Genomic DNA, 102,613 nt, shown 5'->3' on the forward strand with positions numbered 1-102,613 from the left:
GGTTGATTCAGTCTAGGCGATCGGACGAGTTTTTACACAGCCTCGGCCAGTAGCAGACTACCCGAGCACACACTCGTCACGCGTGCTCCACGCGCTGCACATCGACTTACAAAGCGGCGCGTACGCGCGTCGATCATGGCGGCATCCACGCCATCACCGCCAGCCACGAGCAAAGTATCCACCTGGTTGGCTGGCGGCAGTTTCTCGCATGCCCAACTCACGCCCGCCGAACTACGCACCAGACCCGGCTGCGCTGCCACGATCTTCAGCGAGTAGTACGCGTCCCGATAGCGGCTCGCCACCTCGAACGCAGCCACAGGTCCAGCCGCGTCGAGCAACTGGAATTCGGGGAAGACAAGCACAGCGATGCGGTGGGGCATGGCAGGAAAAGTTGGGTATATGACATTGCTGCCATCACGATAGAGCGCGATGCTACGAAGTGTCAATCCACTCGAAGGAGACTCGCGCCATGACCGCTTCCCCGTTCATCATCGTTTTTGCGCTATTCGATCGCATCACGCAGCTTGATTTCACAGGTCCCTACGAGGTGTTCTGGCGTTTGCCGGGCGCGCAGTGTGTGATGGCTTCGGTTGATGGCGGAGAAATTCGGGCCGATGGCGGACTCACGATCACAAACGTGCAACGACTGGCCGACATTGCGCAGGCGGACCTCGTGTGCGTTCCCGGCGGCTTCGGCGTGATCGAGGCGATGGGCGATGCGTCCTTCGTCGGTGAAGTCCGCCGGCTGGCTAATGGAGCCCGTTATGTCACGTCAGTGTGTAGCGGATCACTGGTGCTCGGTGCTGCAGGATTGCTTGGCGGAAAACGCGCCGCCTGCCATTGGGCGTGGCGCGATCTGCTGCCATCGTTCGGCGCGATCATGGACGAGAGCCGTGTGGTGCGCGACGGCAATCTCATTACCGGTGGTGGCGTGACTGCGGGAATCGACATGGCGCTTTCGGTGATGGCCGACATCGCCGGAGCCGAGTACGCGCAGTCGGTGCAGCTCGGCATCGAATACGCGCCAGCGCCACCGTTCGACTGCGGGCGTCCCGAGCGCGCAGCCCCACAGATCCTGCGGGCTGTTACGGAGCGGCTGGATCGCCTGCGCGCGGATCGCTACGCAGCGGTGCAGCGGGCTGCACAAAAACTTTGACGCGTAGAGTGGCATCTCCGTCTCGACATCCGGCCAGTTCTTCCAGGCAGACGAGCGCAATCTCTTGTGGCACCGGGGCTGACTCCATGGCCCCGGGCTCGCCGCACGTCACATCATTGCGCTGTTGCTGCCAGTACTGCCAGTGCCGGACAAAGGTACGGACGTCGCTGTAAGCGGATGAGCGCGACCCGCCGCGGACAGCAGCGAGACGGCGGCCTGATCGGGCATGCCATTGGCGTCGATAGCCCCTGCTGCCGCTAGCGCGCCCAGATCGCTGTCGACACCTGCTTGCCCAACCGTAAAGGATGTCGTCAGAAACGCAGGTGCAGTCAGCGTGACCGCATAGTGCTGCTGCAGATTTGTGACGACTACCGATTGCGCAGCCTGCACGTCGGCCGGGTTTGCCAGCACCTGCTGGAACTGTGCGTTGGTCGGGAAGCCCGCTATCAGAGCGCTCTCGTTCGTGCCGAGTTGCGAAGCGATGTAGACAAGCATCAGTTCGGTCTCTGGCGTCAGATTGAAGGTACCGCCGGCAAATGCCAACGAATGCAGGCTCGTGCCACCAGAGGTCACGGTGAGGATGCAGGGAGGCGTCGCATTGAACGCGATCGTGTAGTGTCCACCGCCGTCGGACAGGGTGGAGCCCGAGCCCTGCACACAACTCAAGCCGACCGTCGCGCTGGCGAGCGCTCTGCCGGTGGCGGCCGTGCCGGATATAGCGATGGTTGGCGTCACGTTTGCACCACCGCAACCGTTGAGGCCGATGCAGGCGTTTCCGCCGCAAGCGGCGAGCGTCGCGAGGGAAGCCACGCAAATTGCAGCCAGCGCCGGACGAACGAAACACGCGCAGTGAGTGTTCATGGTTGCCTGCCGTTGATAGATCGGGATGGGGCATTCGGTTCCATGGAACGGAGCCAACTACAATTTTAGCGCCCCATGACTCGAGACCGTTCTACACGTCAATCACATTTGCCGGTGCATCAACTGCTGAACGGGGGTTCGTCGGCTCTCCGGCGGGTAAAGGTCGCCCCATCGCTGTCAGTCGCGGTCTCAGGAAAACAGTCAATGAGGCAGCACGCGCTTCAAGAATTCCTTTGCCCGCTCCGATTGCGGATTGTCGAAAAACGCGTCCTTATGGGTGTCCTCAACGATAAGACCCTGGTCCATGAAAAGGACCCGATGGGCTACCTTCTTCGCGAAGCCCATCTCGTGCGTCACACACATCATCGTCATGCCTTCCTGGGCGAGTTCGATCATAACGTCAAGCACCTCGTTGATCATCTCGGGGTCCAGCGCGGACGTTGGCTCGTCGAATAGCATCGCGATCGGATCCATCGACAGCGCCCGCGCAATGGCGACCCGTTGCTGCTGTCCGCCGGACAGCTGGCCAGGATACTTGTCGGCGTGCGCCCGCAGCCCAACCCGGTCGAGTAGCGCGAGGCCCTTCGCCGTTGCCGTGTCCCTATCCCGGCCCAGCACCTTGATCTGCGCGAGCGTCAAGTTTGCGGTGATGGACAGGTGCGGAAACAGTTCGAAATGCTGGAACACCATCCCGACCCGTGCGCGGAGCTTCGACAGGTCAGTACGCTTGTCCCCGACCGACTGACCGCCGACCACGATCTCGCCTTGCTGGAATCGCTCCAGCCCGTTCACGGTCTTGATCAACGTCGACTTGCCGGATCCGGATGGACCGCATACGACGACCACTTCACCCTTGTTCACTTCGGTCGTGCAGCCGGTCAGGACCTGAAACGGTCCGTACCACTTCGATACACTGTTCAGTTCAATCATCAAAATATCCTTATGCTCCGCGTTGCCTGCTTTTTCTCAGCGGACGTGCGCCCTTGCGAGCCGTACTTCGACGTGACGCTGAACCGACGACATCGCGGTACTGAGCAACCAGTAAATGGCCGCCGCAGCGAGATAGAGCGGTAGCGGTTGAAACGTGGACGCAATGACCTCCTGCGCCGCGCGCAGCATCTCGGTCACGGTGATCACGGACACCAGTGACGTGTCCTTGATCAGGCTGATCAGCGTGTTGCCCAGACTCGGCACGGCCATCCGCAACGCCTGAGGACAGATCACATAGCGCAGCGTCTGCAGGTTAGTCAGACCGAGGCTATGCGCCGCTCCCCACTGCCCCTGACCAATCCCGAGAATCGCGCCACGCATACTTTCCGACAGATAGGCGCCGGCATTGGCCGTCAACGCGAGAATGCCTGCGCTTGTCGGATCGAGGGAAATCCCGATATCTGGCAACCCGTAGTACACGACGAAAATTTGCACGAGCAGTGGCGTGCCGCGCATGAGGCTGACGTAAGCACGCGCGATGCCCGTGATGACGGGCTGACCACTGATCCCCATGATCGCGACGATGAGGCCGACAAACAGGCCGAGCACCGCCGAGGCCAGGGCAAACTTCAGGGTAACCGTTGCGCCCAGCAGGAGGACAGGCAGCGCGTGAATAACAAGGTCGATTGGTGTCATGAGATGATCCGCCGCGCGGGCGCGTCACCCCGGCCAGAACCGGGGCGCCACGAAAGATGAAGATGTAGAACGCTTACTGGGCGACGGCCTGTGTCACATCGGAGCCGAACCAGTGCATCGAGATCTTTTTCAGCGTACCGTCCTGTTTCATCGCGTTCAAAGCGTCGTTGATCGCCTTCTCGAACTCCGGGTTGCCCTTGCGGAACGGGATCCCCATTTCCTGCTCGGCACCCTTCAACACAGCGCCAGCCCGCAGCGGGAGTTTCGAAGTCTTGATGATGTACGGCAGCATCAGCCGGTCGTCGAGCGTCGCGTCAATTCGTCCTGCCGAAAGATCGCGCAGCTTTTCAGGGGCACCAGGGTAGGTCTGCACGTTGATGCCTGACACGGCGCGGGCCATCTGGTCATAGTTCGTACCGAGCGTCACACCGATTTTTTTATCGCCACTGAACTCGGCGAGCGAGTTGAACTCGCGCTTGTCGTCGACCCGCTGAATCAGCTGCGCCGCCGAGAACGTATAAGGCTGACTGAAATCTAGCGCCTGCTTGCGCTGCGGAGTAATGGTGACCTGGTTGACGATCACGTCGAACTTCCCAGCCTGCAGTCCGGCGAGAATGCCACTCCACTCGGTCGGAATGAATTACGGTTTGACGCCAAGCCTGGCTGCGACGGCCTTCGCAACGTCCACATCAAAGCCTTCGAGTTCTCCGCTGGCATTCTTGTAATCGAATGGCGGATAGGTCCCTTCCAGACCGACGCGCAGCACGCCGCTCGATTTGACGGTTTCGAGGAGATCCTGGGCGTGAGCGCTTGCGCTCACAAAACTGAATGCAGTCGCGATGACCGCACCACGCAAAAGTACACCAACCGTATTCTTCAACTTCATTGTCTCCTCCGTGAATTTAAAGTGCTTCCTCTACTACGCATGCAGAAAGCGGAATGCCTTCTCCAGGTCTTTAATCACCGTGCTCCACGCCCCCTTGTTCGCCGTGATCACGCCCATCGTCGCGTCCTGGCCCTCCGGCGTGGACATCGCCTTTGCTCGCGCCTCCATGTCTTCCATGTTGCGGAAGACGATCGTCGATGCCCGGTAGACCGGCGGATTCATCACGCCGCCAAATGCATCCGGATTGTAGACCCCGTGAAGCAAAGATGTTTCGGATTGCCTATCTATTCATTGCCAGACACATCGCAGCGGCCGGCTGTTACTCGTCAAGTTTGGGTGACCTGCCAATTCGACGGACGCTGCTACGTCAACATGCCTGCAGCATGTGATCTGTGGCGGTGCGCTATCGTCCCTCACGCCGGGTGGACTCCCGCTGTCGCTCAGGGGCTGGCGCGTTGTCTTTTTCTGGCTGTGACCATGCGTTCATGGAGCGCGGTCACGACGTTGCTCCCGGTTTTCACGAACAGGAAAGGAAACAGTGCATGCACGATCAGCGCGAGCGACGCGATAAACATCGGAAGTCCGAACGAGAACGCTGCCCCCATATGCTGGAGGTAGGTCTCGTCGACCGAGTTGGGGTGTGCACGAAAAAGCCGCAGCAAATGGTTCATGCATGAAACCTCGTTGTCTTGTTGTTGGGGGCGGCGCGGCGACGGACGCATTGACTCGCGCCACCCGCCTCACCTTGCATGTCAGCCATCCTACGGAAACGCTGGGAGAATTTTTTTTCAAAAAAAATCCCGTTTATCCCTTAACAGGAAGAATAAAATTCCCCTGACAACGCGACTACGATAGATGCTATCTCCCGAAAAGCGCTACGGACCTTCCCTCGGCTTTTCGCCTTCCAACGGTCCCGAGGGTGTTGTCAAGTTAAACGGTCCCGACGACACAATGCTGCCGAAGCCGTTTGTTTGCTCAGAAGGGTGACGGATTTTGGGCGAGTTCGGCGAAAACATGCCATGCGGCAAAGCGCTCAGCGAGCTGTTTGCGGTGGAGCGACGCGCGCAAAAGATGTTGCTTGAGCGCGAAGTGTTGCCGGATCGGGTCGAAGCTCGACAGACAGACAGACTTGAGTTCGGGTTTCGGCTCGCGGAAGCCGCACACGCCTCGAAGGACGTCCCCTTGTGGGATGCGTCTCTCACGTTCGCGCGGCGTTAAATTTGAAAATCAGGAACAGTATTGAGTCGAACCTGAACAATGCTCGAAGCTTTATCCGGCAAGGCTTCGAAGATCGTTCAGATTCGACGGATTATCCAGGGCCGGCTATTGACCCTGCGCGTTGAACCAGCCAGGCCCAATTGGCGCGTAACCGCTTGTACCGGCAGCCGCCGCAATTGCGCTGGCACCGAAATTTGGCCACGCTGGATAGTACTGACTCGATACAGCCTGGGCCGTGCCTTCAATCTTCTCGGCACCAGGCGTACCCGACGATCCGGTTGTCGATCCGAGCGTCACGATGCCGAAGTACGGCTCATAGAGGCTCGTGCTGCTCGGTGACGACAATGTCATATCTGAATAACAGTAAGCGTACACGGGACCATACGCGCCCTTGGGTTGTTGTCCGATCCACGCCATCAGCGCACTATACTCGCGCGCCTGGTTGGCTTGTGTCAGGTAGGGATAACTGGTTTGAAAATTGGCGTTCGTGTACTGCACCGAAGAACCGCCCAATTGCCCCGTGAAATTTGTCGCGCCATCCGAACCGGTGGTCGGCGCGCCAAACTCCGTGAGGACGATCGCTTTCGCTCCGTCGCCGTGCGAGGTCATCTGGTCGCGCAGACTCGTGCCCGTGTAGCTTGCGAAGGTATTACTTCCATTGCTCGCTGGCCAGGCGTAGGACGGCGAGGTGAAGGTGTGCCACATGATGTTGAACGCATTCGAGTATTGCGGGAACGACGAGTTGAGCGTCGTGCTCGGACACTGGTCGGGTGCCGATTGCCAGTCGTCGCTGAAGCAGTAGGGATGATGGCTAAGTGCGTCGAAATACCCTTGAGCGCCGTCCGCATACATCACCGCCAACCAGTCGCGCGGATCCCACTGCGTAGGCGCGGGATAACTGGAATTGGTCGAATTAACGAGGCCCGCGACACCATTCGACGGCAGCGCGCCTGTTCCGTTGTTCGGATATGTGGTGCATTCCGCACTGCCGCCCGCATACACATAAGCGCCGAGATTTGCCTGCTTGATAACCGGGTAGACGCTCTTCAGGATCGTCGTGTAAAGAGCGGGATCATGAGGCATGAAATCACCGCCGCAGTTGGGCTCGTTCCAGATCTCCCATGCATCGACCTGACCGCCGTAGCTGTCGCTGCTGTAATGCTTGGCGGCGGCCCGCGCAAAATTGGTATAGAGAGCGGGATCCGGCGCGCACATCCAGGATGAAACGTAGTTTGCCTGCTGATAGCTGCTCGAGCATTCTGAACTCACGGCCCACGGAGGAGTAAGCAGAATCACGCCCAGCACGCGCAAGCCGTTGTTGCGGGCGGCACGGATGATCGTGTCTGCCACCCCCCAGGTTAGTCCGCTGCTCGTGCCCGGATTAGGATCGCTGGCATTGATCGTCGTTTGCGAGGGTTGGGTTTGCGCCCAGTTGATGCCAATCCGGACCCAGTGAGCCTTTGTCGCCGCCAGGCTGGCCATGTAGTTGTTGATTGCCTGAGTCGGGTTGTTGGGATTCTGGTTAATGATATCGTTGATTTCACCACCCAGGTTAATAGCCGGCACAGGTGTATTAGTTTGGCCGTTTGCTATCTGGCTTCCCAGCAGCGCCATGGCGATCACACCGCAGCCAAGTCCAGCTCTCGCCAAACTCAACCGGCCAACCTGAGTTTTCAGCACCGCAAATTTCGCTCGATTTAGCAGAAATTTCATCACACGAACAATCATTCACGCCTCCCAATTAATAGCTTATATAAAGGTCGCTTCTTCGTACGCCGGGATATCACAACCTATTTTCTACGTGCCGCCGTTTTTACCATGATCGGCCACACATTAATTACACGGATAAAAATTTAGCAAGCCAGAAAAGCATCGCCCCACAATCGCCTTGACTGCCATGAAACCAGGACGGAAAAACCCTTATCAAACAATGTGGCGGAAAAAATTGATGCCCCACTTTCTCTCAGCCACCTGGCCTTAAGACAATGCATACCAATTGAGTATAAGAATTTTTACATTAAAAAAGGTCAACTATCGTCAATTCCACCAAAACCAATTAGCTCATTATTGAGATGTGAGTAAAAAATATGCATATTGGATACTTATGAAAGTATTTTCAATGCATATTTTGTGTAAATTTTATTTAATATCGTTTACACACGACATACAGAGGGAAATCGTTGCCCGGCGCTCGCAGAAGTGCAGTCGGCCCAGTTTGGGACATTCGATTTACCGACCAGGATTGCCGACAATATCTCAGAGCCGATCCGTGATGGGATTTAAATCCTGAGTTTTTTTCAGGTTTCGATATATTTACGACAATGAGAACTCGTCAAGGAATTCGACATGGAGCCACTGTCCGTCGCCATTTTTGCAGGTGCATTGCTATTGAACGCAGGTACTCCCGGCCCAAGCATCGCCGCGCTAGTCTCGCGCGTCATCACCAACGGATGGCGCGGCGTGATCCCCTTCGTCGCTGCTATGTGGATCGGCGAGATGATTTGGCTCAGCATGGCGATGGCAGGGCTGACGGCGTTCGCCCAGACCTTTCAGTCCGGTTTTCAGATCATCAAGTGGCTTGGCAGCGCTTACTTGTGTTGGCTTGCCTTCAAGATGTGGCGGCAACCAGCCGCGGAGGTCGGGAACGACTTACCCCGTCGGACTTCACCGCTGTCGATGTTCGGAGCGGGCATGGCCGTCACCTTGGGTAATCCCAAGATCATGGTGTTCTACATCGCCCTGCTGCCGTCGCTCGTTGACCTCTCGTCCGTAGGTCTCCAGGAGTGGGCCATTCTTTCGTTCGTCACCCTCGTAACGTTGGCTGCGATCGATTTGAGCTGGACATTTCTGGCCCATAAAGCGCGCCTGCTTCTGCGGACACCACACGCGGTTCGCATCGCCAATCGTGTTGGAGCGTTTGCACTCGGCGGTGCAGCGGCCGCTATTGCGAGCCGGAACTGAAGGAGGCGGACGAATGCAATTTGAAATCAGGGTGGCCGAGACAACAGACCTTTCGGTCGTGCGGCAGATCACTGAAAGGGCATGCAGTTTGGGTTCCGGATCCCGGATACCCTCCACCGCCTGTTACAGAAGATCACACCTCACGCATCGCACGTGATGAGGTTATCCTGGGTTGTGAGCAAGGCAAAGTGGTGGGCCTCATCGTCGTTGAACCTGGCGATGGACATGATCGGATTTTCAGTGTCGCTGTCGATCCTGACCACGCCGGGAATGGGATCCGCCCTCGCTTGATTGCGAACCCTTACCGCGGTAAAGGGCCAATGTGCTGGCAATACGGGAGTGAGCCCATTGGCCCGATACAGCGGACTTGATCGTCACTCCCGTTCCTTGCGCGTCTTCGGTTCTTCGGGTGGCCGGTCACGTCCGCGTTGCGCCGGCGCCCTCGTACACGCATCCGGGGGTGTGACATGGGTCACGTCGTGGCAGCAGCACGCATAGACAGGAAATCCGTAGGCATTCGTGCCGACGATGGTCGTTGGCCCGTGTAGCGGGCACACCGCGTTCATGTCGCCTCCCGAAAATGGTCGTCAACAGAGTTATATCTTACGCGCGGCTCGTCAGCCTGGCGCGAAGGCACACGACCGAAGAGACAGCCGCAGTCGGGGCATGAACGGCCGGTCAGGCATCTTCCCGGAACCCAACACGAAAGGACATGCCGGGCACTCCCCGATCAGCTTCACAGCAGGCCTCGTCCGAGTCGTGCTGCTTCGATCGCGGCGATGTCGATCTTTTTCATGGTCATCATCGCGTCGAATGCGCGCTTCGCTGCTGCGCGATCGGGATCGGTTACCGCCGCCGTAAGGGCGCGCGGTGTGATCTGCCAGGACACGCCCCATTTGTCCTTGCACCAGCCGCAAGCGCTTTCCTGACCGCCATGACGAACGATCGCGTCCCACAGGCGGTCTGTTTCCGCCTGATCGTCCGTCGCGATTTGAAAGGAGAATGCCTCGTTGTGCCTGAAATGGGGGCCACCGTTCAGCCCGAGGCAAGGAATGCCGATCACAGTGAACTCGACCATCAGGACGTCGCCCTGTTTGCCGTCCGGGTAGTCGCCCGGTGCCTCGTGGACCGCGCCGACAGCGCTGCCGGGAAATGTCTTCGCATAGAACTTTGCTGCGTCAAGGGCACCGCCTTCGTACCACAAGCAAATTGTGTTCTTGCTGCTCATTTCGTGTCTCCTGGGGGGAATCGATGAGACGGCTACCGTCATACTATCGCCGCGGCCGCACGCTGGATACCACGGCAAAATTACGTTCGGCATCCGCTCTGACGTCGGGATTGAACGGTTGCCCGTTCCCGAACAGAATTCACGACTCGCCACACTTGTCGACGCGACAATACGCCCGGCTGGTCCACCGGTGGATCGCGTCAAGACCGCCGTCGCAGTCTACCCCTTGAGCAACATATCCCTGATCTTCCCAACCGCCCGAAGCGACAGAGCAGCGACGGTCAACGCAGGGTTGACTGCGGCAGAAGAAACAAACGGGCTCGCATCGGTGATAAACAGGTTTTCACACTCGTGTGCCTGCCCCCAACGATTTAATGGCGCGGTATTTGGATCATCGCCCATCCGAACGGTGCCGGACTGGTGACCCGGACCTTGACGCTCGAACAGCATCGAACCCGTGCGATGAAATCCGGCATCTTGCAGGCAATCTTTCCAGCGCCTGGTCAAACGTCTGTGAGCCAGCATGTTGGTTCGATGGCCGAAATCGAGGACAAGCTTTCGTCCATCCAGTCGCACGCGGTTTCGCTCGTGCGGAAGGTCTTCGCTATTCAGGAAGAAGTCGAGCGTGTGCTTGCTAATCCTGCCAAGCAACCACTCTGGAACGCGGGGAAGCCCCGCCTTCAGGATGGCGCCGTCAACGCGCCCAAGGGCCTGGATATTCCCAAGGGGCGGGCCGCCCGCTCCATCGGACAGATAGAAGTCGTTGATCGCGAACGTCTTCTGGTAAACCGAGTCGTTCCTGAAACGCCAGTCAAAGCCGATCACGATGCTTTGGTTATGCGCCATCAGGTTGCGGCCTACCTGTCCTGAACGGTTGATTGTGCGGTCGATATCGGACGCTAAAAGAATGGCTGCAGTCGGAATGGCACCCGCCGCAAGGACGACAACATCTGCACGCAAGCGCTGCGTTTGGCCATCGGATTCATACTCGACGCCGACCGCGCGTTTTCCGTCGGGGGAAAACAGTACCCTTTGCACCACGGCGCCACTGTTGATTTTCACATTCGGATAGTTGAGCGCAGGGATCAGCGCGCAGTTCTCGGCGTCCATCTTGCCTTCCCGGGCGCCGGGAAAGCCATCCCAACCCGTCTTGCCGTGCTTGAGCCAGGTGCCAAGGTCAATGCCTAGCGGCAACGCACTGGGATGAAGGCCGATGGCTTCAAAGCGAGCACGCGCGTGCGAGATTGCTTTCTCATCGGGAACGGGCGGGTACGGCAGGTTGGTCTTGCGTGGCGGTTCGGTCGGGTCTTGCAAGCTATCGCCCCGAACCTGATACAGGCGTTCAGCCTGTTCGTACCACGGTTCCAGTTCAGCGTATCGAATGGGCCATGGAAGCGCATCGCCCTCGGCGTGGGACACGCCATCGAAATCACGTTCGCGAAAACGGTACAGGACACCACCGTAAAACTTCGTCATTCCACCATGGCAGAAACGATTGCCCGCTGCGAAGGCTTCGCCGTTAGGCAAATACCAGAACCCGTCCGCCTTGAAGTGATTGCGCTGGTAGACAGCACGAGCATCGCGATTGTGCGCACTCGGTGCGATTTGATAGCCTCGTTCGAGAATCGTTATGTTCGCTCCCGTTGGGGCAAGACCGAGCGCTGCGGTCGCTCCACCCATCCCAGAGCCAATGATGACAACGTCTGTCGTGGTTGTGGTCATGTTGAGTCGACTCGACTGATCAGGATAGAAGCTCACTGTGACACGGTGTAACTCTCGAGCGGCAGCTTATCTCAGCGTCCGCCCTCACGCCATGGTCACGACAATCTGGTCAAGTTGGTCCGGTCGACTACACGTCGAACAGCGCGTCGAACAGCGCGTCGAACAGCGCGTCGAACAGCGCGTCGAACAACGCTTAACAAACAGCGCCCGTCGACGGCGGTAGTGTGAAGCTGACCGGTTTGCGGCAGTCTCGCTGCCGCACCCAATGCCGGCTAACATCATGATTGGCATCCGGATTCGATGCAGGTCCGGACTGGATCATCCGATCGATATTGGGGCGCGGCCGTGACCACCGGCAAGCTGAGGATTCGCGCACTCGCATTCTGCGTAGCAGGTGCGTTACTAGGCTGCGGGGCCGCATTGGCAGACGAAGTCAAGGTGATGATTTCGGGCGGGTTTGCGTCAGCCTATCGCGAACTGGGCCCGCAATTCGAGGAGGCGACCGGTCGTAAGCTAATCACCGTCTGGGGGGCCGCGGCGGGTACGGCCGCGAATGCGATCCCCGTGCGGCTTGCGCGCGGCGAGTGGGCCGACGTGCTGATCGTGGTCGGGTATGCGCTCGACCAGCAGATCAATGCCGGCACGGTCTTGCCTGCCAGCAAGGTGGACCTCGCACGCTCGCCGATCGGCATGGTGGTTCGCGAAGGGACGCCGAAGCCGGATATCAGCTCGGCCGACGCATTGCGGCGAGCGCTGCTCGCAGCGAAGTCGATCGTCTATCCGGACGACCCGACTGGCGTCTATGTCGGCGGCGAACTGTTCTGGCGTCTCGGCATCGCGGGGCGGATGGAGAGCAAGAGCCGCATGATTCCGGTCGCGCAGGTCGCCGATGCCGTCGCGAATGGAAACGCTGAGATCGGCATTCAGCAGGTCGTCGAACTGTTGCCGGTGAAGGGGGTGACGGTGGTCGGCAGTTTGCCCGCCGAAATGCAGAGGTACACGATGTTCTCCGGGGGCATCGCCACCAATGCGAAAAATCCGGCCGGCGCAGAGGCGCTGATCCATTTTCTGTCGTCGCCGGACGCGGCGCCCGCGATTGCGAGGACCGGGCTCGAACCGCTTTCGGCGACGCCAGCGAAGTGAGCGAGAACGCGTGTCCTATGCGCCGTTTCGACCTGAGTGGCCGGCGACTTTCCGTAATCGGTCCATCATCTGCCGTTCGACCTTTCTCTCAAACTGACATTGGAACGTCGGCTCCGCCCAGGACAACCGACGTCCGCAAGCTGATCGTAGCTGGCGCTTTTGTCGGTGTGATTGTCCGACGCAAGGAGACTCGTGGGTATAAAAGTGCACGTTTCGTCGAAGCGTCAAGCATAGGTTGACGTTCTTGCGCTCCGCCTGACCCGCTTTGAGAGGTATCCATGGACCGATTGCAAGGTTTGGCCGATCGCGCCAGCGCGTGGCCTCGAAGCGCGCTGGTCATGCTTTTCGCGACGGTCTGTCTTTCCTGCGGTGGAGGTGGAGGTGGTGGCGCGAGCGGAGCTGGCGCGAGCGGGGGAGCGAGCTCCGATGGAACATCAGGGAGTACTTCCGGTGGAACATCGGGAAGCACTTCCGGCGGAACATCGGGAAGCACTTCTGGCGGAACATCGGGAAGCACTTCCGGCGGAACATCGGGGAGTAGTACTGGAGGAACATCTGGTGGCACGGCACCGATCGCCGCGTCATCGGTCCCGTGGACCGGTACCTGGGCTGTCGCACCATGGATCACTGTTGCACAGGGCTTTAACAACCAGACCGTGCGCCAGATCGTGCACACCAGCATTGGCGGGTCTGCCGTGCGTGTGCAGTTGTCGAACCTTTACGGGAGCGCGCCAGTCGTAATCGGCAACGTTTATGTTGCCCTGCGCGACCGCGGTCCCACTACGGTCGCCAGCAGCACCAGAACGTTGACGTTCGGAAGCCAACCAAGCGTGACGCTGCCCGCAGGTGCGTCAATCACAAGCGACCCTGTTCCCTTCGACGTGCCGCCACTCGCGGATATTGCCGTCAGCCTGTATCTGCCCGGCCAAATACCACCGCAGTCGACGGGCCACGACGGCTCGCTACAGGACGTCTATGTCGCGCCGGGCAACCTCGGTGCCGATCCAAGCTTCACCGGCTTCACCACTAACCCTGCCGGTCAGGCCTACTATTTTTTGACGAACGTCGATGTCCAAAACGCGCAGGCAACGGGCGCGGTGGTGGCATTCGGCGCGTCGATCACCGAAGGGAGCGCATCCAGCAGCAACGCTAATCGCCGCTGGACGAACGATCTTGCCGTGCGCCTGTTCAACGCCGGCATGTCGGTCGGTGTGCTGAACGAGGGAATCAGTGGCAATAACTTTTTAACCGATGGCGGGGGCCAAGCGGGCCTCAATCGCTTCAATCGCGACGCGTTGGCCCAACCGGGAGTGAAGTGGACTATCGTCTCCGACGATGCCGTCAACAACCTCAATACCCCGGCACCAGCCAGCGCGCAGGATCTGATCGCCGCGTATCAACAGTTGATCGCCCGTGCGCATCTGGTCCATGTCAAAGTTATCTGCTCTACGCTGACACCGTTTCGCGGCACGCCGTTCTGGACACCCGCGATCGAAGCTGCACGCGAAGAGATCAACGCGTTTGTGCTGAGCCCGTCGAGCGGCTGCGATGCGGTGCTGGACCAGGCTCGCGCCGCGAGCGATCCCGCCGACCCAGCCTCTTTCCTGCCGGCTTTTAACAGTGGCGATAACCTGCATCCGAACGACGCTGGCATGCAGGCGATCGCCGATGCATTGGACCTCAATAGCCTCAAGTGACGAGGTGTAGTGCGGCAACGGCGAGCCACCAGCCACCGCTAGCCGTACGCGCTTTCCACGCCAAGCCGGCCCCCAAGCCTCCCCACCGCCGGCATCGCCACCCCCGATGCCGCATCATGTGCGTGCCCACCCAGCGCATACGCGACGCAACGTCTTGCCAGCACGTCGGTCGGATCGACGAGCCGTACCATCCGGCCACCCGGGCACGCCAGCACCGCGTCGCGCAATAGCAGCGGCAACTCGGTGCACGCCAGCACGATCACCTGCACGCCCTGCCCGACCAGGTCGTCGACCGCGACGGCGAGCTGGTCCACGCACTCGCCCGCTGTGTAGCCCGCCTTCGCGCCACACGGTCCGTAGATGGCGTTCATCAGGTGCGCCTGGGCAGGCGCTGTCGGCGCGACCTGCCTGATGCCGCGCGCTTCGAGCGCCTGCTCGTAGACACAGCTCGCCAGTGTGCCCGACGTGGCCAGCACGCCGACTTCGCGCAAGCCCGGAAACGTCTCGCGCAGATAATCGGCGGTACAGGTCAGCATATTGACGATCGGAATGCCCAATGCCGGCTGGATCCGCTCGATGAACGCGTGCGCGGTATTGCACGGAATCGCGATCAGATCCGCACCACCTTCCTCGAGCGTCTTGCATGCGGCATACAGCGCGAGCGTCGGATCGTCGCCGTTGCCGAGCAGCGCGTCGGTGCGATCCGGAATCTGCGGATTGTGCTCGATCATCAGCCTGATATGGTCCTGATCGCACGCGGCCGGCGTATTGCGCACCAGCTTGGCGAGGAAATCGACGGTCGCGGCCGGCCCGACTCCGCCCAGCACGCCCATCTTGACCCGCCGTTGCGGTTGCGAATACTGGGCCGTCGCCACATAGCGCGCGTAGACCTGGTTGGTATCGACGAGCGGCACCTCGAATGGACCGAGCGCCCGCTGCACGAGACCGATCTCGGCCAACCCCGGCACGATCACCTCGGCGCCCTGCGCGATCAGGTCCGCGCACGCTGCGCGCAACAACTCGACGGGCCGGCCAGACAGGCGGCCGTTCCTGATGCCCTCGTCGCCATACACGGCGCTCGTCACGCAATCGACACCCGTTGCGTGACGCGGATACAGCACGTCGAACCGACCGGCTTCGAAATAGCGCTCAAAAAGGCTGTTTTCACGGACCGCCGCGCAAGTCAGCACGCCGATGCGGCGCGCCGACACGAACGTGCTCCGCACGTGCGCCGCGAGCGCGGTCATGATGTTGGCGACCGGCACGGCGAGATTCGCCGAGAGTTCGTCGATGAAGGTATGACTGAGGAAGCACGGCAGCACGATCGCATCGACACCGCGCTTTTCAAATCCGCGCATGAGGTCGAACACATGGATCCTGAACGCCGCATTCGCCGCATTCGCCGCGTGCGCCGCAACGGGCCCTTGCCACACGCGCGGCTCGAGCACCAGGTCGAAGGGCTGCGCCGCGCCGGAGCGGCACGAGAGGCCGCTCATCCTGCTCAGGATGTCGGCGCTGGCGAGCTGTGCCGTGCCCGTCACCACACCCAGCGAACGAAAGCGATGCATGATGTTTCCCCCGTCATTTTTGTTCGTCCGCCTTGATCGCAGGCGGCGTTGCGCGCTTGAGGATGACACCATGTCGAGCGCGCATGACGTGGGGTTAACCACGAAAACCCATTGCTTTGTGTTGCACGGGCGGCACGGCCCGCACAACACCCTGCCTTACGTTACCTTACGCGACCTCACGCCGCCTCGGCCACACCGTGCGCCGCGCCGCGCTTGCGGCGTTCGAGCGTGCCGATGCACACCAGCGAGATCCCGGCCAGCCAGCTGTAAAACACGGCGAGCGGCCACCATGCGCCCGGATAGCGGTGGGCGAGCACGGCGCCGATCAGTGGCGTCAGGCCGCCGGCCAACGCGGCGCACACCTGGTAGGACAACGAAATGGCCGAATACCGGACTCGCACCGGGAACGCGGTCGACATGAAGCCGGCCATCACCGCGTACGAGCTCGACATGCACATCACCGCCAGCGCGATGCCGACGACGATCGCCACCGGCCGCCCGGTCGAGACGAGCGCGAACATCGGATACGGCGACAGCATCGCCAGGCCCGCCGCGCTTTTCAGGAAGCGTCCAGTGCCGATGCGCTGCGCGAACCAGCCCGATCCCAACTGCGTGAACAACTGGATGAACGCGACCACGAACAGGCAATCGAGAATCAGCGAACGATCGAGCCCGAGGGTCTGCGTCGTGTAATTGAGCATGAACGTGTTGACGAACCACGCGCCCGCCACGCCGATCACGTTCGCGCCCAGGCACAGCAGCACGGTGCGCCACGCATCGCGCAGCACTTCGGCGACCGGCAGCGCGGCCACCCGCCGTTGCGCCTTCAGCGCGCTGAACTCGGGCGATTCATCGACACCCGCGCGGATCAGCAGGCCGACCACCAGCAGCAGCGCGCTCGCGAGAAACGGCAGGCGCCAGCCCCAATCGAGAAACGCGTCCTTGTCCATCGACGCCACTGCGCGAAACGCCAGCAGCGACAGGATCAGGCCCGCCGGACTGCCGAGTTGCGCGAACGACGCGAAGAACGTGCGCTTGCCTTGCGGCGCATGTTCGCTCGCCATCAGCACCGCGCCGCCCCACTCGCCGCCGATCGCGATCCCCTGCGCGACGCGTAGCAGCACCAGCAGCACCGGCGCCCACGTACCGGCACTCGCGTAGGTGGGCAGGAAGCCGATGCCGACCGTGCCGACGCCCATGATCGCGAGTGTCGCGACCAGCGCCTTCTTGCGGCCGATGCGGTCGCCCAGGTGGCCGAACACCAGGCCGCCGAAGGGTCGCGCGAAAAAGCCGACCGCGAAGGTGCCGAACGACGCCAGCGTAGCGAAGAACGGATCGCTGCCGGGAAAGAACAGCTTGCCGAATATCAGCGCGGATGCGGTCGCGTAGATATAAAAGTCGTACCACTCGATGGTGGTGCCGACGAACGCGGCGGCTGCCGCGCGGGTGGGTTGTGCGGTGCGTTGTCCGGCGGGTTGCCCAGTGTATCGCCGGCTGGCGGCGTGATCGTCTGGCTCGCGATGCATGTCGGTGTCTCCAAGATCATTGTTCTGAATGGCGCGGCGCGTCTGTGTGTCGTCTGTGTAGCGTCTGCGTGCCGTCGCCGGGATGCCGCAAGCGTCAGGTCCTGAGCGCCTCGGCGGTGGACGTGTCGGCCCTGAGCACGCCCGCTTCGAACAGACGCTGCTGGGTGGCCGCGTCGATACCCAATGCGTCGAGCACGTCGCGCGTGTCGGCGCCCAGTGCCGGTGGCGCGCTGCGATACGTCGCCGGCGTGCGCGACAGCTTGATCGGCGACGCGGTGCCGCGATAGTCGCCCAGCTCGATCACCATGCCGCGATGCAACGTATGCGGATGCCGTGCGACCACGTCGACGTTCTGCACCGGCCCGCACGGTACGCCCAGGTTGATCAGCGCATGCGCGAGCGGCTCGCACTCGTGCGCCGCGAGCAGACTTTCGAGCGCGGCCTTCAGCGGCTCGCGATGCGCGCAGCGGCTGCGGTTGTCGGCGTAGCGCGGATCGTCGGCGAGTTCGGGGGCGCCGAGATGCGCGCACAGCCGCGCAAACTGCCGGTCGTTGCCGACCGCGAGAAAGATCGGCGCCGTCCCGGTGCGATAGCTGTCGTAGGGCGTGATGTTCGGATGCGCGTTGCCGCTGCGCTGCGGCGTGCGTCCCGAGCCGAAATAGTTCGGCAGATGCGGATGCAGCAGCGACACGCCGCAGTCGTACAGCGCGATATCGATCGACTGCCCGAGGCCGCTCGTCGCGCGCTCGGCCAGCGCGAGCAGAATGCCGGCAAGCGCATTCAGGCCCGTCACCATGTCGACGACCGGCAGGCCGATGCGCGTGGCGGGACCGTCGCGCTCGCCGTTCACGCTCATCAGACCGGTCATTGCCTGGATCGCGGCGTCATAGCCGGGCAAGCCGCCGAGCGGGCCGTCGGGACCGAACCCCGAGACGGCGCAATGAATCAGTTTCGGAAAGCGTGCGCGCAGATCGCGCTCGTAATCCATGCCCCAGCGGGCGAGCGTGCCGGGCTTGAAGTTTTCGACCAGCACGTCGGCGTCTTCGAGCAGCTTCCACAGAATCGCGCGGCCTTCGTCGCCCGACAGATCGACCGCGATGCCTTGCTTGTTGCGGTTCACACCGGCGAAGTACCACGCGGTGTCGCCATAAAACGGCGGACCCCAGCCGCGCGTTTCGTCGCCGTCGGGCGGTTCGAGCTTGATCACCTGGGCGCCGTGATCGGCGAGCGCCTGTGTGCAGTACGGGCCGCCGAGCACGCGGCTCAGATCGACGACCTTGATACCTTGCAATGCGCCGTGGCTGCGCTGGCCGTGAAGCGCGGCGGCGGTCATTGCGCGCCTCCTGCCGGCAGCAGTCGCAGCGACTGGTCTAGCGTGATGTCGCGGCCCGCGACCAGCGCATCGATCACTTCGATTTCATCGTCCGCACTGCGCAGGTCGAGCGGATCGGACGGCAGCAGCTTGTGCTGCACCACCAGATGCGCCAGCGCGAGCCGCCGGTAATCCGGCGCGAGGCGCGCGCCTTCGCAGGCCATCAGCACCGCACTGCTCGCGTGATACAGCGCGGAGCCGGCCTGCCGCACCCATTCGTCGCGGCCAGAGTCGGCGACGCGCGTGAGCGCATCGCAAGCGCGCGCCAACGTCCAGCGCAGCAACGCGACGCTGACGGCGGGCAGCCCGGCCGCGCCGAGCAGATCCTGCAACCAGCTGCGCAACGATTCGAGCGCGCCGTCGCGTTTCGCCGCACGTGCGATGTCGAGCGCGACGATGTTGCTGGTGCCTTCCCAGATCGAACCGAGATGCGCGTCGCGCACCAGACGCGCGTCGCTCCATTCCTCGATGTAGCCGGTACCGCCACGCACTTCCATCGCGTCGCCGGTGACGCGGCGCGCGTCGCGGCACGCGCGGAACTTGATCAATGGCGTGAGGATGCGCACGCATTTGGCCGCCTGACGGTCGCCGGCGTCGGCCTCTCCGAGCAGCAGCGCGATCTGCATGAACATCGAGCGCGCCTGTTCGGCCGGCAGCATCATCTTGACGAGCTGCCGCTGCATCAGCGGCATGTCGATCAGCTTGCGGCCGAACGCTTCGCGATTTCGCGCGATGTGCAATGCCTCGGTCAGCGCACGGCGCATCAAGCCCGCGGCGCGCACGCCGTTGGACAGGCGCGACATGTTGATCATGTCGGCCATCTGATGAAAACCGCGCCCCACCTCGCCGATCAGATACGCCACTGCGCCTTCCAGCACGATCTCACCGCTCGCCATCGAACGGCTGCCGAGCTTGTCTTTCAGACGCACGATCCGGTACGCGTTGCGCGAGCCGTCCGGCAGTGTTTTCGGCAGCAGGAACAGAGCGAGACCGTTGATGCCGGCCGGCGCGTCGTCGGGACGCGCGAGCACCATCGCGAGATCGGCGTCGGCGTTCGAGCAGAACCATTTGTCGCCGTACAGACGCCACACCGCTTCGCCGTGCGCATCGGTTTGAAGCGCAGCACGCGTGGCGATGCGCGCGACGTCGGAGCCGGCCGCCTGTTCGGTCATGAACATCGCGCCCTGGAACAGCGTGTCGAAATCGCGCGAGGCCAGCATCGGCAGAAAGCGCGCGACCAGCTCGGGCGCACCGAACTTGCGCAGTGTGCGGGTGAGCGAATCGGTCATGCTGACGGGACAGCACAGGCCGAACTCCGCCTGCACGAACAGGAACGTCAGCGCGTACTTCACGAGCGGCGGCGGAGTCTTTTCGCCGTCGCGGCTAGCGTGGCTCAGCGACGCGAGACCGAGCTCGGAATAAGCGACGCGCTCCAGCGCGACGTAGTGCGGATGCTTGTCGATGCTTTGCAGCGCTTCGCCGCGCCGCGTGCGATGGCGCAACTGCGGCGGGTTCCTGTCGGCCGACAGCGCCCAGGCGTCCAGTTCATCGGACGCGCGCTGGCCGAGCGAGACGAACTGGCTTTCGAGCTCCTGGTACAGCGTATCGCCAAGATGCAGCCTGAGCAGGCGGGCCAGATCGGGATCGCTGGTGAAGAAATTGATGCCCCGGCTGTCGGGAATGTTGGATGAGCCGTGGGCCGGCTGCGCGGTGATTTCGCTCATGCTTGTCTCCTCATGCCTGTCTCCTTAGTGGACGCAGCATAGAAGCGGCTTCGATAATCGTCTAATACAACTTATGTCCGGTACGATAGACGCGGATTATCGATAAAAGTGGAGACTGCCATGGACCTGAAGCAATTGCGCTATTTCGTTGCAGTCGCCGAGGAGCTGCATTTCGGCCGCGCCGCGAGGCGTTTGTTCATTTCGCAGCCGGCCCTCAGCTTCGACATTCGCAAGTTCGAGGAGCAACTGGGCGTGCAGTTGCTCGCGCGCACCAACAAGTCGGTGGCGCTGACCAACGCCGGCCAGGTGCTGCTCGGCGAAGCGCGCCGCCTATTGTTGCAGGCGGGCGAAGCCGAGCGCATCACGGTCCGCTCGGCGCATGGCCTCGCCGGCCGCTTGCGGATCGGCTTCGTCAATTCGATGCTGTACCGTGGCATGCCGCAGGCGGTGAGCCGTTTCGAGGCCGACCACCCGGGGGTCGAAATCGTCTTGAAGGAAATGAATACCAGCGAGCAGGTGCACGCGATCCAGCGCATGCAGATCGACATGGGTTGCGCGCATTGGGGCAATTTCCCATCCGACGTGACTTCCGCGCCGCTTTTTTCCGAGCCTTTCCTGTGCTGCCTGCCGGCCGATCATCCGCTCGCCCGCAAGCGCCGGGTCGATCTGCGCGCGCTGGCGCAGGAGCCGTTCATTCTGTTTCCGCGCACCGTGTCACCGCACTACCACGATCTGATCATCGCGCAATGCGTGGGCGCGGGCTTCAGTCCGCTGATCCGGCATGAGGCGCGCTTGTGGCAGACCGTCGTGACGATGGTGGGCTTCGGCATGGGGGTCGCGCTGGTGCCGTATACGTTGCGGCAGGTGCAGGACCCACGGGTCTGCTTTTTACCGCTGCGCGGCGAGACGCTGCTATCGCAGGTGCTGTTGTTGCGCCGTAGCGGCGACGCGGAACCCGTCACGAACCGCTTCGTCGAGTATCTCGGCGATGCCGGCGGCAAGCCCGGTAAAACACCACCACACTTAGCGCCACATTCGGCGCCACATTCAGCGCATCATTCGGCACCTCGTTCGGCACCTCGTTCGGCGCGGTCGCGGCGTTCATCGTAAGCGCTCAGCAGCTTGTGGGCGATCATGTCCACGGCCGGCTTGACCAGTCCGTTCTTGTCGGTCCAGACCTTCGGCGTCAGGGTGCCGCTCAGCGCGATGCTATCAGCGTCGCTCAATGCGAGCAGCGCGGCTTGCACGGCGTCGTCGAATGCGATCACGTTGACGAAGATCGTGTCGCCGTCATGAGTGGTCGCGCGCACCTTGCAGGTCACAAAACGCCTGCCGTTCTGCCCGGTGCGAACCTGCGCGTCACCATACAACCGCCCACCCACCAATCCCTCGATCATCACGCCACTCCTGTGTCGATGGGAGTTAGTGCTTCAGCACTTACTCCCATCCCATGCAAAGCTGTCGATGGGAGTTAGTGCTTCAGCACCTACTCCCATCCCATGCAAAGCTGTCGACCAGAGTTCGCGCTTTAGCTGTCGGCCAGAGTTCGCGCTTCAGCGCGTTACTCTGGTCCCATGCAAAGCGCCTACTCTGGTCCCATGCAAGATGGTTGCTGTTAATGCGCCCCCGGAGGGGGCTTCCTTCGGGGCGTCCCCCGAGGCGATTTCCTTCGGAGCACTCCTCCAAGGGAACTTCCTTCGGCCCTTCCAAGGGCGCTTCCTTCGGACGCCCCCGCGAGGGACTTCCTTCGGAGCGCTCCTCCAAGGAGACTTCCCTCGGCCCTTCCAAGAGCGCTTCCTTCGGGCGCTCCCCCAAGGGGACTTCCTTCGGGGCGCCCCCCAAGGGGACTTCCTTCGGGGCGCCGTGCAACTTGCGATGGCGCCCAACACGGCACGTATGCCCCACGAGAATCCACGCGGGCCGTATTAAAGCATGCCTCACGCGCCAACCGTCAGGTCCACGCCGCGCACGAGGCGCTTCGCCAGCCGGGGTTGCCGCAACTGCTCGAGCCACCATTGCAGCGCGCGTCCCTCGTGATCACCGCGCCACGCGACATATAGCACGTTCGGCTCGCGCGGGTCGGCCGTGGCCTTCTCGACCAGTTCGCCGCGCTTGAGCAGCGACGCCACCCGCTGACGCGGCAGCCACCCGACGCCGAGGCCGTCGCGCTGCGCGAGAATCTTCGCCCGCATGCCCGGCACGGCCAGCGACGCCTGCCCACCGATCACGCCGTATGCGCGCCCTGCCGTCGTCCGCGATGAATCGGCCACGACCACCGCGCGATGCTCGCGTATCCGCTCGCGGCCAAGCGGCCCTTCTGCACTCGCGAGCGGATGACGCGGCGACACCGCGAACACCCAGTCCATCACGCCGAGTTCAAACCAGCGCAGGCCGGGAATCGCCGGCGGTTCATTAGTCGCGCCGACGATCAGATCCGCGCGGCCGTCGCGCAATGCCTCCCACGTGCCGCTCAACACTTCGTGCGTGAAGCGCAGCTTGACGCCGGAGTCGAGCGCATCGAAGGCGCGCACCACCGGCATCAGCAGTTCGAATTCGAGGATCTCGTCCGTGACCACCCACAGACGCTCTTCCCAGCCGCTCGCGATCTGCCGCACGCGCTGTGTCATGCGCGATACGTCGAGCATCAGCCGCGCGGCTTCGTCGGCGAGCAGCTGGCCGGCGGGCGTCAGTTGCAGCCGATAGCGGCGCCGGTCGAACAGCAGCGCGTCGAAGCGCGTCTCGAGCTGGCGCGCGGCATGCGACACCGTGGACGGCGCCTTGCCGAGACGCGCCGCCGCACGCGACAGGCTGCCGGTCTCGCGGATCGCATCGAGCAAAGCCAGTTCGTCTTCCGACAACATGTTGCATTCCTTCGAACGAATTCGACGCGAAGATGCTACGGCAAAGCGACGAAAGGTGTCCACCCTGACGATATCACCACTACGGGTTGCCGGAAAATCATCGCGACACGCGTTCGGAAAAACCGCATGAGCTGCCCGCAACCGCACTTGCACTTGCACTTGCACAAACGCACTCGCAGAAAAGATAACGCTCACGCCAACGGTTCTTTTCGATCCTCCGCCGCTTCGAAAATCTCGCGCAGCCACTGCGCAAACACCCGCACCCGCGACGACAACTGGCGATTCTGCGGATACAGCACCGACACCGGCATCGGCGGCGGCGGGAAGTCCGCGAGAATGATCTTCAGCCGCCCCTCCGCCAGTTCCCCAGCAACCCGATACTGCGGCACTTGCACGATACCGAGTCCGGCGAGCGCCGCACCGGTATAGAGATCGGCGCCGCTCACGGACACCGCCGACGGCAGCAGCATCGCCGTAACACGGCCATCGATGCTGAATTCGAGCGGCACCGGCTTGCCGGTCGCGCTCGACACGTAGTTCACCGCGCGATGCGTGGACAGCGCCGACGGCTCGCGCGGCTCACCATACGCGGCGAGATAGGCGGGACTCGCGACGGTGACTTGCGGCAGTTGCGCGACGCGCCGCCCGACCATCGACGAATCCTGCAGATTGCCCGCGCGCAGCACGCAGTCGATCCCTTCGCGCACCAGATCGACGAAGCGGTCGTCCTCGCCGATCGTCAGCTCGATCCCGGGAAAGCGCGCGAGAAACGCCGGCAGCGCCGGCACGACGAAGTGCCGGGCCAGCGTGCCCTGCAGATTGACCCGCAACAGTCCCTTCGGCGCCACATTCGAAAACGCGCCCTCGGCCTCTTCCATGTCGGCGATCAGCCGCACGCAGCGGCGGTAATACGCGTCGCCGTCGTGCGTGAGCCGCACCGTGCGGGTGGTGCGCTCCAAGAGCCGCGCGCCGAGCCGCTGTTCCATGCGCTTCATCAGGTTGGTGACGGTGGCGCGCGGAATCTGCAGATCGTCGGACGCACGGGTGAAACTCTGCCGCTCGGCAATCCGCACGAAAACCCGCATCTCCTCGAAACGATCCATGGTTCGCACCCCGGCATGCATTTCGCGCCGATTGTTAAAGCAAACGGAATGGTTATGGCCAGTTTAACGTGATTATCTAATGAGGAATAGCGCTCATGATTCACCTCGCCCACTCATCACACCCAAGGAAACGCACCATGAATACGCTCAACCACACTCGCGTCGCCATCGTGACTGGCGCATCCCGTGGCATCGGCGCAGCGCTCGCGCGACGTCTCGCACGCGACGGCTTCGCGGTCGTCGTCAACTATGCGTCCAGCCCGGCCGAAGCCGAGGCGCTCGTCGCCGGGTTGCAGGCCGCGGGCGCGCAAGCGATCGCGGTGAAAGCGGATGTCTCGGAGGCCGACGACGTACGCCGCCTGTTCGAGATCACTGAACAGCAACTCGGCAAAGTGGATGTGCTGGTCAACAACGCCGGCGTGCTCAAGACCACGCCGCTCGCCGACACCAGCGACGCGCTGTACGACCAGACCTTCGACATCAACGTGCGCGGCACCTTCAACACCTTGCGCGAAGCGGCCGCGCGGATGAACGAGGGCGGGCGCATCGTCAACTTCTCGAGCACCACGCTCGCGCTCAACATGCCGGGCTATGCGGTCTACAACGCGACCAAGGCGGCTGTCGAAGCGTTCACACAGGTGTTCGCCAAGGAACTGCGCGGGCGCAACATCACCGTCAACGCGGTGGCGCCGGGCCCGATCGCCACGTCGCTGTTCCTCGACGGCAAGACCGACGAACAGATCCAGACCTTCGCGAAGATGCCGCCGTTGCAACGCCTTGGCCAGCCGGACGATATCGCGTCGGTGGTGGCGTGGCTCGCCGGTGCGGATGCGGGCTGGGTCAACGGTCAGATCCTGCGGGCGAACGGCGGTCTTGCGTGACGCGCTCGAGCGCCCCGCATGCAGGCTTCGTCCGTCGCGCTGCCGCGAGGCGAGTGGCCGATGCGCTCGGTGATCGACTTCATCGGCGACGGCGCGCGAGGTGCGCGAGGTATCGGAGCGCGTGCGCATCGAGTTCGCGCAGCGGATCGGCATGGGCGATTTGCCGGCAGCGCGAGTCAAGCGCTAGACACGATGCTCGCGCAAGGTTTCGCGTTCGGCCCGCATGTCGACGCGAGCCGCCGCTAATATGGCGAATTGTTCGCTGTTGCGTCCGAACTCACGAAACAACACCACACCGCGGCGTGATGCGCCAGCCTGACAGGGAGCGTGCTTACACCGCTTTTGGATTGCGTTCCGTGAATCCTTCCTGATGCCAGTACGGGTACGCGGGCCGCACGGCGCTCGCCGCATCGAGCTTCGCGACCTGCTCGGCTGTCAGGTTCCAGCCGACCGCGCCCAGGTTCTGCCGCAACTGCTCTTCGTTGCGCGCGCCGATCAGCACCGTCGACACCGTCGGCCGTTGCAGCAGCCAGTTCAACGCGATCTGCGGTACCGTCTTGCCGGTTTCGGCGGCGACCTCGTCGAGCGCATCGAGCACGCGGAACAGATACTCGTCCGGCACCGGCGGGCCCATGTCGCCAGTCTTGTGCAGGCGGCTCGATTCGGGCAGCGCCTGGCCGCGCTTGATCTTGCCGGTCAGCCGTCCCCAGCCGAGCGGACTCCACACCACCGCGCCCACGCCCTGGTCGATGCCGAGCGGCAATAGCTCCCACTCGTAATCTCGCCCGATCAGCGAATAGTAGGTCTGGTTCGCGACATAGCGCGGATAACCGTAACGGTCCGCGATGTCCTGCGATTTCATCAGATGCCAGCCGGAAAAATTCGACACGCCGGTGTAGCGGATCTTGCCGGCGCGCACCAGATCGTCGAGCGTCGACAACACTTCGGCAATCGGCGTTCGGGCATCGAAGCCGTGTAGCTGGAACAGGTCGATGTAATCGGTCTGCAAGCGCTTGAGCGCCGCGTCCACCGCCTGGATCAGATGAAAGCGCGACGAGCCGACACTGTTCGGTTCGTCGTCGAAGCGGAAGGTCGCCTTGGTCGAGATGATCGCTTTGTCGCGCTTGCCTTTGAGCGCTTCACCAAGCACCGACTCGGATGCGCCCGTCGAATAGATGTCGGCGCTATCGAACAGCGTGACGCCCTCATCGAAGCAGATGTCGATCAGGCGACGCGCTTCGGCGACGTCGGTGGCTCCCCACGCCTGGAAAAATTCGCCCTTGCCGCCAAACGTGGCGGTGCCGAAACTCAGGACCGGAACCTTGAAACCAGATGCACCCAGATGTCTGTATTCCATTGACGTATCTCCGTGGCCTAGCCGTCGATGATGGGACGTCCAGTCTACGCGCGTCCGGGCAAACGCATCGGCACGGGAGCAAGGAGCGGCGCGCAGGCTCGTGATGTTCGTGGGAAGCGGTACCGCTGACATAACCGGCGAGCGATCGCTCACGCGCGAGGCGCGAGCGCAAAGTCAAACGCCAATACTGACGCCATCACTACCGGCATCGTTACGCGCCCGCCGCCGTCGACGCGCTCAATGCGGCGAGCGCGTCGCGTACGGCCAGCATCACGCTGTCCCAGTCGCCCAGCGCGGGCTGCCTGAACAACCGCGTGCGCGGATACCAGGGCGTGTCAGTGCGCTCGAGCAACCAGCGCCAGCACGTGTCGAAGCGGTTCAGAATCCAGACCGGCTTGTCCAGCGCGCCGGCCAGATGCGCGGTGGACGTGTCCACGGAAATCACCAGATCGAGGTTGGCGACCAGTGCCGCGGTGTCGGCGAAATCGTGCAGTTCTTCCGAGTGGTCGATCACGCGTCCGGCCCGCCCGCTACCCGCTAGCTTTTGCGCCGCCGTGCCTTTTTGCAGGCTGAAGAAGCGCACGTTCGGGACGTCGAGGATTGGCGCGAGCCGCTCGAACGTAACCGAGCGGCGCGCGTCGATCTTGCGCAGTTCCGCGACGTACGCGCGATTTTCGCCCGCCCACACGAGGCCGACCTTCAGGCGGTTATCCGCTCGCGCAGGCGTTCGGAAATGAGCTTGTGCGTTTGCTTCGTCATGTGCCTGTGATTCGATGCGCTCGCGCCACGCGCGCACGGCGTCGGTGTGCGCGAACAGATAGGGCGTCGCGGCCGGTATGCTGGCCTCGCTGGTCCTGAATGCGAGCGGCAGACTGAGCAGCGGGCAGTGGCAATCGAATGGCGGCAACGCTTGCCCTGCTTCGATCAACTGATCGACACCGTCGAGCGTGCCCATCAGCCGCATCAACGCGGATGGCACTTCGAGCACGACCTTGGCGCCGAGCTTCGACACCAGCGCGGCATAGCGGCAAAACTGCAGCGTGTCGCCCAGGCCCTGCTCCGCGTGCAACAGAATCGTCTTGCCATCGATCGAAAAATCGCCGAGCCACAGCGGCTGCGCGAAACCGCGCTTGCCTGCCTTGATCCGGCTGCGCTCCCACCGCCATTCGTATTTCTGCCAGCCGGCTTCGAACTGCCCCATTTGCAACAGACACAGCGACTGGTTCCAGTGCGCTTCCGCCGACGCGGGATTCATTGCGAGCGCCTGCGCGTAACTCGACAGCGCTTGCGTGTGCTGATTGAGATCGATCTGCGTGAGGCCGAGGTTATTCCACGCGTCGGCAAATCCCGGTGCCAGTTCGAGTGCGCGTCGATAGTTGCGCTCCGCTTCCTGCGGCTGGTTCAGGTCGCTGAGCGCATTGCCGCGATTGCTCCATGCCTCGGCATAGTCCGGTTGCAACGCGAGCGCGCGATCACAGCTCGCGAGGGCGTCGGTGCAACGGCCCAGGTCGCGCAGCACGCACGCGCGATTGTTCCAGGCCTGCACGAACTCCGGCATCAACGCGATGGCGCGCTCGAAACTGGCGAGCGCATCGAGAGGCCGGCTCAAACCGGCTTGCGCGTTGCCGCGATTGTTCAGTGCATCAGGGAATTTCGGCTGCAGCGCGAGCGCGCGATCAGCACTCGCGAGGCCTTCGTCGTAGCGCTGCAACGCGTTCAGCGCGGCGGCCAGGTTCGAATGAACCGGCGCATGTTTTGCGTTGATCGCTAGCGCCTTCCTGAGCAGATCGACGCCTTCCTGCAAACGGCCCGTTTGCAGCGCGAGTTCGCCTAGCAACTTCAACGCGTCGAAATGGCGTGGCTTGAGTTCGAGAATCTCGCGATAGAGTTCTTCGGCCTCGACAATCGCGCCGTTCTGCTGAAGCGCGATCGCTTGCCGCAGCAGATGGTCCAACTGTTGCGGCAGATTGGCAGGCTTGTTCATACGGTCGGATTGGATGGCATGCACGGGAAATCGTGAGCGCGCTGCGAAGACGCATGCGTCGTGCGAGACGCTACGCGCCATCAGCGCGAAAGAAGGAACCGATTATCGCCGAAAAGCAGCCGTCCGACCTGCCGCGGTCACACTGTGAGCACGGTCACACTGTGAGCACGGTCACACTGTGCGAACTGCGGGTGTGAAGCGCGTATATGTGAAGCGCTCGTGTAAAGCGTTCGTGTGAAGTGTGCATATGAGGCGTCCATCTGAAGCGCGGCGTGCGTGGCGAGCACCTGAGCCGCACGCCGGACACCGCGCGTCACGCCGCAACGTGACGCGCGTGAAACACGCGAGCTCGCGTTACTGCACGGCGCTCGACAGATGCTTGCGCTTCGCCAGTTCCTGCGCCATCGCGTAGTGCTGCTGGATGGTCGGCAACGCCTTCTTCGCGGCGTCCTTCAACTGCTCGTCGCGGCCCGAAGCGATTTCGGCCTGGAACGCCGACAAGGCTTTCTGTTCGCCGGCGAGCGCGACCTGTTCGATATACGCCTTGTCGAACTCGGCGCCGCGCAGATTGTTGATGCTCGCGAGCACCGCCGCGTCGGGATCGTTCTTCGGCACATCGACACCACGCGGGCTGGCGGCGCGCAGCGCGTCCGAGATCTTCGCATTGTCGCTCGACACGCGTTCGGCAAATGCCTTCACTTCGCGATCGGTGGAGCGCGACGTGGCGATGCGTGCGGCGTCGCGTTGTGTCGCGACGGCCTGAGTGCCGTCCGCGATGAACGCCTGGTCGGCGGCATGCAAACGGACCTCGGCCGCAGCCGGTGCGGCCGGTGCGGTTTGGGCGCTGGCGACGGTGGCGACCGCCAGAAGACCGGTCATGCAGGCGCTGGCGAGGGTGGCGAGAGGCAAGCGGATCATACGTTCTCCTTGAGGTGGAAGCGAAACAACGGCGACACGTGTACGCGTCGAACATCTCCCTGCGCAAACCTTGCAGCCTGCTTGCGAGTTGCTGACGGCATCACACTTTTATCGCTGTCGATTCTAGGAGACGCATAACGGTCCATGTGAAACGGTGCTGTCGCTTCTGTAACCTTAGGTAAGCCTCATATGAATCACTTGACATGGCGGGATTGACGCACTGCTGCGTGCTGGCCCGAGCGCGCGATGAAAACCGCGCGCAATCGCTGAATTTTTCGCGATCGGTGCCGATAACAACAGTGAGCCACGCGCCAGAGGCGAACGAAACATAGGCATGGCGCACCACACGCACCGCAATCCTGGGGAGTTTCGATGGCAGACGAACACCATGCCAATCACGAACGCAGCAATCTGACGAGTTCCAACAAGTTCGAATTGTTGCTGTATCGCCTCGGCTGCGTGCCCGGCAGCGACGCGCACGAACTGTACGGGATCAACGTCTTCAAGGTACGTGAAATCTCGACCATGCCACCGGTCACACCAATCGCCGGTTCATCGCCGTTCGTGATGGGCGCGGTGGATATTCGCGGGCAGATCATTCCCGTGATCGACTTGCCGCGGCTGATGGGTTGCGAGCCGACGCGCGGCCTGAACATCCTGCTGGTCACGGAGTTCGCGCGGTCGACCCAGGCGTTCGCAGTCGAGGAAGTCGACGACATCGTGCGGCTTGAATGGAACCAGGTGCTGTCCGCCGATGGCACGGCGGGCGGCAATCTCGTCACGAGCATTGCGCGCATCGACGGCAATACGGGCGATTCGCGGCTCGCCCAGGTGATCGACGTGGAGCAGGTGTTGCGCGATGTGTTTCCGTCGCAGCACCCGAGCGTCGATCCGACCTCGGTGGGCGAAGCGCTCGGCATTCGCCCTGGCGGAAGATTCTCGCCGCCGACGACTCCGGCTTCGCGCGCAAGCTGATCGAACAGGCGTTGAGCGCCATTGGTGCGGACTACATAATGACCAAAACCGGCGAAGAGGCATGGAACACATTGCAGCAGGTCGCCCGCGAAGCGCAGACGACCGGTGCGCGTGCGAAGGACAGCATTGCGCTGGTGCTGACCGATCTCGAGATGCCAGAGATGGACGGCTTCATGTTGACGCGTCAGATCAAGGCAGACGCACGCACCCGCGATATTCCGGTGATCATCCATTCGTCGTTGACGGGCGCCGCGAACGAAGCACATGTGAAGAATGCCGGCGCGAATGGCTATGTGCCGAAGTTCGCGGCCGCCGAACTGGCCGCGGCGATTCGTCATGCGCTCGGGGCCGCGCCTACGGCAGAAGCCACTGTGTGAAATGAAGCGTTGCTGTGACAGCGCGCCGCCAGCAAGGCCGCGCTCGTCCGGTTGAGGCGAGCGCGCCGAAGCTTACAGATGGCGCGAGCGCATCGGTGTGAGCCCCAACGCGCTGGCAATCAGGCACTTGGCGCCAGTTCCTCTTCGCGCTCCAGCGAGCGGGTACGTCGCAGTTCGGGAAAAAGCTTCATCCACAGCAACGCGACCGTGATCGTCGCGACGCCGCCCACCAGCACGGCGGGCCGCGCGCCCCACCACCCCGCCGTGACGCCGGATTCGAATTCGCCCAATTGATTCGATGTGCCAATGAAAAGCGAATTGACGGCGCTGACGCGTCCCAGCATTTCATCGGGCGTGCGCAATTGCACGAGCGACAGCCGCACCACGACGCTGATGGTGTCCGATGCGCCGAGCACCATCAACGCAAGCAGCGACACAAGGAATTGATGCGATAGCCCGAACACCACGGTGGCAACGCCAAACGCGATCACGCCACCGAACATCGCCGCGCCAGGCCGGTTGCGCAACGGGAAATGCGCGAGCCAGATGGTGCCCGCGAGCGCGCCGATGGCGGTGCCCGAGCGTAACAGACCAAGACCGAGCGGCCCCGCGTGCAGCACGTCGCGCGCAAAGATCGGCAATAGCGCGGTCGCGCCCCCGAACAGCACCGCGAACAGATCGAGCGACAACGCGCCGAGGATCACCGGTTCTTTGCGGATGAATGCGATACCCGAGAAGATCGACTCGAGCGTCACGGGCGCGCGACTCGCCGGCCGGGTCTGTAGCGGAATGCTCCACACCGAGGCGGCCGCCGCCGCGAACGACAGCGTGCAGGCGAGGTAGGCCGCACCCGGACCGATGCCGTACAGCAGACCACCCAACGCGGGACCGGCGATCTGCGCGGTCTGATTCGCAGAAGTGGCCCAGGCCGTCGCTTTGGGCAGATAGCCGCGCGGCACGACGGCGGGCAACAGGGAGGCGACCGCGGGCGACTCGAACGCGCGTGCCGCGCCGACGCATGCGGCCAGCACATAGATCACCGGCGCGCTGATCCAGCCACCGAACGTGCCGAAAGCGAATAGCAACGCAGCGACGCTTTCGAGGCTCTGGCAGATGGCCGCGATGCGGCGGCGATCGTAACGGTCGGCGACATGGCCCACCACGAGGGTCAGCATAAACATCGGCAGGAATTGCGCGAGGCCGACGAGCCCGAGTGCGAAGGCGCTATGCGTGAGCGCATAGACGTGCCAGCCCATTGCCACGGCGAGCATCTGGAATGACAGCGACGAAAGGATGCGGGTGCACCAGAAGCGTTGGAATGGGGGGTGCCTGGGCAGGCTGAAGTTCGCGGAGTCTGCGGGATCGGCGGGATCGGCGGGAACTGGTGGCATCGGTGTGTTGCTCTTTGTCTGGCGCATGGCGGGCTTGGGCGGCGCTAGTTTAGAGCAAGATGGACGGGTCTGCTGCCGGGCGGGGTGAGACCGCTGCCCGTTCACTGCTGCTCCAGTCCGGTTTCGCCGCGCGACTTCAAGCGCGCTTCGGTTTCGTCGTTCGTCCCGCTCACAAACCGCTTGCACATTGCGCCGACCATACCGTGGCAAAATCAATATCTGCGGCGTTAGTCTGGGAGAGCGACCATGGACGACAAAACGCACGGCGAGCGCCACACAAATCGGGCCAGCCGGTCGGACGGCAAGCCGGACATTCCTGGCCAGATCGTTCTGGTTTTTCAGGGAGGCGGTGCGCTTGGCGCGTACCAGGCAGGGGTGTATCAGGCACTCCACGACGCCCAGGTCGAACCTCACTGGGTGATCGGCACGTCGATCGGCGCGGTCAATGGTGCGATCATCGCAGGCAATATGCCCGAGAACCGAATGGCGCGATTGACGCAGTTCTGGGACGGTGTGGCGTGTCATGGCGTCGCCGCGACAAGCTGGCTACCGGGACTCGAGAACTGGCTGCGCGATCTCGCGACTGTCACTCATGGCGTGCCATCGTTCTTCACTCCTCAGTTGGCATGCTGGGCTGGCATTCACGCGCACGTTCGTCCCGATCAGGCAGCGTTCTATTCGACGGGACCGCTGCGTGAAACCTTGTCGTCGCTAGTCGACTTTGATTTCCTGAATCAGAAAGCAACCCGACTGACCGTCGGCACAGTCAATGTCCAAAGCGGACGTATGCGCTATTTCAGCAATCGCGATGCGCCAATGGACGTCGAGCACGTGATGGCATCCGCCGCTTTTCCGCCCGGCTTTCCATCAGTGCAACTGGAAGGCGAATCGTACTGGGACGGTGGCATCTACTCGAATACGCCGCTCGAAGCTGTGCTCGACGACCGGCCGCGGCGGGACTCGGTCATTTTCTCGGTGCAGTTGTGGCCTTCGCGCGGCCCGCAACCCGAATCAATCCTGCAGGTGATGAGCCGGCAACGCGACATCCAGTATTCGAGTCGCGCGGAAAGCCATCTCGATCGACAGAAACAGATTCACCGCCTTCGTCATGTGATTCGGGAGCTCGAGCAGTACATCCCCGAGGAGAGACGCAGTGCTCCGGAGGTCCGGGAGCTTCTCGCCTGGGGCTGTGGCACGACGATGCAGGTTCTGGAACTCGACGCGCCGGCGTTCGACAACGACGACCTGAACAGGGATATCGATTTTTCGTCGAGCAGCATCAGGCGCCGCTGGCTCGCAGGTCATGAAGACACAGCCCGCCTGTTGAAGCTGGCACCCTGGCGCGCCACACTGGACCCCATGGAAGGCATCTCGGTGTTTCGAATGGCCGGCGCGGAAGGCCAAAAAGGCCAAAAATAACGGTGGTTGTCGTTGCACTGGAGGCGTCGTGAGCACATTCACAGAGGGGGAACGGGAATGCATCGTTCGCCCCATGAAGGCCGAAGAAGTCGCACTGGCGATCGAGTGGGCGGAACAGGAAGGCTGGAATCCCGGTCGCCACGACGCGCCCTGCTTTTGCGCCGCCGACCCCGGCGGATTTTTCGTTGGCGAGTTGCATGGTGAGCCCATCGGCTCGATTTCCGCTGTTGCTTATGACGAGCATTTCGGCTTCGTCGGCCTGTACATCGTCAAACCGGCTTTTCGCGGCAGAGGAATTGGGCTTCGGATCTGGCGACACGCAATCGCCTATCTGGGCGAGCGCAACATCGGCCTTGACGGGGTCGTCGCGCAACAGGCGAACTATGGAAAGTCCGGATTTCAGTTGGCACACCGGAACATCCGCTTTCAAGGCATCGCGCACGGTACAGAGAGCGCGAGAATATCCAATCTCTGCGACGTGCCCTTCGAACAATTGTCCATCTACGACCGGCAACGGTTTCCCGCACCCCGATCAGGCTTTCTGCGTGCATGGATTGCCCAGCCCGATGTCGTCGCGCTGGCAGCGATGCGCGAGGGCCGCATGCGTGGCTATGGTGTACTGCGCAAATGCCGCCACGGCCGCAAGGTCGGCCCGCTCTTTGCCGACGACGAATGGACTGGCGAAGAGCTCTTCAGCGCACTGATTTCCAGGTGCCCGGGTGAGATGGTCTCGATCGATGTGCCGCAGAGCAACGCTGCGGCCATCGCTCTCGCCGAACGACACGGTATGGCCAGTACCTTCGAAACGGCAAGGATGTACACGAAAGCGCCGCCGGCGATTCCAATGGCGCGAGTGTTCGGGATCACCTCATTCGAACTCGGATGAGGTGAACTTTGCCGCCGCCCGGCACGCGGTGCGCACGGCTGAGGCCGGGGCTGCACTCGAGACTATGGCGTGCGGTTCAGCAGGTCCGCCGCAAACGCTTTCGCATGCGCGATGGCATCCTGCGCGCTAAGGAATACGTCGAGCTGATCCCAACGCTCTTCGACCGCATAAGTCCCCTTCGTGCCGAGCGCTCTTTGCACGCGCAATTGCGCCGCGTACCTGCCGTCTTCCAGAGAACGAGCACTTGCAATCACCTTGTGCGGCAGACCAGATCTCTGCGGCTGGTTCAATTCAACAGGACCGCCAGCAGCGCCGATATCGTTCAACTCGTTCCTCGCCTTGCAGTCCGGGCAGTAAAAACACCAGGCTTCGTTCTCGCGAACGGATCTCACCTGCCCGCGGGCCAGCACGGCGCGACATTCAACGTTTTCGCAGATGAACGGCATAGCAGTCTCCGGAGTTGTTTGCGGGAAATCCTAGCATGACCATCGCCGGCAAACCATTGGCATTATTGCCGTGCCTGTTTTACGCGCTGGGGCGCCTGCATGAAACGCCGTGCGTCATCCAGGCAGTCGACGCCGGACAAAGAACCACACATAGGTATGTCATCAAACCGGCAGCAGGTCAGAGCAGACGGGCATGGCTGGATTCTGCTTCGCAGTGCCAACCAAAATGCTCTTCAGTATCCGGTTGATTAACCCTTCGTGAAGGAACATTGCATGCCGTTGCGCAGACGATTGGTCGGAGCGAAGCCCCATCGCTCCTGGAAGAACCTTCGCGTGTTTATAACGCCTTCAAACCCGACCTGAGAAGAAAGAATAGTCCATCGAACTGGGTGACCAGTTCAAAAGACAAAAGAAACGCCAGCATATAGGCGAGCCCTTGATTACCGTTCATCCATCGCAGGATCGGTCCAGCCAGACGTGTCCTGACAAAATCGCGCGTCGCAATACACGTGATCGCTACGCCGATGACCGCTCCCCCGAGAACATCGGTCGGATAGTGCAAACCAAGGTACACCCGCGGCAAGCATATGAAGACGCCCGCGTACAACAGCGCGAGCACGCCGACACGTCGAGAGACGAGAAAGATGCCCGTCGCAATCGACATCCATAGCATCGCATGATCACTTGGGAAGGAACTCCACGTGCGCAAGACGGCGTCCTGGAGGCCGACTGGGGGAAAGCTCAGGTGCAGCTCCGGGTTGTAGAGTGGCCTTTCCCGAAACGGCAAGTAATAGGCGAGAAGCCTGCCGCTTGCAAGTGATAGAAGAGCGCTCGCGAGCGTCGCGATAATCATCTCACGCTTCCATTCACCACGCGGCCCCGGTTCGAACCACATCCACCACAACACCGGTATCAGGACGAGGCCTTTGAATGTGAACTGACCTGCGATCACCCTGATCGCGTGATTCAGTGCCACTGAGTGCAAAGCGTTATGCGTCAGGAAGATCTGGACTGCTGTATCGAAACTGTTCATTGCTGCCCTGATCTTGCGGTTCTCAACAGTACGCGCCCCCCGGTCAGGACAATGGGTTGCAACCGGTTTGAAGAACGCAGTGTCTTTATTCGGTTAGAGCGGCACGTTCCTCAACAGAACCGGTGCCGCAAGGGACTATCTTCGCCAGCCGTGCCCGTAGCCGCCGAAGCCGATGCCGACATCGACGGAAGGCGCAGCGTAGTACGCTGGCGCATAACCATATCCATAGGCCGGCGCAGGCGCGTAGGCGTACGGCGGAGCGACAATGCAGCCTGACAGGCCAGCCGCAAGCGCAATGACAGATAAGAGTCTGAGCATGTTTTTTCTCCGTGCGCGGATTGTAGATGGCGGGCGCAATCCGATGCGCAACGAAGTGTGTCCGAACGTAACTGGTTGGGCGCAGACATTTGATCTGAGGCGCTTGCCTCCCAGTGGAACCCAATGATGCATGCCAACCTGGGAAATGCACGCACTGGCACTAATATGTATGACGGTGAATAGCAATAAGAGAGGATGCTCCATGAACGCATCGGTTATCTCGGCTCTGGCTGCACTTGTCGGCGCTGCGATTGGCGGCCTGACTTCGGTTCTTGCTTCATGGCTGACCCAACGCACCCAGGTTCGCGCGGAATGGCTGGCGCATGACCGCGTGCGTCGGCAGGAACTCTACAAGGAGTTCATCGAAGAAGCGACGAAGTGCTACGTTGACGCGCTGCAACACGGCGAGCCGGACCTGCACTCGCTCGCCAATCTCTATGCGAAGATCAGCCGCATGCGGGTTCAGTCATCGCGTAAAGTCGCGGATGAAGCCGACCTGATCGGACGCAAGATCGTCGACACTTACCTCGCACCGGACAAGACCTTCGTCGAGCTGCGCCAGATGCTCGCGGACGGCTCGATCGACATCCTCGGCAAGTTTGGCGAAGTGTGCCGCGCGGAATTCGAGTCGCTGCGCGCGCAGCAGTTCTGAAGCCCGCTCACGCCCCGTTCAACGCGGCGTGAGTACGACAGGTGGATCGGCGCGATAGCCGCCGCCGAGCGCCTTCGTCAGCGCGATCTCCTCACCGAGCATCTGACCGTTGAGCGTGAGCAGCGCGAGCTGTTCCGCGATCACCGGCTGACGTGCCTCGAGCGCCGCCACGCGGCTGGCCAACCCTCGCTGATAGTGAGCTTCGACGCTGTCTCGCGCGAACGCAACGAATTCGATCCGCTGCTTCTGCAACTGCGCCTCCGCATCCAGGGCCTGCAGACGGCTGCCCGTCTGCGCCACATCTCGCACCGCGTTCAGAACAGCCTGGTTGTACTGCTCGATCAACAGGTTGCTGCCCTCGCGTGCACCGCTCAGATTCGCGTTCAGCCGGCCGCCGTCGAAGATCGGCAGAGTCAGGCCCGGGATCAGGTTGATCTGCTGGCTCGCATGCGTGAACAGGTCGGCAAGGTGCAACGCGTTGAAGCCGAAGAAAGCCTTGATGTCGAAGCTTGGATAGAACGCCGCCTTGGCCGCGTCGATCCGGTGGAACGATGCCTCGACATACCAGCGCATGGCCTGCAGATCGGGCCGCCGGGCAAGCAGTTCATAAGAGAGCGTCGCCGGCAGGGCCGCCTGCGAGCGCGGCAGCGCAACGGGATTGATGGTGGGCAGGCCATCCGGGCCCGCACCGACCAGCGCGCGCAATGATTCGCGCAACTGCCTGATCTGCGCTTGCGCCGAGACGATCTGCTGTTCGATGCCCAGTTGCTGCGCGCGGGCTTCTTCGAGCCGGGTCCTGGCTTCGAGGCCGCGCGCCGCACGTGCTTCGTGCGCCTGCACTGTGAACACCGCTACCTCGTGCAATTCGTTCAGCAGATCGATGAGCTGATAAGTCGTCTGGATGCCGTAGTAAAGCTGCGCGACATCCGTCGAGATTTCGAGTTCGACAGCGGACGTCTCGGCGAGCCGCGCATTGCTCACGCCGACCGATGCCGCGATCTGCGCGCGCTGCTTGCCCCAGATGTCGACGTCCAGGCTTGCACCCAGTCCGACGATGCCCTCGGTGTACCAGGGGCCTGTGAGCCCCAACGCCGGTACGTTCATCGCGAATGGGCCGAGAAAGCCGTTCGCTGATACATGCTCGCGATTCAGCGACGCCAGCGCGACCACCTGAAGGCTCGATCCCGTCCTGACGAGTTCGACATCCGACCTGGCCTGCGCGACGCGCGTGCGCGCAATCACCATGGTCGGCGCGTCGCTCAGCGCCTGATCGATCAGTGCGTCGAGCTGCGCATCCTGATAGCGCGTCCACCAGCGCGCGGCGGGCCAGCCATCGCGCGCGAGGTGGATGTCATCAGCAAGATTGATCTGCTCGGGCGCGATCTCAGCATAGGGTGTGCCGTTATGATGGATCAGCGCGCAACCCGGCAGCACCGACGACAACCACGCGACGCATAAGAAGCATCGACGCCATTGCCAACCGCGCAAACCCGATCGCGTATTCATGTGCGTATGGCCTGTGATGGCGGCGCCGCGACCGCTGCCTCAACGCGCCAGTCCGGTAGTCCCGCGACCTGTCGCGACAAGTCTTGCGCAGCGGCGAAGAGCAGCTCTTCGGCCGGTTCGACAGCTTGCGCAGCGATCTCAATGCGCCGCGGCGCGTGCGCATCGGGTGGGTTAACCGCAAGCTCATCCGCATACCGGTTGAGTTCGACGCAGGCCTGTTGCTGGGCCGCGCGCACTGCGTCGACAGTGTATGGGCTTGACAATCCCGCTTGCGCCGCGAGCGTGCTGCGCAACGCATCGCCAGCGAGCATGATCTCGCGGCCCTGCGCGAGGACAGTTTGCGCGCGCAGCGTAAGCTCGCCCTGCTCCCCTTCCTGCCATGACGGCTCGAGCGCGACGCGCGACAGCGTCGCTTCGCAATCGGCCAGCACGGCCCACGCCTGCAACTGCCGCTGCGCATCGCTCAACTCGTCCCGTTGGTCGGCGCCCGCCTGGGGAACACACAATTGTGCAGCAATGGCGCGCAGCATCGTGGCGAGTTTCTGCCGTAGCACGTCGCCCTCGCCCTCGCGCCAGAACGACATCTGCACGAAGGTCGCCACGCCGACACCCAGCAGAATGCCGACCATCCGGTCGCGGATTTCAGTGAGATTCGTGGTTGGACTGAACTGATCGAGCAACGCCAGCGAGAAGGTGAACATCAGCTGAACGCCGGCGTAGCTGATGCGCTCCGAACCCGTCGAGATCCACGCCGCGAATGCGACAACGGGCAGCGCCATCAGCAGCAAACCGACGACGTCCTCCAGATGCGGAACGACGAACACGACCATGAACAGCGCCAGCGCACTGCCGACGGCGGCTCCGGCCAGCCGCAGCAACGCACGCTGCGTCGATGCACCGAGGCTCGGCAACGCGACGATCAGGCAGGTCAGCATGATCGTGTGGATGCCCTGCCAGTCCACGGCGTTGTAGAACACATAGCAGACCAGCACGGCAAGCAGCGTCTTCAGCGAAAAGCGCATGTACGCTGGATTGGTCCACGCGTCCGGCGCGACCATGGGTTCGCTCGCGGACGGCTTGCCGGGTTCGGCACCGCTTGCAACCCGATCGGCGAATGCGCGCAGCGCCCGTTGCAATTCGCCTGCGGCGGGAATCATGTCGGCGGCAGCGCGCTCTTCAGGTGTTGCCGTGCTCATGTAACGATACGGCTCGCCTGACATTACCGCCTCGTCGAGCGCGCGGCAGTTTACGCGCAACTCGCGCAACACAGCCAGCTGCTCGGCCGTCGCTGCCGGCCAGCCAGGCGGCAGTTCACTCGCGCCGCGATAAAGGCGCGATACGGTCGCGATGCACGCCAGTTGCAACGCCTGATGCTCGCGATAGTGGGCGTCGCGCATCGTCGTGAATCGCAGCAGCTTTTGCAGCGTCACCGCGTCTTGCTGGACGGCCGCCAGCGTAATCGGCGGAGCATGCGTCGTGCCGTCGATCAGTTGCGTGAGGCGCGTTTGCAACGCCGTCAGTTGCCGATGGATTTCCGCCTTGAGCTGCAATTGCGGCTCGGCAGGCAGCAGCAGCGTGTTGACCACGAGCGTCAGCGCGATCGGATAGTTGACGGCGACCCAGACCCACAACACCGCCCGAATCAGAAGCTCAGCCTGATCGGTCCGGTCCACGAAACTCTGCACGTAGATCACAACGATCGCGACGATGAAGAACACAACGCCGATCCTGAGCACGCGAATCAGGTACACGCTGCCGAAAAACAGCAGGCTCGCGATGACGATGCGCAGCAACGGGTAGTCGAAGGTGAACTTCAGCAGCAGGATTGACAGACCGATGGCGAGTGTCGACCCGACGATGAACATCAGGCCGACCAGCCGCGTAACCACCACGTTCGACTGCGTGACGTAAAACACCACCAGCAGCGACAGCGCGAGTTCGGGCACTTCAAGTGCCATCGACGCGACGATCACGATGGCGCTCGTCAGCACGCAGCGCAACATCACGTTGAGCCGCCCAGGAAATGGCGTAAGCTCGCGCTTCAGGAAATCGCCGGTATGGCGCAGCATAACGGGCATGGTGGGCAGGTAGCCGGCAACAGCCATGCGCGCTCCTCAACGATGCTCGCCGTCGTTGCCGCGTGCGGGGTTCAGCACGGCCACCGCCGACGTCCCGACGCGGAACAGCTCCGGGTTCGGAGCGTCGACGCGAATCTTCACCGGGAAGCGCTGCGACACGTGCACCCAGTTGAGCGTGCGTTGAATGCGAGGCAATCCGCCGGGCAGTGCGAGGCCTCCTTCGTCGGGTGCGACGCCATAGCTGATCGAATCGACGGTGCCCCGGAAACGCTGGCCCGTATCGCTCATCAGGTACACCGTGGCGGGAGTGCCCATACGGACGCCTTTGAGTTCCGTCTCCCGGAAGTTCGCGACCACGTACCATTGGCGCGTATCGATCAACGTGAAGACGGGCTTGAGCGCCGACGCGAACTGTCCCGTCGATGTCTTCAGCGACACGATGCGTCCGTCGAACGGTGCTCGCACGGTCGCATATTCGAGGTTCAATTCGGCAAGCGCAATCTCCGCCATCACGACCGCACGTTGCGCGACCAGCGCATCGACGCCGCTCACCGCCGCGCTCGCCTGCTGCGCCTGCAGCTGCGCGGCGCTGAGTTCGGCCTGCGTCGCGCGTTGTGCGGTGCGAGCGCGGTCGACATCCTCCGCCGACTCATAGCCGTGCGACAGCAGCGGCTCCATGCGGCGCAGCGTATCGGACGCCTGGCTGGCTGCGGCCCGCGCACGCTCGACGGCCGCACGCACCGACTGCGCGTTGTACTGCTGCGCATTGACCGTGCGCTGGGTCAGCTCGATCTGGCGGTCGAGCGCGACGAGAGACGCCTTGCCCCGCGTCAGCGCATCCTGATACGGACGCGGATCGATGCGGAACAGCAGATCGCCCTGCTTCACCGCCTGGTTGTCGCGCACCGCCAGCTCGATGATGCGGCCGTTGACCTCGGGCACGACGTCGATCGTATCGGCGTACACATAGGCATCATCGGTGCGCGGCGAACGGTCCAGCTGGCGGATGACGAATAGCAGCAGCAACAGCGTCGCCACAACCAGGATGATGGCTGGCCATTTGCTCTTCGATGTCTTGCTGGGAGTCGTCGCCATCGCATTCACCCTGAAGGAGATTCAATGCTGGAAGAGTAGCAACCAGACAGCGAGTGAAATGAAAGTGACAAGCGTGGGAAACACCACGGCTGACGGTCCCAGCAGGTGATCGTATTGCAAACGTCTGAGAATCAGATAAATGACGACCGTGAGCGCAACGCCCGCGACGATACAGAACAGCCAGTCCGGAAAGTACGCGCCGAGCACGCTGATTGACGGCGAACCTGAGCAGCCCGATATGAAAACAGCCGTCAACACGGTAATGCCGGTCGCACACTTCGGACATTTGCCCCTGAGGAGTGGCATGTGTCGCTCCAAAGTCGTCTGTGTCGTTGTGATCGATGTCACGCTTTGCAGCTTCGCCGAGGCATTCTGCCTCAATTTTCGGGGCGATGGAAAGGACGCGCCAATTCGGCTAGTGTTCCGTTCCGTTTTTGACTAGTCTATGTGCGCGTAACATGGTGACGTCAACGGAACGGGCGATGTCAGCATGCCCATGGGCAGACCGAAGGCGGAACTCATGCTGAGCGAAGATGAGCGCTCGCAACTAGCTGCGATAGCGCGTTCGATTTCGGCCACGCTGGTCACGCGTGCGCGCATCGTGCTGGCGGCGGCTGACGGGGAGCCCAACAGCGCGCTCGCGCAGCGGCTGCAACTCACGCGTGCCACGGACTTGAAACAGTGGCCGAGGCAGTGGGGCACACCGGAGCGGCATCAAGACAGGGCCTGCAACGTCGGAAACGGGTGCTTTTGTTTCCACTGACGAAACGCTTGCCGTGTCCGAATACGTGATCGGCCGACTCAACGATTTCGCGCTCTCGCATGAGCGGCATCCTTCGAAGCGACAGAAACTGGGCCGCGTGCTCCCGAACGCGTCGGGCTCTTGTCGGCCCACAGAGGACATTCAGCTTTCTCGACAGCGGACGCTCGCCGACGAACAGTCATTTATCACCTTCAAGTTGAAACGATCCCTCCATGACGCTGACGCATTTCCCTCCGACGCGAATCCTTGTACGTCCGCCATACGAGTCGACTCTTGCAAAGAGGATACTGGGGCGACCCATGTCAACTCCTTGGGCAACGCATAGCGACAGTTCCGGCAAACCCCGCACGTGCGCAATGAGCGCTGCAATCGCTGCAGTGGCGCTGCCTGTGGCGGGGTCTTCCGTCATGCGTGGCGTGAACATGCGCGCCTCAAGATCACAGGCATTTCCGGCCCTGATGCGGTCGATATCGCGCGTATAGGCGTAGATGGACACGGCGCCGTCAATGGGAAGCAGGCCTTTAAACGCCACGAGATCAGGTACGCATCGTCTTAGAGCATCGCGTGAAGCAAGTTCGACGACAAGAAACGGCAGGCCAACGGAGGCGACTTGAGGCGCGTGTGCGTCAATCCGGACATCGTCGGCGCTGAGTGAGAGACAAGCCGCTACCCGGTTTGCGCAGACCTGCGATAGTTGCGCCAACGGTTCTGGTGCAATAAGTTCTGCACCGACTACGGTCTCTCCCTCTTTCAACTGATTGACCGGAACCAGGCCGGCGAGCTCCTCGAAAACAAGCAAGTCCGGCAAGCGCTTCTGACAGGCTTCCGCCTTCGCGGCGAGCGCGAAGGCAGTGCCGATATTCGGATGTCCGGCGAAGGGTATCTCGCGGCTTGGCGTAAATATTCTCACCCAGGCAGTATTCGCGGCATCGCGCGGAGGCAACACAAATGTCGTTTCGCTATACGCGAACTCGCTGGCGATTGCCTGCATCTGGCTGGTAGATAGACCGGCAGCGTCAAGCACAATTGCAACCGGATTACCTTTAAATTTCTCGTCTGTGAACACATCGGCGGTGACATAGCGGCGATTCACGGCGTTCCTCGGCTTGGTCAATTGTTTTCGGCGATCAGCACTATTATCGCTATGCGCCGTCAATAAGACAGGCACAGTTCTGTCGCGATAGACCGGGCCAGCGCCTCGATGACCATTCACCAGTCTCAGCAAAGAGTAAACGTGTCAGCAACTTGAATGATCAACTACTGCGCGCAAGAACCCGGTTCATTTTGTCGACGATGTTGTTCAATCGGGTGATCGTCCGCAAGTGGCCGACCACTGCCCGATGCGCTCAGCAAGAGCCACCGCCGAGCCGCCGCATGGACTGGACAAAAAGAGATGTCTACTCGACTTTTCAAATATCCTGAAGCGAGGTCGCACGGCGAAGTGACATGCTGGATGTCATTCCGCACATGCCGCCACGAATGCATTGACGAGTGGTGCTGGCTTTTCCCTGAGCGCCGCACGCTCGGGTTGAAAGAGCGTCGCAACGAAGAACGGATGATCATCCATTTCGACAACTCGTACGTCACCTGCTTCATCATCGCCGGCAACGCGTAGCGGACCTGAGACAAGCGAGGTTCTGAAATCGGGGTTAAGCCCATAGCGGCAACGATAGCCCTCCGCCGTTTCCATGACTCCATACGCAGCCGCAACGTGGGTCCCGGGGAAGAGTCGAACCAGAGCTACGGTTTCAACCAGCGCGCATTCAAGCGGCGAAATGACTGCGCGTGTGGCGCCGGGCGCCGTTTCAGCGTGCTCTGCATCGGCCCAGCCAAGCACGTTGCGGGCATACTCAATGATGACATGCTGGAATCCTCCGCATGTACCAAGGAACGGAATTGCCGCTTCACGGGCGTGCCGGATGGCCAGCAGCGCGCCTTCCATGCTCTGGTACGGACTCGCGGGGACGCACCAGATTCCATCAAACGAAGAGATCCGGGAAACCGATGTGATTTCCACGGTAGGAACCCATTCAGGTTCGACCTCGATCTGCTTCGCGTCTGCCGCTCGCTTTAATGCAAGCGGAATAGCCTGGTGCGCCGGCACCGACTGGTTATAGTCGCCAACCAGACCGACGGTAATTTTCTTTCGCATCGTCGTTGCTCTCACTGAAACGTCCAGCAGCGTTTGCTGGGACTGATGGCCATGATTGTCACCGATCTGATTGATGGCGTCGAACGGTGGGGCATGGCCGACTGTGCGCGTTCAGCCCCATTCACCGTAAGCCGCCGGTCGAAAACATTCGCCCTGCGCTGGCGGCAGCTTTGTGGCGGCATTGCTCAGAAGGTCCAACCAACCGGCCAGCTTCGGACGTCCGACGTCGCCGTGTAGATCGTCCCCCATCGACGAGCAAGAACTCGAGACTCCTCCTGACAATTATTGACCGTTACCGCACTCGATCCGGGAGTAGGATTTGATCCGCGAGAAACGGCCATCGCACATCAAGGGGCGGAAGACCGCGCAGCGGCGCCAAGGGATCTCCAGGAAGCCATCGTTTATTGGACCAGCGGAGAATGGCGAAAGAACTCAAAAATCGACGCGCGAGCATCGCTGTACGACATACCGCAACAACCAACAACCGACGGCAATCAGTGAAATGAATACGCATCCAACAGACATTTATTGGCGCGGCGCTCGCTGGTGCAATTGTCACGGGAGTTGTGGTTGTGATTTTCAGGTATTTCGGCATCCGTCAGGGCACTATGGCAACGTGGTGGCGCAGGCTGTAGCGCCAATCGTGGTTGCTGCCGCCATCCTTCTCACGGGGCCACTTCTATTCAGAACGGTCCTTCGCTCACGGCGAGATCAGTTACTGCTCGATGAAGATCTGAATGCGCTCTCGATGCGCCGGACGCCCGGCTTGATCGGTGGCTTCCTCATCGGAATAACTTTCTGTGCTGAGATCCTATGAATACCCCGTCAGAGGGAACAATAACGCACTCGGCCGCCCTGGATCGCGCATTCAACGCTGCGAATCAGTACCAGGCTGCGCTTTCCGCATATTCCAGCGGACGATACACGGAAGCAATGGCGATGCTTGACCTATTGCTCCAGTCGCAACCGTTCGACGCAGACAGCCACCACCTGCGGGGACTTATCGCATTCGCGTTGAAGCAGAACCAGGAGGCACTGCACTGGATTCGTTCGGCAGTAGCGATTCAACCGTGCGCGGCAACGTTCAATACCCTTTGCGTTGTGCACACTGCCTGTCGTGATTACGAAAGCGCGATATACAGTGCCCAGCAAGGCCTTACGTTGCAAGCTGATTCTGCAGTCCTTCACTACAATATGGGATTGGCTATGCAACTGCTGGGCCGTCTCGGGGAAGCCGCAACATGCTATCGATCAGCAATCAGGTTTGCGCCTGAGCATTGCGCAGCGCACAACAACCTTGGCATCGTTTTGAAGACGTTTGATCAACTGAACGAGGCCGAACATCACTTCCGTCACGCGGTTTCGGCAAATCCAGACAATTGCGAGGCGCGCAGCAACCTTGGTCACGTCCTGTTAAAAATGGGGCACTTCACCGAAGCATGGCCGTATTTCTAGTCTGGGCAGGGGATCCGCGTCCTGGTCAAGCTGGCGCGAATGTCATCGACAGCCGCCGTTCCCTCAGGGCTTCAGCCTACCTGCCGCTGCTGCGCGTGCCGGGTATCATATTTGTGAGTCTGCAGATGGGCGATACGTCGCGCCCGGAGATCAACGAGCTTCCGCCAGAACTGCAGCCACTTGACCTGATGGGGCAGGTGCAAGACTTCGCGGACACCGCAGCGATCATCGAGTGCCTGGACCTTGTGATCACGGTGGATACGTCCGTTGCGCATCTGGCGGGGGCGCTCGGCAAACCAGTGTGGATTCTGTCGAGATTTGACGGCTGCTGGCGCTGGTTGCACAACCGGGACGACTCACCGTGGTACCCAACTGCTCGCCTGTTCAGGCAAACGCAGCCAGGCGATTGGGATGACGTCATAGGGCGCGTCACTCGGGCATTGCAGTTGGAGAATGAGGCGGGTGCGCCGCGTTCTTGACGTGAAAAACCCAGCGTTCGTACAAGATCCTGCGTCCCCGGGGGACGAGATAATAGTGGCGGGAAAAAACGATGACTGAAGTTCGGTACGCCATCTACTGAATGTCCGTTTCGGCGACTACGGAAATTCGCTCCGGACATGCGCATGAAAAAAAGCCAACCCTTGCGAGGTCGGCTCCGCCGTCTTTCCGGCTGTCATGCTGCTGCGAGAAGGTGCACCGTATTTCCGCCAGGGTTAGAGACGGAGTCGGCCGGCGCTTAAGAGTGGCAGCGCGTCTCCCAGTGATGGTGGACCCGGACCTTGTGACATACGCGGTGATGATCATAGGCGAAGGCCGGCGCAATCGAGCCGAGCATGACGGCTGCTGCAACAAGGGCGAGGATAGCTTGCTTCATGACGTTCCTTTTTGTTCAGGGTGGACGGATGTCAACAGGGGCGGACGCCTTTCCTTGCATGGGCTTGGCATTCCCAATCCAGGAAAGAAGCCTGAGAAACATTACGTCTGACTGGGCGCCTGAACGATTAACAATCGTAAAATACCGGTAGAACGATTCTTCAGGATTGCAAAGCCTGTCATCTTGACCCGGTCATTGGACTGTCGTGCCAGGAATTGACCGTCGGGAATGGACGAAATAACGATTCTTGATTTTTCCTCTGCCCAGATTCGATACGATCTGCGTTCCCCAACCACGTTCCGGATCACTCTATGAGAGCAGCAAAACTTTCGGCCATTGCATTGGCTATTCCTCTATTTGCACTAGCCGGTTCGGCTTCCGCGGCTGGCTGCATCAAGGGCGCGGTCGCCGGCGGTGTTGCCGGTCACTATGCCGGCCACCATGCTGTTATCGGCGCCGTCGGCGGCTGCGTCGTGGGTCATCACCTCGCGAAGAAACACGCTCAGGAGCAAGCGGCCGCAAAGGCGCAGGCAGCTCAGCTACAAGCGCAGCCGGGCAATGTCCAGTAAGCAGGCATCTCAGGTTGCCTTGATGATGTGACAAGGGGCCGCGAGGTCCCTTGCCTTTGCGGCACCGTGCACACATTCGGCTCGTTCGATCGCGCTCGCCAAGCGAGGATTCGAAGAAATCCAGGCCATGAAGAATGACTCCGAGATCGGCCTGCATTGCCCGGACCGGCGCGTCGTGAATGCAGTCGGTTTGATGAGGCAACGAACGTTTGAGCCCGGTTCAATTGCGAGCATCGCGCAAGCGATCGGAACGACTGAACGAGAACTCACCCGACTTTTCCGGAAGCATCTGCGCGTGGCGCCCCTACAGTATTGGAGGGGCATGCGCCTGAATACCGCAAAATGGATGGTGGTCAACAGCGATCGGTCCATTACTCAGATCGCCTACGAGTGCGGCTTCACCGACAGTTCACATCTCATACATTGGTTCAAACGCGAATACAACGTCACCCCGTCCAAGCTGAGACGACTTCAGTCCGACTTCGGCGTGCATTAGCCGTCAATAATCGATCTCACATCGGACTACAATCATTCAACTGGTCTGAACCCGTTTCATCCGGACTCGCATCGCACAGTTCATGGAGCGGCTATGCACGGACTACCACCGGGCTGCGTTGACAGGTCGTTCAGCCACGCTCCCCGCAGTTCGGCAGTGCGCATTTGATCCGGTCGCAGCAAGCCATGTGCGACGGGCCCGCACAGGAGGGACTATGTGGTCGGCAGTGAAGTCCGGGGGGCGCCTGAGACGTTATGCCATCACGGCGATAGCCGTCATCGCCAGCCTGATCGTCATCGGACGCATCACCGGCATCCTGGTCGACTGGCTGTGGTTCTCTTCGGTCGGCTATGACCGCGTGTTCTGGACAATCCTTTCCGCGAGGGCGCTGCTGTTTGCCGTCGTGTTCGCCGTCTCGACGGGCGCGATCTGGCTATCGGGGATTCTGGCGCATCGTTACGCGTGGGGCGTCGATATCTCGCGAGCGGAAGCAGCCAGTCCGTCGGGTACGAGGGAAGTCACCGGCGATCTGGCCGACCTGTTCGCGCCGCGCGTTCCCTGGCGCTCCAGTATCGCTTGCGCCGCAGTCGTCTTTGGGCTGCTTATCGCCACCAGTGAAATCTCGAACTGGGACATTGCACTTCGCTTCGTTTATCAGGTGCCTGATGGCGGGCGCGATCCGATCTTTGGCAGGGACATCAGCTTTTATCTCTTCTCGCTGCCCGCGTATGTCGCGCTCAAGAACTGGCTGCTGTGGCTGGTCTTCTGCAGCGCGATCGTGGCGGGTGCGGTCTACGGGTTGCGCGGCGACATCGCGCCACAGTGGCCAGCACAGAAGCTCTCGCCCGCAGCGATCACTCATGGTTCGGCACTGCTCGGTTTGTTCCTTGTGGTGAAGGCCTGGTCCTGGTGGCTCGACCGCTTTCTGCTGCTCTATGGCGACAACGGTGTCGTGGTCGGCGCCAGCTATACCGATGTCCACGTCAAGTTGCCGGTCCTGTGGATGCTTGTCGGCCTTGCCGCGGCCTCATCCGTGGCCCTTGTGGTCAACCTGCGCCGGCGCAGCTATCTGCTGCCTGCAGCTCTCGCGCTGCTCGTGTTCGGCAGTTCGTTCGTGTGCGCCGTGATCTATCCACCGCTGTTCCAGCGCTTCTATGTCAAACCGAGCGAGCTGAGACTGGAAACACCCTATATCGAGCACAATATCGCGCTGACCCGACACGCTTATGGTCTCGCACAGATTGCGGTCAAGCCGTTCGAGGCCGAGCAGGCACTGACTCTCGACTCGCTGCAGGCCAATCGGGCGACCATCGACAACATCCGGCTATGGGATGTGCAACCGCTGATGGATACCTACGCGCAGTTGCAGGAGATCAGGACATACTACAAATTTCGCTCGGTGGACATCGACCGCTACCAGCTCGACACCGGATACAGGCAAGTGATGCTGTCGGCGCGCGAACTGGAACCGGCGATGCTTGCGTCCAGCGCTCAAACCTGGGTGAACCTGCATCTTATCTTCACTCACGGCAATGGCGTTGTGATGTCGCCGGTCACCGAGAAATCCACCGAGGGTCTACCCTCTTTCTATCTGCGAAATATTCCGCCAGTCGCCAGCGGCGGCCCGGCCATTCACGAACCGCGTCTCTATTTCGGCGAAAACCAGCAGGACTACATCATCGTGAAGGGCAGCGTAGCGGAATTCGACTTTCCCAAAGGCGCGGACAATGCCTACACGACATACAGCGGGCACGACGGCGTCGCCATCGGCAGTGTGGCGCGACGCAGTCTCTTCGCCTGGCAGCTCGACGATGCCAATATTCTGCTGAGCGACTACATCACACACGAGAGCCGGATCCTGCTGCACCGTGACATTCAGGACCGCGTGCGTACGATCGCGCCGTTCCTGAGCCTCGACCACGACCCCTATGTCGTCGCGGCCAATGGGCGCCTGTTCTGGATGCAGGACGCCTACACCATCAGCCAGTGGTTTCCTTACTCCCGGCCGGGTTTCGGCGACAGCGCCAATTACATCCGCAACGCGGTCAAGGTCGTGGTCGACGCTTACAACGGCACGGTCGATTTCTACGTCAGCGATCCCGCCGATCCGATCCTGCGAACTTACGAGCGCATCTTCCCGGGTGTGTTCAAGCCTTTGGACACGATGCCACCGCAGCTTCGGCAGCATGTCCGCTACCCTGAAGATCTGTTTCTGATCCAGGCGCAACTCTACCGCGCCTATCATATGGACGCGCCGGAGGTCTTCTACAACCGCGAGGACCTGTGGCAGTTTCCTCGTGAACTGGTCGGTATGGATGGAGGGAGCGCCGCCAGCACGATGCCGCCGTACTACACGATCATGCGACTCCCAGGCGACGCACGCGCCGAGTTCATCCTCATGTTGCCGATGGTGCCGAGCCAGCGGGAGAACATGATTGCCTGGCTGGCGGCGCGTTGCGATCCGTCCGGGTACGGCAAGCTCATCGTCTACACGTTTCCCAAGGACAGGCTGGTCTATGGGCCGTTCCAGATCGAAGCGCGCATTCAGCAGAATACCGAGATCTCGCAGCAGATCTCGCTGTGGAACCAGATGGGCTCGCGCGTCATTCGCGGTCATCTCGTGGTTGTGCCGATCGAGAACTCGATCCTCTACGTCTCTCCGCTCTATTTGCGCGCAGCGTCCGGTCAATTGCCGGAGTTAAAGCGGGTGATCGCCGCCTATGGTGAACATGTGGTGATGGAAGACAGCCTGGGCGAAGCCCTGGCGGCGCTTTTCAAGGAGAGCGCGCGAGCGGCATCGCCAGCCCGAGGCACCGAGGATGCCCGCGCCCGCGAGGCACTTGCCCACTACGACCGCGCGATCGAGCGACTGAAGGCGGGAGACTGGACTGGCTTCGGCGCGGAACTGGATGCCCTGCGGCGGTTGCTGGAGGCACTCGGTGCCGGCCGTTCCGACAACCAGAAGTGACCTCGGGTACAACGTCAACGCACGTCAAGGCACGCCACAGCGCGTCACAGCGCAAACAGCCGCCCAAGATGGGGCTCACAATCTCTCACGCCGGCGAGCCGCAACGCGTGCCAGGCCATCGCGTAGTTGCTCGATATCACCGGCTTGCCTATCGCGGCCTCGAGCTCCGGAATCAACCCGGCAATGCGCAAGCTCGTGCACGAAACGAAAATCGCATCCACGTCACGATTCCGCGCAAGTCGCTCAACGCCCGTTCGCAGCGACGCCGCATCGATCCGCGCCACTTCGTTATCGTTCGCATGCTCGAACGACGCCATGCGCGTAATGCCCTGGCCACGGGACTCGATATAGTCGCGCATGTAATCGTTGATCGAACGCACGTAGGGCGTAAGCAGTGCCGCGCGCTGCACGCCTAGTGCACGAAGCGCCGCCAGCGCCGCGGTGATCGGCGTAGTACTCGCGACACCCGGACGCGCTTCGCGAATCCGCGCGAACACCTTTTCCTCCCCGATCACCATCGACGCGGACGTGCAGCCGAACGCCACGACATCGATACGCTCGGCCGGACGAATCAGCGCGACCGCAGGTGCAATGCGGTCCTCCATTTCCGCCAGCCGTTCGGGCGTGATCTCCGCCGAGTTGTACACACGGCTTTCGTAGAACGCCACGCCGTCCTGTTTCAGCAAGCCACGCCATTCATGCTCGATCGTATGATCAGTGGCGAGCACCACGAGGCCGATCGCGGCACGTCGGCAAATGCCGTCGTCCAGCGTGAAATCGAGCCTCGTATACGCGTCATCCTGCTGTCCAATCACACTCATTTCAGAGTCATCCTGTCATGTCGCGTCCGGGTTCGCGAGTGCCTCCCGTCACTGCCTTTTAAAGGTAGAGGATTGCCGGCGCCTTTGTGTAATGGTTTATACGCAAATACCCTATACCGTCCCAGCGCAAACCGCCTCCTATCATGAAAGAAGCGCTTTCGTGCCAGCGCTGCGGCGAACCGGCAGTCACGCTGTTGACCTGGCGCGTATGAATCGCGTGCATCGCCCATTTCCGTCTGTTTTCTGATGTCACCGGTCTATCCGTGTGGCGGATCGTCCGATCCCTTTCACAATAAGGAGTCACTAACATGTTTGCTCAGAAGAATGACTGGCCCGGTGTAGACCGGAGCTTGCGGCAAACGACAATCGCGGCCGTCGCGGCCGCGGTGGCCCTGCTCTTTGGCATGGCTCCCGGCTCGGCGCTAAGCCAGGGCTCCACCATCAAGATCGGTGTGCCGGTCCCGCTGTCGGGCAGCAGTGCCAATGCCGGCACGGACATCGTCAACGGCGCGAAGCTCGCGGCCGCCAGAATCAACGCGGCTGGGGGCGTGCTCGGCAAACAGATCGAGCTGGTGCCGGAGGACGACGCCTGCGATGCGCAAACAGCGGTGCAGGCGGCGCAGAAACTCGTCGATGCGGGCGTTGTCGCGGTAGCGGGCGGCTATTGCTCCAGCGCGGCGTTGCCGGAGTCGACAACCTTTCATCGCGCCGGGATTCCCTACGTGCTGGACGCGTCGACCAATCCCCAATTGACCGAGATGGGGTACGACAACGTGTTCCGCACGATCGGCCGTGACGACCAGCAGGGCCCGTTCGCCGCAAGCTTCATGAAAGACGTCCTGCACGCGAAGCGCGCGGCGGTGATCGACGACAACACGACCTACTCCAAGGGTCTCGCCCAGAACACCGTGGAAGCCCTGAAGAAGAGCGGCGTCGATGTCGTTTACGCCAATTCGATCACGCCCGGTCAGATGGACTACTCACCGACGCTGACGCGGGTCGCCTCGCTGAAACCCGACGTGATCTACTACACGGGCTATTTCTCCGAAGCCGGCCTGATGGTCAAGGAGGCGCGGCAACTGGGTCTGAAAATGACCATCATGGGCGGCGACGCCACCAATGATCCCACGCTGATGAAGACCGCCGGTCCCGCCGCCGACGGCATGATCATCACGACGGCGCCGCTCGCGCAGTTCCTGAGCGGCGCGCACGCCTACGTCGATGACTATACGAAGGCCTACGGGCAAGGGCCGGGACCATACTCGGTGTACGAATACGATGCCGTCGGGGTCACGGCGAAAGCCATCGCGGACGCAAAATCGGCGCAGCCCGCCGCGATCACCAGTGCCCTGCACAAGATCTCGAACTACCCTGGCGCGACCGGAACGATCGGCTTCAATCCGAAGGGGGACCGCAGCAAAGCCGTGTACATCACCATCATCGTGCACAACGACAACTTCGAGCCCTACCAGAGGCAGGATGCGAGCGGACATTGGGCGGCCATGAAATAGGCGTTTTAGCGCGCCCCGCCCCGTCATGAGCGACTTCTTCCAGTTCGTCGTCGAAGGGCTGACGACCGGCTCGTTCTATGCCCTCGTCGCCCTCGGCTACACGATGGTCTACGGAATCATCCGGCTGATCAACTTCGCTCATGGCGATCTGTTCATGGTCGGCGCGTTCATCGGCTGGACCGGTTTGATGGTGCTCGCGTCCGCGCATCTGCCGCTCGCCCTGGTGCTGCTGATCGCCCTGGTGGCCGCGATGACGGCCACAGGCGCGCTCGGCCTGCTGATCGAGCGGCTCGCGTATCGGCCATTGCTGCGCGCGCCGCGGCTGTCGATTCTGATCACGGCACTGGGCGTCTCGCTGGCGCTGCAAAATGGGGTGCTGCTGATCTATGGCGCGGGCTTTCGCACCTATCCGCATGTGCTGACCCATACGGGATTCGAATTGCACGGCGTACAGATCACCTTCGCGCAGATCGGCATTGTCGTGGCCAGCCTGGCACTGATGCTGGCGCTGTATTTCTTCGTTCATCACACTTTCCTTGGCACCGCGATGCGCGCGCTGGCGATCGATCAGGACGCCGCGCGTCTGATGGGCATCGACGTCGAGCGCCTGATCCAGCTGACCTTCCTGCTGGGTTCGGTGCTGGCCGCCGTGGCGGGTGTCATGGAAGGGCTTTACTACACGCAGATCAATTTCTTCATGGGCTTCGTGCTGGGCCTGCGCGCGTTCACCGCCGCCGTGCTCGGCGGCATCGGCAACATCCCGGGCGCGATGGCGGGCGGCATCCTGATTGGCCTGCTCGAAGCCTTCGGCGCGGGCTATGTCTCGTCGCAATGGACCGACGTGTTCGTGTTCGGCGTGCTGATCGGCGTACTCGTGATCAAGCCGACTGGTCTCTTCGGCGAACGCGTCGTCGAGAGAATGTAATCCATGAGCGCCCGCGAAGCTTCCGCGCATTGGGCCCGTCTTGCCGGCGGCGCGCTGCTTGCCGCGGCCGTGGCGCTGCCCGCTGTCGCCAGCAACTATATCGTCGATGTCGGCCTGACTATCATCACCTATTCGATCCTGGGTCTCGGGCTGAACATCGTGGTCGGCTATGCGGGACTGCTCGATCTCGGCTACGCGGCCTTCTTCGCGATCGGCGCGTACACGACGGCGTTGCTGGAAACCTTGCTGCACTTCTCGTTCTGGGAAACGCTGCCGTTCAGTCTCGCGTTCACCGCGGTATCGGGCATCGTCATCGGCTATCCCACCCTGCGCCTGCGCAGCGACTATCTGGCGATCGTCACGCTGGGGTTCGGCGAAATCACGCGTATCGTCGCCACCAATCTCGACATCACGGGCGGCCCGAACGGCATCTTCGGCATCGCCAGCCCCAGCCTGTTCGGTTTCGAGATCAGTTCGCCGCCGGCGCTCTACGAACTGGGCATGGCGTTCCTCGTGCTGGTGCTCGTGTTCGCCATACGGCTCGGCCGGTCGCGGCTCGGCCGCGCCTGGACCAGCATCCGCGAGGACGAGGCAGCCGCCGAGGCGGTCGGCGTGCCGACGCTGCGCGTCAAGCTGCTCGCCTACGTGATGGGCGCCCTGATCGGCGGGCTGGGGGGCAGCCTGTTCGCCGCCCGCTTCGGCACCATCGACCCGACGGGCTTCACCTATCTGCAGTCCGTCACGATCCTGATCGTGGTGGTGCTCGGCGGCCGGGGCAGCATTCCCGGCGTGATCCTCGGCGCCATCATCGTCGCCGGCCTGCCGGAGGTGCTGCGTTTTCTCAACCTCTGGCGCATCTTCGCCTTCGCGATCGGACTCGTGATCCTGATGCTGCTGAGGCCGCAAGGGCTATGGCCGGCACCGCTGCGTCGCGTCGCGCCGCCACGCAAGAGCACCGCCGCCGATCAGGCCCCGGTGCCCAGCCACGCTGCCACCGATGAAATCCTGCTGGAGGTCCGCGACATGCAGCGGCGCTTCGGTGGCGTGCTGGCAGTCGGCGGTGTCAGCTTCATGGTGCACAGCGGCGAGATCCTGAGCCTGATCGGTCCGAACGGCGCCGGCAAAACAACCGTGTTCAATTGCCTGACCGGCGTGATCCGTCCGACCGGTGGCCAGATCGTCTGGTGCGGCAAGCGACTTGCCGGTGGGGCGCCTCATCGCATCGTCCATCAAGGCATGGCGCGCACGTTTCAGGGCATCCGTCTGTTCGGCCACATGACGGCCTTCGAAAACGTCCTGACCGGCATGGATCATCGACTCCGGACAACGCTCGGAGCCGAGCTGCTGGGGTTGCCTGCAGCGCGTGCCGAAACGGCAGATCATTGGGCCGAGGGCCTGCGCTGGCTCGCCTTCGTCGGTCTCGCAGGCCGGGCGGGCGAGCGCGCCGCCGATCTGCCCTACGGCGACCAACGCCGGCTGGAGATCGCCCGCGCGCTCGCCAGCTACCCTCGCCTGCTGCTACTGGACGAGCCCGCAGCGGGCATGAACCCCACCGAGAAACAAGCGCTGATGGAATTGATCCGGCGAATCCGCGATCATGGCGTGACGGTGCTGCTGATCGAGCACGACATGATGCTGGTGATGGGCGTGTCGGACCGGATCATCGTGATGGATCACGGCGTCATCATCGCCGAGGGTCAGCCCTCCGCGATCCAGGCGGATCCGCGCGTGATCGATGCCTATCTCGGCACAGCCGGAAAGGACGAGGCGAGCGACGATACTGCCGGGGAGAAATCGCTGTGGGACTCCTAGAAATCCGCGATCTGCGTGTGAGCTACGGAAAACTCGAAGTGCTGCACGGCATCTCGCTGGACGTCGCGCAGGGCGAAATCGTCGCCTTGCTCGGCAGCAACGGCGCCGGAAAAACGACCACACTGCGGGCGATTTCCGGATTGATCCGGCCGCGGGCGGGAGAGATCGCGATGGATGGCCTGCGCCTGACGGGACTGCGCGCACACCAGATCGTCGCGCTGGGTCTGGGTCATATACCGGAGGGGCGGCGCATTTTCGGGGCGTTGACGGTGGAGGAAAATCTGCATCTCGGCGGCTATCTGATCCGGCGTGACAGTGCGGCGCTGCAACAACGAAGGGATCAGCTCTATGCGACTTTCCCGCGGCTTGGCGAGCGACGCAGTCAGCTGGCAGGCACGCTCAGCGGCGGCGAACAGCAGATGCTGGCAATTGCCCGCGCCCTGATGCTGCGCCCGCGTATCGTGGTACTGGATGAACCCTCGATGGGGCTCGCGCCGAAGCTGGTTCGCGCGATCTTCGGCATGATCGCCGACATCTGCCGCGAAGGCACCTCGATTCTCCTCGTCGAGCAGAACGCCCGCCAGGCGCTGCGTATCGCTCATCGGGCCTACGTGCTGGAAAGCGGGCGCATCGCGCTCGCGGGGTCCGCCCAGGAGCTGGCTCAGGATAGCCGGGTCCGCGCCGCCTATCTGGGCGGCAGTGCTATCGCGGCAGAGTAGCCCGCTAACCGGTCAAATGGCATCGGTTGAAATGGGTCAAACGCAATGGAGGCAAACATGTCAGAGATCGATAAGGAAAAGGTCGTTGCCGTGCTGAACCGGATTCTGGAGTCGGAACTGGCTGGTGTAGTTCGTTATACTCACTATTCATTGCTGGTATTTGGATTTGGTCGCATCCCCATTGTGGCGTGGCTGCGGCAACAGGCCGACGAATCGCTCATGCACGCTCAGCAGGCCGGCGAATGGATCACCACGCTGGGCGCCTACCCGTCTCTCGCGATCGGTCCGCTCCTCGACTCGCACATCTTCGACATTGCTTCCATTCTGCGTGAATCGCTCGAAGCCGAGAAAGTCGCGCTTGACCTGTACCGGGACCTCCTGACGCTGACGGAAGATCGTTCAGTCGCGCTGGAAGAATACGCACGCCAGATGATCCACGTCGAAGAACTGCACGCCGGCGAGGTGGACAAGATGCTGCGTCGACCCGGAGCGATGACGACGACGCCTGAGCGCGGCGCGGCGCCGGCCTGAATTCGAGGAGGAATCCATCATGCTGAATTACCCTGCTGCCTATCAGTCCACCAAAGGCTCCGCGCTCGACGTCGACAAGACGTTCTATCAGCGCATCGCTTCACAGCACGACACCCGCACGCTGGTTGAATCGATCGTCGTGCCGATTCGTTCGGGGCAGGCGTGGACCGTGCCGGCTGGCCACGTGTTTCGCATTGTCACGATCGAAGGTCCGCAGGTTGCCGACCTGAACCTGTGGAACCGGCACAACCCGCGCGAGCGCATGTGGGCATCGCGCACGCGCCAGTTGCAGCAGGCGCACGTGAGCACGTTCGACCGTCTGTGGTCGACGCTGCCGTTCCTGCGTCCGATGGTGACCATCACCGATGACAGTCTCGCAGGCTACGGTGTCGACGAGCACGGCGGCCGTGTCCACGATCTGCTCGGCACGCGCTGCGACCCGTATGTGAACCGGATGCTGAGCGGCGAGGATTTTCATTTCCACTGCCACTCCAATCTGACGCGCGCCATCGCCCCGTATGGATTGACCGAGTACGACGTCCACGACGTGCTCAACGTGTTCCAGTGCACCGGCTTGAATCTCGAAGACAAGTACTTCATGAAGGCGTGCCCGGCGAAGAAAGGCGATTACCTCGAATTCTTCGCGGAGATCGATTTGCTGTGCGCGCTGTCGACCTGTCCGGGCGGCGATCTGTCAGTGCCGATGTGGGGACCCGACGCGCGAGATCCGCTGGACGTGTGCCGTCCGCTTGGCATCGAGGTCTGGCAACTCGCGCCACAGATGCTGGACGGGTGGACGCCACCGGCTGTGGCGGCTTACAGAGGGCAGCACGGAATGGTGCTGAATCAGCCGCAATGGAAGTGAGACTGCTGCAGCGCGAATCGTACGATTGCCCCGTATCGCACACAGGCTTACTTTCACCAGCAATGCCCTCTTTTAATGCCAGGGCGAACAAAGGCTGGAGCAACGCCGCGCTGCCGTTGATGGCCGCAGGCTCTTGCCTCTGAGGACATTATGAGAGTTATCGTGCTCGGCGGCGGTGTAGTCGGTGTGACGACCGCGTACCAGTTACAGAAGGATGGCCATGAGGTCGTGATCGTCGAGCGGCAGCCTGTCGTCGCTGCGGAAACCAGTTGGGGTAATGCAGGGATGATCGCGCCCGGACATTCCTTTGTCTGGTCTTCACCCAAAGCGCCAATGATTCTGCTCAAATCGCTGGTGTTGAAGGATCAGGCGTTGCGCTTCAGGTTCTCGGCAGATCCCAGGCTGTACAGCTGGTCGTGGCGCTTCCTGATGGAATGCACGTCAGAGAAGGCACGCAGGAACACTCTGCTCAAGCATCGGCTTGCCGCCTACTCGCAACGCGTGCTGCAGGATGTGATCGCTGAGAACGACATTGAATACGATCGGAATGACCGCGGAATTCTGTATTTCCATCGGAGTCAGGAAGCGCTGGACCGCGGAGTCGCACACATGAAGTTGCTGGAATCCGATGGGCAAGTCATCAGGGTTCTCAACCGCGATCAGGTCGTCGCACTCGATCCGTCTCTGGCTTCGGCAAAAGACAAGATAGCGGGCGCCATTCATTGCCCAACCGATGAAACCGGAGACCCTGCGAAGTTCACCCGCGCCCTTGCGGAAAAGATTGTCGCGCGTGGCGGTACGCTTCTGACGAACACCACCATCGACGGCTTCGAAACCGCCGGGCAGGACGTGGTGGGCATAAGAACGAGTCGAGGCCTTGTGAAAGGCGACGCGTATGTGCTCGCCCTTGGCTCCTACAGTCCAATTCTTGGCCGGCAGATCGGCATCGATCTTCCGATCTATCCGATCAAGGGATACTCCCTCACGATTCCGATCGATGGCCGGCCCTTGCCGCCAACCGTTGCAGCGGTCGACGAGCACAACCTGGTCGCAATCTCTCGCTTCGGCGAGCGGATCCGGGTCACCGCAACGGCGGAGTTTGCCGGCTACGACACGAGCCACAAGCCTTCTGATTTTGCGTTTATGAAGAGAGTGACGCAGGAACTCTACCCTGCCGGCGCGAACTACGATCGCGCCGAAATGTGGGCCGGGCTCAGGCCGATGACGCCGACGAACTTGCCGTTTTTTGGTCGCAAGAAGTATCGGAATTTTTATCTGAATACCGGGCATGGTCATATCGGCTGGACCATGTCACATGGATCGGCTCGAATTACGGCCGACCTGATCGCGGGACGAACGCCGGCGATTCCGATGGTGGGGTTGTTGGGGGATTGATGGCGATGCGGTGGTATTTTAAATGTCGTGCGCCGGGCCTTGTGCTTTGCTCGCTGCATGCGGGCGACGATGCTGTTAGCTGCGTCTTGATCAGCGCGCCGTACTGAAGCGAATCGACAAATAACAGATTATTGACCTTCTGAACTCACGGTTCAGCAGGTTCGGCGCGACCGGCAACTTGTGCCTGGAATTGCCCGGAAACGGCGCTTATGACGTGCCCGGATGCCGTTCTCGCTCATCAAGCGCTCCACGCGTGCCTTGCTGACCGGAAACCCTCAATCTCCTCGGTCATGCCCGGCGACCCGTACGCGTCCGTGAATTCAGCGTGAATCGGGCGAAAATTCAGGGGTGAGTCGGCAACAGTCGGCGAGGAAGTCGAATACTACGAGCGTCAGCAAATGCCATATCAAACGTTGAAGGACGGCGAGGCTTTTATGATGGATGGCATGCGGAGCGAAATCGTTGGCCAAGAGCGCTTGAGCCATCGCGAATGACCATTATCAGAGCCAGCGATTGTCTCTTTTGGGTCCGCGCACGGTCAGCGGCGGGTCAGCAGGAGCCTTCTTCGCGGCGACCGGCATGCCCTTCGGTGGTAGCTCGCGAAATCCCCGGCATAATAGGAATCCGCAATCAGACTTGCGCGAGGTCGCGAAATGAAGCTGCGTTTTTCAGGCATAGCACCAGGGACTGTGGAATGGGCGTGGCGGGTTGCAAACTGGCTAGCTATTGCCGCAGCTCTCGGTTCGTGTGTCGCGGCGTTTCAGCAGGCTTCCGCAAAGGTCGTCGGCTTGGTCGGTTTGTTCTCATTTCTCGCAATGTGCATTACCTATGTTGCCGGCATCGTTCGCGAGCGAGCGTCCCGGGCTGAACTGGAAAGTGCTCGTTTCGAAATCGAGCGACTGCGTGGGCGAACTGCTCGACGCAATCTCACCGACGATCAACGTACAGCGCTCATAATGGCCGCCAAAGTCGAGGGACCACAAAACGTTTGGGTGCCACACGTCGCAAGCGACCACGAAGCTTCAGAGTACGCGAAACAGCTTAGAGATGCTTTCGCCGAAGCCGGGTGGAATATCGGGTACGCAGCACTCCAGCTTGGAACGCCAATCTATGGCCTCGTGGTCGGCATGAGCCCGCCGTTCTGCAGTTCGCCCGTGCCTAGCGAAATCGAACGAGTACGCCGAGTCCTTGCGACTGCAGGCATTACGTCAACCGTGACGGAGACGTTTCCTCCTCAGTCGCCAGCTTTTGGCTGGAGCCCGCGTCCGCATCCGGGACCGAACGCAGCGGTTTTGCTGGTCGCCTCCAAATCCTCTGAACTAGATCGGTTCGGGTAGAAGCAGGCGAGCGTGGAGCGTATGAGAGCGGCATCAAATTGCCATCGATGGACGGATAACGGCTGTCGGTCGACATGCGACCTTCAGAGCCACGGCCAATCGAGGCCGGCGCTGACACTGCCCGAGATGCTTGCGCTTACCACGCGTCGCCTGCCGACAGCGAGACCCCGCCGTCTCGACTTCGCGAAGAGTTATTCCGGTCTGCTCGACTGACGCGAGCATATGCGAAGGTAGGCGGGCGGCCGCCTTTTGATTGCAGGCCTCGCGATCGGCGGAATTGTCGCGATCGCCTATGCAGCCCTCTCGCGCGTATAGGTGTAAGGAAAATTCGATTAAAGGGCGACACGTGTCACTGGTGTGTGGGTGGGTCAACGCGGTAGGGGAGCACTCGCCGGTTCCTGTGTTCCGGTCTGTCAACCCTACTGTCCCGTGCGCGCGAGGCCGGCCGTCGCGTGCTCACGGACGGCCAAGGCGGTTTGCTAAGTGATGGAGCCGCTATGGATCTATTGGATCAATGCCAACGTCCGAATTGTGTGCGGTCAGACCGACGACGAGTTCGACCAGCTTGTCGACGCGTTCATGGATGAGTTCTATCTCGGCGTCGATGAATTTGTGAGGTCAGTGCAAGGCCCTCACAACTCCTTGGCTAGAACGACTCAAGAGGACTGAAATGCGCCATCGCGTAGAGAGACGAAGTATCTCAGCCAATATGCAGTCCTTGTAGAATCGATTCAACAGAGATCGTCTGCCGTCTGTTGTCGACGTGCTCGGACTGCTTGACCTACATCCATCGAAGCCGAACGGATCAGGCTATACGCAGGTGCGCTGCGCGATCCACGGCGGAGACCATCCGAGTCTGAGCATCCACATGGCGCGCGGTAACTGGCGCTGCTTCGCCTGCGGCGAGGCTCGCGGTGATGCGCTCGAACTGTACCGCCGCGCGCCACGTAGACACCGACATAGGTAGTGCCCAACCGAAACGGCCTTTGAATGGGCCCGTTTCGGTTGACGTTGCCAGCCTATCAGTCACGGCGCAATGGACACCCAGCGCGCGAGACAGCTTTTAATCAAACTGAATTAAAGTCATCAAATCCTAGCGCGATGCTCGCAAGGATATTGGCAAATTCCTGAACTTGGAGGACGCCTTCAGCAACCTCGACCATCAGGTCTTCAAGACGAGCATCCCGTTGCACGTCTATTTCTTGCAGCTTCAGGTACGTGAGCGCGGCGACGAGAGCCGTTCGTTTGTTGGCATCGTTAAAAATGTGACCGCGAGCAATCGCCACTGCATACATGGAAGCCGTCCCGAAAACGTCATTGAGACCTGCATATACGGCCCAGTTGTCAATGCGTGCGAGTGCGCTTTCAAGGCCAGCGAAACCGGGGCCCGCGAAACCAGCTAGCCCCGGTTCGTCCCTCAAAATTTCATCGTGAATTTGAAGGACAAAAGCGGCATCCAGCATCGGCTATCGTTTGGCAAGCGCCTTGATGACGTCTCGGTGCTCGCTGATGACCGCGCGAGCGGCCGTAATCACGCTACGGCGATCCGCATCAGTGGTGACGCGGACAATGTGCTTCGGAGCAATCATCGGGCGAACGGAGGCCGTGACCGAGGTCTTCTTCGTGTCTTTGGTGCTCATAGGGCTCTCCGGTGAAATAATATGGTGCTTACAAGCAGTGGCGGAAGGCGCCAAAAGTTAACAGCACCGTTAACGGTTGCAATCATTGTACAGGATCGCCGGAGGATGGCGCACGAGGATGCTAAACCGCTGTGAGGGCTAAGCCACTGATTTATTGGCAGGAATTAATCGACTTTAATTCCTGCGCGGCGGCCCTCTTGGTCGCATACTATCTGTGGCTGGCAGCCGACATTTCAACGTTTGACGGGTAGAAACGGAAAGCGGGCCGCGATGCCTCGCCTTTAGTTTAAGCCGCCCGTGCGCTTCGTAGCGGTCGAAGTCGACATTGCGCTGGGAGGTTTTGCCCCGATGCGAGCCAGACAAGGCTTTGATGGAAATTCTGGCGGAGAGAGGGGGATTCGAACCCCCGATAGGCTATTAACCTATACACGCTTTCCAGGCGTGCGACTTAAACCGCTCATCCATCTCTCCGGCGGGGAGCCGAATTATAGCAAACTTCGCGCCTCGCGCCAGACCCATGCGCAAACCCGTCTAAGGATGCCGGATATAGTCCACCAGCGCGATCGTATAGGCATCCGGTTTCCGGTCGATCAGACTCACGCCGATCATCACGAGAAAACCCGCCGGCACGCCGAACACGCCCGAACTGATCGGCTCGATGCCCAACCAGTGGGCACCCGTGAAGCCCGTCATCTGCGTAAAAAACGGATACGTCGAGACGATGTAGTAGATGCACACGAGCAGCCCCGCCAGCATGCCGGCCACCGCGCCGAGCCGGGTCGTGCGCTTCCAGAACACGCCTAACACCAGCGCGGGAAACAGACTCGAAGCCGCGAGCGAAAACGCCGCGCCCACCAGAAACAGAATATTGCCCGCATTCAACGACGCCACATACGACGCAAACAGCGCCACCCCCAGCAACAGAATCTTCGAGATCGTCACGCGCCGCTGGCTCGATGCGGTGGGATCGACCATGTGGTAGTACACATCGTGCGACAACGCATTGGCGATCGTGAGCAGCAGACCATCCGCGGTCGACAGCGCCGCGGCCAGCGCGCCGGCTGCGATCAACCCCGACATCACGTACGGCAGCCCAGCGATCTCCGGCGCGGCGAGCACAACCATATCAGGCTGCATCTGAATCTCGCTCCACCGTACGATGCCGCCGCCATTCGTATCGGCGAGACTGATCAGGCTCGGCTCGACCTTGCGCCATTGCATCAGCCATTGCGGCAGATCGGCAAAATGATGGCCGACCAGGTTGCTCAGAATCTCGTACTTGATCAGCACCGCCAGCACTGGCACCGTCAGATAGAACAGCGCGACGAAAAAGAGCGTCCAGCCGACCGAGCGGCGCGCGGACGCCACCGAAGTGGTCGTGTTGTAGCGCGTGAGGATATGCGGCAGGCTCGCCGTGCCGAGCGACAGGCACAGCAGCAGCGAGAGAAAATTGCGCTCGTGAATGCGCCGGTCCTCATCGTCGGTCGCGGGGAACGGCTCATGCATCGGCACTGGCGCGGCCGCGCGCATCAGCATTTCGTCGCGCCGCTGGGTCCAGACGATCTGCGCGGCGGCGGCATCGCGCGGAAACTGTTCGAGCGCCCTTTCGCGCGCCTTGATGTCACGCAACGGCCCGTTGTGACGACGCAGATTGGCGACTTCCTGCGTGAGCCACAGCTTCTCGTCGACGAACGATTGCGGCAACGTGTCGATCTGCCTCTGCATCAACGCGGCGCGGCGTCGATAGTCGTCGCGCACGCTCTGTTCGAGCGGCGCGTCGCGCACCTGCTTCTCGAGACGCTCCATGCGCTCCATCAAACGTCCGTAGCTCAATTGCGGCACCCAGCCAAGGCCGTCTTTATGCGCGATCATCGACACGGGAATCAGGATCGCCGCGATCAGGATGATGTACTGCGCGACCTGGGTCCACGTGACGGCACGCATGCCACCCAGAAACGAGCACACCAGGATGCCCGCCAGTCCACAGAAAATGCCGATGGCGAAATCCACGCCGATAAAGCGCGTCGCGATCAGGCCGACACCCTGAATCTGCGCGACCAGATAGACGAACGAGCACAGGATCGCGGCCAACGCGGCGAGGCCGCGTACCGCGTTGCTCGAAAAGCGCGTGCCGAGAAAATCGGGAATCGTGTAGCGCGCAAGCTTGCGCACGTACGGTGCGAGCAGGAACGCGACGAGGCAATAGCCGCCGGTCCAGCCCATCAGGTAGGCGAGACCGTCGTATCCGGTCGCATAGATCGAGCCGGCCAGACCGATGAACGATGCCGCCGACAACCAGTCGGCCGCGGTCGCCATGCCATTGAACGCGGACGGCACGCGCCGCCCGGCGACGTAGTATTCGACCAGATCGGACGTGCGCGACAGCACGCCGATTACCGCATACACCGCGATCGGCACGAACAGGAATACGTAGCCGATCCACACGCCGGCACCGCTGGTGCGCTCGATGCGCCACATCACGTAGATGAACAGCAGGAAGCCGAGCGTATACAGCGCGTACGAGCGGATCAGCCGGTGCGTGAGCTTCATCGGCTCAGTGTCCGTGCGTGGCCGGCGCGCCGGCTGCAGCGCCGAGGTCCGCTCTGGCATCGGCACGCGCATCGGCATCGAAAGCGCGTTGCAGGCGACGGTCGGCCCATTGCATCAGCACGATATACACGACAATCAGCGCGAAGTAGATCAGAATCGCGCCCTGCGCGCCAAAGTAGAACGGCAACCTGAAGCCGCCGACACGCACCTGCGCCAAAGCCGGCGCGATCACCGGCAGCACGAAGGACACGATGAACCCGAGCGTCATCAGCGTTGCGATCAGCGCAAGATTGAAGCGCCAGTACTTTCGATGCGCGTGCGCCATCGCCGCCGAGACCGCAGGCGGTTCGGGCGCGGGATTAAGCGTAGCGTGAGAGGAATGGTGCGGCGCGGCCATGCGCCTATGTATCAAAAAGCCACCGGGCAGGCAATCGGGATTGTCCGCGCGGTGGCATCGACAGGCCAGGCTCAGGCAGTGGCCATCTGCATCAGGTCAGGAGCGCATCGTTCGACACGCCCCCGCTCGGACACCGACGCGGCGCGACGCTCAGAGCGATTCGCCGAGCTGATCGAGAATCGCCGGGTTCTCCAGCGTGGACACGTCCTGCGTGATGGCCTCGCCCTTCGCGAGCGAACGCAGGAGACGCCGCATGATCTTGCCCGAGCGCGTCTTCGGCAGGTTCTCGCCGAAGCGGATGTCTTTCGGCTTGGCGATCGGACCGATCTCCTTGCCCACCCAGTTGCGCAGTTCGTTGGCGAGCTTCACGGCTTCCTCGCCCTGCGGACGCGCCCGCTTGAGCACGACGAACGCGCACACGGCTTCGCCGGTGGTTGCATCGGGCCGACCCACCACTGCCGCTTCGGCGACGAGCGGGTTCGACACCAGCGCTGATTCGATTTCCATCGTGCCGAGCCGGTGACCCGACACGTTCAGCACGTCGTCGATGCGACCCATGATCGTGAAGTAGCCGGTCTCCTTGTCGCGCACCGCGCCGTCGCCGGCGAGATACAGCTTGCCGCCGAGTTCTTCCGGGAAGTAGCTCTTCGTGTAGCGCTCCGGGTCGCCCCACACATTGCGCAGCATCGACGGCCACGGACGCTTCATGACCAGAATGCCGCCCTGCCCGTTCGGTACGTCCTGTCCTGTCTCGTCGACCACCGCGGCCATGATGCCCGGCAGCGGCAGCGTGCATGAGCCCGGCACGAGCGGCGTGGCGCCCGGCAGCGGCGAGATCATGTGGCCGCCGGTTTCGGTTTGCCACCATGTATCGACGATCGGGCAACGGCTGCCGCCGACGTTCTCGTGATACCACACCCACGCTTCCGGATTGATCGGCTCGCCGACCGTGCCGATGATGCGCAACGACGACAGGTCGTAGCTCTTCGGATGCACCTTGCTGTCGGCGTCGGCGGCCTTGATCAGCGAGCGGATCGCGGTGGGCGCCGTGTAGAACAACGACACCTTGTGCTTCGCGATCATCTCCCAGAAGCGCCCGGCGTTCGGATACGTCGGCACGCCTTCGAACATGACCTGGGTGCCGCCAAGCGTCAAGGGTCCATAGGTGATGTAGCTATGGCCGGTGATCCAGCCGATGTCGGCCGTGCACCAGAACACGTCGCTGGGCTTCCAGTCGAAGGTCCACTTCATGGTTTGCGCGGCCCACAGCAGATAGCCGCCGGTGCTGTGCTGCACGCCCTTTGGCTTGCCCGTCGAACCGGACGTGTACAGGATGAACAACGGATGCTCGGCGCCGACCCATTCGGGCGCGCATTGATCCGATTCGGCCTGCGTGAGTTCGTGCATCCACAGATCGCGGCCTTCGTTCCATGCGATCTTGCCGCCGGTGCGCTGATAGACGATCACGCTCGTCACCGCTTCGCAGCCGCCCATCGCCAGCGCTTCGTCGGCGATGTTTTTCAGCGGCAATGCCTTGCCGCCGCGCATCTGTTCGTCCGAGGTCACGAGCGCAACGGCGCCCACGTCCACCAGCCGCTCATTGAGCGACTTCGACGAGAAGCCGCCGAACACCACCGAATGCGTCGCGCCGATCCGCGCGCACGCCTGCATCGCGACAACGGCTTCGATCGACATCGGCATATAGATCACCACGCGATCGCCCTTCTTCACGCCGCGCTTTTTCAGCGCGTTCGCAAAGCGCGATACGCGTTGCAGCAGATCCTGATAGGTGACGTTGGTGACGGTGCCGTCGTCCGCTTCGAACACGATCGCGACACGCGCGCCGTTGCCGGCTTCGACATGACGGTCGATGCTGTTATACGACGCGTTCAGCTGGCCGTCTTCGAACCATGTGTAGAACGGCGCTTTCGATTCGTCGAGCACCTTGGTGAAGGGCTTGTGCCAGCTGAGCGTCTCTCGGCCGAGGCGCCCCCAGAAACCATCGTAATCGCGCTCCGCTTCGGCGGCCAGCGCCCGGTACGCGTCCATGCCGGAGATCGCCGCGCCTGCCGCTGCTTCAGCGGAGGGCGGGAAAACACGGCGTTCCTGAAGAACCGATTCAATCGCAGACATCGACAACCCCTTGGTGAAGATGAAACGGAAAACCTGTGCCGGCACGCCAGCGACGCGCCGTGTCCTGAGAGCGCCGCAATGCGCGGCGCGCTGTCGCCAACCCTCGCGCGCCGATCGCCGATGACCGCCGCACTGCGGACCGCTCGTGCGCACCGTGCGCCCATGTCGCGTCGCAACACAGGTGCGTGCGGGACGACCGTTCCGCGCTAATGCTCAAACATAAGCGCTGCAACTTACCGGCCACTTACGCGAGCGGCATCGGCTTGCCAGCGAAAACCCTAACCAGGCCGCTCGCGCAGCATGCCGTCACGTCCGCGCGCCGCGCTCGACACAACGCGTGCATGCTACGCGTCATGCGGCGTGCGGCGAGGCGAACCTGTCGCCGAACCGGCGTTAGCGCGCGGCATAGGCGCATAAGCGCATGACCGCGAGGTATCACATCATGACATATCGTCAGGCCGCAACTTCCGTGCCCCGTGCGTCTTTACGCCGGTTCGCACGGCCTTCTTACAATGCTAACTGAACTAGCCGTCCGGATTCCAGCTTGAATCGCTACGCCCTGCTTCTGATTGCCTCGATGCTGCTGGTCGGCACCAATGTCGGCGGCAGGTGCCACCGGTCGCCTCCTGAAAGGCCGGCACGCCCTTCCCGCGGCGCCGCAGCAATTTCATCTGACGCTGTACAATAGCGCGCCCGACGTCAGTTTTGCCGGCCTTCGGCGGCCGTGCGCCGCGCCACCCGCAGGTTTGCGTGCCTGATCCGCGTGCTTCGCGCGTACGCCGGCCGGCGCATCCGGTCCGTGTTTCGTCACCTGCGTTTCATCCGACTCTTGCCTATGTCCGCTACGCGACTCGACTCCGCCCGTCAGCGCCGCCCGATGCGCCCGCTGCCCGTCATCATCTTCATGAGCCGCTGGCTGCAAGTGCCGCTGTATCTGGGCCTGATCGTCGCGCAGGCCGTCTACGTCGTGCTGTTTCTCAAGGAAGTCTGGCATCTGGTCACAGCGTCGATGACGCTCGACGAAACCAGCATCATGCTGGTCGTCCTCGGCCTGATCGACGTGGTGATGATTTCGAACCTGCTGATCATGGTGATCATCGGCGGGTATGAAACGTTCGTGTCGCGCCTGGGCGTCGAGGGTCATCCGGATGAACCGGAATGGCTCGACCACGTGAACGCCGGCGTGCTGAAAGTCAAACTGTCGATGGCGCTCATCAGCATCTCGTCGATCCATCTGCTGAAGACCTTCATCAGCCCCGACCAGAACACGACCCACACGATCATGTGGCAGGTCATCATCCACGTGGCGTTCCTCGTTTCGGCGCTGGTAATGGCGCTGGTCGACCGCTTGACCACGCATACGCATCCCAGGCATTTCGCAGAACCCACGGCACTGCATGCCGTAGGCACCGCAAAAGTTTCCACTCCCATGAAGGCGCACGACTGACCGCACTGTGCCGCGATCTGACCACAAGCGCCGTTGTCCTCACTGAGCTAGCCATGACCGTCATCAAACAGGAAGATCTGATTCAGAGCATTGCTGATTCGCTTCAGTACATCAGCTATTACCATCCGCTCGACTACATCCAGGCCTTGGGCCGCGCTTACGAACTCGAACAGAGCCCCGCAGCGAAAGACGCGATCGCGCAGATCCTCACCAACAGCCGCATGTGCGCCGAAGGCAAGCGCCCGATCTGCCAGGACACCGGCATCGTCACGGTATTCGTGAAGGTCGGCATGGACGTGCGTTGGGACGGTGCGACGATGAGCGTCACCGACATGATCAACGAAGGCGTGCGCCGCGGTTACCTGAACCCGGACAACGTGCTGCGCGCGTCGATCGTGAGCCCGCCCGAAGGCGCGCGCAAGAACACGAAGGACAACACGCCGGCCGTGATCCACTACGAGATCGTGCCGGGTGACAAGGTCGACGTGCAGGTCGCGGCCAAGGGCGGCGGCTCGGAAAACAAGTCGAAGTTCGCGATGCTCAATCCGTCGGATTCGATCGTCGACTGGATCCTCAAGACCGTGCCGACCATGGGCGCGGGCTGGTGTCCGCCGGGCATGCTCGGCATCGGCATCGGCGGCACCGCCGAGAAAGCGATGGTGATGGCCAAGGAATCGCTGATGGACCCGATCGACATTCAGGACGTGATCGCTCGCGGCCCGCAGGACTGGATCGAAGAACTGCGCGTGGAACTGCACGAGAAAGTCAACGCACTCGGTATCGGCGCGCAGGGCCTGGGTGGCCTCTCGACCGTGCTCGACGTGAAGATCATGGCTGCGCCGACGCACGCCGCGTCCAAGCCGATCGCGATCATCCCGAACTGCGCGGCGACCCGTCACGCGCACTTCACGCTGGACGGCTCGGGCGTGGCCAAACTCGAAGCGCCGTCGCTCGACGCATGGCCGAAGGTGCACTGGCAACCGGATACGGAAACCAGCCAGCGCGTCGATCTGAACACGCTGACGCCGGAACAGGTCGCGGGCTGGAAGCCGGGCCAGACGCTCCTGCTGTCGGGCAAGATGTTGACGGGCCGCGACGCCGCGCATAAGCGCATCGCCGACATGCTGGCGAAGGGCGAAAAGCTGCCGGTCGATTTCACCAACCGCGTGATCTACTACGTCGGCCCGGTCGATCCGGTGCGTGACGAAGCGGTCGGCCCGGCAGGCCCGACCACGGCCACGCGGATGGACAAGTTCACCGAGACGATGCTGGCACAGACCGGTCTCATTTCCATGATCGGCAAGGCCGAGCGCGGCCCGGTCGCGATCGAGGCGATCAAGAAGCACAAGGCCGCGTATCTGATGGCCGTGGGCGGCGCCGCGTACCTGGTGTCGAAGGCAATTCGCAGCGCAAAAGTGCTCGCGTTCGAAGACCTCGGCATGGAAGCGATCTACGAGTTCGACGTGCAGGACATGCCGGTGACGGTTGCGGTCGATTCGAACGGCACCTCCGTGCACCAGACTGGCCCGAAGGAATGGCAAGCGAAAATCGGCAAGATTCCGGTCGCGACGGCTTGATGATGCGCGGCTAACGCTTGTCACGTGAGTCGAAGAGCCGGGGCCTCGGTCCCGGCTTTTTTATTGCTGCGCGGCGCAACGCGTGGAGCCGGAAACAGATCTCAAAGTTGCATCTGTTTCCTTGGCTTTTTCAGGCATGGCGTTTATTGTTGTTGGAATTCCAAAGTCCCCTACAAGGAAAAAGCATGCAAGGCGACAAGAAAGTTATCGAGTATCTGAACTCGCAACTGAAGAACGAGCTCACCGCGATCAACCAGTACTTCCTGCACGCGCGGATGTATAAGCATTGGGGCCTCGATAAGCTCGGCAAGCATGAATACGACGAGTCGATCGGCGAAATGAAGCATGCCGACTGGCTCATCGAACGCATTTTCATGCTGGACGGTCTGCCGAATCTGCAGGATCTGCACAAGTTGCTGATCGGCGAGGAAACCAAAGAAATCCTCGAATGCGATCTGAAGCTCGAACAGGTTTCGCAAAGCACCTGCAAGGAAGCGATTGTGTATTGCGAATCCGTTCGCGACTTCATCTCGCGCGAAATCTTCACGAAGATTCTCGACGACACCGAAGAGCACATCGACTGGCTCGAAACCCAGCTCGATCTGATCGACAAGGTCGGTATCCAGAACTACCAGCAATCCGCAATGGGCTCCGTCGAGTCCTGATCGAGGCGCGCTGGAATAGCCCGTGCGACGGCACATGGTCTGGCTCGTTTGCAAGCGCAGCCACGACGACCTGCGCCGCACAGGCGATATACTGGCGCACTTTGCCGCGCACTTTGCGGTTTTCCCCTGCTCTTCCTGACTACCCCGTCACACGCAGACTCTTCGACTATGCCTGCACAACCGCCGTCTCCGACTGTCCGCACATCTGCCCTGGGTGCCAACTCGAGTGCCGCCACGGGTGCCGTCACGGGTGCCAATACGCCTGCGCCGGTCGGCATTTTCGATTCGGGTCTGGGCGGTTTGTCGGTGCTGCGGGCGGTCCGCGCGGAACTGCCTGACGAAGCGATTCTGTATGTCGCCGACTCCCTCTACGCACCCTACGGCGAACGCGACGACGATTTCATCGCCGACCGCACCCTTGCCATTGGCGAATGGCTGGTCAAAGAGGGCGCGAAAGCGCTGGTGGTCGCCTGCAACACGGCGACCGCGCAGTCGATCGCGCTGGTTCGGGAAAAGCTGCCCATTCCGCTGGTGGGCGTCGAGCCTGGGGTCAAACCGGCTGCGCTGCAATCGAAGACCCGCGTGGCGGGCGTGCTCGCCACCCAGGTGACGTTGCGCAGCGCCCGCTTTCAGGGCCTGCTCGAACGCTACGCCGCGGATTGCCAGTTTCTGTGCCAACCGGGCCACGGGCTGGTCCAGGCCGTCGAGCGCTGCGATGTCGGCTCGGCCGAATTGCGTGCGCTGCTGCGCGACTACCTTGAACCGATGCTCGACGCCGGCGCCGACACGCTGGTGCTCGGCTGCACCCATTACCCGTTTCTCGACGCGGCGATCCGCGATATCGTCGGCGATCGGCTCGCGCTGATCGACACGAGCGTGGCCATCGCGCGGCAATTGGGTCGCGTGCTCGACCAGCACGGCCTGCGCGCAGCCACGCAAGGCGCGGGTTCTGCTCCGCCCCGTTTTTATTCCACCGACGATGGCGCGCATCAGCGACAGCTTGCCGCTTCGCTGCTGCATATCGACGCGAGTGTCGAACGGGTGCCAATCCCGTCGCGCCGCACTGCGGCGCCGGACTCCCAAGCGGCATAAAACCATCGCGCGGGCGTTAAAGCGTCCTCCACGGGCATTTTTGCGCCCGTTTCAGCCGTTTTCGCGTGCAATCCGCCGCACGCGCCGAAGCTGCGCCATTGACGAAACCCTTCTAAGAGTCTGGTTTTGTTACAAAAAATCAGGCAAGACGCTTGCCAAACGGCTCCGACAAAATGATAATAATTCCCATTAACGTTAGCTATGACGCCCTGCCATGATTGTCTGTGTCTGCAAGTCAGTTTCCGACCGAACGATCCGTTCCTCGATCGCGGAAGGCGTCGACTCGTTCGACGAACTTCAGTTTGAACTCGGTGTTGCTTCGTGCTGCGGCAAGTGCGAGGAATCGGTGCGCGACGTCATGCTGCAAAGCGGCGTATGCGCCAGCCGCTGCGGCGTCGAGCATCACGTGCAGACCGCGCCGCTGACGTTCTACGAACGCAAGGCCGCCTGACACCAGCTTGGGCGTCGCGGCGCGTGCCGCGATCGGGCGCCCGGCGTCTCAATGCTTCAAGCGCCATATCAGGCGCTGCATTACGCGTCTGCATTGCGCGTTATTCCACTGCCGTCAGCAAGCCAGTCTCCGTACCAGCCAGCTACCTGCTCATCCCGTCCAAAGGAGTTCGAGATGGAATTGCTGATTGGTTTCGTGACTACTTTGCTTATCTCGCTGCTGATCTTCCGAACATGACGCTGTCTTGTCCGACGCACTGCCTCGGCAGCGCGCTGCCACGCTAACATGCAGGCCTCGCATACTGTTGCCTCCGGCGCCATGCCGATTTCGGCCGCTCGCACGAACTCCCGCGCATTAACCGCGACCGCCGTAGTGGCGGCGATTCACGTGGCGCTACTCGCCGCGATCGTGACATTGCGTCACGAACCCGCTCAGCCCGCGCTCGAATCGCACGTGATGACGGCTCGATTGCTGCCGCCCGCGCCGCTCTCAGCGCCCGTCGCGATGCAATCGATCGCGCCGCCCCCGCCGAAACCAGCGCCACCGGTTCGTAGCAAGCCGAAGGTCCAGCCGCAACCGACCCCAACCCCGACGCCCAGGCCGACACCGACACCGCTGCCTCAGGCAGCCGCGCCATCGCCAACGCCCGTCGCCGCGCCCGATCCGGCGCCGCCCGCACCCGCCGCGCCGGCCACACCGCCTGCTGCCGCGGCGCCCGCAATCGGCCGCCAGACGATGGAGATCAGCGCACCGAAAAATGTCTCGTACCTCGACTGCAATATCGCCAGGCCCGACTATCCGGCGCTCTCGAAGCGGCGCGGCGAAACCGGCACCGCCTATGTGAAGTTCGTGGTCGGTCTGACCGGCAAGCTGGAAGATATCGAGTTGAAGAAGAGCAGCGGCTTCAGCCGCCTCGACGACGCCGCGCTCGCCGCCGTGCATGCGAGCGCCTGCAAGCCTTATCTCGAGAACGGCCAGCCGATTCGGGCCGCGTACACCCAGCCTTACGACTTCAATCTGAACGATTGAGGCAGATTTCAAGAAAAAGGAATTGCAATGCAAAACTACGGATTGGCGCACGTGTGGGCGCAAGGGGATTTCGTGACGCGCGGTATCGCGCTCGCGCTGTTGATCATGTCAGTGATGTCGTGGAGCGTGATCGTCGTCAAGGGCTGGAATGTGATGCGCCTGAACCGCCTGACGAAGAATGCCGAGCAGGCATTCTGGCATTCGGACGATCTCGCCGACGGCGTGAAGAAACTCGGCGCCGGCTCGTCGACGCCGCAAGACAATCCCTTCCTCGCGCTGGCGCTGTCGGGCCAGCAAGCGGCCGATCACCATCATCAGACGCAGCCTCATCTGCACGACCGCATGGACGTGTCGGACTGGGTCACGCGCTGCCTGAAGGACACGATGGACGAAAGCGTCGCGCACATGCAGAGCGGCCTCGCGATTCTCGCGTCGATCGGCAGCACCGCTCCGTTCGTCGGCCTGTTCGGCACCGTGTGGGGCATCTATCACGCGCTGCTGGCCATCGGCGCAAGCGGCCAGTCGTCGATCGATCAGGTGGCCGGCCCGGTCGGCGAAGCGTTGATCATGACCGCGTTCGGTCTGTTCGTCGCGATTCCAGCGGTGCTCGGCTACAACGCATTGACGCGCGCCAACAAGGCGATCGTCGCCAAGCTGAGCCGCTTCGCGCACGGCTTGCACGCATTCTTCGTGACGGGCGCCCGCCTGTCGTCGACGCGGCGCGGCGACGGCCTGCGTCTCGCGACCCGCGCCAACTGACCGACGAGGCACTCCGATGGCAATGAGCCCCTTCGCCGGCGACGATGACGACGGCCTGATGAACGAAATCAACATGACGCCGCTCGTCGACGTGATGTTGGTTCTCCTGATCGTTTTCATGGTGACGATTCCGGTGATCCGTCACGCGGTCAAGATCGATCTGCCACACGCAAGCAGTCAGAAGGAAGATACCAGGCCTGCGCAAGTGACGGTCTCGATCGACGCGGACGGCAACGTGCTGTGGGACAACCAGAAAGTCGACGATGCCGCGCTGCAGGCGAAGCTTGCCGAAGCCGCGCAGGCGAGCCCGCAACCGGAACTGCATCTAGACGCGGACCGCAAGGTGCCGTACGAGAAAGTGGCGCAGGTGATGTCGGCGGCCCAGGCTGGCGGCCTCACGAAGATCGGTTTCGTCACGCAGCCCAAAGCGAAATAGCGACTTGAGCGGACCTGCGGCACGCCAGACCCAGTCCGCTGAAAATGCACAAAAGCCCTTTAAACAAGGGCTAAAAAGTAAAAGGCCCTCATCGTCAGATGAAGGCCTTTTTTTGTGCGCACTCGGCGCCTTCGGGCGGTGGGTTCATTTGCCATCAGCCGAAGACTGATAACTCGAATCACCACATGCGACAGCCGTGACCGACACGGACAGCGCGGTCAGCCCTATCAGGCCCGCTATGATAGCGGCCATGAGTTTCCGCATAAGAGACTCCTTAGCGAAGGGATTTCACTATATTCCTGTGAGCTCGCGCATTCAAGCGCACGGCCATTGAAAGTACTCATGACAGGCGGCGCTTAAATGCTAAAAGCGATGCCGCGCCACCCGCTACGATGCGATGGCGAGACCCGGTTGCGCGGCGGCTTTTTCGGCCCGCACGGGGCACTCGCCCATGATGTGTTTTCCATGGTCCGGATCGAGCATTTCGACCAGATAATCGACGAACGCGCGTACGGCCGGCACCATCCCCTGGCGCGACACGAATACCGCGTACAACTGCGGTGTCGGCAAGGTCCAGCCCGGCATCACCGGCGACAGTTGGCCCGCGCGCAATGCGGCGCCATACATCATCTCGGGCAGCGCGGCGATGCCGACGCCGGCGAGCACCGCTTCCCGAATCGTCATCAGATCGGCGGTCACGAGGCGCGGCTCATGCTCGTGCGCGTGGCGTGTACCGTCGGGCGAAATCAGGTTGTAGACATGACGTCCGTCGCCGGTCGGCACGTCGAGCGTTTCGAAACGGCTCAGATCGGCCGGCAGAAGCGGCGGCGCATTCTGCTGCAACAGACTCGGCGCGCCGACCAGCATTTGCTCCGTGCGCCACAGCGGGCGCACGACGATGTTGGCGTTTTCCGGCGGATCGGAGCGCACGCGCAGCGCGACGTCGATCGAATCCTCGAACAGATCGACCACCCGGTTGGTCACCCGCATCACCACGCGCACCTCGGGATAGCGATGCATGAACTCCGGCAGGATGGTCGACAGGATGGTCTGCGAGATCGTGACCGGCACGCTGACGCGCACGGTGCCGCGCGGCGACGAGCGCAGTTGCTGCACGACGTTGACCGCTGCCTGCGCCTCGCTCAGCATCGCCTGGCAGTGCTGGTAGAACAGTTGTCCGGCTTCGGTCAGCGCCAGCTTGCGCGTGGAACGCTGCAGCAGACGCACGCCCAGCGACGCTTCCAATTCGGTCAGCCGGCGCGACAGGCGCGACTTGGAAATGCCCAGCACCCGCTCGGCGGCGGAAAAGCCGCCATGTTCGACGACCTGCGAGAAGTACATCAGGTCATTCAGGTTGTGTGAATCGATCTTCATCTCATCGTTCCATTAACAGAACAATCCATTGCGTGACGGCGGCTGGCACCGCGAAAAACGGTCCCTATAATAGCTCCATGTTTCAAAAATAACGCTATTCCCCATTTTCCGAGGTGATATTGATGAGCACGACACGCACGATCGAACGCACGTTTCCCGCCGTTCGCACGACCGAAGGCGGCGGCTTTATCGTCCACCGCCCGTTTCCCACGCGCATGCTGATGGACTTCGATCCGTTCCTGCTGCTCGATGAAATGGGACCGATCGACTACGCGCCAGGCGAAGCCAAGGGCGCGCCCGATCATCCGCATCGCGGTTTCGAAACGGTTACGTACGTGCTGGAGGGCCAGTTCGGCCACAAGGATTCGGCGGGCCACTCGGGCACGCTGCATGCCGGCGACGTGCAGTGGATGACCGCCGGCGCGGGCGTCGTCCATAGCGAGATGCCGGACCCGTCGTTCGTGCGCACCGGCGGGCGGGTGCATGGTTTGCAACTGTGGGTGAATCTGCCGCGTCGCGACAAGATGATCGCGCCACGCTACCAGGAAATTCCATCGTCGAGCATTCCGGTGGCGACGTCCATCGATGGCAAGGTGCGCGTGAAGGTGATCGCCGGCGAAGCGCTCGGCGTGAAGGCCGCGATCGAAACGCGCACGCCGATCCTGTATCAGCATTTCACGCTGCAACCAGGCGCGACGATCCAGCAGCCGGTGCCGGCCGACTATCGTGTGTTCGCGTATGGCCTGTCCGGCACGGGCTTCTACGGCGAGGGCGACGCACGCCAGCAAATCGATGCGCAGAAGATGGTCGTGTTCCACAACGACGGCGACGCCGTCACGCTGAGCGCCGGCGACGAGCCACTCGAGGTCTTGTTGCTGGGCGGTGTGCCGCTGAAGGAGCCCGTGGTGCGCTACGGCCCGTTCGTCATGAACACGGAAGAAGAGATCCGCCAGGCCGTGATCGACTATCAGGCCGGTCGCATGGGTGCGATCACGCACTGAATGCGCGAGCGCGAGCCGCGCGCCAGCCGCTCCGGTTGCGAGCGGCTTCCTTCGCGTCGGCAGAGGGCGCGAAAGCCGGCAATTTCGTTCACAATATCGACTCATGCCGCGCGCCGGGCCGTTTCATCACAATGAGCCGTGGCGCATGGCGATTTTTCGTCCCTGTTCAGGAGCGCGCATGGCAGAGTCCACCGTCACCGCCCATATCGGCTCGACGAATTTCCAGGTCCTTTTCGACGACGGCCGGCACACATGGCTGGCCGACGAACCCGAGTCGCTCGGTGGCGGCGATCGCGGGCCGACGCCCGTCTCGTTGTTGCTGTCGAGCCTCGGCGCCTGCACGTCGATCACGTTGAAGATGTACGCTCAACGCAAGGGCTGGACGCTCACCGACGTGCGCGTGACACTGTCGTTCGAAAGCGGCGACGCGGGCTCGACCATCGACCGCCGCATCGTGCTGGAAGGCAATCTGTCCGACGAACAGCGGGAACGGCTTTTGCAAGTTGCCAATGCGTGCCCGGTTCACAAGATCCTCACGCATTCGATCACGATCCGCTCCGGTCTCGCCGTCGCGTAATGCGGCGTTGGCACGAAGCGCGCGCCCCGCAGTCAGGGCCACCCGAATTGCAGCGCTTTCATAGGAAGCTGGCGTCTTGAATTTCGAACACCTCATCCAGATCAACGACCCGTTGAATCCCTTTGTCGAGTCGATGACTCGCGAGCAGTTGTGGGACGGGCTCGTGCTACGCGCCGAGCAACCGCAACTGTTCGTGATGGGACTCGACAGCTGCACGATTCTTTCGCGCGAAGGCAACGTCCTCGAACGGGAGCTCCACTACGGGCAGGCGACGGTGCTTGATCGCGTCACGCTGCAGGAGAGTCAGAGCGTGCGCTACGACATCTTGCCGACTGCAAACCACGTCGGCGGCTCGCTGACGATGACCATCGAACAGCCGGACGAGTTGCAGCTATTCCTGCGCTTCGAGTACGCGACCACCCTGCCCGTCTCGGACGACCAGGACGCGGTGCAGACGCAGGAAATCGTGAAGTCGGCGTATCGGGAGAACGATATCGATACGGTGCGGCTGATCCGCCAGTACATGCAGACAAGGCAGGAACCTGGCTCGCTGCATTGATTGAATCGCGCGGACGTGCGGCCCGCGCCGCCGCACGCATCGCGGCGTCGGTCGGCTGAGGGTTGGCTGAGGGTTGGCTGAAGATTGCTCGTGCTGACGCTCCCCATCATTTTTTACCCGACTATCACAACCCCGATTCGATCAATATCTCCTCTTGTGAATAGGAATGGTTATCATTTAGAATTTACCCATCGAATCGACGAACAGCTAAAACGAATGACCGATCTCACACGCCCTTCCACCCTCAGCCTGCGCCGCCCGGCGGCCGCGCTGACCAGCCTTCCGACAGCGTCGACGGCGAGCGCAGCTCCCGCCAGACCGGCCGCGCAACGCGCGAACGGCGCGGCTGAGAGGTCGGAGCGGGTCGTGCGCAGCGACGCATTGCTGCAAGGACATAGCCACGTCAGCATCGTGCATAACGGCGAAACCTACCAGCTGCGTGCGACGCGCTTAGGCAAGCTGATCCTGACCAAATAACGACGAACAGAGAAGTCAGTACCGGGTATTGTGGGGACCACCTCCTCGAGAGGTGTTAGGCATTAGCCAGCCACGACGGCTTGCACGCGAGAACTAGACCCCTTCGTGCAGACACCAAGCCAGCCGTCGCAGCCAGCCAGGCCGCTTTTTTGGTTCTCACCCAATGCGGATGCACGACACGCCGTGCGTCGCTCAAAGCAAAAGACAAAAAGCCGTGGGATGCCAGTCATCTCCACGGCTTTTTCGTTTACGCGGCGCCGCCAGGGCGGCATTGCAATTGCACGGAAGCGGCACGGCAGCGGCACGCCGCAAGGCAAGCGTTCAGACTTACTTCGACGCCCAGCCCCAGAACATCAACCACCATGCGCTATCCACCACGGCCAGTGCCGCGATGAACCACATCATCGCGAGACCGCGCGCTACGATGCGTTCGGTATAGCGCCGCGTAACGAGCCAGGCGAGCCACGCGCTCCACAGGTTTGCGATCGCCAGAATCGCGATGCGCAGATCGGACGCCCACCACAGCGACAGATGTTCCGCGCGCAACAGCGACAGCGTCGTCGCGGACAACCCGAGGAACACGCCCGCGCCGGCGATCGGAATCAGCCCCTGCGTCAGATGATGCAGACGCACCGTGCGGAAGCGTCCGAGCATGCGCGTCGCGCCCATCAGCAACAGCAGCAGCGCGGTGCCGTACACCAGCGCCGTGGCGACGATGTAACCGATCACCATCGTGCCGTCGAGCCACGAAAATACGTCGTTCTGCTCCGGGTAATGGGTGAACAGGAACCACGGCGCGTTGGTATCGAGCGGCCAGGTGATGTCGTGATCGACCAGCCACGTGGCGAAGAACATCTTCAGGTCGACGAACCAGCGCGACGCAGTCCAGTGAAACGCACCGATCGCTATGCCGAGCAGGCCGTACAGGATCAATGCGGTGTCCCACGCGTTCGCCTTCTTGTCGCCGAGCTGCACCACTTCCGACGACGGCGCGCGCCACGTCAACGCAATCGCGTCGCGGTGCCCGCTGCAACGGCCGCACATATGGCAGTCCGCCGCGCCCTTCATGTTGCGCAACGGCACGAGCGGCGCGCAATTGATCGGAATCACACGATGCCCATGCTCGCCGTTCTTGTACGAATAGCGCCAGGCGTCTTCATCGACTTTGTAGTGAAACGGCGCGAGGCGCGCCAGCAGCGAAAAAACCCCGTTGACGGGGCACAGGTACTTGCACCAGACACGCTTCTCGCGTCCGTACAGCAAGCCGATGACGATCGCCGCGAAGGTCGACCCGCCGAGCACCAGCAGCACCGCTTTCGGATACTGGTAGACGCTCACCATCTGGCCGTAAATGGTGGTGAGGCCGAACGCGACGAACGGCCAGCCGCCCCAGCGCATCCTGTGCGGAATCGCCCGGCCGCGGCCGAACTTGCTGGCGAACTCGGCAAGCGCGCCTTCCGGACACAGCACGCCGCACCAGACACGGCCGAGCATCACCATCGACAGCAACACGAACGGCCACCAGATGCCCCAGAACACGAACTGTGCGGCGAGCGTCAGGTTGTTCCACAGATGCGCGGTGTCGTCCGGCAGCGGCATCGCTGCCGGCACGATAATCAGGAGTGCGTACACCGCCACCACCACCCACTGAATGCCGCGAATCACCGCGCCGTGACGCTGCATCCACTGCCCGACCGCCGCGAGGCGCCCGGGCTGGGTCATCAATGCGCTCATGCTGCGCGCCCTGCCGTTTGCTGCGTGGGCCTGCGATTCGCGCGGCGCAACAGCAGATAGACCACCGCCCAGTACAGCACGTACGCCAGCAGATTCATCAGCGCCGGATGGGCGCGGTAGCCGGTGAGCGTCGCGACCAGCGAACCGAAGGTGCTCGAGTCATCGAGCAACGCCGACGAGTTCCACACCTGGCCGATGATGGTCGGCAGGAGTTCCTTGTCGATCAGCTTGTCGACGCCGGTCTGGAACAGTCCCGCGCCAAGGAACAGCAGCATGATCTCGGTGATGCGGAAAAAGAGCCGCCACGAGAAGATCTTGCCGCCCAGTTGCAGCAGGTAGAACGTCAGCAACGCGAGACCGAGGCCGATCACGACCGCGAGCATCTGTCCGCCATCCACGTGACCCGACTGGCCGAAGCCGAGGCCGTACAGGAAGATCACCGTTTCGCTGCCTTCACGCGCGATCGCCAGTGCCACCAGCAACGCGACGCCCCACCAGTTCGAATCGCGCTGGCTCTTTTCGAGCGACCGCTCCATGTCACGCTTCAGCGACCGGCCGTGCTGCTTCATCCACAGCACCATCTGCACGATCAGCACACAGGCGATCAATACCATCGCGGTCTGGAAGTAGTCCTGCGCATCGCCGGACAGCACCTCGGTGAAACCGACCAGCGCCGCGCCGAGCGCCACCGCCGCGATCACCCCGGCCGCGACGCCGCCCCACAGGTACGGCAAGCCGCGGCGCGCATCGTCATCGCCATTTTTCAACCACGCGTACAGGATGCCGACGACCAGCAATGCCTCGACACTTTCGCGCCACACGATGAATAGAATCTGACCCATTCAAGCTCTCCCTTCGATCCTTCTACGGCTTCCCCGCGAATGTGGCGCGCGCAACAGGCACGTCCTCGCGCGAGCGCCATTACTTCGCGACGATGACGCCTTGCGCCTGCTGGTGGAAATCGTCGAAAAACTTGTATTCGCCCGGCTCGAGCGGCGCAATCACCACGAACGAATCCGCGCCCGGCGCCAGCACTTTTTCTTTACGCAACTGGACGCTTTCAAATTCGGCCGCGCCTTTGCCGGTATTGCGCACTTCGATCTTGATGCGCTGCCCCGCCGGCACTTCGATGCGTGCCGGATTGAGCTTGCCGTCGTTCATTTCCAGTTTGAAGGTCGGCAGGTCGGCTGCGTGGGCCGTGCTCGCCAGCAAAACCGTGGCGGCGAGCATCGCGATCTTTCGGTTATTTCTCATGGGCCTTTGACGGAAAACGCGGCGCGCCGACGTCCATCGTCCGCGTGCCGCCTGCTGCATTCACTGTTTCGCTCATTCATCGCTACCTGGCCTGTCGCTCAAGCATGGCCGCAGCGTAACCGGCGGCCATCAGACGATCAGACGGTCGGACGATCAGTAGCCACCCTTCTTGCCGATACCGGCGTAGGTGAAGTCGTATTCGATCGTGATCGGCTTGAACCACGGGCCCACACCGGTTTCCTTGTCGACGTGGCGGCCGAAAGCCATATGGCCCGTCTGCATCGGCGCTTCGACGATCAGCTTCAGGTGATACTTGCCCGGACCTTGCAGCTTGACGTTGTCGCCGTAGTGCGGGCCGTCGTTGGCGACCATCGCCATCATGTCGCCTTTTTGCGGCTGCTTCGAACCGGCTTTCGTCAGCTCGTAGCGGACTTGCAGATACGGCATCCAGTCGCCTTCAGCGAAACCGGTCGGATTGTTCTTGACTGCGTGGATGTCGGCTTCGAGGTGGATGTCCGAGTCCGAGGCCTTGCGCATCATGCCTTCCGGTTCCATCGTGATCGGCTGCAGGTAGACCGCGCCGATTTCCATGCCGCCCTCGATGTGTTGCTTGCCGATCGGGTACTCCGCGGCCATGGCCGAAAGAGCCGCGACAGCGGCCACCGCCGCTGCGCCGCCACGCACAAATGAAGAAATCCGCATTGAAACTCCTTGTTTTTATCAGTCTGAAATCGAACCCATTCGGAACAGTGCGTTGCGAGAGGCCTGATGCAGCGGCCCCATCGTCCGTCAGCAACGGCGAACGACCGGAAGCAAAACGCATCCACCAATTTTAAATGCGAACCATTCTCAATATTGGGCGAGTTTATCATTGATCGCCAGGGAGAACAATTGACGACGCCCGCAACGCCTTGTGCCAACAAGGTCTTAAGGCCGCTTTAAGAAAGCGTGTGTGCGGGTATGGCCGAGGCCGCGCCGGGCTGGCTTGCCGGCTGCGATCGACGGACGTGGGAACTGGGAACTGGGAACTGGGAATGTGGGGACGTGAGGACACGGAAACGCCGGGACGCGGGCACGCGGCAGATTGCCGCGTCCGCAAAGGGAAACCACTTTAATCCACGCCGGGGACGTGATCGCCGACATTCGCGCCGAACACGCGCTGGCGCAACAGCGCCAACTGGTCGCGAGTTTGCGCGGCCTTTTCGAACTCGAGGTTTTTGGCGTGCTCCATCATCTGCTTTTCAAGGCGCTTGAGCTCCTTGGCGAGCTGCTTCTCGGACATGTCCTCGAATTTCGCACGCGTCTGCTGTTCTTTCAGCTCGGCGCGAGCGTCGTCGACGTTGTACACGCCGTCGATGATGTCGCGAACGCGCTTGACCACCCCGCGCGGCGTAATGCCGTTCGCGACGTTAAAGGCAATCTGCTTCGCGCGCCGCCGCTCGGTTTCGTCGATCGCGCGGCGCATCGAGTCGGTCACCTTGTCCGCGTAGAGAATCGCCTTGCCGTTCACGTTGCGCGCCGCGCGGCCGATGGTCTGGATCAGCGAGCGCTCGGCGCGCAGGAAGCCTTCCTTGTCCGCATCGAGAATCGCAACCAGTGACACTTCCGGAATATCCAGCCCTTCGCGCAGCAGGTTGATCCCGACCAGCACGTCGAAGGTGCCAAGCCGCAGATCGCGGATGATCTCGACCCGCTCCACCGTGTCGATGTCGCTGTGCAGATAGCGCACCTTGACGCCGTGGTCGGCCAGAAATTCGGTCAACTGCTCGGCCATCCGCTTGGTCAGCACCGTGACCAGCACGCGGTCGCCCGCCTTGACGCGTTCGTTGATCTCGCCGAGCACATCGTCGACCTGACTGCGCGCCGGCCGCACCTCGATTTCGGGATCGACCAGTCCGGTTGGCCGCACCAGTTGCTCCGCCACCTGCCCGGCGGTTTTCTTTTCGTACTCCGCCGGCGTGGCGGACACGAACACGACCTGGTGCATCTTGCGCTCGAATTCGTTGAACTTCAGGGGCCGGTTATCGAGCGCCGACGGCAGACGGAAACCGTAGTCGACCAGATTTTCCTTACGTGCCCGGTCACCGTTGTACATGCCGTTCAGCTGGCCGATCAGCACGTGTGATTCATCGAGCATCATGATTGCGTCCGACGGCAGGTAGTCCACCAGCGTCGGCGGCGGCTCGCCCGGCGCCGCGCCGGAGAAGTGCCGCGAATAGTTTTCGATGCCCTTGCAGAAGCCGAGCTCCTGCAGCATTTCCAGGTCGAAGCGGGTGCGTTGCTCGAGGCGCTGGGCCTCGACAAGCTTGCCGTCGCTATAGAAGAATTCGAGCCGCTCGCGCAGCTCGCTCTTGATCGTTTCGACCGCGCGCACCACGGTATCGCGCGGCGTCACGTAGTGCGACGACGGATACACGGTGAAACGCGGAATCTTCTGCCGCACGCGGCCGGTGAGCGGATCGAACAGTTGCAGCGTTTCGATTTCGTCGTCGAACAATTCGATGCGCACCGCCATCTCGGCGTGTTCGGCGGGAAAAATATCGATCGTGTCGCCGCGCACGCGGAACGAGCCGCGTTGGAAGTCAGCTTCGTTGCGGTTGTACTGCATCGCGATCAGCCGCGCGATGATGTCGCGCTGACCGAGCTTGTCGCCGTTACGCAGCGTCAGGATCATCTGGTGGTATTCGGACGGATTGCCGATACCGTAAATCGCCGACACCGTCGCCACGATCACCACGTCGCGCCGTTCCATCAGGCTCTTGGTGGCCGACAGCCGCATCTGCTCGATATGCTCGTTGATCGACGAGTCCTTCTCGATGAACAGGTCGCGCTGCGGCACGTACGCTTCCGGCTGGTAGTAGTCGTAGTACGACACGAAGTACTCGACCGCGTTGCGCGGGAAGAACTCGCGGAACTCCGAATAAAGCTGCGCGGCGAGCGTCTTGTTCGGCGCGAACACGATCGCCGGACGGCCGAGCCGCGCGATCGTGTTGGCCATCGTGAAGGTCTTGCCGGAGCCGGTCACGCCGAGCAGCGTCTGGAACGCGAGACCGTCCTCGACGCCTTCGACGAGCGTGTCGATTGCGCTCGGCTGGTCGCCGGACGGTGGATACGGCTGGTAGAGCTGGAACGGCGAGCCTTCGAACGTGACGAATTTGGATTCGTCGAGCGTGTCTTCGACTTCAGTCAGATGTTGTTCGGACATGGCGGGACGGCAGCGGGCCTTGGGCAAAGAATCATTCTAACGGGTTGCGGGAAACGCGGATCGAGCGGGTCTGCGTAGAGTCCGGCGCGCCGCGGTTGCGCGCGGCTGATGGGTATGGGCGGGAGGTGGCGGCCTTTTCAACGGGCGATCCGTGGCTTTCTGGCTACGGAGCCGAGGGGGCGCTGAGCAGGCTCGCGGCCTGCACGCAAGGCGCGCCCACGCCGATCCGTGATTGCGGTGTGACGCCGGAGTGCCTGTTTTTCAAGGAAATAATTCCCTGCTGCCCACCTTGTCGTCCGAAAAACGGGCGCGGATTCGTTACAATGCGAAGCTGCGCTCGCTCGCCGCCGTCCGGCACCTGTTTCGCGTTTTGCGTCAAATGCGTCAGGCTGGGCCGCCCGCGCTCGAAGCCGCCCTCTTTTCACTACTGCTGCCCACCCATCATGTCTCTGTTCTCCGCCGTCGAACTTGCTCCCCGCGACCCGATTCTGGGCCTGAACGAAGCTTTCAACGCCGATACGCGCGCCACCAAGGTCAACCTTGGCGTTGGCGTTTACTTCAATGAAGAAGGCAAGATTCCGCTGCTGCGCGCCGTGCGCGACGCTGAAAAGGCGCGCGTCGAAGCCGCGCTGCCGCGCGGCTATCTGCCGATCGAAGGCATCGCCGCTTACGATGCCGCCGTGCAGAAGCTGCTGCTCGGCAACGACTCGCCGCTGATCGCAGCGGGCCGCGTCGTCACGGCACAGGCACTGGGCGGCACGGGCGCGCTGAAGATCGGCGCGGACTTCCTGAAGCGCGTGAACCCGAACAGCAAGGTCGCGATCAGCGACCCGAGCTGGGAAAACCACCGTGCGCTGTTCGAAGGCGCGGGCTTCGTGGTCGAGTCGTACCCGTACTACGACGCGCACACGCACGGCGTGAACTTCGACGGCATGTTGAATGCGCTGAACAGCTACGCCGCGGGCACGATCGTCGTGCTGCACGCGTGCTGCCACAACCCGACCGGCGTGGACCTCAGCGTCGAACAATGGAAGCAGGTGGTCGAAGTCGTCAAGGCGCGCAACCTGGTGCCGTTTCTCGACATCGCCTATCAGGGTTTCGGCGACAACATCGAAGCGGACGCGGCCGCCGTGCGCCTGTTCGCGGCGTCGGAACTGAACGTGTTCATCTCGTCGTCGTTCTCGAAGTCGTTCTCGTTGTACGGCGAGCGCATCGGCGCGCTGTCGATCCTCACTGCAAGCAAGGACGAAGCTGCACGCGTGCTGTCGCAACTGAAGCGCGTGATCCGCACGAACTACTCGAATCCGCCGACGCACGGTGGCTCGGTGGTCGCCGCGGTGCTCGCGTCGCCCGCACTGCGCACCACGTGGGAAACCGAACTGGCCGAAATGCGCGACCGTATCCGCGCGATGCGCAATGGCCTCGTCGAGCGGCTGAAGGCAAGCGGCGCGGATCGCGACTTCAGCTTCGTGAACGCACAACGCGGCATGTTCTCGTACTCGGGCCTGACGGCTTCGCAAGTGGACCGTCTGCGCGAAGAATTCGGCATCTACGCCGTGAGCACGGGCCGCATCTGCGTGGCCGCGCTGAATACGCGCAACCTCGACGTCGTGGCTAACGCGATCGCTCACGTGTTGAAGTAATGCAATTCGACGCGCGGGCGTTCGGCTCGCGCGCTCTGCTGGCACTGCTCGTAAAAACGGCGCCCTTTTCAGAAAGGGCGCCGTTTTTTTATTGACCGGGTGTGCGGGCCTTTCAGCGCGAATCCCGATGAATATCGTGCGTGACGAAACCCGCGTCGTTGTCGGGCATGTCGAGCCAGCCGGGTTGCTCGAGCGAATGGCGAATGTCCTCCAGCCCGCTTTGCCAGTGCTCGCGCATGGTCGACAGGCCGAACTGGAAGTCCTTGTAGTGCCCTTCGTATTCCTTGTGCCGGTGGATCAGATGGACCACGTTGTAGCGCTTCGAACACGCAAGGTCCTCGGCCAGCTTGCACCACGGATCTTCGCGCTGATCGGACGGCACGCGCTCCAGCACCTCGCGCAGCACATGCCGGAAACGCTGCGAGCGTTGCAGCATGTCCGTCACGAGACGCGTGCGGCTCGAATACTGAATGTCCTTCATGCGCCCCTGCACGTCGGTCAGGTTGTCCGGCACCGGCCCGATTGCGCTCCACAGATCGACCTGGAACGCGAGCGTGTCGCGACGCGGCGTGGTCTGGATCACCTCGTAGAGCGGCGTGTTCGACATCAGCCCGCCGTCCCAGTAATACTGGCCGTCGATCTCGACTGCCGCGAAGCCTGGTGGCAATGCACCTGAGGCCATGAAGTGCTCGGGCCTCAGCGTGGTGTGCGTGTTATCGAAGTACGCAAAATTGCCCGTACCGCAATTGACCGCCCCCACCGACACACGAATTTCGCCCGAATTGATCCGGTCGAAATCGCAGAGTGCTTCGAGCGTGGCCTTCAGCGGCGTGGTGTCGTAGTAGCTGGCCATTTGCGGCGGCCCGGACACCGTAGGCAACGGTGGCGGGAAACGCGGCACGAAAAAGCCCTTTTGCCCTTCGACGACCGCGCTCATCGCCTGGCTTGCCGTAAAGGCTTTGCGCACGGCTTCGCTGGAATTGAAGAACGCGCGCTCGACGAAAGCCGGCAACTGCGGCCCGAACGCCGGCTGGCAAATCGTTTCCCAGAACTGCAGCAGCCGTTCGACCCGCTTGCCCGGCGGATTGCCGGCAATCACCGCCGTGTTCAACGCGCCGATCGAAATACCGGCCAGCCAGTTGGGCTCGATGCCGGCTTCGTGAAGCCCCTGAAAGACACCGGCCTGATAGGCGCCCAATGCACCGCCACCTTGCAGCATCAGCGCGACGGTTTCGTAATTGGGCAAATCGACGCGCCGGCCAAGACGCGCGCCGGCGGCCGGGCCGGCGCCTTCGCCGTCTCCATCGCCAGGCGCACGCATGCGCGCCCGCTTCATACTGCGTTGCGCCATGCGCACCTCCTTATTGCATATACCAGCCGTGACTCACAATAAAGGACTGGCCGGTCAGGGCCGCCGTCGGGAAGGTGGACAGGAACAGCACTGTCTGCGCGACATCTTCCACGGTGGTGAAAATGCCATCGACCGTGCCTCCCAACATCACGCGCTTGATCACGTCGGCCTCGCTGATGCCGAGTTCCTTGGCCTGCTCCGGAATCTGCTTGTCGACGAGCGGGGTACGCACGAAGCCCGGACACACCACATGCGAGCGCACGTTGTGCTTCGCGCCTTCCTTGGCCAGCACGCGCGCGAGCCCCAGCAACGCATGCTTGGCCGCCACGTAGGCGGACTTCAGCGGCGACGCTTCGTGCGAATGAACCGAACCCATGTAGATCACGATGCCGCCGCGGTCATCCTTGTACATGTGCTTGAGTGCGGCCTTGGTGGTGAGGAACGCACCGTCCACGTGGATCGCCTGCATCTTCTTCCAGTCCGAGAACGAGTAGTTTTCGATCGGATTGACGATCTGAATGCCGGCGTTGGAAATGAGAATATCGATCGAGCCGAGCTCGGCGGCGACCTTGTCGATGCCCTGATTGACGGCCTCTTCGCTCGTGACGTCCATTGCCACGCCGATGGCCTTGCCGCCGCCTTTCGTGATTTCTTCAGCGACGGCGTTCGCGCCGTCCTGGTTCAGATCGGCGATCGCGACCGCTGCGCCAGCCGCGGAAAGGGTCAGTGCAATCTGCTTGCCGATGCCGCTTGCGGCGCCAGTAACTACGGCGACCTTGCCGTTCAGATTCGAGTTCAGAGACGACATCCGGAACCTCCATGCAGTTGATGAACAATGAGACCATGAGCCGCGAGCGGCGTGAAGTCGGCCAAACGGCATAGACCGTTCGGCCGGATGCTGCATTGCGGCCAACGCTGCTATTGTGCATGAACCCTGAGAACACCAGAGGTAAAACGCACATCGGACCGTATCTCTTTAAACTGGTTGTTTTCGACGCAATTCCCGCGGCATCACCAACAAGGAGAAATGCATGAACTATCGACGTCTGGGCCGCTCCGGCCTGCAAGTCAGCGAACTGTCCATCGGCTCGTGGGTCACCTATGGCAATCAGGTGGATCATCGCGCGGCGCGCGAATCGCTTGCAGCCGCGCACGATGCGGGTGTCAATTTCTTCGATAACGCCGAGGTCTACGCTGGCGGAAAATCCGAAGAAATCATGGGCCACGCCTTGAAGGAACTGGCGTGGCCGCGCGTGAGCTACGTGGTATCGACGAAATTCTTCTGGGGCCTCACACAAGCGCCGAATCAGTACCACACGCTGAACCGCAAATATCTGCTGAACGCTCTGGACGGTTCGCTCAAGCGCCTGCAGCTCGACTATGTCGACCTGGTGTTCTGCCATCGCCCCGATCCAAACACGCCGGTCGAAGAGACCGTCTGGGCGATGAGCGACATGATCACACGCGGCAAGGCGCTGTACTGGGGCACCTCCGAATGGAGCGCCGATGAAATTCGCGCTGCCTATGAAATTGCCGAGCGGCACCATCTGCACAAGCCGGTCATGGAGCAGCCACAGTACAACCTGTTCCACCGCAATCGCGTCGAGCAGGAGTACAAGCGGCTTTACGAAGATATCGGTCTCGGGCTGACCACGTGGAGCCCGCTCGCATCCGGGCTGCTCACCGGCAAGTACCGCGACGGCGTGCCTGCCGGTAGCCGCGCGCAGTTGCAAGGCTACGACTGGCTGCGCAAGGAAGTCACCGACCCAGCCCGGAACGACGTAGTCGGCAAGCTCGGCGCGCTGGCCGACGAGTTGGGCTGCACGATCGGTCAGCTCGCGATCGCGTGGATTCTGAAGAATCCGAACGTCAGCACGGTGATTACGGGCGCGTCGCGGGTCGAACAGATCGGCGAGAACATGAAATCCGCCGACGTCGCGGCGCAAATCACCCCAGAGATCAAGGAGCGGATCGAGGAACTCATCGGCGACGCCCACGAGTAACGCGAAGTCGGGCGCGCAGCGCACCGCACAGCCGCGACAGCAGCAGCGCGTCGTGCCACGCGCGGAACTGACCGCGAAGCGCGGCGCGGCGCAGCGCAGCGTCGCGTACAATACGCGACCGCGCCGCGCTTCGGCGCTGTTGCCCGTCGTGCCGCCGCATTGCACCCGCACCGCCGGATCCACCTTGGACCGGCATGCCCTCTTTCAGCGTTTCCTCATCATGCTCAGTTACCGCCACGCCTTTCATGCAGGCAATCACGCCGACGTTCTGAAACACGCCGTCGTGTTGCAGCTATTGCGCTACCTCGGCCAGAAGGACAAAGCCTACTGGTATATCGACACGCATGCGGGCGCCGGCGTTTATTCGCTGAAGGAAGGCTACGCGACCAAGACCGGCGAGTTCCAGACCGGCATCGCCAGACTGTGGGAACGCAACGATCTGCCGCCGCTCTTCGCCGACTACGTCGAGGAAGTGAGCGCGCTCAATCCGGATGGCCAGTTGCGCTTCTATCCCGGCTCGCCGTATATCGCGTGGCGGCAGTTGCGCGAACAGGACCGCATGCGTCTGTTCGAGCTGCATACCACCGAGATCGACGTACTGCGTCACAATTTCCGCGACGCAGGCCGTCGCGCGATGCTTTACGCCGGCGACGGCTTCGACGGCATCATCGCGTTGCTGCCGCCGGCGCCGCGCCGCGCGCTGGTGCTGCTCGATCCGTCGTACGAAGACAAGCGCGACTATTCGCGCACACTGCGCTGCGTCGAAGAGAGCCTGAAGCGTTTTCCGACCGGTACTTACGCGGTCTGGTACCCGCAGGTGAAACGCCCTGAATCGCAGCGTTTTCCCGAGCAGTTGAAAAAGCTGCAGGAGCGTGACTGGCTTCACGTGAGCCTGACGGTCAGCAATCCGCCCGAGGACGGCTTTGGGCTCTACGGCAGCGGCATGTTTATTCTGAACCCGCCTTATACGCTGGCGAAAATGCTCAAGGAGCAGATGCCCTGGCTGGTCAAAGCGCTCGGCGAAGACCGGGCCGCCGAGTTCAAGGTGGAATATCGCGGCGACTGAGTCCCGGTGCTCCTGTTGCGAGCTGGAGGTTTGCGGCTGCATCTGTCGCGGCGTGCAGGCCTGGTTCGAGAGTCACGCGCGCCCCGGCGCGAACCGGCATCGCGCGCAACAGCAAGCAACGCCCGTCCGGCTATTTCAATTGCGCCGCGGCTTTAAGGGCAAAGTCGTTGGTATAGGTTGCGTTCAGGTCGATCTTTTTCGGATCGAGCCGGTTGTCGAACGACGCCAGCGCACGTAGCGCAGTCGCCGGGCCGTCCGCGGGCATCAAGCCATCCGGCGAATAGGCGTCGCGCACGTTGTGGAAGGCTTCGACATAGAGCGTCGGGTCGTTGAGCAGATAGGCGGGCGGCACCATCTTCAGCAGATCGGCGTCGCTCGCGGTCTGCAACCAGTGGTTCGCTCGCACGATCGCATTAGTGAGCGCCTGCGTCGTCTTCGGATTCTTCTCGATGAAACTCTCCGACGCATAGAGCGTCGCCGCGGGCATCGTTCCGCCGAACACTTCCTGCGTGCCCTTCACCGTACGAGTATCGACCAGCACCTTGATCGCGCCGCTACGCGTCAGTTTGGTCATCATCGGATCGACGTTGGAGAGCGCATCGATCTGCCGGCTGCCCACGGCTGCCAGCACCGTCGCGCCGCTGCCTATGCCGATCGCCGAAATCTCGCTGCGCTGCACGCCGGCCTTGCGCAAGGCCACGGTGAGCACGAGATCCGTCGACGAACCCGGCGCGCTCACGCCAACCTTCGCGCCCTTGAAATCCGCCAGCGACTTGATCCGATCGGCCTTCGACTTCAGCACCGCGACGACGATCTGCGGCGCGCGGCCCATCAGCACGAACGCCCGGTAGTGCTGCCCTTTTGCCTGCATGAACAGCGTGTGCTCGAACGCACCCGCGCCCACGTCGGCACTGCCTCCCACCACCGCTTCCAACGCCTTCGACCCGCCCGCGAAATCTTCCAGCGTAACCTCGAGGCCTTCGTCCTTGAAGTAGCCCAGTTGCTGCGCAGCAAGTACCGGCAAATAGTAAAGGCCGGGCAAGCCGCCGACGGCCATCGTCAGCGCGGGTTTTTCTGGTGTGTCTTTGGCGAGCGCGACGCCCGGTAGGACGACAAGCGCGAGCAGCATCACGCAGGCGCTCGTGGCACGCTGCATCCAGTGAGTGGACATGTCGATGTCTCCGTGTTCTGTTTTTCGTTCGACGCGGTCACGCTGCGCGAGATGTGTCGCTCGAGCCGTTGGCGGGAGACCGCGGAACGATTGTCGTCGGACGGTTTCGCCCGCGCCATGCGCCCAAACCCCAATGACGGGCGGCGACCGCCGCGCCTGAGCCGGAGCATGAGGCGAGCGCATGCGCGGGCAACGCCGCCCGACAGAGCGTTTGGCGGGCGGCGAAGCGTCAACACAGAGGCAACAGAACTGCCGGGAAGGCTTGCCCCCAGACTTTCATTGCGAGCGAGGCAGCGCACGAGGCTGGGGGCGCGGCGGCACGCCACCCCCCACGGGCAACTGGATATAAGGCGCCACGACCATGGGTGCCGACGAATCCGGCGCCAGTTCGATGGGCGCTGCAATCGGCTGCGCATCGACGATTGGTTGCGGCGAAGGCGGCGCACTCAACAGCAAGGTGCCGCTCTGGCCATTGATGATGCCACCCTGCGAGTCGATGATCACCGGCCTGCGGGCGCCGTCCGACACGGCGAACGCGGTCGGCGCGGCGAGGATCGTCGTCAGCGAGGCGGCAAGCGCGACGATCAGGATGCGTTTGGACGAATGGACGGAGGGCATAGGCGGACCGGTTGGTTTGAGATTGCCGGATTGCGCGAAGAACGCTTTACCTTACCTCGGTGTTGGCCCCTTAGGCTAGTCGCGATTCGCCACCAATAGCGTTCAGACGCCGTTCGCTCGGAAATTGCGTGGCCCAGACGTGACAAAGCCCCGCATTGACGGGGCTCAACACTGTACTGCAATGGCCGCGCAACGAACGCCGCCGCGTCGCACTCGACGCACTCGACGCCGATGAAACTTACAGCGAGTAGCCGCCGGTTTCGAGCGAGCGGATGCGCTGTTCAAGCTGAACGATATCCGACGACGACGCCAGGTAGGCTTCACGACGGTTACGTTCCGCGGTTTCAAACCAGGTGCTCAGCTTTTCAAGAAGGTATGCAAACATGATGTTCTCCAAGGATCAGATTGAATCCCCGGTGGATTGGGCATCAGGGATTTCCCTTAAAAGGGTTAACCCGCATTATAACCCTGTGGTGCAACCTGGCTAGTGAAATGCCCGCATGATGTGCATTCCGATTTGGAATGGTGCACGCTGATAGTGCACGCGAACCGTTGATTTGACTGGGTTCGAAACGAATTTTTAGCGTTGGGCATTAATGCCCTTAATTTTTAGCACCTTTGTGGTGCATTTCGCCATCGGGTCCCGACGAAGCCCTCCTTCGAGTTGCACCATCGCCCATGCCACCATCAAGCGAACCGCAATCTTTCCTGGAAACAGGATCGGTGTCGGCAAGGCGTTCGATGATCGGACAATCGGGACGGTCGTCACCATGGCAGTGGTTGGCCAGATGCACGAGCGTATCGCGCATATCGGTGAGCTCGGCGATACGGCGATCGAGCTCCGCGACATGTTCCAGCGCGATCTGCTTCACTTCGGCGCTGGCGCGCGAGCGATCGTGCCATAGCGCCAGCAGTCGGCGAATGTCTTCGACCAGAAAACCGAGCCGCCGCGCCTGCCGGATAAAGCGCAGCGAATGAACTTCCTGCGAACCGTATACGCGATAGCCGGCGCTCGTGCGCGCCTTTGCCATCAGCAGGCCAACGCTCTCGTAGTAGCGAATCATCTTCGCCGTGACGCCCGACGTGCGGGCCGCTTCACCGATATTCATCACTGTTTCCCCAAGATATGGGGCGATCGTACACCTTCCCACAGTGGGAAGGTCAGCCACCCAGGTACGGATCGGCAGGCATAATCCGACTTACCGCAACGTTGATTTTTCCAGGGCAATTCCGATGACAATCGAACTCAAGGTAGAAGGCATGAGCTGCCAGCATTGTGTCGCCGCAGTCACGAACGCCATTCGTGAACACGATGCAGCCGCGCAAGTTCAGGTGGATCTCTCATCCGGCCGGGTGGTGGTCGAATCGATGCAACCGCTCGACGCGCTGAAGGCCGCGATCGACGAAGCCGGCTACACGGTCACCGCCGTCGCCAGCGCACCGGCGACCGGTGGCGCAGCCCATTAGGCGAACTCGCATCATGTTCAAAGTTGCCGTGATTGGCGCCTCAGGGCTGCTCGGCCGTGCGCTCGTCGACGAACTGGCGCAGCAGACCGGTTGGCGGGTGGTTGGCACCGCGTTCAGCCGGCCGTCGGCGCATACCGTCTCACTGGATATTCGCGACGCGCAGGCAGTCGAGCAGTTTGTCGAACGTGAAGCGCCGGATGCGCTCGTGATTGCCGCGGCGGAGCGTCGGCCGGATGTGTGCGAGCACGATCCGGCACTGGCCCGCGCGCTGAATGTCGACGCGGTGCGCACCCTGGCCACGGCAGCCAGCCGGCGCGGCGCATGGACACTGTCGATCTCCACCGACTACGTGTTCGACGGCACTCACCCGCCCTACCGGCACGACGCCGTGCCCGCGCCGCTCAACGCCTACGGGAGGAGCAAGCTCGACGGCGAGCGCGCGCTGGCCGAGACGACCGACCTCGGTTGCGTGCTGCGTTTGCCACTGCTGTATGGGCCGATCGTCAGCTGGTCGGAGTCGGCGGTGACGAGTCTCGTGCCGGCGATTGCGGCATCGGCGTCGTCGAATGGCAAGGCCGCCGTGATGGACGCGTGGGCGATCCGCTACCCGACCTTCACTCCTGACGTCGCGTTGGTGATCCGGCAAATGCTCGAACGGCATGCGCGCAACGAAACGATCCGCGGCATCGTGCAATGGTCGGGCGACGAGCCGATGACCAAGTACGAGATCGCGGTGCGCATTGCCGAAGCCTTACGGCTCGATGCGCACCTGACGCCGCAATCCACCCCGGCCGATGCGACACCGCGCCCGCATAACTGTTATCTGGCATCCAGCCAGCTCGAAGCGCTCGGGATCGGCCGCCGCACACCGTTCGACACGGCGATCCGACAGGTGCTCGCAGCGTTTGCGTGGCGAGGCGACACGCCTGTCTGACGTTGGCGCATATGCGTTTGCTATGCGTTTGCTATGCGTTTGCTATGCGCTTGATATGCGCTTGATATGCGTTCAGGCTGGACACGACCAGCCGGCCTCGATGAGCGTCAATGAAAATCGCGGCTCGCCGTGGCCAGTTCGCCGAGCCATTCGCTGTGATCCTCGAGGCGTTGGGCAACGAGATGGATCACTTCGCCTCTGTGTTTCCGGCTTCCCCGGCCTGCGCTGTTTGCATTCCCCGCAGGGCCGGCAGGGCCGGCCATGTCGCCGGTAGCAACGCCGTCGTCGCGTTGCAAGACGCCGTACACCGCCAGCAATGATGAACCCAACAACACCTTGCGCTGTTTTTCCACTAGCGACGGCCAGACGATCACATTGATCGAACCGGTTTCGTCTTCGATGGAAACGAACACAGTGCCGTTTGCCGTGCCTGGCCGCTGCCGCACGGTGACGATGCCGCATGCGCGCGCCAGCGTGCCGTGCTGACACGCGGCAAGCTCGGCCGCCGTGCGAAAACGCTGTTGCGCGAGGCGCGTACGCAGCAGTGCGAGCGGATGACGATTGAGCGTGAGGCCGATGCTCGCGTAGTCGTCGACGATCTCGCGGCTTTCGGCTGCCGGCGGCAAGCTCAGCGGCGCTTCGACGATCGGCGCATCACGCAGCAGCTTCGGCACGCTGTGTTGCGCAGTCACCGCCCACCACGCTTCACGCCGATGGCCGGCGATGCTGGCCAGCGCGTTCGCTGCGGCAAGCGCTTCGAGATCGCGCCGCGTCAATGCCGCGCGGCGCGCCAGATCGTCGACATCGGTAAACGGCGCGTCGTTGCGGGCGGCGATGATGCGTTCGACGGCTCCTTGCGCGAGCCCCTTGATCAGATGCATGCCGATGCGCACCGCGGGGCCGCGCGAACCATACGTATTCGACGGTTGAAACACGCGTGCAGTCAATCGTTGCGCTGCGCGCCGGATCGTTCTGCTCACCGTCAGGCGCCGCAGCGACAGATCGCGCAATTGCTGTGCGGATAATATGGTGTACTGATGATGCAGACAGGTCTCGGCCGATGAAATCCGCCGCCCTTCTTCATTGCGTCGTTCGAGAGTCGACTCCCAATCGCTCAGAGTCACGTCCGGCGGCAAGACCTTGACGCCGTGACGCCTTGCATCCTGCACGAGTTGCGACGGCGAATAAAATCCCAACGGCTGGCTGTTCAGCAAACCCGCCAGAAAAGCAGCCGGCTCATAGCGCTTCAACCACGCGCTGAGATAGACGAGCAACGCGAAGCTCGCTGCATGGCTCTCCGGAAAACCATATTCGCCGAAGCCTTCGATCTGTTTGCAGATGCGGTCGATAAACTCCTGCTCATAGCCGCGCCTGAGCATGCGATCGTTCAAATCCTTCTGATACTTCGCGAGGTTGCCGCTGCGCCGCCATGCGGCCATCGCACGCCGCAACTGATCGGCCTGCTCACCGGTATATTCCGCCGCAACCATCGCCAGGTGCATGACCTGCTCCTGGAAAATCGGCACGCCGAGCGTACGTTCGAGTACCGGCCGCAATTCGTCCTTGGCGTAATCGACTGGTTCGAGATTCTGCTTGCGGCGCAGATAAGGATGCACCATGCCGCCTTGAATCGGCCCGGGCCGTACGATCGCCACTTCGATCACGAGATCGTAGTACTTGTTCGGCTTCAGACGCGGCAGCATGCTTTGCTGCGCACGCGATTCGATCTGGAACACGCCGATCGTATCGGCATGGCCGCACATCTCGTAGACAGCCCGATCCTCGCGCGGAATATCCTGCACCCTGAACGTCGGGAAACCGCGCCTCAACGCGACGAACTCCAGCGCGCGCCGAATGGCCGACAACATGCCGAGCGCGAGCACGTCGACTTTCAGCAGCTTGAGCGCATCGATATCGTCCTTGTCCCACTCGATCACGCTGCGGTCTTTCATGCTCGCGTTCTCGATCGGCACGAGCCGCGACAGCTTGTCTTTCGCAATCACGAAGCCACCGACGTGTTGCGACAGGTGACGCGGGAAATTGCGCAACTCTTTGGTCAGGCGAATCAGATTTTGCGTGATGTGCGAGTTGGCGTCGAAGCCCGCTTCGGCCAGATAGCCGGCGACAGCATCCGTGCCGTCCCACCACTGTTGCGACTTGCTGATCCGCTCGATCAACGAGGCCTCGAGACCCAGCGCCTTGCCGACGTCTTTCAGCGCACTGCGCGAGCGATACGTGATGAGCGACGCAGTGAGCGCCGCACGATGACGGCCATACCTGGCGTAGATATATTGAATCACCTCTTCGCGTCGCTGATGCTCGAAGTCGACGTCGATATCGGGCGGTTCATTGCGGGCGCGCGAAATGAATCGCTCGATCAGCATGTTCATGTGCACCGGATCGATTTCCGTCACATGCAGGCAGTAGCACACGACCGAATTCGCCGCCGAACCTCGCCCCTGACACAGGATGTTTCTGGAGCGCGCGAAGCGCACGATATCGTGCACCGTCAGAAAATACTTTTCGTATTTCAGCTCGGCGATCAGCCCCAACTCTTTCTCGATCTGATCGATTCGCTTCAGGTCCATGCCGCGCGGCCAGCGCTCGGTCGCCCCGGCCATCACCAGCTTGCGCAGATAGCTCGACGGCGACTCGCCGGTGGGCACCAGTTCTTCGGGATATTCGTACTTGAGTTCGTCGAGCGAGAAGCGGCATAGCGCGGCGATCCGCAGCGTCTCTTCGAGCGTATCGCGCGGATAGAGTTTGCTGAGCCGTACGCGCGTGCGCATGTGCCGTTCCGCATTCGCTTGCAGCGCGTGGCCGCATGCCGAAAGCGGCGTGCCAAGGCCGATTGCGGTCATGGTGTCCTGCAACGGCTTGCGCGAGCGCGTATGCATCAGCACGCCACCTGCAGCAACCAGCGGCAAGCCGCTCGCTTTTGAAATCATTCGCAACGCGTCGATCTGCAGATCGTCGCTACCGGTCTGCCACAGCTCGAGTGCGAGCCACGACCGCCCTGCCGCGAACGATGCGAGCCAATGTGCGCAACGCAGCGTGTGCGAGAGCGTCGCCGTACGCTGCGGCACGAGCATCAGGACGCAATCGGGCAGTGCCTTCAGATGCGCCAGATGCGGTAGCGAATCGGTGAAGTCCGCAGGGCTGAGACGATAGCTGCCTTTGTCCGCGCGTGATCGCGCCAGCGTGATCAGTTCGCAAAGATTGCCGTAGCCGTTGCGGTCGATGGCCAGCGCAACCAGCGTGCAGAAGGGCTCGCCGGCGTCATCGGTCAGGTTGAGTTCGCTGCCGATGATCAGGTGAGGGATGGGTTTCAGTGCCTCGTCGTCCACGGGATCCTGTGACGAGGCCGTTGTCCCTATGGTGTCTTCCGAAGGCGTTGCTGTTTGCGTGGCTTGCGTGGCTTGCGTGGCTTGCGTGGCTTGCGTGGCTTGCGTGGCTTGCGCATTGTTTTCGCGATCTTTCTGTTGACGCTCCCGTTCCTGCCTGAGTTCTCTCAACGCCGTGTGGGCTCGCACGACGCCCGCCAACGAACATTCATCGGTAATCGCGAGCGCGCTATAGCCGCGCGACATCGCCTGCTCGACGAGTTCATGCGGATGCGAAGCGCCGCGCAGGAATGAGAAATTGGTCAGGCAATGCAGCTCCGCGTATGCGGGCAAGTGAGCCGCAAATGCCTGCTGCGAGAGGAAGGATTGCTGGGACGTCGTCATGATGCTCAGCCGAACAAGCCATGCAAATACCATTCACCGTTCAGACGCTCGCGATACACCCAGAACATGTGGCCACGATCATCGGCCGCGACGTAGTAATCCCGCTCGACACGATTGCCGTCCCACCACCCTGCTTCAATCCGCTCGGTACGCGTGAGCATTTTCAGCGGCCGGCGATAGATCGGTCGCTGGTCGCGCATCATCAGGCGCAGTGGCTGATCGAGCATCCAGACCGGGCGAGGCTGTGAGGGTAATGCGCTGTCGGGTAGATCGAGTGATGCCTGGGCATCGATTGATCGTGGTGCGGATGGGCGGGTTGCTTGTGTTGCTTGTGTTGCTTGTGTTGCTTGCGTTGCTTGCAGCATCGTCGCTTCGCCTGCGCGTTCTTCTTCCGGGGCGGCGTGTCGCAACTCATCGGTTAGCCAGGTTTTATCCGCTTTGACTTTTGCGCGGCTTTTCGCTGGCGCACGCTTCTGGCGTGAAAACGCTTGCGCCTGGTAAGCCTCGACACGCATGGCCCGCTCGGGACGATGATCGTCCTGCAACGACATCTGCAACACATTCTCCGGCCCCAGACGCGCGCTCAAGCGTTCGAGCAGACGCGCAATCGACTCGTCATCTGATTCGGGCATGGGAAACAACGTGTCCAACTGCCCGGCATAGTCGCCAATCTGATCCGCAACCAGCTTCAATTCGATGACCGGCGCAGCCAGCACGGTCTGGTTCAACTTTTCCCGCAACAGCCAGATCAGATGCTCGGCATCACGCGAAGGTATCGCCCACGCGACCTTCAGACTCGATGTCTTCGGCGCATGACGGGACGCCAATTCATGCTCGAGCAGCAGCGTATAACCGCAGAGCGCCGCATGATGCGCGCTCAACCAGCCAGCCAACTGCACAATCAGGCGACGCGCGGCAAACAGCAACGCATCGGCGTTATCGACTCGCGACGGCAATTCCAGTTGTGCATGAAACGACGCCGGCGCACGAAACGATTCACGTGGATCGGCGCGCGTGCCATACGCCTGCGCGAGCAGATCCAGAATGCCGCTGCCGAAACGCCGCACGACGCCCGCCCTTGGCAACCGACGCAAATCGGCAAGCGTGCTGCACCCGACGTGCGCAAACGCATCGCGATACGTCTGTGCCACCGGCAACAACGAAACAGATAAACCATCGAGCACCTGCGCGAGCGAAGTTTCCTTGACCACATGCCAGCGACGTCCCTGCCGACAAGCGCGTACCTGTGCCAATAGCCACGCGCCCCAGGCGGTCGGCGCACAGGCGATGCGCACCGTGTAGCCGAACTCCGCGACCGTGGCCGACACGCGCGACAACAACGTGCGCAAGCCGCCAAACAGCCTCAAGCCGGAGCCGACTTCCAGCAGCAGGGTATGCGTCTCGGCAAGCGACACTTTCGGTGTGTAGGTCAACAACGCAAGCGCTATTGCCTCGAATGCCTGGGTCTCGCGGGTCGCGTCGGCGGCAAGCAACTTCAGACCCGGCGCCAACGCCAATGCATACGAGCGCGAATAACCCGCCTGCACCCCGGCACGCCATGCGTCGAGATCCGGCATCAGAATGTGCGCGTGATCGGCCAATGCATAACCGCTTCGCTCGTCGATGTCTGCGGTAGCTTGAGGCGGCCTTGCATCGCCGCGCGACTCATGCCGATTCGGCTTCGCGGGCGAACCATCCGGAAGCGGCGCGAGTGGCTTCACCGCTTCCAGCGACAAGAGTGGCAAGGTAACCGCGATCCACAACATGTTTGACCTCTGGTCGTTGATGGCTGCCGACTCCGCTTTCCGGCAACAAGACGCCTTGTAAAGGTAGAACGAGGCGAAGAGGTTCGGCTAGCGGCGGTCCGCGGCGCTTGAAGATGTCGATCGACAGACCAATCTCCTGCAACCATTGGCGACGGTTGATCGTCTGCGCATTGGCCGGCAAGAGCGGTTCGCAGATCATTCGCAAGGGCGCTGGTGAAGATTGCGTGGCTGCCTCGACCGGCCGGATCACGAATGCCAGCGATGCCGACTCCTGAGCCGCCACTTGCAAACGCCTGACCTTATCGGCGCGCGCATTCGACAGCCATACCAGAACCGCACCGATACCATCCTGCTTCAATGCCTGAGTGGCGGCCCACAGCGCCTGATCCTCAGATGAGCGCACCCATAAGACCCGCTCGACATCGATACCCCAAGCCATCAGTGCCGCGGCACATGGCTGATAGGGAGGCGCCACGAGCATGACATGTCGCTCGGCCTGCCTGGTAAGCTGACGAAGCGCATGAGCCAGCAAACGCACTTCACCCACTCCGCCATGTTCGATCAGTAATTCCGTCAGACCGCCAGCCGACCAGCCTTGCCCCGGCAACAACCGATCCAGCGCGGCGTAACCACTGGAAATCACTCTCGAATCGGACTCGGCAAGCTCATTGCCCTGCCACACCTGACGCCGCAATTGCGACGACAGCGCGGTCGTCGCAAGCTGAATCGTTGCTGCCATAGACACGCTCTTTGAATTAGGGAATGCTTCGCCCTGCCCGGCATCGGGCAAGCATAAGACGACCAGTTTTACTGTATATTTATACAGTATTTTGAGATGAATGTTAAGGCCGGCGGACGCCGCGCGATGTCTGCAGGCAAAGCTTTAAGGGAAGATAAGGAACGGCTGTTGCAGGACAGGGCTGTTGCATGCGGAGAGAGTTCGGACGCAGGTCGGGGCTATCTGGAGTTGACTGGCTATGCGAACGCGCTGCGGATCGGGAAGGAGTGAGGCGAGGAAGGAATCCAGAGTCATCGGGAGAAGCGGGCAAGCGGCCGGCGCGGAGTATGAGGACGGTGCGGAGGAGAATGGTAAGCGGCCAGCAAACCCGCATTGACGGATTGGTTTAGCCGATGGTCACAGTCGGTTGCCAGCGATAAGGCAGCAATGCCTCTATGTCGGAGGCCCTATGGGTCGGCAGTCGCGTGAGGATGTCCTTCAGATAGGCATGCGGGTCGAGCCCGTTGAGTTGGGCGGAGCGTATCAGGCTCATGATAGCGGCCGCACGTTGGCCAGCGCGCAGCGACCCGGCGAATAACCAGTTGGCACTGCCGATGGCAGGTTCGCGAT

General features: G+C 61.9%; 95 protein-coding genes, 1 tRNA gene and 7 pseudogenes. 47 read left to right on the forward strand and 56 right to left on the reverse strand.

Annotated features, from left to right (window positions below; all coding sequences use genetic code 11):
• Positions 1-32: 32 nt before the first annotated feature.
• Positions 33-380, reverse strand: a complete 348-nt coding sequence (locus tag BN2475_RS27325) for a DJ-1/PfpI family protein (RefSeq protein ID WP_245841624.1) — start codon at positions 378-380, stop codon at positions 33-35.
• A gap of 89 nt (positions 381-469) precedes the next feature.
• On the opposite strand from BN2475_RS27325, the gene BN2475_RS27330 reads away from it, so the two are divergent.
• Positions 470-1,156 (forward strand): DJ-1/PfpI family protein, encoded by a 687-nt coding sequence (locus BN2475_RS27330; RefSeq protein ID WP_094782579.1) that lies wholly within the window; start codon positions 470-472, stop codon positions 1,154-1,156.
• A gap of 108 nt (positions 1,157-1,264) precedes the next feature.
• Here the strand turns inward: BN2475_RS27330 and BN2475_RS27335 are convergent, their stop codons facing one another.
• From BN2475_RS27335 to BN2475_RS27370, 8 genes and pseudogenes are all read right to left on the reverse strand, one after another.
• Positions 1,265-2,017: a hypothetical protein gene (locus BN2475_RS27335; RefSeq protein WP_094782580.1), complete on the reverse strand. Its 753-nt coding sequence runs from the start codon at positions 2,015-2,017 to the stop codon at positions 1,265-1,267.
• Positions 2,018-2,218: 201 nt separating this feature from the next.
• Positions 2,219-2,947 (reverse strand): amino acid ABC transporter ATP-binding protein, encoded by a 729-nt coding sequence (locus tag BN2475_RS27340; RefSeq protein WP_094782581.1) that lies wholly within the window; start codon positions 2,945-2,947, stop codon positions 2,219-2,221.
• 36 nt (positions 2,948-2,983) lie between these two features.
• Entirely contained in the window at positions 2,984-3,643 is a 660-nt protein-coding gene (locus BN2475_RS27345) for an amino acid ABC transporter permease (protein WP_094782582.1), read from the reverse strand.
• Positions 3,644-3,716: 73 nt separating this feature from the next.
• Positions 3,717-4,529 (reverse strand): annotated as a pseudogene (locus BN2475_RS27350) (transporter substrate-binding domain-containing protein).
• Positions 4,530-4,562: 33 nt separating this feature from the next.
• Positions 4,563-4,751 (reverse strand): hypothetical protein, encoded by a 189-nt coding sequence (locus BN2475_RS34885; RefSeq protein WP_218023727.1) that lies wholly within the window; start codon positions 4,749-4,751, stop codon positions 4,563-4,565.
• Between the two features lie 218 nt (positions 4,752-4,969).
• Positions 4,970-5,200, reverse strand: coding sequence for a DUF6356 family protein (locus BN2475_RS27360; RefSeq protein ID WP_094782584.1), 231 nt, complete (start codon positions 5,198-5,200; stop codon positions 4,970-4,972).
• A gap of 304 nt (positions 5,201-5,504) precedes the next feature.
• Positions 5,505-5,753: pseudogene (locus BN2475_RS36605) on the reverse strand (hypothetical protein); the annotation flags it as partial.
• 99 nt (positions 5,754-5,852) lie between these two features.
• Positions 5,853-7,361, reverse strand: a complete 1,509-nt coding sequence (locus tag BN2475_RS27370; protein ID WP_245841632.1) for a cellulase family glycosylhydrolase — start codon at positions 7,359-7,361, stop codon at positions 5,853-5,855.
• 732 nt (positions 7,362-8,093) lie between these two features.
• Here BN2475_RS27370 and BN2475_RS27375 point away from each other — a divergent pair.
• Both BN2475_RS27375 and BN2475_RS36610 read left to right on the forward strand, forming a co-directional pair.
• Positions 8,094-8,708: a LysE family translocator gene (locus BN2475_RS27375; RefSeq protein WP_094782586.1), complete on the forward strand. Its 615-nt coding sequence runs from the start codon at positions 8,094-8,096 to the stop codon at positions 8,706-8,708.
• A 20-nt stretch (positions 8,709-8,728) separates the two neighbouring features.
• Positions 8,729-9,079, forward strand: a complete 351-nt coding sequence (locus BN2475_RS36610) for a GNAT family N-acetyltransferase (RefSeq protein WP_425435573.1) — start codon at positions 8,729-8,731, stop codon at positions 9,077-9,079.
• A gap of 365 nt (positions 9,080-9,444) precedes the next feature.
• Here the strand turns inward: BN2475_RS36610 and BN2475_RS27390 are convergent, their stop codons facing one another.
• Positions 9,445-9,936: a VOC family protein gene (locus BN2475_RS27390; protein ID WP_094782589.1), complete on the reverse strand. Its 492-nt coding sequence runs from the start codon at positions 9,934-9,936 to the stop codon at positions 9,445-9,447.
• 125 nt (positions 9,937-10,061) lie between these two features.
• Between BN2475_RS27390 and BN2475_RS35840 the strand changes: the two are divergent.
• Positions 10,062-10,139 (forward strand): annotated as a pseudogene (locus tag BN2475_RS35840) (integrase); the annotation flags it as partial.
• 16 nt (positions 10,140-10,155) lie between these two features.
• Here BN2475_RS35840 and BN2475_RS27400 read toward each other — a convergent pair.
• Positions 10,156-11,658: a GMC family oxidoreductase N-terminal domain-containing protein gene (locus BN2475_RS27400; protein WP_094782591.1), complete on the reverse strand. Its 1,503-nt coding sequence runs from the start codon at positions 11,656-11,658 to the stop codon at positions 10,156-10,158.
• A 300-nt stretch (positions 11,659-11,958) separates the two neighbouring features.
• On the opposite strand from BN2475_RS27400, the gene BN2475_RS27405 reads away from it, so the two are divergent.
• Together BN2475_RS27405 and BN2475_RS27410 are read left to right on the forward strand one after the other, a co-directional pair.
• On the forward strand, positions 11,959-12,801 hold the full coding sequence (locus tag BN2475_RS27405) for a substrate-binding domain-containing protein (RefSeq protein ID WP_094782592.1): 843 nt from the start codon (positions 11,959-11,961) through the stop codon (positions 12,799-12,801).
• 656 nt (positions 12,802-13,457) lie between these two features.
• A complete protein-coding gene (locus BN2475_RS27410; protein WP_245841626.1) occupies positions 13,458-14,498 on the forward strand; it encodes a GDSL-type esterase/lipase family protein in 1,041 nt (346 codons plus the stop codon).
• A 38-nt stretch (positions 14,499-14,536) separates the two neighbouring features.
• On the opposite strand, the gene cuyB is transcribed toward BN2475_RS27410, so the two are convergent.
• The 4 genes from cuyB to BN2475_RS27430 form a co-directional block, all read right to left on the reverse strand.
• A complete protein-coding gene (gene cuyB / locus BN2475_RS27415) occupies positions 14,537-16,066 on the reverse strand; it encodes a cysteate racemase (protein WP_094782593.1) in 1,530 nt (509 codons plus the stop codon).
• A gap of 176 nt (positions 16,067-16,242) precedes the next feature.
• The gene (locus tag BN2475_RS27420) at positions 16,243-17,592 is read right to left on the reverse strand and encodes an MFS transporter (protein WP_094782594.1); all 1,350 of its coding nucleotides are present in this window, start codon (positions 17,590-17,592) and stop codon (positions 16,243-16,245) included.
• Between the two features lie 94 nt (positions 17,593-17,686).
• Entirely contained in the window at positions 17,687-18,925 is a 1,239-nt protein-coding gene (locus BN2475_RS27425; RefSeq protein WP_094782595.1) for a CaiB/BaiF CoA transferase family protein, read from the reverse strand.
• Complete coding sequence (locus tag BN2475_RS27430; RefSeq protein ID WP_094782596.1) at positions 18,922-20,688, reverse strand: acyl-CoA dehydrogenase family protein; 1,767 nt, start codon at positions 20,686-20,688, stop codon at positions 18,922-18,924. Before BN2475_RS27430 ends, BN2475_RS27425 begins: the two co-directional genes overlap by 4 nt.
• A gap of 120 nt (positions 20,689-20,808) precedes the next feature.
• Between BN2475_RS27430 and BN2475_RS27435 the strand changes: the two are divergent.
• A pseudogene (locus tag BN2475_RS27435) lies at positions 20,809-21,678 on the forward strand (LysR family transcriptional regulator); the annotation flags it as partial.
• 65 nt (positions 21,679-21,743) lie between these two features.
• Here the strand turns inward: BN2475_RS27435 and BN2475_RS27440 are convergent.
• From BN2475_RS27440 to BN2475_RS27455, 3 genes are all read right to left on the reverse strand, one after another.
• On the reverse strand, positions 21,744-22,085 hold the full coding sequence (locus BN2475_RS27440; RefSeq protein WP_094782597.1) for a single-stranded DNA-binding protein: 342 nt from the start codon (positions 22,083-22,085) through the stop codon (positions 21,744-21,746).
• A gap of 540 nt (positions 22,086-22,625) precedes the next feature.
• Positions 22,626-23,549, reverse strand: a complete 924-nt coding sequence (locus tag BN2475_RS27450; RefSeq protein WP_094782599.1) for a LysR family transcriptional regulator — start codon at positions 23,547-23,549, stop codon at positions 22,626-22,628.
• Between the two features lie 191 nt (positions 23,550-23,740).
• Positions 23,741-24,652, reverse strand: a complete 912-nt coding sequence (locus tag BN2475_RS27455) for a LysR family transcriptional regulator (RefSeq protein WP_094782600.1) — start codon at positions 24,650-24,652, stop codon at positions 23,741-23,743.
• Positions 24,653-24,789: 137 nt separating this feature from the next.
• Here BN2475_RS27455 and BN2475_RS27460 point away from each other — a divergent pair, with 137 nt between their 5' ends.
• Positions 24,790-25,533: an SDR family oxidoreductase gene (locus tag BN2475_RS27460; RefSeq protein WP_094782601.1), complete on the forward strand. Its 744-nt coding sequence runs from the start codon at positions 24,790-24,792 to the stop codon at positions 25,531-25,533.
• 18 nt (positions 25,534-25,551) lie between these two features.
• Positions 25,552-25,779 (forward strand): hypothetical protein, encoded by a 228-nt coding sequence (locus BN2475_RS27465; protein WP_094782602.1) that lies wholly within the window; start codon positions 25,552-25,554, stop codon positions 25,777-25,779.
• 85 nt (positions 25,780-25,864) lie between these two features.
• Here BN2475_RS27465 and BN2475_RS27470 read toward each other — a convergent pair whose 3' ends face one another.
• The 3 genes from BN2475_RS27470 to BN2475_RS27480 form a co-directional block, all read right to left on the reverse strand.
• A complete protein-coding gene (locus BN2475_RS27470) occupies positions 25,865-26,890 on the reverse strand; it encodes an aldo/keto reductase (protein WP_094782603.1) in 1,026 nt (341 codons plus the stop codon).
• Between the two features lie 211 nt (positions 26,891-27,101).
• The gene (locus BN2475_RS27475) at positions 27,102-28,874 is read right to left on the reverse strand and encodes a tetratricopeptide repeat protein (protein ID WP_094782659.1); all 1,773 of its coding nucleotides are present in this window, start codon (positions 28,872-28,874) and stop codon (positions 27,102-27,104) included.
• Between the two features lie 354 nt (positions 28,875-29,228).
• A complete protein-coding gene (locus BN2475_RS27480; protein WP_094782604.1) occupies positions 29,229-29,792 on the reverse strand; it encodes a DUF4142 domain-containing protein in 564 nt (187 codons plus the stop codon).
• 372 nt (positions 29,793-30,164) lie between these two features.
• Here BN2475_RS27480 and BN2475_RS27485 point away from each other — a divergent pair.
• Positions 30,165-31,144 (forward strand): annotated as a pseudogene (locus BN2475_RS27485) (chemotaxis protein).
• Positions 31,145-31,263: 119 nt separating this feature from the next.
• On the opposite strand, the gene BN2475_RS27490 reads toward BN2475_RS27485, so the two are convergent.
• On the reverse strand, positions 31,264-32,535 hold the full coding sequence (locus BN2475_RS27490) for an MFS transporter (RefSeq protein WP_094782660.1): 1,272 nt from the start codon (positions 32,533-32,535) through the stop codon (positions 31,264-31,266).
• Between the two features lie 246 nt (positions 32,536-32,781).
• Between BN2475_RS27490 and BN2475_RS27495 the strand changes: the two genes are divergently transcribed.
• Together BN2475_RS27495 and BN2475_RS27500 are read left to right on the forward strand one after the other, a co-directional pair.
• Entirely contained in the window at positions 32,782-33,954 is a 1,173-nt protein-coding gene (locus BN2475_RS27495) for a patatin-like phospholipase family protein (RefSeq protein WP_094782605.1), read from the forward strand.
• A gap of 73 nt (positions 33,955-34,027) precedes the next feature.
• Complete coding sequence (locus BN2475_RS27500; RefSeq protein WP_094782606.1) at positions 34,028-34,840, forward strand: GNAT family N-acetyltransferase; 813 nt, start codon at positions 34,028-34,030, stop codon at positions 34,838-34,840.
• Positions 34,841-34,902: 62 nt separating this feature from the next.
• On the opposite strand, the gene BN2475_RS27505 is transcribed toward BN2475_RS27500, so the two are convergent.
• The 3 genes from BN2475_RS27505 to BN2475_RS27515 form a co-directional block, all read right to left on the reverse strand.
• On the reverse strand, positions 34,903-35,286 hold the full coding sequence (locus tag BN2475_RS27505) for a hypothetical protein (protein ID WP_094782607.1): 384 nt from the start codon (positions 35,284-35,286) through the stop codon (positions 34,903-34,905).
• 337 nt (positions 35,287-35,623) lie between these two features.
• A complete protein-coding gene (locus BN2475_RS27510) occupies positions 35,624-36,319 on the reverse strand; it encodes a phosphatase PAP2 family protein (protein WP_094782608.1) in 696 nt (231 codons plus the stop codon).
• A 135-nt stretch (positions 36,320-36,454) separates the two neighbouring features.
• Entirely contained in the window at positions 36,455-36,637 is a 183-nt protein-coding gene (locus BN2475_RS27515; RefSeq protein ID WP_094782609.1) for a hypothetical protein, read from the reverse strand.
• Between the two features lie 202 nt (positions 36,638-36,839).
• Here BN2475_RS27515 and BN2475_RS27520 point away from each other — a divergent pair, with 202 nt between their 5' ends.
• Positions 36,840-37,289 (forward strand): hypothetical protein, encoded by a 450-nt coding sequence (locus BN2475_RS27520; RefSeq protein ID WP_094782610.1) that lies wholly within the window; start codon positions 36,840-36,842, stop codon positions 37,287-37,289.
• Between the two features lie 18 nt (positions 37,290-37,307).
• Here the strand turns inward: BN2475_RS27520 and BN2475_RS27525 are convergent, their stop codons facing one another.
• Genes BN2475_RS27525 through BN2475_RS27540 form a run of 4 tightly spaced genes read right to left on the reverse strand, consistent with a single transcriptional unit; the run spans position 37,308 to position 42,274 of the window.
• The gene (locus BN2475_RS27525) at positions 37,308-38,795 is read right to left on the reverse strand and encodes an MdtP family multidrug efflux transporter outer membrane subunit (protein ID WP_094782611.1); all 1,488 of its coding nucleotides are present in this window, start codon (positions 38,793-38,795) and stop codon (positions 37,308-37,310) included.
• Positions 38,792-40,900: an FUSC family protein gene (locus tag BN2475_RS27530; RefSeq protein WP_094782612.1), complete on the reverse strand. Its 2,109-nt coding sequence runs from the start codon at positions 40,898-40,900 to the stop codon at positions 38,792-38,794. Before BN2475_RS27530 ends, BN2475_RS27525 begins: the two co-directional genes overlap by 4 nt.
• Before the next feature lie 9 nt (positions 40,901-40,909).
• The gene (gene mdtN / locus BN2475_RS27535) at positions 40,910-41,968 is read right to left on the reverse strand and encodes a multidrug transporter subunit MdtN (RefSeq protein ID WP_094782613.1); all 1,059 of its coding nucleotides are present in this window, start codon (positions 41,966-41,968) and stop codon (positions 40,910-40,912) included.
• Positions 41,969-41,989: 21 nt separating this feature from the next.
• Complete coding sequence (locus tag BN2475_RS27540) at positions 41,990-42,274, reverse strand: YtcA family lipoprotein (protein WP_094782614.1); 285 nt, start codon at positions 42,272-42,274, stop codon at positions 41,990-41,992.
• Positions 42,275-42,458: 184 nt separating this feature from the next.
• Here BN2475_RS27540 and BN2475_RS27545 point away from each other — a divergent pair.
• Positions 42,459-42,638 (forward strand): annotated as a pseudogene (locus BN2475_RS27545) (IS630 family transposase); the annotation flags it as partial.
• A gap of 271 nt (positions 42,639-42,909) precedes the next feature.
• On the opposite strand, the gene BN2475_RS27550 reads toward BN2475_RS27545, so the two are convergent.
• Both BN2475_RS27550 and BN2475_RS27555 read right to left on the reverse strand, forming a co-directional pair.
• Positions 42,910-43,824 carry a PhzF family phenazine biosynthesis protein gene (locus tag BN2475_RS27550; RefSeq protein WP_094782661.1) on the reverse strand — a complete coding sequence of 305 codons (915 nt, stop codon included), beginning with the start codon at positions 43,822-43,824 and terminating at the stop codon, positions 42,910-42,912.
• 363 nt (positions 43,825-44,187) lie between these two features.
• Entirely contained in the window at positions 44,188-44,883 is a 696-nt protein-coding gene (locus BN2475_RS27555) for a CTP synthase C-terminal region-related (seleno)protein (RefSeq protein ID WP_094782615.1), read from the reverse strand.
• Positions 44,884-44,934: 51 nt separating this feature from the next.
• On the opposite strand from BN2475_RS27555, the gene BN2475_RS27560 reads away from it, so the two are divergent.
• The 4 genes from BN2475_RS27560 (at position 44,935) to BN2475_RS35850 (ending at position 46,817) form a co-directional block, all read left to right on the forward strand.
• Positions 44,935-45,120, forward strand: coding sequence for a hypothetical protein (locus BN2475_RS27560; protein WP_143325928.1), 186 nt, complete (start codon positions 44,935-44,937; stop codon positions 45,118-45,120).
• An 82-nt stretch (positions 45,121-45,202) separates the two neighbouring features.
• Positions 45,203-45,700, forward strand: a complete 498-nt coding sequence (locus BN2475_RS33920; RefSeq protein WP_143325930.1) for a hypothetical protein — start codon at positions 45,203-45,205, stop codon at positions 45,698-45,700.
• Complete coding sequence (locus BN2475_RS35845) at positions 45,697-46,338, forward strand: tetratricopeptide repeat protein (RefSeq protein ID WP_245841628.1); 642 nt, start codon at positions 45,697-45,699, stop codon at positions 46,336-46,338. The genes BN2475_RS33920 and BN2475_RS35845 overlap by 4 nt, the downstream gene beginning before the upstream one ends.
• On the forward strand, positions 46,323-46,817 hold the full coding sequence (locus BN2475_RS35850) for a glycosyltransferase family 9 protein (RefSeq protein ID WP_245841630.1): 495 nt from the start codon (positions 46,323-46,325) through the stop codon (positions 46,815-46,817). Before BN2475_RS35845 ends, BN2475_RS35850 begins: the two co-directional genes overlap by 16 nt.
• A 257-nt stretch (positions 46,818-47,074) precedes the next feature.
• Here BN2475_RS35850 and BN2475_RS35100 read toward each other — a convergent pair whose 3' ends face one another.
• Positions 47,075-47,212 (reverse strand): hypothetical protein, encoded by a 138-nt coding sequence (locus BN2475_RS35100; RefSeq protein ID WP_218023728.1) that lies wholly within the window; start codon positions 47,210-47,212, stop codon positions 47,075-47,077.
• 311 nt (positions 47,213-47,523) lie between these two features.
• Between BN2475_RS35100 and BN2475_RS27575 the strand changes: the two genes are divergently transcribed.
• The 3 genes from BN2475_RS27575 to BN2475_RS27585 all read left to right on the forward strand — a co-directional run bounded on the left by BN2475_RS27575 (position 47,524) and on the right by BN2475_RS27585 (position 51,245).
• A complete protein-coding gene (locus tag BN2475_RS27575) occupies positions 47,524-47,781 on the forward strand; it encodes a hypothetical protein (protein WP_094782618.1) in 258 nt (85 codons plus the stop codon).
• Between the two features lie 127 nt (positions 47,782-47,908).
• Positions 47,909-48,277 carry a helix-turn-helix domain-containing protein gene (locus tag BN2475_RS27580; RefSeq protein WP_094782619.1) on the forward strand — a complete coding sequence of 123 codons (369 nt, stop codon included), beginning with the start codon at positions 47,909-47,911 and terminating at the stop codon, positions 48,275-48,277.
• 214 nt (positions 48,278-48,491) lie between these two features.
• Positions 48,492-51,245, forward strand: coding sequence for a UPF0182 family membrane protein (locus BN2475_RS27585; protein ID WP_094782620.1), 2,754 nt, complete (start codon positions 48,492-48,494; stop codon positions 51,243-51,245).
• Positions 51,246-51,289: 44 nt separating this feature from the next.
• Here the strand turns inward: BN2475_RS27585 and BN2475_RS27590 are convergent, their stop codons facing one another.
• On the reverse strand, positions 51,290-52,066 hold the full coding sequence (locus BN2475_RS27590; RefSeq protein WP_094782621.1) for a maleate cis-trans isomerase family protein: 777 nt from the start codon (positions 52,064-52,066) through the stop codon (positions 51,290-51,292).
• Positions 52,067-52,374: 308 nt separating this feature from the next.
• Here BN2475_RS27590 and BN2475_RS27595 point away from each other — a divergent pair, with 308 nt between their 5' ends.
• The 7 genes from BN2475_RS27595 (at position 52,375) to BN2475_RS27625 (ending at position 59,824) form a co-directional block, all read left to right on the forward strand.
• On the forward strand, positions 52,375-53,577 hold the full coding sequence (locus BN2475_RS27595; protein ID WP_094782622.1) for a branched-chain amino acid ABC transporter substrate-binding protein: 1,203 nt from the start codon (positions 52,375-52,377) through the stop codon (positions 53,575-53,577).
• Positions 53,578-53,602: 25 nt separating this feature from the next.
• Positions 53,603-54,502, forward strand: a complete 900-nt coding sequence (locus BN2475_RS27600) for a branched-chain amino acid ABC transporter permease (protein ID WP_094782623.1) — start codon at positions 53,603-53,605, stop codon at positions 54,500-54,502.
• A 3-nt stretch (positions 54,503-54,505) separates the two neighbouring features.
• Entirely contained in the window at positions 54,506-56,314 is a 1,809-nt protein-coding gene (locus BN2475_RS27605; RefSeq protein WP_094782624.1) for a branched-chain amino acid ABC transporter ATP-binding protein/permease, read from the forward strand.
• Complete coding sequence (locus BN2475_RS27610; RefSeq protein WP_094782625.1) at positions 56,302-57,033, forward strand: ABC transporter ATP-binding protein; 732 nt, start codon at positions 56,302-56,304, stop codon at positions 57,031-57,033. Before BN2475_RS27605 ends, BN2475_RS27610 begins: the two co-directional genes overlap by 13 nt.
• Positions 57,034-57,090: 57 nt before the next feature.
• A complete protein-coding gene (locus BN2475_RS27615; protein WP_094782662.1) occupies positions 57,091-57,564 on the forward strand; it encodes a ferritin-like domain-containing protein in 474 nt (157 codons plus the stop codon).
• 19 nt (positions 57,565-57,583) lie between these two features.
• On the forward strand, positions 57,584-58,429 hold the full coding sequence (locus BN2475_RS27620; RefSeq protein ID WP_094782626.1) for an urea carboxylase-associated family protein: 846 nt from the start codon (positions 57,584-57,586) through the stop codon (positions 58,427-58,429).
• A 150-nt stretch (positions 58,430-58,579) separates the two neighbouring features.
• Positions 58,580-59,824, forward strand: a complete 1,245-nt coding sequence (locus BN2475_RS27625) for a D-amino acid dehydrogenase (protein ID WP_094782627.1) — start codon at positions 58,580-58,582, stop codon at positions 59,822-59,824.
• 141 nt (positions 59,825-59,965) lie between these two features.
• Here the strand turns inward: BN2475_RS27625 and BN2475_RS27630 are convergent.
• Positions 59,966-60,161: pseudogene (locus tag BN2475_RS27630) on the reverse strand (helix-turn-helix domain-containing protein); the annotation flags it as partial.
• Between the two features lie 316 nt (positions 60,162-60,477).
• Here BN2475_RS27630 and BN2475_RS33925 point away from each other — a divergent pair.
• Together BN2475_RS33925 and BN2475_RS35855 are read left to right on the forward strand one after the other, a co-directional pair.
• Positions 60,478-61,161 carry a hypothetical protein gene (locus BN2475_RS33925; protein WP_143325932.1) on the forward strand — a complete coding sequence of 228 codons (684 nt, stop codon included), beginning with the start codon at positions 60,478-60,480 and terminating at the stop codon, positions 61,159-61,161.
• A gap of 763 nt (positions 61,162-61,924) precedes the next feature.
• Complete coding sequence (locus BN2475_RS35855) at positions 61,925-62,128, forward strand: CHC2 zinc finger domain-containing protein (RefSeq protein WP_281254279.1); 204 nt, start codon at positions 61,925-61,927, stop codon at positions 62,126-62,128.
• Positions 62,129-62,228: 100 nt separating this feature from the next.
• Here BN2475_RS35855 and BN2475_RS27645 read toward each other — a convergent pair whose 3' ends face one another.
• The 6 genes from BN2475_RS27645 to acs form a co-directional block, all read right to left on the reverse strand.
• Entirely contained in the window at positions 62,229-62,624 is a 396-nt protein-coding gene (locus tag BN2475_RS27645; RefSeq protein ID WP_094782629.1) for a type II toxin-antitoxin system death-on-curing family toxin, read from the reverse strand.
• Between the two features lie 3 nt (positions 62,625-62,627).
• The gene (locus tag BN2475_RS34380; RefSeq protein ID WP_159444616.1) at positions 62,628-62,801 is read right to left on the reverse strand and encodes a hypothetical protein; all 174 of its coding nucleotides are present in this window, start codon (positions 62,799-62,801) and stop codon (positions 62,628-62,630) included.
• A 380-nt stretch (positions 62,802-63,181) separates the two neighbouring features.
• Positions 63,182-63,272: transfer RNA gene (locus BN2475_RS27650), tRNA-Ser, on the reverse strand.
• 60 nt (positions 63,273-63,332) lie between these two features.
• Positions 63,333-65,351, reverse strand: a complete 2,019-nt coding sequence (locus tag BN2475_RS27655; RefSeq protein ID WP_094782663.1) for a sodium:solute symporter family protein — start codon at positions 65,349-65,351, stop codon at positions 63,333-63,335.
• Positions 65,352-65,355: 4 nt separating this feature from the next.
• Positions 65,356-65,748, reverse strand: coding sequence for a DUF4212 domain-containing protein (locus tag BN2475_RS27660; protein ID WP_174642057.1), 393 nt, complete (start codon positions 65,746-65,748; stop codon positions 65,356-65,358).
• A 150-nt stretch (positions 65,749-65,898) separates the two neighbouring features.
• Positions 65,899-67,881 carry an acetate--CoA ligase gene (gene acs, locus BN2475_RS27665; protein ID WP_094782630.1) on the reverse strand — a complete coding sequence of 661 codons (1,983 nt, stop codon included), beginning with the start codon at positions 67,879-67,881 and terminating at the stop codon, positions 65,899-65,901.
• A gap of 877 nt (positions 67,882-68,758) precedes the next feature.
• Between acs and BN2475_RS27670 the strand changes: the two genes are divergently transcribed.
• The 8 genes from BN2475_RS27670 to BN2475_RS27705 all read left to right on the forward strand — a co-directional run bounded on the left by BN2475_RS27670 (position 68,759) and on the right by BN2475_RS27705 (position 75,337).
• Positions 68,759-69,328 carry a TIGR00645 family protein gene (locus tag BN2475_RS27670; protein WP_218023729.1) on the forward strand — a complete coding sequence of 190 codons (570 nt, stop codon included), beginning with the start codon at positions 68,759-68,761 and terminating at the stop codon, positions 69,326-69,328.
• A gap of 53 nt (positions 69,329-69,381) precedes the next feature.
• Positions 69,382-70,905: a fumarate hydratase gene (locus BN2475_RS27675; protein ID WP_094782632.1), complete on the forward strand. Its 1,524-nt coding sequence runs from the start codon at positions 69,382-69,384 to the stop codon at positions 70,903-70,905.
• Between the two features lie 185 nt (positions 70,906-71,090).
• A complete protein-coding gene (bfr, locus tag BN2475_RS27680) occupies positions 71,091-71,570 on the forward strand; it encodes a bacterioferritin (protein WP_094782633.1) in 480 nt (159 codons plus the stop codon).
• A gap of 168 nt (positions 71,571-71,738) precedes the next feature.
• Positions 71,739-72,662 carry a glutamate racemase gene (gene murI / locus BN2475_RS27685; RefSeq protein WP_094782634.1) on the forward strand — a complete coding sequence of 308 codons (924 nt, stop codon included), beginning with the start codon at positions 71,739-71,741 and terminating at the stop codon, positions 72,660-72,662.
• Positions 72,663-72,876: 214 nt separating this feature from the next.
• Complete coding sequence (locus BN2475_RS27690; protein ID WP_094782635.1) at positions 72,877-73,113, forward strand: (2Fe-2S)-binding protein; 237 nt, start codon at positions 72,877-72,879, stop codon at positions 73,111-73,113.
• A 285-nt stretch (positions 73,114-73,398) separates the two neighbouring features.
• Positions 73,399-74,142 (forward strand): energy transducer TonB, encoded by a 744-nt coding sequence (locus BN2475_RS27695; protein ID WP_094782636.1) that lies wholly within the window; start codon positions 73,399-73,401, stop codon positions 74,140-74,142.
• A 27-nt stretch (positions 74,143-74,169) separates the two neighbouring features.
• On the forward strand, positions 74,170-74,901 hold the full coding sequence (locus BN2475_RS27700; RefSeq protein WP_094782637.1) for a MotA/TolQ/ExbB proton channel family protein: 732 nt from the start codon (positions 74,170-74,172) through the stop codon (positions 74,899-74,901).
• A 16-nt stretch (positions 74,902-74,917) separates the two neighbouring features.
• Positions 74,918-75,337: an ExbD/TolR family protein gene (locus BN2475_RS27705; protein ID WP_094782638.1), complete on the forward strand. Its 420-nt coding sequence runs from the start codon at positions 74,918-74,920 to the stop codon at positions 75,335-75,337.
• A gap of 387 nt (positions 75,338-75,724) precedes the next feature.
• Here BN2475_RS27705 and BN2475_RS27710 read toward each other — a convergent pair whose 3' ends face one another.
• Entirely contained in the window at positions 75,725-76,711 is a 987-nt protein-coding gene (locus tag BN2475_RS27710) for a LysR family transcriptional regulator (RefSeq protein WP_094782639.1), read from the reverse strand.
• Positions 76,712-76,833: 122 nt separating this feature from the next.
• Between BN2475_RS27710 and BN2475_RS27715 the strand changes: the two genes are divergently transcribed.
• The 4 genes from BN2475_RS27715 (at position 76,834) to hemP (ending at position 79,325) form a co-directional block, all read left to right on the forward strand.
• Positions 76,834-77,712 (forward strand): pirin family protein, encoded by an 879-nt coding sequence (locus BN2475_RS27715; RefSeq protein WP_094782640.1) that lies wholly within the window; start codon positions 76,834-76,836, stop codon positions 77,710-77,712.
• A 178-nt stretch (positions 77,713-77,890) separates the two neighbouring features.
• Positions 77,891-78,289, forward strand: a complete 399-nt coding sequence (locus BN2475_RS27720) for an OsmC family protein (RefSeq protein ID WP_094782665.1) — start codon at positions 77,891-77,893, stop codon at positions 78,287-78,289.
• A gap of 76 nt (positions 78,290-78,365) precedes the next feature.
• The gene (locus tag BN2475_RS27725; RefSeq protein WP_094782641.1) at positions 78,366-78,848 is read left to right on the forward strand and encodes an SRPBCC family protein; all 483 of its coding nucleotides are present in this window, start codon (positions 78,366-78,368) and stop codon (positions 78,846-78,848) included.
• A 216-nt stretch (positions 78,849-79,064) separates the two neighbouring features.
• Entirely contained in the window at positions 79,065-79,325 is a 261-nt protein-coding gene (hemP, locus tag BN2475_RS27730) for a hemin uptake protein HemP (protein ID WP_094782642.1), read from the forward strand.
• Positions 79,326-79,652: 327 nt separating this feature from the next.
• Here hemP and BN2475_RS27735 read toward each other — a convergent pair whose 3' ends face one another.
• From BN2475_RS27735 to uvrB, 5 genes are all read right to left on the reverse strand, one after another.
• Positions 79,653-81,059: a 4Fe-4S binding protein gene (locus tag BN2475_RS27735; RefSeq protein ID WP_094782643.1), complete on the reverse strand. Its 1,407-nt coding sequence runs from the start codon at positions 81,057-81,059 to the stop codon at positions 79,653-79,655.
• A complete protein-coding gene (locus BN2475_RS27740) occupies positions 81,056-81,901 on the reverse strand; it encodes an FTR1 family iron permease (RefSeq protein ID WP_094782644.1) in 846 nt (281 codons plus the stop codon). The genes BN2475_RS27735 and BN2475_RS27740 overlap by 4 nt, the downstream gene beginning before the upstream one ends.
• Before the next feature lie 79 nt (positions 81,902-81,980).
• Positions 81,981-82,289 carry a cupredoxin domain-containing protein gene (locus BN2475_RS27745; protein ID WP_425435574.1) on the reverse strand — a complete coding sequence of 103 codons (309 nt, stop codon included), beginning with the start codon at positions 82,287-82,289 and terminating at the stop codon, positions 81,981-81,983.
• Positions 82,290-82,466: 177 nt separating this feature from the next.
• Positions 82,467-83,015: an iron transporter gene (locus tag BN2475_RS27750; RefSeq protein ID WP_094782646.1), complete on the reverse strand. Its 549-nt coding sequence runs from the start codon at positions 83,013-83,015 to the stop codon at positions 82,467-82,469.
• A 409-nt stretch (positions 83,016-83,424) separates the two neighbouring features.
• Positions 83,425-85,518 (reverse strand): excinuclease ABC subunit UvrB, encoded by a 2,094-nt coding sequence (uvrB, locus tag BN2475_RS27755; RefSeq protein ID WP_094782647.1) that lies wholly within the window; start codon positions 85,516-85,518, stop codon positions 83,425-83,427.
• A gap of 443 nt (positions 85,519-85,961) precedes the next feature.
• Between uvrB and BN2475_RS27760 the strand changes: the two genes are divergently transcribed.
• Positions 85,962-87,161: an amino acid aminotransferase gene (locus tag BN2475_RS27760; protein WP_094782648.1), complete on the forward strand. Its 1,200-nt coding sequence runs from the start codon at positions 85,962-85,964 to the stop codon at positions 87,159-87,161.
• Between the two features lie 112 nt (positions 87,162-87,273).
• On the opposite strand, the gene BN2475_RS27765 is transcribed toward BN2475_RS27760, so the two are convergent.
• Together BN2475_RS27765 and BN2475_RS27770 are read right to left on the reverse strand one after the other, a co-directional pair.
• Positions 87,274-88,512: a DUF3734 domain-containing protein gene (locus tag BN2475_RS27765; RefSeq protein WP_094782649.1), complete on the reverse strand. Its 1,239-nt coding sequence runs from the start codon at positions 88,510-88,512 to the stop codon at positions 87,274-87,276.
• Positions 88,513-88,522: 10 nt separating this feature from the next.
• Entirely contained in the window at positions 88,523-89,320 is a 798-nt protein-coding gene (locus BN2475_RS27770) for a 3-hydroxybutyrate dehydrogenase (protein ID WP_094782650.1), read from the reverse strand.
• Positions 89,321-89,543: 223 nt separating this feature from the next.
• Here BN2475_RS27770 and BN2475_RS27775 point away from each other — a divergent pair, with 223 nt between their 5' ends.
• Together BN2475_RS27775 and BN2475_RS27780 are read left to right on the forward strand one after the other, a co-directional pair.
• Positions 89,544-90,515 (forward strand): potassium channel beta subunit family protein, encoded by a 972-nt coding sequence (locus BN2475_RS27775; protein ID WP_094782651.1) that lies wholly within the window; start codon positions 89,544-89,546, stop codon positions 90,513-90,515.
• 220 nt (positions 90,516-90,735) lie between these two features.
• Positions 90,736-91,581 carry a 23S rRNA (adenine(2030)-N(6))-methyltransferase RlmJ gene (locus BN2475_RS27780; protein WP_094782666.1) on the forward strand — a complete coding sequence of 282 codons (846 nt, stop codon included), beginning with the start codon at positions 90,736-90,738 and terminating at the stop codon, positions 91,579-91,581.
• Positions 91,582-91,711: 130 nt separating this feature from the next.
• On the opposite strand, the gene BN2475_RS27785 is transcribed toward BN2475_RS27780, so the two are convergent.
• The 4 genes from BN2475_RS27785 to cueR form a co-directional block, all read right to left on the reverse strand.
• On the reverse strand, positions 91,712-92,752 hold the full coding sequence (locus tag BN2475_RS27785; RefSeq protein ID WP_094782652.1) for an ABC transporter substrate-binding protein: 1,041 nt from the start codon (positions 92,750-92,752) through the stop codon (positions 91,712-91,714).
• A 276-nt stretch (positions 92,753-93,028) separates the two neighbouring features.
• Positions 93,029-93,370 carry a hypothetical protein gene (locus tag BN2475_RS27790; RefSeq protein ID WP_094782653.1) on the reverse strand — a complete coding sequence of 114 codons (342 nt, stop codon included), beginning with the start codon at positions 93,368-93,370 and terminating at the stop codon, positions 93,029-93,031.
• 238 nt (positions 93,371-93,608) lie between these two features.
• The gene (locus BN2475_RS27795; RefSeq protein WP_094782667.1) at positions 93,609-93,755 is read right to left on the reverse strand and encodes a DUF3563 family protein; all 147 of its coding nucleotides are present in this window, start codon (positions 93,753-93,755) and stop codon (positions 93,609-93,611) included.
• Between the two features lie 217 nt (positions 93,756-93,972).
• Complete coding sequence (gene cueR, locus BN2475_RS27800; protein ID WP_245841637.1) at positions 93,973-94,479, reverse strand: Cu(I)-responsive transcriptional regulator; 507 nt, start codon at positions 94,477-94,479, stop codon at positions 93,973-93,975.
• Between the two features lie 124 nt (positions 94,480-94,603).
• Between cueR and BN2475_RS27805 the strand changes: the two genes are divergently transcribed.
• Positions 94,604-94,837 (forward strand): heavy-metal-associated domain-containing protein, encoded by a 234-nt coding sequence (locus tag BN2475_RS27805; protein WP_094782654.1) that lies wholly within the window; start codon positions 94,604-94,606, stop codon positions 94,835-94,837.
• Between the two features lie 13 nt (positions 94,838-94,850).
• Entirely contained in the window at positions 94,851-95,771 is a 921-nt protein-coding gene (locus BN2475_RS27810; RefSeq protein ID WP_094782655.1) for a dTDP-4-dehydrorhamnose reductase family protein, read from the forward strand.
• A 107-nt stretch (positions 95,772-95,878) separates the two neighbouring features.
• Here the strand turns inward: BN2475_RS27810 and BN2475_RS27815 are convergent, their stop codons facing one another.
• From BN2475_RS27815 to BN2475_RS27830, 4 genes are all read right to left on the reverse strand, one after another.
• Positions 95,879-99,499, reverse strand: coding sequence for an error-prone DNA polymerase (locus tag BN2475_RS27815; RefSeq protein WP_094782668.1), 3,621 nt, complete (start codon positions 99,497-99,499; stop codon positions 95,879-95,881).
• 5 nt (positions 99,500-99,504) lie between these two features.
• Entirely contained in the window at positions 99,505-101,265 is a 1,761-nt protein-coding gene (locus BN2475_RS27820) for a Y-family DNA polymerase (RefSeq protein ID WP_094782656.1), read from the reverse strand.
• A complete protein-coding gene (gene imuA, locus BN2475_RS27825) occupies positions 101,165-102,004 on the reverse strand; it encodes a translesion DNA synthesis-associated protein ImuA (protein WP_094782657.1) in 840 nt (279 codons plus the stop codon). Before imuA ends, BN2475_RS27820 begins: the two co-directional genes overlap by 101 nt.
• Positions 102,005-102,389: 385 nt before the next feature.
• Positions 102,390-102,613, reverse strand: a 224-nt coding sequence (locus tag BN2475_RS27830; RefSeq protein ID WP_143325934.1) for a transposase domain-containing protein, incomplete at its 5' end; no start/stop codon positions are given.

This window comes from Paraburkholderia ribeironis (assembly GCF_900019265.1).
Taxonomy (GTDB): domain Bacteria; phylum Pseudomonadota; class Gammaproteobacteria; order Burkholderiales; family Burkholderiaceae; genus Paraburkholderia; species Paraburkholderia ribeironis.

What these genes read in the sequence shown, in the direction of transcription:
- BN2475_RS27750 (WP_094782646.1), bottom strand. Translation starts at nt 83,015, where the DNA reads ATGCGGATTTCTTCATTTGTGCGTGGCGGCGCAGCGGCGGTGGCCGCT.
- BN2475_RS27660 (WP_174642057.1), bottom strand. Translation starts at nt 65,748, where the DNA reads ATGGCCGCGCCGCACCATTCCTCTCACGCTACGCTTAATCCCGCGCCC.
- BN2475_RS27515 (WP_094782609.1), bottom strand. Translation starts at nt 36,637, where the DNA reads ATGCTCAGACTCTTATCTGTCATTGCGCTTGCGGCTGGCCTGTCAGGC.
- BN2475_RS27760 (WP_094782648.1), top strand. Translation starts at nt 85,962, where the DNA reads ATGTCTCTGTTCTCCGCCGTCGAACTTGCTCCCCGCGACCCGATTCTG.
- murI (WP_094782634.1), top strand. Translation starts at nt 71,739, where the DNA reads ATGCCTGCACAACCGCCGTCTCCGACTGTCCGCACATCTGCCCTGGGT.
- BN2475_RS27400 (WP_094782591.1), bottom strand. Translation starts at nt 11,658, where the DNA reads ATGACCACAACCACGACAGACGTTGTCATCATTGGCTCTGGGATGGGT.
- BN2475_RS27335 (WP_094782580.1), bottom strand. Translation starts at nt 2,017, where the DNA reads ATGAACACTCACTGCGCGTGTTTCGTTCGTCCGGCGCTGGCTGCAATT.
- BN2475_RS27325 (WP_245841624.1), bottom strand. Translation starts at nt 380, where the DNA reads ATGCCCCACCGCATCGCTGTGCTTGTCTTCCCCGAATTCCAGTTGCTC.
- BN2475_RS27590 (WP_094782621.1), bottom strand. Translation starts at nt 52,066, where the DNA reads ATGAGTGTGATTGGACAGCAGGATGACGCGTATACGAGGCTCGATTTC.
- BN2475_RS27490 (WP_094782660.1), bottom strand. Translation starts at nt 32,535, where the DNA reads ATGCCACCAGTTCCCGCCGATCCCGCCGATCCCGCAGACTCCGCGAAC.
- BN2475_RS34885 (WP_218023727.1), bottom strand. Translation starts at nt 4,751, where the DNA reads ATGAATCCGCCGGTCTACCGGGCATCGACGATCGTCTTCCGCAACATG.
- BN2475_RS27575 (WP_094782618.1), top strand. Translation starts at nt 47,524, where the DNA reads ATGAGAGCAGCAAAACTTTCGGCCATTGCATTGGCTATTCCTCTATTT.
- BN2475_RS27620 (WP_094782626.1), top strand. Translation starts at nt 57,584, where the DNA reads ATGCTGAATTACCCTGCTGCCTATCAGTCCACCAAAGGCTCCGCGCTC.
- BN2475_RS27815 (WP_094782668.1), bottom strand. Translation starts at nt 99,499, where the DNA reads ATGACGACGTCCCAGCAATCCTTCCTCTCGCAGCAGGCATTTGCGGCT.
- BN2475_RS27555 (WP_094782615.1), bottom strand. Translation starts at nt 44,883, where the DNA reads ATGCGAAAGAAAATTACCGTCGGTCTGGTTGGCGACTATAACCAGTCG.
- BN2475_RS27540 (WP_094782614.1), bottom strand. Translation starts at nt 42,274, where the DNA reads ATGCCACTCCTCAGGGGCAAATGTCCGAAGTGTGCGACCGGCATTACC.
- BN2475_RS27695 (WP_094782636.1), top strand. Translation starts at nt 73,399, where the DNA reads ATGCAGGCCTCGCATACTGTTGCCTCCGGCGCCATGCCGATTTCGGCC.
- BN2475_RS34380 (WP_159444616.1), bottom strand. Translation starts at nt 62,801, where the DNA reads ATGAGCACCAAAGACACGAAGAAGACCTCGGTCACGGCCTCCGTTCGC.
- BN2475_RS27390 (WP_094782589.1), bottom strand. Translation starts at nt 9,936, where the DNA reads ATGAGCAGCAAGAACACAATTTGCTTGTGGTACGAAGGCGGTGCCCTT.
- BN2475_RS27475 (WP_094782659.1), bottom strand. Translation starts at nt 28,874, where the DNA reads ATGAACAAGCCTGCCAATCTGCCGCAACAGTTGGACCATCTGCTGCGG.
- BN2475_RS27430 (WP_094782596.1), bottom strand. Translation starts at nt 20,688, where the DNA reads ATGAGCGAAATCACCGCGCAGCCGGCCCACGGCTCATCCAACATTCCC.
- imuA (WP_094782657.1), bottom strand. Translation starts at nt 102,004, where the DNA reads ATGGCAGCAACGATTCAGCTTGCGACGACCGCGCTGTCGTCGCAATTG.
- hemP (WP_094782642.1), top strand. Translation starts at nt 79,065, where the DNA reads ATGACCGATCTCACACGCCCTTCCACCCTCAGCCTGCGCCGCCCGGCG.
- BN2475_RS27370 (WP_245841632.1), bottom strand. Translation starts at nt 7,361, where the DNA reads ATGGCGCTGCTGGGAAGCCAGATAGCAAACGGCCAAACTAATACACCT.
- BN2475_RS27710 (WP_094782639.1), bottom strand. Translation starts at nt 76,711, where the DNA reads ATGAAGATCGATTCACACAACCTGAATGACCTGATGTACTTCTCGCAG.
- BN2475_RS27700 (WP_094782637.1), top strand. Translation starts at nt 74,170, where the DNA reads ATGCAAAACTACGGATTGGCGCACGTGTGGGCGCAAGGGGATTTCGTG.
- BN2475_RS27675 (WP_094782632.1), top strand. Translation starts at nt 69,382, where the DNA reads ATGACCGTCATCAAACAGGAAGATCTGATTCAGAGCATTGCTGATTCG.
- BN2475_RS27560 (WP_143325928.1), top strand. Translation starts at nt 44,935, where the DNA reads ATGATTGTCACCGATCTGATTGATGGCGTCGAACGGTGGGGCATGGCC.
- BN2475_RS27595 (WP_094782622.1), top strand. Translation starts at nt 52,375, where the DNA reads ATGTTTGCTCAGAAGAATGACTGGCCCGGTGTAGACCGGAGCTTGCGG.
- BN2475_RS27455 (WP_094782600.1), bottom strand. Translation starts at nt 24,652, where the DNA reads ATGGATCGTTTCGAGGAGATGCGGGTTTTCGTGCGGATTGCCGAGCGG.
- BN2475_RS27340 (WP_094782581.1), bottom strand. Translation starts at nt 2,947, where the DNA reads ATGATTGAACTGAACAGTGTATCGAAGTGGTACGGACCGTTTCAGGTC.
- BN2475_RS27705 (WP_094782638.1), top strand. Translation starts at nt 74,918, where the DNA reads ATGGCAATGAGCCCCTTCGCCGGCGACGATGACGACGGCCTGATGAAC.
- BN2475_RS27405 (WP_094782592.1), top strand. Translation starts at nt 11,959, where the DNA reads ATGCAGGTCCGGACTGGATCATCCGATCGATATTGGGGCGCGGCCGTG.
- BN2475_RS27625 (WP_094782627.1), top strand. Translation starts at nt 58,580, where the DNA reads ATGAGAGTTATCGTGCTCGGCGGCGGTGTAGTCGGTGTGACGACCGCG.
- BN2475_RS27495 (WP_094782605.1), top strand. Translation starts at nt 32,782, where the DNA reads ATGGACGACAAAACGCACGGCGAGCGCCACACAAATCGGGCCAGCCGG.
- BN2475_RS27600 (WP_094782623.1), top strand. Translation starts at nt 53,603, where the DNA reads ATGAGCGACTTCTTCCAGTTCGTCGTCGAAGGGCTGACGACCGGCTCG.
- BN2475_RS27645 (WP_094782629.1), bottom strand. Translation starts at nt 62,624, where the DNA reads ATGCTGGATGCCGCTTTTGTCCTTCAAATTCACGATGAAATTTTGAGG.
- cueR (WP_245841637.1), bottom strand. Translation starts at nt 94,479, where the DNA reads ATGAATATCGGTGAAGCGGCCCGCACGTCGGGCGTCACGGCGAAGATG.
- BN2475_RS27810 (WP_094782655.1), top strand. Translation starts at nt 94,851, where the DNA reads ATGTTCAAAGTTGCCGTGATTGGCGCCTCAGGGCTGCTCGGCCGTGCG.
- BN2475_RS27330 (WP_094782579.1), top strand. Translation starts at nt 470, where the DNA reads ATGACCGCTTCCCCGTTCATCATCGTTTTTGCGCTATTCGATCGCATC.
- BN2475_RS27510 (WP_094782608.1), bottom strand. Translation starts at nt 36,319, where the DNA reads ATGAACAGTTTCGATACAGCAGTCCAGATCTTCCTGACGCATAACGCT.
- BN2475_RS27520 (WP_094782610.1), top strand. Translation starts at nt 36,840, where the DNA reads ATGAACGCATCGGTTATCTCGGCTCTGGCTGCACTTGTCGGCGCTGCG.
- BN2475_RS27805 (WP_094782654.1), top strand. Translation starts at nt 94,604, where the DNA reads ATGACAATCGAACTCAAGGTAGAAGGCATGAGCTGCCAGCATTGTGTC.
- BN2475_RS27785 (WP_094782652.1), bottom strand. Translation starts at nt 92,752, where the DNA reads ATGTCCACTCACTGGATGCAGCGTGCCACGAGCGCCTGCGTGATGCTG.
- acs (WP_094782630.1), bottom strand. Translation starts at nt 67,881, where the DNA reads ATGTCTGCGATTGAATCGGTTCTTCAGGAACGCCGTGTTTTCCCGCCC.
- BN2475_RS27580 (WP_094782619.1), top strand. Translation starts at nt 47,909, where the DNA reads ATGAAGAATGACTCCGAGATCGGCCTGCATTGCCCGGACCGGCGCGTC.
- cuyB (WP_094782593.1), bottom strand. Translation starts at nt 16,066, where the DNA reads ATGCATCGCTTTCGTTCGCTGGGTGTGGTGACGGGCACGGCACAGCTC.
- BN2475_RS27720 (WP_094782665.1), top strand. Translation starts at nt 77,891, where the DNA reads ATGGCAGAGTCCACCGTCACCGCCCATATCGGCTCGACGAATTTCCAG.
- BN2475_RS27715 (WP_094782640.1), top strand. Translation starts at nt 76,834, where the DNA reads ATGAGCACGACACGCACGATCGAACGCACGTTTCCCGCCGTTCGCACG.
- BN2475_RS27500 (WP_094782606.1), top strand. Translation starts at nt 34,028, where the DNA reads ATGAAGGCCGAAGAAGTCGCACTGGCGATCGAGTGGGCGGAACAGGAA.
- BN2475_RS27690 (WP_094782635.1), top strand. Translation starts at nt 72,877, where the DNA reads ATGATTGTCTGTGTCTGCAAGTCAGTTTCCGACCGAACGATCCGTTCC.
- BN2475_RS27780 (WP_094782666.1), top strand. Translation starts at nt 90,736, where the DNA reads ATGCTCAGTTACCGCCACGCCTTTCATGCAGGCAATCACGCCGACGTT.
- BN2475_RS33925 (WP_143325932.1), top strand. Translation starts at nt 60,478, where the DNA reads ATGAAGCTGCGTTTTTCAGGCATAGCACCAGGGACTGTGGAATGGGCG.
- BN2475_RS27585 (WP_094782620.1), top strand. Translation starts at nt 48,492, where the DNA reads ATGTGGTCGGCAGTGAAGTCCGGGGGGCGCCTGAGACGTTATGCCATC.
- BN2475_RS27740 (WP_094782644.1), bottom strand. Translation starts at nt 81,901, where the DNA reads ATGGGTCAGATTCTATTCATCGTGTGGCGCGAAAGTGTCGAGGCATTG.
- BN2475_RS27770 (WP_094782650.1), bottom strand. Translation starts at nt 89,320, where the DNA reads ATGTCGTCTCTGAACTCGAATCTGAACGGCAAGGTCGCCGTAGTTACT.
- BN2475_RS27505 (WP_094782607.1), bottom strand. Translation starts at nt 35,286, where the DNA reads ATGCCGTTCATCTGCGAAAACGTTGAATGTCGCGCCGTGCTGGCCCGC.
- BN2475_RS27765 (WP_094782649.1), bottom strand. Translation starts at nt 88,512, where the DNA reads ATGGCGCAACGCAGTATGAAGCGGGCGCGCATGCGTGCGCCTGGCGAT.
- mdtN (WP_094782613.1), bottom strand. Translation starts at nt 41,968, where the DNA reads ATGGCGACGACTCCCAGCAAGACATCGAAGAGCAAATGGCCAGCCATC.
- BN2475_RS27795 (WP_094782667.1), bottom strand. Translation starts at nt 93,755, where the DNA reads ATGTTTGCATACCTTCTTGAAAAGCTGAGCACCTGGTTTGAAACCGCG.
- BN2475_RS35850 (WP_245841630.1), top strand. Translation starts at nt 46,323, where the DNA reads ATGGCCGTATTTCTAGTCTGGGCAGGGGATCCGCGTCCTGGTCAAGCT.
- BN2475_RS35845 (WP_245841628.1), top strand. Translation starts at nt 45,697, where the DNA reads ATGAATACCCCGTCAGAGGGAACAATAACGCACTCGGCCGCCCTGGAT.
- BN2475_RS27655 (WP_094782663.1), bottom strand. Translation starts at nt 65,351, where the DNA reads ATGAAGCTCACGCACCGGCTGATCCGCTCGTACGCGCTGTATACGCTC.
- BN2475_RS27375 (WP_094782586.1), top strand. Translation starts at nt 8,094, where the DNA reads ATGGAGCCACTGTCCGTCGCCATTTTTGCAGGTGCATTGCTATTGAAC.
- BN2475_RS27790 (WP_094782653.1), bottom strand. Translation starts at nt 93,370, where the DNA reads ATGCCCTCCGTCCATTCGTCCAAACGCATCCTGATCGTCGCGCTTGCC.
- uvrB (WP_094782647.1), bottom strand. Translation starts at nt 85,518, where the DNA reads ATGTCCGAACAACATCTGACTGAAGTCGAAGACACGCTCGACGAATCC.
- BN2475_RS27670 (WP_218023729.1), top strand. Translation starts at nt 68,759, where the DNA reads ATGCGCCCGCTGCCCGTCATCATCTTCATGAGCCGCTGGCTGCAAGTG.
- BN2475_RS27480 (WP_094782604.1), bottom strand. Translation starts at nt 29,792, where the DNA reads ATGATCCGCTTGCCTCTCGCCACCCTCGCCAGCGCCTGCATGACCGGT.
- BN2475_RS27465 (WP_094782602.1), top strand. Translation starts at nt 25,552, where the DNA reads ATGCAGGCTTCGTCCGTCGCGCTGCCGCGAGGCGAGTGGCCGATGCGC.
- BN2475_RS27420 (WP_094782594.1), bottom strand. Translation starts at nt 17,592, where the DNA reads ATGCATCGCGAGCCAGACGATCACGCCGCCAGCCGGCGATACACTGGG.
- bfr (WP_094782633.1), top strand. Translation starts at nt 71,091, where the DNA reads ATGCAAGGCGACAAGAAAGTTATCGAGTATCTGAACTCGCAACTGAAG.
- BN2475_RS27615 (WP_094782662.1), top strand. Translation starts at nt 57,091, where the DNA reads ATGTCAGAGATCGATAAGGAAAAGGTCGTTGCCGTGCTGAACCGGATT.
- BN2475_RS35100 (WP_218023728.1), bottom strand. Translation starts at nt 47,212, where the DNA reads ATGAAGCAAGCTATCCTCGCCCTTGTTGCAGCAGCCGTCATGCTCGGC.
- BN2475_RS27820 (WP_094782656.1), bottom strand. Translation starts at nt 101,265, where the DNA reads ATGTTGTGGATCGCGGTTACCTTGCCACTCTTGTCGCTGGAAGCGGTG.
- BN2475_RS27735 (WP_094782643.1), bottom strand. Translation starts at nt 81,059, where the DNA reads ATGAGCGCATTGATGACCCAGCCCGGGCGCCTCGCGGCGGTCGGGCAG.
- BN2475_RS27775 (WP_094782651.1), top strand. Translation starts at nt 89,544, where the DNA reads ATGAACTATCGACGTCTGGGCCGCTCCGGCCTGCAAGTCAGCGAACTG.
- BN2475_RS27470 (WP_094782603.1), bottom strand. Translation starts at nt 26,890, where the DNA reads ATGGAATACAGACATCTGGGTGCATCTGGTTTCAAGGTTCCGGTCCTG.
- BN2475_RS27440 (WP_094782597.1), bottom strand. Translation starts at nt 22,085, where the DNA reads ATGATCGAGGGATTGGTGGGTGGGCGGTTGTATGGTGACGCGCAGGTT.
- BN2475_RS27745 (WP_425435574.1), bottom strand. Translation starts at nt 82,289, where the DNA reads ATGCTCGCCGCCACGGTTTTGCTGGCGAGCACGGCCCACGCAGCCGAC.
- BN2475_RS27425 (WP_094782595.1), bottom strand. Translation starts at nt 18,925, where the DNA reads ATGACCGCCGCCGCGCTTCACGGCCAGCGCAGCCACGGCGCATTGCAA.
- BN2475_RS27460 (WP_094782601.1), top strand. Translation starts at nt 24,790, where the DNA reads ATGAATACGCTCAACCACACTCGCGTCGCCATCGTGACTGGCGCATCC.
- BN2475_RS27345 (WP_094782582.1), bottom strand. Translation starts at nt 3,643, where the DNA reads ATGACACCAATCGACCTTGTTATTCACGCGCTGCCTGTCCTCCTGCTG.
- BN2475_RS27525 (WP_094782611.1), bottom strand. Translation starts at nt 38,795, where the DNA reads ATGAATACGCGATCGGGTTTGCGCGGTTGGCAATGGCGTCGATGCTTC.
- BN2475_RS27360 (WP_094782584.1), bottom strand. Translation starts at nt 5,200, where the DNA reads ATGAACCATTTGCTGCGGCTTTTTCGTGCACACCCCAACTCGGTCGAC.
- BN2475_RS27530 (WP_094782612.1), bottom strand. Translation starts at nt 40,900, where the DNA reads ATGGCTGTTGCCGGCTACCTGCCCACCATGCCCGTTATGCTGCGCCAT.
- BN2475_RS27450 (WP_094782599.1), bottom strand. Translation starts at nt 23,549, where the DNA reads ATGTTGTCGGAAGACGAACTGGCTTTGCTCGATGCGATCCGCGAGACC.
- BN2475_RS27605 (WP_094782624.1), top strand. Translation starts at nt 54,506, where the DNA reads ATGAGCGCCCGCGAAGCTTCCGCGCATTGGGCCCGTCTTGCCGGCGGC.